Here is a 112,113-nt window from a genome sequence, read left to right on the forward strand (position 1 = left end):
CCGCTGCTCACCGCCGAGATATGGGCCCGCTACGAGGGCCGCACTCCGGCCGCCCCCGTGCCGTACCGCGAGCACCTGCGGCTGCTGGCCGCCCAGGACCCGGCCGCCTCCGCCGCCGCGTGGGCGCAGGCCCTGGGCGGGCTGGCCGAGCCGACCCGGCTCGCGCCGGTCGACCCCGACCGGGCCGCCGCCGTGCCGAGCACCCACACCGTGGAGCTGGACCCGGACCGCACGGCGGAGCTGGAGGCGTTCGCGCGCCGCCGGGGCGTCACCGTCAACACCCTGGTCCAGGCCGCCTGGGGCGTGCTCCTCGGCCGGCTCACCGGGCGCGACGACGTGGTGTTCGGCGCCACCGTCGCCGGGCGCTCGCCCGAACTGGCCGGTGCCGAGTCGATGATCGGCCTGTTCATCAACACCGTGCCGGTACGGGTGAACGTCCGCCCCGAGGAGAGCACCGCGGACCTCCTGACCCGGCTCCAGGACGAGCAGTCCGCCCTCATCGCCCACCAGCACCTCGGTCTCGCCGACATCCAGCGGGCCGCCGGACTCGGTGAACTCTTCGACACCCTCGTGGTGTTCGAGTCGTACCCGGTCGCCGACGCGGACGAGGACGGCGACGGACCGCGCGTCAGCGTCCGCGACCACGAGGACTCCACCCACTACCCGTTCGCGTGGGCCGTCGAGCCCGCCGAACGGCTGCGGCTGACCGCCGAGTTCCGTCCCGACCTGTTCGCACCCGCCGTCGTACGACGGATCTCGGACGCCCTGACCACCCTCCTCACCGGGATGGCGGCCGACCCGGACCGCCCGGTCGGACGCCTCGACCTGCTCGGCTCCGCCGACCTGCACACCGTCCTGGAGAGCTGGAACGACACCGCGCTCCCGCCCGCCGAACGCCTCGGGACGGTCCCCGAGCTGTTCGCCGCGCAGGCCGCCGCCGGGCCGGACGCGATCGCCGTCACCGACGGCCGTACGACCTGGACCTTCGGCGAACTCGACGCCCGCACCGACGACCTGGCCCGTATGCTCGCCGGACAGGGCGCCGGACCCGAGCGGATCGTGGCGCTCGCGCTGCCCCGTACCGTCGACCACATCGCCGCGATCCTCGCCGTGATGAAGGCGGGCGCCGCCTATCTGCCCCTCGACCCCGACCTGCCCGACTCCCGCCTGACCGGCATGCTCGACGACGCCCGGCCCGTGCTGATCCTGGCCACGGACGAGACCGCCGCCGCGCTGCCCGCGACCGGCGTACCGGTACTGCGACTCGACGCCCCCACCGAGGGCCTGCCGCAGGCCGAACCCGTCGCCCCCGGCCCCGACCACCCCGCCTACGTCATCTACACCTCCGGCTCCACCGGCCGCCCCAAGGGCGTCGTCGTCACCCAGCGGGGCATCGCCAACCTCTTCCACAGCCACCGCCACGACCTGCACGACGTCGCCAGGGAGCGCACCGGACTGCGCCGGCTGCGGGTCGGCCACGCCTGGTCGTTCTCCTTCGACGCCTCCTGGCAGCCGCAGCTGTGGCTGCTGGACGGCCACGCCCTGCACATCGCGGACGACGAGACCCGCCGTGACCCCGAACTCCTCGCCGAGTTCATCCGCGGCCGGGGCATCGACTTCATCGAGGTCACCCCGTCACTGCTCGCGCAGATGGCGGACAGCGGACTGATCGGCGCCGAGGGCGACTGCCCGCTCGCCGTCGTCGGCTTCGGCGGCGAGGCCGTACCCGAGTCGCTGTGGACCCGGCTCGCCGCCCTCCCGGACACCGAGGCCGTCAACCTCTACGGCCCCACCGAGGCCACCGTCGACGCGCTCGTCGGCCGGGTGCGCGACAGCGCCACCCCCGTCGTCGGACGCCCCGTCCACGAGTCCCGCGCCTACGTCCTCGACACCGCCCTGCGCCCGGTACCGCCGGGTGTCACCGGCGAGTTGTACCTGTCGGGACCCGGTCTGGCCCGTGGCTACCTCGACCGCCCCGACCTCACCGCCGAACGCTTCGTCGCCGACCCGTTCGCCGCGCCCGGCGCCCGCATGTACCGCACCGGCGACCTGGCCCGCTGGACCGAGGACGGTCTGCTGGAGTTCGCCGGACGCACCGACGACCAGGTCAAGATCCGCGGCTTCCGCATCGAACTCGCCGAGATCGAGGCCGCGTTGGACACCCACCCGGCCGTCGCCCAGACGGTCGTCGTGGCCCGCGAACACCGGCCGGGCATACGGCAGTTGATCGCCTACGCGGTCGCCGAGGCGACGGACGGGAGCGCGCTGCGCGCCCATGCCGCGGCCGTACTGCCCGACTACATGGTCCCGGCCGCCGTGGTCGTCCTGGACCGGCTGCCGCTGCTGTCCAACGGCAAGCTCGACCGATCCGCCCTGCCCGCACCGGACTTCACCGCGACGGGCGGCGGCCGGGCCCCCGCCAACGACGCCGAACGCACCCTGCGCGACCTGTTCGCGGACGCCCTCGGGCTGCCCGCCGAGGCCGTCGGCACGGACGACGACTTCTTCACCTTCGGCGGCGACAGCATCGTCGCCATGCAACTCGTCGCCCGCGCCCGCTCCGGCGGCCTGCGCGTCACCCCGCGCCAGGTCTTCCAGCACCGGACCGTCGCGGCCCTCGCGGCCGTCGCCGTACCGCTGGGCACCGGCGAGCGGCACGCCGTCCACGACGACGGCACCGGCACCGTCCCGCTCACCCCGATCATGCGCGGCCTGCTGGAACGCGGAGGCCCGATCGCCGCGTACCACCAGGCGGCCCTGGTCCAGACCCCCGCCGACCTGACCGAGGACGGACTCCTGACCGTCCTCAAGGCGCTCGCCGACCGGCACGACATGCTCCGCGCCCGGCTCGACCGCTCACCGGAATGGGCGCTGCGGGTACCGGCGGCCGAGGACACCGACGTCCGCACCTGGCTCACCCGGGCCGAGGTGCGCGGCGCGGACGAGACCGCGCTGCGCGCCGCCATCGCCCACCATGCCCAGGCGGCGAGGGACGGGCTCGATCCCGACAGCGGCGCGATGGTGCGGGCGGTCTGGTTCGACGCCGGACCCGGACAGGCCGGACGGCTGCTGATCCTCGTCCACCATCTGGTGATCGACGGCGTCTCCTGGCGCGTGCTGCTGCCCGACCTGGCCACCGCCTGGGCGGCCGTCCGGGGCGGCCGTACCCCCGAACTCGCCCCGGTGGAGCTGTCGTTCGCCCGCTGGTCCCGGCTCCTGGGGACCCGCGCCGGCGACCCCGCGGCCGAGGACGAACTGCCGTGGTGGACGTCCGCCCTCGCGGAGGGGGCCGACCTCCCGCTGGCCCGCGCGCTCGACCCGGCCCGGGACACCGTGGCCACCACCCGCTACCTCTCCCTGACCCTGCCCGCCGACCTCACCGAACCGCTGCTGAGCCGCGCCCCGGCCGCGTTCGGCGCCACCGTCAACGACGTCCTGCTCACCGCGTTCGCCCTCGCGGTCGGGGACTGGCGCACCCGGACCCTCGGCGCGCCGCAACCGGGCGGGCCCGTCCTGGTCGATCTGGAGGGCCACGGCCGCGAGGAGCGACTCGCGGGCGACGCCGACCTGTCCCGCACGGTGGGCTGGTTCACCAGCGTGGTCCCCGTACGGCTCGACCCGGGCCAGGCCGACGTGGCGGACGCCTTCGCGGGCGGGCCCGCGCTGGACACGGCCGTGGCCCGGGTCCGCGAGCACCTCGCCGCGCTGCCCATGGCCGGTGTCGGACACGGACTGCTGCGTCACCTCAACTCCGGGACCGGCCCGCTGCTCGCCCAACTCGCCGAGCCGCAGATCGAGTTCAACTACATGGGCCGCTTCGACCGCCCGGCGGCGGCCGACTGGTCCTACGCCCCCGAGGACGACGCGGCCGACCTCGACGCCGACCCCGGCCAGCCGATGTCGCACGCCCTGACCCTCAACGCCATCACCGAGAACCGCCCCGAGGGCCCGGAACTCAGCGCCCACTGGGCGTACGCGGCCGAACTCCTCACCGAGGAGCGGGTCCAGGACCTGGCCCGCACCTGGTTCCGGGCGCTGGAGGCCGTCGTACGACGCGCCGAAGTCCTCAACAGGCCCTGACCGAAACCCACTTACCCACCGCACCGCACGAGAGGCAAGGAACCCCCGACATGAGCAACCCGTTCGAGAACCCCGAAGGCGTCTACTCCGTCCTCGTCAACGACGAGGGCCAGTACAGCCTGTGGCCCGACTTCGTGGACGTACCGGCCGGCTGGACGGTCGCCCACGGGCCCGCAGCCCGCCAGGAGTGCCTGGACCACATCGAGGCCAACTGGACGGACATGCGGCCCAAGAGCCTGGTCGACGGGGCCTGAGCGCACGGAAAGGGGGGCCGGCCCGAGTCGTGGACTCGGGCCGGCCCCCCTTCCTTTGTGTCCGTGTCGCGTCAGGAGGCGGGCTGCTCCACCTTCGTCGCCGTCTTGCCGTCCACCGCCGCCGCGAGCTGCGGCACCAGCCGGTCCAGGACGTAGGGGATGCTCAACACGGTAGACAGGGACACCGCGTTGCCGTAGTCGCTGGTCTCCTTGATGAAGACCTCGCGGCCCTGCTTCACCACGTTCAGGTCGCCGTAGATCTTGTCGTCGTGCAGCTTGGTGACGGCCGTGGTGGTGTCCGGCACGATCCACACCGCGACCTTCTGGTCGAGCAGGTCGTAGCGCTCCTTGCTGATGTTGGCGCCGAAGGTGTCACCGATGACCTTGTCGAGGTCCTTCGGGAGCGAGAAGCCCAGGTCGGACAGGAGGCGGGAGCGCGGGTCCTGGCTGCCGTAGACGAAGACGCCCTCGTACGGGGTGGCCATCACGGCCGAGGCGCCGGAGAAGGCCGGGTTGGCCTTCTTGGCCGCGGCGAACTTGGCCTCGACGCCCGACACCAGGGTCTTGGCCTCGGCGGACTTGCCGAGCGCCTGGCCGATCTCCTCGGTCTGCTGCTGCCACGGCACGCCGTAGTCGTTGTAGGCCTTCGGCTGGGCGACGACCGGCGCGAACTGCGACAGGCTCTGGTACTGGGCCTTCGTCAGGCCCGAGTAGACGGCGAGGATCAGATCGGGCTTGAGTGCGGCGATCTTCTCCACCTGCGGGCCGGTGCCGGTGTCCTTGAGGACGGTCGGCGCCGGGGAACTGCCCAGCTTGTCCGTGGCCCACGGGCCGATGGCGCCCTTGTAGCCGCCGAGCCACTCGGTCGTGGCGACCGGCACCTTGCCCAGGGCGAGCACCGCGTCCTGGTCGGTGAGGCCGACGGTGACGATGCGCTTGGGCTCGGACTTGATCGTCGTGCTGCCGAACTTGTGGGCGATCGTGACGGGGAACGCGTCGGCGGAGGCCTTCGCCTCCGAGCCCGACGTGCTGGAGGCGGACGAGGTGTCGTCGGAGCCGGAGGATCCGCAGCCCACCGCCGTGACGGCCAGCAGGAGTGCGGAGGCGAGCAGGCCGGTCAGCCGGGAGGCTCTGGTGGCGCGGGGCATCGGATGATCCTTCTGTTCGTCGCGATGGGTTGGGCGCGATGTGTTGGTCGCGATGGGTTCGGCGGGGGGTGGCGGGTCTAGGGGGTGTCGGAGGAGCGGCTGCCGGACCAGGCCTGCCAGAGAGCGGCGTACTGGCCCTGTGCGGCGAGGAGTTCGTCGTGCGTGCCGCTCTCCACGACCCGGCCGCCGCTGAGCACGACCACCCGGTCCGCGGCGGCGGCCTGGCTCAGCCGGTGCGCCACGACGAGTGCCGTACGGCCGCGCAGGGCCTGTTCGGCGGCCTCGTCGAGCTGACGGGCGCCCGAACTGCCCGCCTCCGCCGTCGCCTCGTCCAGCACGACGACCGGGGGGTCGGCCAACAGCAGCCGGGCCAGGGCGAGTTGCTGGGCGCGGTCGGCGGTCAGCCGGTGGCCGCCGTCGCCCACGACCGTGTCCAGGCCCTCCGGCAGCGCCTCGGCCCAGCCGAGCGCGCCCACCGTGTCGAGCGCCTCCCGCAGTTCCTCGATGTGCGCGTCCGGGCGGGCCAGCCGCAGATCCTCGACCAGCGGCCCGGCGAAGACATGGACCTCCTGCGTGACGAGACCGACCAACTGCCGTTCCTCGTCCGGCTCTTCGCCGCCGACGTCGATGCGGCCCGCCTGCGGGCGGTGCAGCCCCGCGACCAGCTTGGCGAGCGTCGTCTTGCCCGCACCGGTCGTCCCGACCAGCGCGACCCGCTCCTTGGGCCGGATCTCCAGGTCGACGTCGTGCAGCACCGGGCGGCCCGGCACATACGCGTGCGAGACCCCGCTCAGCGTCACGGCCGGAGGTCCGGCCGTGGTCGTACGGTCGTCGGCGCGCCCGGCGAGCACCGGCGCGGGTTCGTCGACGACACCGACGAGCCGGGCCAGACCGGCCGTCGCCGACTGGGCGTCGTCCAGCAGCACCAGCGCGGTGTTGACCGGACCGAAGAGACTGTGGAAGTACAGCGCGGCGGCGGTCGCCGTCCCGACGGAGGCGGAACCGTCGCGCACCAGCAGGAACCCGGTGACCAGGACGGCGGACAGCCCCAGGTACTCGGCGATGTGCAGCCGACTGTAGAAGCGCAGCATCAGCCGCACCCCGCTCATCGTCAACTCCACGGCCGCGCGCGAGCGTTCGGTGACCTGCCGGGTGTGCCGCCGCTGGAGCCGGTACGCGCGTACGGTCCTGGCCCCGCCGATGGTGTCCAGCAGCTGCTGCTGCTGGGTCCCGGTCGCGATGCGCTCCTTGGCGTACAGGGGAACGGCGTTGCGTACGTACCAGCGGGCGGTGTGCGCCTGCACCGGCACGGCGATCAGCGCGGCCAGCAGGAACCGCCAGTCCAGCAGCGCGAGCGCGCCCAAAGTCAGGACGATCGACAGCGCGGAGCGCGCCAGCTCGGGCAGCGCGCCGCGCACCGCGTCCGCGACCCGTGAGACGTCCCGCGTGACACGGGAGTTGAGGTCGCCGGACCCGGCCTTCTCGATCCGGTCCAGGGGCAGCGAGAGCGCCCGCTCGACGAACCGTTCGCGCAGCCGGGCGAGCGCGGTCTCCCCGAGCCGGGACACCAGTGACATGCCCAGCGCGGTGGTCACGCCCTGCACCAGGGCGACCGCCGCCAGCGCGACCACGGGCAGGGTGAGCGCGTCGGGGGAGCGGCGCTCGGTGACCACGTCGACGATATGGCCCAGCAGCGGCTGGGTGAGCAGTCCGACGGCGGTGGCCACCACCATCAGGCCGAACCCGGCGAAGGCCAACCCCCTCTGCGGGCGCAGGAGTTCACGCACTGCGGCCCGGGTGCGGGCCGGGGTGGCGGTGGGCAGCAGGGCGCGGTCGGAGTCCGCCGTCCGGATGTCCTGCGTCGTCATGCCAGCACCGCCGTCCGGTAGGTCGCGTCGGTCCGCACCAGATCCGCGTGGGTGCCCTCGGCGCCGACGCGGCCGGCGTCGAGGAGGACCACGTGGTCGGTGACGGCGAGAAGTGCGGGGCTGTTGGTGACGACGATGGTGGTGCGGCCCTGCCGGAACGCGCGCAGCCCCTCCGCGATCCGCGCCTCGGTGACTGTGTCGACGGCCGTCGTCGGATCGTGCACGACCAGCACGGGCGGTCCGGCACGCAACGCCCTTGCCAGCAGCACGCGTTGCCGTTGCCCGCCGGACAGCGACCGGCCGCCCTCGCCGACACCGGTCGCGGCGCCGTGCGGAAGGGACTCGGCGACCTCGTCGGCACGGGCGGCGGCCATGGCGCGCTCGGTGCGCGGACCGGCCTCCTCGTTCGGCGGCTCCTCGCCCTGCGTCTCCCCGTCTGGAGGTTCCTCCTCCGGAGTCACGTTGTCCGCCAACGAGCCCTCGAACAGGGCCGCGTCATGGGCGGCGACCAGGACCGCCGTCCGAAGTCCGGTCGGATCCAGCTCGGTCAGCGGCACACCGTCCAACTCGACCGAGCCCGACTCGGGGTCGGTCTCCCGGCCCAGACAGCGCAACAGGGCCTCGGCCCCGGCCGGGTCCGTGACCGCGATGCCGGTCAACCGCCCTGCGGCCAGGTCGAGATCGATACCGTCCAGCGCGCCGAGCCGTACGCCCCGCAGCCGCAGGGCGCCGCGCACGGGCTCGGCGACGGGGTTCTCGCCGTCCACCACGGCGGGCCCCGCGGCCAGCACCTCCGCGACCCGGGCGGCCGAGGCCCGGCCCTGGGCCAGCTCGGCGTTGACCCACGCGAAGGTCTCCAACGGCCCCAGCAGGAACAGCGCGAGCCCCACCGCCGAGACCAACTGCCCCAGCGTCAGCGACCCGTCGAGGGCCAGCCGCCCGCCCACCAGGGCGATCAGCGCGATGAATCCTCCGGTGAGCGCGAGCACGAGCCCGGTCTGCCAGGACTCGGCACGCGCCGAACGCAGCGTCGCGGCAAGGGAGATGCGGCTCGTGCGCCGGTACCGCTCGACGGCCGCCTGCTGCGCGCCCAGCCCCTTCAGCACCCGCAGCCCGGCCACCAGGTCGGCGGCCACACCCGAGGCGTGCGCGGCCCGGTCCTGCTCGGCCTCGCTGCGCCGCTCCAGCGGCTTGCTCAGCAGATGGCCCAGCCACAGCAGCACGGGTGTGCCGAGCAGCACGATCAGGCCGAGCGGCACCGAGATCAGCAGCAGCGCGACGGCACTCACCGCGACTCCCGCGATGGCCCAAATGCCGCTCATCAGCGCCATGTTGACCGCGCCGACCCGCTTGGCGTCCTCGGTGGCGACATTGGCGAGTTCGCCGGGCAGCCGCCCCTCCTCGGCGCCGCCGCGCGCGTCGAGCACCCGGCCCACGATCGCCAACCGCAGGGTGTGCGCGGCCTCTTCGGCCCCGCGCTCACCGGCCTTGGCGCCGAGCCGGAAGCTCCACGACAGCGTCACGTACATGAGGGCCAGCACACCGAGCCAGAGCGCGAGCCGTCCCGCGTCCTGACCGGCGACGGCCTGGTCGATGACGACACCGATGAGCACCGGCACCAGGGCTTCCCCCAGTTGGTGCACGCATCCGAGCGCCGAGCCGAGAGCGACGCTCCGCCGCTGTCCTTTGACCGAGCGCGCCAGGACATCCCGTCCCGACAGTTCCCCTGCTCCCACCAGCCACCCTCCGGAAACCGGCCAACTTAGGCAAGGCTACCTTAAGTGAATTGAGCCGGATGGGAGCCCTTTCTGCCCGCTCAGTAGGTAACGGAGCGGTTCCGATGCGGCCGATCCGCAGGGCGCCGACGCGTGAGGCAGGGCGGTACCCTTCCCGGAGCGCGCCCTTTCACGCGGCGCGCGCCCGCAAGGCAGTTCATGAGTTCGGGAGGACCGGCGTTGCACGTCCAGGAATGGCTCGACACGGTTCCCCCGGTGGCCGTCTACGCCGTGGTGGCGCTGGTCATCGGGGTGGAGAGCCTGGGCATCCCGCTGCCGGGCGAGATCGTCCTGGTCTCGGCGGCACTGCTGTCCTCCCAGCACTCCGGGATCAACCCGGTCGTCCTCGGCGCCTGCGCCAGCCTCGGCGCCGTGATCGGCGACTCCATCGGCTACGCGATCGGCCGCAAGGGCGGACGCCCGCTGCTCGCCTGGCTGGCCGCCAGGTTCCCCAGACACTTCAGCGAGGGCCATGTGGCCACCGCTGAGCGCTCGTTCGAGAAGTGGGGCATGTGGGCCGTCTTCTTCGGCCGCTTCATCGCCCTGCTCCGCATCTTCGCCGGCCCGCTCGCGGGCGTCCTGCACATGCCCTACTGGAAGTTCCTCACCGCCAACCTCCTCGGCGGAATCGTCTGGGCGGGCGGCACCACGGCGGTCGTCTACTACGTGGGGATCGTCGCCGAGGACTGGCTCAAGCGCTTCTCCTACTTCGGCCTCGCGGCGGCGGTGCTGGTGGGCCTGGCCTCCATGCTGATCGTGCGCCGCAGGGCGCAGAAGATGACCGCCGAGAAGAACGAACCCGAACCGGTGAGCGCCGCCGAGTAGCGAAGGGGCGCGGGGACCTGCGCGACCAGCCGCGACGAACCCGCACCCGCCGACGATCTACTCATGCACTTCGCGATGCGCCTTGGCCAACTCCGCATACATGGTCCCGTTGAGGGTCAATCCCTCCCGCTCCTCGGAGCTGAGTTCCCGCCGCACCTTCGCCGGCACCCCCGCGACCAGTGACCCCGCGGGCACGACCATCCCCTGCGGCACCAACGCCTGCGCCGCGACCAGCGAACCCGCCCCGATCACCGCCCCGTTGAGCACCGTGGCCCCCATCCCGATCAGGCAGTCGTCCTCGACGGTCGCCCCGTGCACCACCGCGTTGTGCCCCACGGACACCCGCTCACCGACGCTCACCGGGAACCCGGGGTCGGCATGCAAGGTGCAGTTGTCCTGGATGTTGCTGCTCGCCCCGACCGAGATCCGCTCGACGTCACCGCGCAGCACGGCGCCGTACCAGACGCTCGCCCCCGCGGCCACCGTCACCTCCCCGATCACCGAAGCCGTAGGGGCGACGAACGCCGTCCCGTCGACCTTCGGTTCCCGGCCGCCGATGCCCGTGATCAACGCCTTGTGCGCCATCGTGCTCTCCCTCTCGTCGAAGACACCCGCACGCTACGTCATCCGGTGGGGCGAAGATCACAGCGGCCGGACCTCATGGGTGCGGCTCACGCTGAGTACCGTGAGCGGGTGCCCAAGCGCAAGAACACGTTCTCGAAATGGCCGCGCCACCTGGCGCAGCGCGCCGTCCACACCGGCTGGGCCTGGGTGCAGCGCACCGGCTCGGTGACGGCCGAGAACCCCGGCCGCTTCCACTTCGGCTCGATCGGCGAGGCCACCCGCCTCGCCTTCCCGCTGGGCACGGTCTTCGGCGAACCCTGGATCCATCTCGGCGCCCACTGCATCGTCGGCGAGCAGGTCACCCTCACCGCAGGTCTGATGCCCGACCTCGACCTCGGCCCCGACCCGATCCTGCGCCTCGGCGACGGCGTCGTCCTCGGCCGCGGCAGCCATGTCATCGCCGACACGACGGTCACCATCGGCAGCGACTGCTACTTCGGCCCCTACGTCTACGTCACCTCCACGAACCATTCCTACGACGACCCGCACGAGCCGATCGGCAAGCAGTGGCCGCGCATGGAGCCCGTCGAGATCGGCCCCGGCTGCTGGATCGGCACCGGCGCGGTGATCCTGCCGGGCGCGCGGATCGGCCGGAACGTGGTGGTCGCGGCCGGCGCGGTGGTCCGCGGCACGGTCCCTGACCACGCCGTGGTGGCGGGGGCGCCCGCACGGGTCGTACGACGCTGGACCGCCGCCGACGGCTGGCAGCCGCCGTTGCGGACGCCGGCGCCGGTGCCGATCCCCGAGGGCGTCACCCCGGACCAGTTGAACGCGCTCGCGGGCCTGGACGAGGAGACCGCGGCGCGGCTGGCCGCACTGGACGACGACACGGTCGCGCGGCTCGCCGAACTCGACGCGGAGGCCTGAGCGCCGCTCAGCCCGTGGCCAGCAGCAGCGTCCCCACCAGCGCGAGCCCGGCCCCGGCGGCCTGCACCGCGCGCAGCCGCTCGCTCAGGAAGCCGCGCGCGGCCAGGGACGTGACCACCGGATAGAGCGAGGCGAGGACCGCCGCCACGGTCACCGGGCCGTGCTGCGCGGCGATCGAGTACGTCCCGTTGGCCGACACGTCGGCGAGTCCCACGAAGGCCAGCGCGGGCAGCGAGGCCCACGGGAAACCGCCGCCCTCCGGGAGCGCGGTCCCGCCCCGCCGTACGGAGACGTAGAGCGCGGCCCCGCCCGTGGTCACGCTCGTCAGCCGCTGGACGAACAACGCGAGGAACAGGCCGGTGACGCTGGTGGAGGCCTCCGTGATCAGCGCGAACACCGTGCCGAAGCCGAGCGCGGCGATCAGCGTCAGCAGGATGGTCCGCCGCTGCACGGGCGCGCCCCGCAACTGCGGACCGCCCGCCAGGACGACCCCGGTGACGGCCACCGCGATCCCCGCCACCTGCACCAGTCCGGGCCGCTCCCCGAGGAACAGACCGACACCCACCGGCACGGCGACGCTCAGGGTGGCGAGCGGCGAGACGACGCCCATCGGGCCGAGCGCGAGCGCCTTGTAGAAGGAGAGGAGCGCGACCGGCCCGACCAGTCCCGCCGCGAACGCGAACCACAGGCGCGGTCCGGCCTCGCTCCAGCCGCCGGTGGCGACGACGACCGCGCCGAGCACGGCCGCCGCGATGCCCTGCGACACCACGACGACCGTCAGCGCGGGGGACCGTCGGGTGAGCAGGCCTCCGCCGAAGTCGGCCAGTCCCCACAGGAGGCTGGTGGCCAGGGCGAAGAATGCTGTCACGGGGTGCCTCGCAGTACAGTTCGGTGGACGATTCGGTGCACCACACCGTAGTTCAGCGAAGTGAACTCTGTCATCCATAATATTGAACTGAAGGTATGGGCGGAACGTGTCGGACCTCGACCTGCTGAACCAGTCCCTGGCGCGCAACGTCAAGCACTGGCGCTCGGTGCGCGGCTTCACCCTGGACGTGCTCGCCGCCCGGGCCGCCGTCAGCCGGGGCATGCTCATCCAGATCGAGCAGGCCCGCACCAACCCCAGCATCGGCACGGTCGTCAAGATCGGTGACGCCCTCGGGGTCAGCATCACGACCCTGCTCGACTACGAACAGGGCCCCAAGGTCCGTATCGTCCCCGCCGAGCGGGCCGTACGGCTGTGGCACACGGAGGCCGGCAGCTACAACCGCCTCCTCGCCGGCACCGAGGCGCCCGGACCGCTGGAGATGTGGGACTGGCGGCTGATGCCGGGCGAGAGCAGCCCCTCCGAGCCGCACCCCACCGGCACCGTCGAACTCGTCCATGTCACCACCGGCGAGCTGACCCTCACCGTGGACGGCGAGGACCACCTCGTCCCGGCCGGCGCGAGCGCCACCTTCGAGGCCAACACCCCCCACACCTACGGGAACCGGGGCGAGGAACCGATGGAGATGGTGATGGCGGTGTCCGTCCCGCCGGTGCACCGGGACACCCCGTGAACGGCCGCCGTACGACTGTTAGCGTGCGCTCATGCGCGCACCGATCGGACACTTCGACCACGCCACCCCCGCCCCCGACTGCCTCGACGAACTGATCCGCCCGGTCGCCGACGCCGTGCGCGCCTGGCGCGGCGGCGTCCCCGCCGAACAGATCGTCTACGTCGACACCGACCCGGAGTGGGCCGACACCGCGACCTTCGTCGAGCACTACGGCCCCGAGCTGCTGGAGCGGTCCGCGAACTGCGTGGTCGTGGCCGGGAAGCGGGGCGGCGGGACGACGCTCGCCGCGTGCGTGGTCCTGTCCACCACCCGCGCCGACGTCAACGGCGTGGTCCGCCGCCGACTCGGCGCCCGCAAGGCCTCGTTCGCGCCGATGGACACCGCGACCGGCGAGAGCGGCATGGAGTACGGCGGCATCACACCGATCGGACTCCCCGCCGACTGGCCGGTGTTGGTGGACTCGGCCGTGGTCGACCTGCCCTACGTCCTGGTCGGCAGCGGGCGCCGGCGCGGCAAACTCCTCGTCCCCGGCAAGGCGTTCGCCGAGATTCCGGGCGCGGTGGTGCTGGAGGGACTCGGGGTCGCCTGACCTCAGACCCTCGCGTGATGGGCCAACTCCCGGTGCGGGTCGGCCTCGCCCGGTACCGGTGCCGGGTCGGCGTGCACCAGGGCCGCGGTGAGCCGGGGCACCGCGTGCAGCAGCGCGTGCTCCGCCGCCACCGCGACGGCGTGCGCCTGCCGTACCGTCGCCTCCCCGTCCACCACGACCGACACCTCGGCGCGCAGCCGGTGGCCGATCCAGCGCAGCCGCAACTCGCCCACCCCGCGCACCCCTTGGACCTCGCGCACGGCGTGCTCGGCCCGGTCCACGAGTTCGGGGTCCACGGCGTCCATCACCCGCCGGAACACCTCGCGCGCCGCGTTCCGCAGCACCAGCGCGATGGCGGCGGTGATCGCCAACCCCACGAGCGGATCGGCGAGTTGCCACCCCAGCGCCGAGCCCCCGGCGCCCGCCAGCACGGCCAGTGAGGTGAACCCGTCGGTGCGGGCGTGCAGTCCGTCGGCGACCAGCGCGGCCGACCCGATCTCCCGCCCGACCCGGATCCGGTACCTGGCCACCCACTCGTTGCCGACGAAACCGGCCAGCGCCGCCCCCGCGACCGCCGTGACATGCGCGACGGGACGCGGATCGAGCAGCCGGTCCACCGCCGCCCAGCCCGCGAAGGCCGCGGACGCGGCGATCGTCAGCACGATCGCGATGCCGGCCAGGTCCTCGGCCCGGCCGTAGCCGTAGGTGAAGCGCCGGGTCGCCGCGCGGCGGCCGAGCACGAACGCGATGCCCAGCGGTACAGCGGTCAGCGCGTCCGCCGCGTTGTGCACCGTGTCGCCGAGCAGCGCGACCGAACCGGACACCACGACCACGACCGCCTGTACCACGGCCGTCGCGCCGAGCACCGCGAGCGAGACCCACAGGGCGCGCATCCCGCGGGCCGAGGACTCCAGGGCGGAGTCGAGTTTGTCGGCGGTCTCGTGGGAGTGGGGCGTGAGGAGGTGGGTCAGGCGGTGGCGCACGCCTTTGGGGGAGTGGTGAGGGTGGTGCTCGTGCTCATGACGGTGCTCGTGCTCGTGGTGGTGCTGGTCGCTCACGTGCGTCCCCTTCCGGTGCGCGGGTGGACGTACGGCGCCCACGGAGCCATTATGTGCGTATGAGCGCACGCACGCACCTATCAACTGCGCACGATGCGCATCCGCGCACCCCGGGCGAGGAGCAGTTCGCGCTGGCCGCCGAACTCCTGGCCCTCCTCGGCGACCGCACCCGGCTGACCCTGCTGCACGCGCTGACGGCGGGCGAGTCCGACGTCACCACGCTCACCGAGGCCTGCGACGCGGCCCGTCCCGCCGTCAGCCAGCACCTGGCCCGGCTGCGCCTCGCGGGACTGGTGACCACACGCAAGGAGGGCCGCCGGGTCATCTACGCACTGGGCGACGGTCATCTGCGTCGGCTCGTCGACGAGGCGTTGAACGTGGCGGACCACCGGCTCAGCGACCGTCCGACACACGACTGAGGAGCTGCCTCAGCCGCCGGTGTCCGTGCCGAGGTACGACTCGGCGAACGCGAGCCCGGCGGCGGGGGACGCGAAGACCCGGCGCAGCCGGGCGAGGGTGGTGCCCGCGAGGTACGGGTCGCCGGACGAGGCGCCGTGGTAGACCTCGGAGAGCCAGCGGGAGAACTCCTGGTACTCCCACACCCGGCCCAGACAGGCCCGCGAGTAGTCGCCCAGGCCCGCCGGGTCGCCCCTCGTGAGGTGGGCGACGAGCGCGTCCCCGAGCAGGAACGCGTCGTGCAGGGCGAGGTTCATGCCCTTCGCGGCGATGGGCGCGGTGAGGTGGGCCGCGTCCCCCGCGAGGAAGAGCCGGCCGAACACCATGGGCTCGACGATGTAGTTGTGCATGTCGAGCACGCGTTTCTCGATCAGCCGGCCCTCGGTCAGCGGCGGGGCGCCGGTCGCGGCGAGCCGGTGCTGCAACTCGGACCAGACGCGGTCGTCCGGCCAGTGGTCGGGGTCGTCCCCCGGCGGGCACTCCAGGTAGTAGCGGGTCACTTCGGGGCTGCGCGCCATGTGCCCGGCGAAGCCGCGCGGATGCACGCCGAACAGGACGCAGTCCGAGGACGGCGGTGCCTCGGCGAGCAGCGCGAGCCAGCCGATGCCGTAGTCGTGCCGCGCGGTGCGGGCCCGCTCCGGCGGTATCGCGGCCCGGCTCACCCCGCGCGCGCCGTCGCAGCCCGCGACGAAGTCCGCGTGCGCGAACCGCCGTCGGCCGGTCTCGGGGTCGGTGTACGACACCCCGGGGCGGTCGGTGTCCAGGTCGTGCAGCTCGACGTCCCGCACACCGAAGCGGATCTCGCCGCCGCGCACGTCCGCGTACTCCCGGACCAGGTCCGTCACCAGCAACGGCTGCGGATAGACGTAGTGGTGATGGCCCGTCAACTCCGTGTAGGAGAACCGGTGCCGTTGCCCGCCGAAGCGGAACTCGCACTGGGTGTGCCGCTGCGCGCGCTCCAACAGGCGCTGGGCGAGGCCGCGTTGCTCAAGGCCGCGGACGGCCCACTCCTCGATGACGCCGGCCCGGGGCCGCTGTTCGATGAACTCCCTGGTGCCGGTCTCCAGGACCAGACAGCGCAGGCCCGCCGCGCGCAGGATGTTGCCGACGGTGAGTCCGGCGGGGCCGGCGCCCACGACGACGACCGGGAAGTGGGGGACGGAAGGCGGTTCGGGGTGGGGGGAGGGGAAGGTCACCGGCCCAGTATGACGGCGCCCTGACAAGCGAGAACCGGCCGCCGGAGGGGCGGCCGGTCCATGTCACCGGTGCGGTCGGACGGTTCAGTGCGCGGGCGCGTCCGTGATGACGACCTCGTCGATGCTGCGCTCGATGTCCTCGGCCGTGGACGACGTCGCCTTGGCCCAGTAGTAGATGCCGACCGAGAAGGCCGCGATGACCACGATGTCCCACCACAGCGGCAGGTTGCCCTTGCCGCCGAAGCCGCCCTGCCAGGAGATCACGCCCATGCCCAGCAGGTAGACCGGCAGCCACTGCGCGGCCTTGAAGTCCAGCCGGGGCGCGTCCGGCAGGTTGTTGCTGTGCGCGTAGTAGGCGTAGCCGCCGAGCAGCAGATAGCCGAGCAGGATCGCCAGGCCGAGCCGCCACAGGGTGTCCCAACCCGCCCAGTAGATGATCAGGTTGGCGACCACGAACGACAGCGGCGAGATCACCTTGCCGGCCGGCAGCCGGTACGGGCGCTCCAGGCGCGGCAGCTTGTCGGCGAAGACGCCGTACGCCAGCGGGGCGCCCGCGTACATCAGCACGCTCGCCGAGGTGATGAAGCCGACCAGCTTGTGCCAGCTGGGGAACGGCAGGAAGCAGATCACGCCGGTCACGAAGGACATGATCAGCCCGAACCACGGCACACCGCGCGCGTCGGTCTTCGTGAAGAGCTTGGGGGCGTAGCCGTTCTTCGCCAGGCCGTAGGAGACACGGGAGGTGGCCGTGGTGTAGATCAGGCCGGTGCCGCCGGGGGAGATGATCGCGTCCAGATAGAGGATCCAGGCCAGCCAGCCCAGGCCCACCAGGGTCGCGAGGCCGGCCCAGGGACCGCTGTCGCCCTTGAACGCGAGGTGGCCCCAGCCGTTGGCGAAGGTGCTGTGCGGCAGGGCGGCGATGAACACGATCTGGAGCAGGACGTAGATGACGGCGCCGATCGCGACCGAGCCGAGCGTGGCGCGCGGCAGGTCCCGCTTCGGGTTGCGGCTCTCGCCCGCGAGCTGGATGGCCTGTTCGAAGCCGAGCAGCGCGAAGATGATGCCGCTGGTGCTGATCGCGGTGAGGACACCCTTGGCGCCGAAGGGCGCGAAGCCCTCCGAGTGGAAGTTGGCCGGGTGGAAGTTGCCCGCGGCGACGACGAAGATCGCGCCCAGCGGGACGGCGATCTTCCACCAGGTCGCGGCGCTGTTGGTGTGCGCCAGCACCCGTACGCCGAAGAAGTTGACCGCGACGAAGACCGCCATGAGCACGATCGCCACCAGCAGACCGCTGGTCGTCAGGGTCTTGTCGGCGTGCTGGAAGTGGGTCGCCCACGACCAGTGACCGGCGTAGCCGATCATCGCCTCGACCTCGATCGGCGCCACGGTCGCGGCCTGGAGCCAGGAGAACCAGCCGAACGACATGCCCGCCAGGCCGCCGAACGCGTAGTGCGGGTAACGGGCCGTACCGCCCGCCACCGGGAACATGCCGCCGAGTTCGGCGTGCACCAGCGCCAGCAGCACGATCGCGACCGCGCCGATCACCCACGAGATGATCGCCGACGGTCCGGCCTGCATGACCGCGTCGTGCGCGCCGTACAGCCAGCCGGAGCCGATGATCGAGCCGACCGACGCCCAAGTCAGCCCGATCAGGCCGACGTCCCTGCGCAGACCGCTCGGATCCCTGGTGGCCTCCGGGACGGACTGGTCAACGCTCACCATGTCAAGAGGCCTCTCGAAGTCAGCACGGATGCTTAACGGACGGGGGGCCTCAGGCTAGGAATGAATGAATATTTACAGAAGTACGTTGCCTGAAATTTGACTCGTCTTCGAAGCGTTCTTTGACATGTTCACAGGCTTCTTACGGTGCCTTCTTACTGTGCCTTCCCGGTGCGCCCTCCCGGTGTCAGGCGGAGCCGGGGCCGAGCCTCGGGATCTCGATCGCCGGGCAGCGGTCCATCACCATCTCCAGGCCCGCCGTCCGGGTCCGCTCGTAGGCGGCCTCGTCGATCACGCCGAGCTGGAACCACACCGCCCGCGCGCCCTTCGCCACCGCCTCGTCCGCGACCGCCCCGGCGAGATCGCTGTTGACGAACACATCGACGACGTCGACGTCGAAGGGGATGTCCGCGAGCGAGGCGTACCCCTGCTCGCCGTGCACCGTCTCCGCCTTGGGGTGGACCGGGACCACGCGTTTGCCGAAGCGCTGGAGCACCTGCGCGACGCCGTACGCGGCCCGGGACCGGTTCGCGGACAGGCCCACGACCGCCCAGGTGTCACCGGACTCGGTGAGGATCCTGCGGACCGTTGCTGAGTCGCCGTACATGCTCGGCCTCCTTGGTGTGCGGGGAGTCTGACGGGTGGCACAACGGCGCGCGGCGGGCGGTGATTCCCCCGGTCGGAGACCGCCCCGGGCGCCCGCTCACCGAGGGCTCCGCAGCCCGTCGGCGAGCTCGTCGAGGTACCGCGCCACGGGCCCCAGCGTGAGCAGGCCACTGCCCGCCCCGGCCAACTCCGCTGCGGCGGGCGCCAGTTCGGACCGGGCGCGCTCCATCGTGGCCCGGTCGCCCACGGCGAGCGCCGCCCGCGCCGCCAGACACCACAACGCCTCGAACAGCAGGTCGCGCGGCGGCTCCGGAAGCGAACGCAGCGCGGCTCGCGCGTCGTTGGGCCGACCGTGGGCCAGCGACACGAGGGGGCGGGCCCATGGTTCGTACGGTCCCCAGTCGACACTGTCGTCGGTCTGGGCGGGCCGTCCGTGCCGCACGCGCAGGCACAGCAGGGCGAGCGGCAGCAGCCCGCGCTCCAGCCCCGGCATGCCCGCCCCCGCCAGCGGTCGCGCCGCGTCCCGGCAGGCCGCCGCGACCTCCTCCGGCCGCGCGCCGCCGCTCTCGGCGAGCCGCACCACCCGATACCACCGCGTGAACACACCGACCAGCGGCAGTTCATGACGCTCCGCCAGTTCCTCTGCCGCTGTCGCGTGCCGGTCCGCTCTGGTGAAGTCTGCGAGCGCCCCGCGAGCCTGGAGCCGGACGAGATGTCCGAGCACCTCGTGGGTGACCAGTCCGTGCCGGGCGGACAGGGCCACCAACTCGGCGCCGACCGCGTCCCGTTGCGGGGCCAGACCGGCACGGTGGAAGGTCTGCATGAACACCCCGTTGAGGGCGAAGGCCAGGAGCGCGGGGTCGTTGAGCCGGCGCGCGATGCCCTCCGCCTGACGGGCGGCCTGCGGCCCGCGCGCCGAACGCGTACCGCGTGACTCCAGAGCGATCGTCGCCAACAGGCGGGCCCGCACCGCGAGATGGGCGTCCGGCGGCAGTTCGGCGAGCACGCGCTCGGCGGCGGCCACGGTCTCCGCCGCCAGCCGGGGATCGTCCGCGCGGGTCCAGATCGCCGGGACGTCGTAGGCGCCGATGACCCGGGCGGTGAGCTCCGGGTCGCCCAGTTCCGCGGCCGCCGTGATCGCCGCGAGCCGGTGCCCGCGAGCCGCCTCGAGCCCGCCGCCGCCGGTCACCGCGAGATCCCGCAGCAGCCCGACCGCCGACTCCAGCCGCACCCGGGCACCGGCCGCGACGGTCCGGTCGTAGGCGGCGGTCGCGGCGGCCCAGACCTGCTCGGCCGGGTCGTCGCTCGCGGCGGTCGGCGCCTGCCCCCGCGCGGTGCCGTCCGGTCGCGTCCACGGGGTCGTCGGCGGACGGTCCGGCCCGGGATCGAGGTGCGGCGCCTGGGCCAGGATGTCCGCCTCCAGCCGGCGCAGGGCCGGGCCCGGGTCCGTGCCGAGCTGTGCGACGAGGAGGGTGCGGGCCCGGCGCAGCACCGCGAGCGCGTCGCCCTGGCGGCCGGTGCGGTACAGGGCCAGTGCCAGCAGGCGCCAGGCGTTCTCGCGCCACGGGTGCTCGGCCGCGTGCGCGTCCAGGTCCGGCACCGCCTCGGCCGCGCGGCCCAGGGCGAGTCGGGCCTCGGCCCGGCGCTCGACGGCGTGCAGGCGCAGCTCGGCCAGCCGGGAGCGCTCGGCGCGGGCCCAGGTGTCGTCGGCGAAGTCCGCGTAGGCCGGACCGCGCCACCAGCCGAGCGCCTCCTCCAGCCGGGCCAGCGCCCGCGCCTCCGACAGTGCTCCGGCGGCGGTCACCGCTTCCTCGAACCGCCAGGCGTCCACGGCCTCGGGCCCGGCCCGCAGCACGTACCCCGGCCCCTCGGTGACCAGCAGCCGGGCCCGCGTGCGCGGCGGGCGCTCCGGTTCCAGGGCCCGGCGCAGCGCGGCGACGAACGTGCGCACCGCGCCCACCGCGTCGGCGGGCGGCTCCTCCCGGCCCGCCCACAGATCCTCGACCAGCCGCCCGACCGGGACGACCCGGCGCCGGGCCACGAGCAGCCGGGCCAGCACCGCCCGGTGCCGGGGCCCCCGCAGCGCGATCACGTCCCCGGCACCGTCCCAGGCCGTCACCGGCCCCAGCACCCCGAACGCGACCTCCATCACCGACCACCCTTTCCGAGGCATCGCCCCAGGTCACGGTAGCGCGCTCATCCATCGCTCATCGGCACCCGGCAGGCTCGAAGACGGCACCGACACAGACAGAGGTCGGCACCGAATCTCCTATGCGTACGGCTGCGTACGGCAGCATCGACGAAAGCAGGGCGCGCCATGCCACCCACCATCCCCGGCTTCACCTACCACCGCGTTCCCGTCGCGGACGGGGTCTCCCTCAACGCGGCCGTGTCCGGGTCGGGCCGCCCGCTCGTGCTGCTGCACGGCTTCCCGCAGACCCATCTCATGTGGCGCCATGTCGCCGCCGACCTCGCGGCCGACCACACCGTCATCTGCCCCGACCTGCGCGGCTACGGCGCGAGCGACAAGCCCGCCGAGAGCGACGGCTCCGGCTACGCCAAGCGCACCATGGCGGCGGACGTCGTGGCCCTCGCCCGCGCCCTGGGGCACGACCGCTTCGCACTCGCCGGCCACGACCGCGGCGCCCTCGTCGCCTTCCGCGCCGGACTCGACCACCCCGACACGATCACGCACCTGGCCTGTCTCGACGTACTCCCCACGCTCGACATGTGGGACGTGCTGCACGGCGTCACCGCCGCCGTCGGCTTCCACCTCTACCTGATGGCCCAACCCCCGGGCCTGCCCGAGGAGTTGATCGGCGCCGCGCCCGACGCGTTCTTCGGCCACTTCCTCGACCTGTGGACCGGGGACCCGCGCGCGATCCCCGCCGACGTCCGCACCGCCTACCTGGACGCCGCCCGCGCCGCGGTCCCCTCGATCGTCGCCGACTACCGTGCCTCGGCCGGGATCGACCTCGCCCACGACCGGGCGGACCGGGACGCCGGGACCCGGCTGCGGATGCCGGTCGCCGTGCTCCAGCAGGACTGGGGCGCCGCCCTCGGCTTCGACGCGGCGGCCCGGTGGCGCGCCTGGGCGCCGGACCTGCGGCACACCACCGTGACCAGCGGCCACTTCATGGCGGAGGAGGCGCCGGCCGAGGTGGCCGCGTCACTCCGGGACCTGCTCGCCCGCTGACCGCGTTCCCCCTTCCCGACCCGAGCGGTACGGTCGGGACAGTCCCCACGGCAGGGGGTGCCCGATGCCCGCGCCCGACCCGCTCGCCGCCCGTCTCACCGTCCGGCTCGACGCGTCCGCGCTCTGGCACCACAGGCCCGCCTACGCCGAACTCGTCCACCGCGCCCACCGCGAGGGCCTCACCGGAGCGAGCGTCTTCCACGGCGTGACGGGGTTCGGCGCGGGCGACTCGGGGACCCGAAGGCCCGGCCGGGTCCCGCACCTCGGCACGCACGGGCCCTGCGTGGTGGTCATCGTGGACGAGGAGCGACGGCTGCGCGCGTTCCTGCCGTGCGTGGCCGACGTGCTGACCGGGACGGCGGCCGTCGCGACCCTGGACCGGGTACGGATCCATGTGCCGGACAGCCGTGGGTGAGCCCCGCGACTCCGGCCGGAACAGCGCGAACATGCGTGCGTACGACCCGCCGCCCGCCTACGCTCGGGCCGTGCTGCGCATCATCGACGCCCGAACCGGCGACTCCACCGAAGCCGCCCCCGCCCGCCGCGGCCTGACCAGGGTCGAGGCGCACGCGTCGGGCCTCGAACCCACGGCACTGCGTGTCCTGTTGGTCGCCGACCTCCTCGTGCGCGCCCTCGAACTCGGCGGCACACCGGTGTGGGCCCTGCTCACCGGCGATCAGGACCAGGCCGAACTCCGTTCCGCCGCCGGGGCGTTGGGCATCCGCCCGTTCGAGGACGGCGGCGACCTCGGCTCCGGACTCGGCGAGGCCCAGGTCCTCCATGTCGCCGCCGGGAGCGCGGCGGCACCCGGACCCGGGGGAGTCCTGGTCGCCGTAGCGCCCGTCGCGTCCGTAGCGCCCGTAGGGTCCGGCGCGACCACCGCCCCGGACCTCTCCGACCCGGGGGCGTTCCGTCTCGCGCTGCTCTCGCACCCGCGCGAGCTGCCGGTGCGGCTCGACGCGGACGGTCTGGACGAAGCCCGGCGGACGCTGGCGCACTGGCGGGCCTCCGTCGCCGACTGGGCGCGCCGGCCCTCGCGGCCGGTGCCCGACGAGGTGCGCGCCGCACTGCGCGGCGCCTGGGAGAACGACCTCGATGTGCCCGCCGTACTGGACGTGTTGCGGCGCGTGGAGACCTGGCCCGACCTGCCGGACGGCGCCCGCTTCGAGACGTACGCCTACGCCGACCGGCTGCTCGGGCTCGAACTCACCCGCGACATCGGGTCGTTGGCGTGAACGCCCGCTCCGGGGCCCGCCCGCTGCGTCGGCTGGTCGTGCTGCGGCACGCCAAGTCGGCCTGGCCCGCGGGCGTTCCCGACCATCGACGGCCGCTCGCCCCGCGCGGGCTGCGGGACGCCCCGGCCGCCGGTACCGCGCTCGCCGAGACGGACTCCCTGCCGGACCTCGCGCTGTGCTCCACGGCCGTACGGGCGCGCCAGACCTGGGAGTTGGCCTCGGCGCAGTGGGGCACCCCGCCGCCCGTCCGCTACGAACCGCGGCTCTACGCGGCCGATGTGGCGGATCTCCTCGACGCCGTCCACCAAGTCCCGCACGAGGTCGAGACGTTGCTCGTCGTCGGGCACAACCCCGGCCTGGAGGAACTGGTCCTCGCGCTCGCCGGTGACAGTCTCGACAACGCGCTCGACGAGGTCAGGGTGAAGTTCCCGACCTCGGCCATCGCGGTCCTCGCCTGGCACGGCCGCACCTGGCACGACCTCGCCCCGGGCACGGCCCTGCTGACCGGCCTGACCGTGCCCAGGGGCAAGAAGAAGTAGGACCGACTCCGGAAGAAGCAGGGCCCCTTTCTAAGGGAGTCGGAGGAACTCGCGGGCCCCGCGCAGCCGGACGCCCAGCAGGTCCCGCGTGGCCCGGCCGTCGAGGCGGACGTCGAGCGGCATGGACGCGGCCCCCCGTCGCCCGGCGGGCAGCCGGCTCGCGTCCAGTCCGTCGCGCCGGGCGATGAGCACACCGAGTTCGTGGCGGCTGAGCGCGTCCGGGCCGGCCAGATGGAACATCCCGGACCGGTCGGAGTCGGCGAGTCCGAGGAGGGCGGCGGCCAGGTCGCCGACGTGGACCGGGCAGCGGACGACATCGGTGAACAGGACGCCCTCGCGGGTACCGGCGGCCAGTTCGCGCACCATGCGCTCGTGCGCGGAGCCGCCGTCGCCGATGATCAGCGACGTGCGGGCGATCGCCGAGCCCGGGGTCAGCAGGCGTACGGCGGTCTCGGCGGCGGCCTTCGCGGCGCCGTACGGCGTGACCGGATCGGGCAGGCACGACTCGTCGTAGGAGATCCGGGAACCGGAGAACACCGCGTCGCTGGAGACATGGACCAGGCGGTGGCCGCGGTGGGCCGCCGCCATCGCCACCCGGACCGAACCGTCGGCGGTGACCTCCCAGTCGCTCAGCCCGCTGCTCGCGTTGATGATCGCGTCCGGCGCCAACTCGCCCAGGAGGCCGTCGAGTCGGGCGGGCGCGCGCAGGTCCAGCCGGTGCCAGGAGACGCCGGGCGGCGCGGTGCCCGGGATCGCGGAGCGGTAGGTCGCCGCCGTGGTCCAGCCCGCCGCGCTCGCCCGGCGGACGAGTTCGGTGCCCAGGAAGCCGCTGCCGCCGACGATCAGGAGTCGCACGGCGGTCAGCCGACGTGGACGCGCGGCCGGCGCTCCGGGTCCGGTTCCGCGCGGCGCAGCACCTCGCGGGTGACCGGGGCGACCTCGCCGTCGCCGAAGACGAGGAAGCGGATCAGATGGCTGACCGGGTTGCCCTCGGTCCACGTGAAGTAGGCGTGCGGGACCTTCCCGGTGCGGTCGCGCAGCGAGAGCAGTACGGCGGCGATGGCGTTGGGCACCGTGGGACCCGCGACGCGCAGCCGCCGTACCCCGTACTTCTCCTCGCCGTGGACCGTGATGTCCGCCGAGAAGTCCGAGGAGTCGCGCAGCAGCACCTCAAGGAACAGCACGGGGCCGCGGTCCGGGATGTGGGTCTCCTCGCGCTGGCTGTACTCCTTGGCTCGGTACTCCCGACTGCTGTGCTCCTGTGGCTCGTTGGCGATCAGCCGCAACGGCCCGGAGCGCGCCGCCTCGTCGACGAGACGGGCCGCCGTGTCGTCCAACGTGACCTCCGCCGCGCGCAGTTCGAAGGCCCGGTGGACGCGCGAACCGAACGACGTGGCCAGGATGAGCACGATGAAGATGGCCGCGATCTTGATGCCGTCGGGCCGCTCGATGACGTTCGTGACCAGTGTGTAGGCGAACACGGCGGTGATCGCGCCGAAGCCGAGCGTGGCCCTGCGGTGGCCGCGCTTGTGCACGGTGACCGTGGAGGCGAACGCGGCGGAGAGCATCAGCACCAGCACACCGGTCGCGTACGCGCCGCTCTGCGCGTCGACGCTCGCGTGGAACCAGAGCGTGATCAGCACGGCCGCCACCATGAACACCAGGACCAGGGGCCGTACCGCCCGCGTCCACTCGGGTGCCATGCCGTAGCGCGGCAGATAGCGCGGTACGAGGTTCAGCAGTCCGGCGAGCGCGGAGGCGCCCGCGAACCACAGGATGGCGATCGTCGAGACGTCGTAGAACGTGCCGAAGACCTGGCCCAGATGCTCGTGGGCGAGGTAGGCGAGCGCGCGGCCGTTCGCCGGGCCGCCGGTCTTGAAGGCGCTCTGCGGGATGAGGATGGTCGTCGCCAGGCTGGACAGCAGCAGGAAACCGGACATGATCACGGCGGCCGTGGTGAGCAGTTTGCGGGTGTCCCGGATGCGGCCCGTCGGCTCCTCCCAGGTGTCCGTCGGATCGCCCTTGACCTGCGGCATCACCGCCACACCGGTCTCGAAGCCGGACATGCCGAGCGCGAGTTTCGGGAACACGAGCAGCGCGACCCCGACCATCGCGAGCGGCGAGGAGTGCGCGGCCGTCATCGCGTCCGTCCAGTCGCCGATCCGCACCGGACGGCTCAGCACCTCCCAGGCGGACACCGCGAGGACCACCAGGTTGAGCGTGAGGTAGACGCCCACCAGCACCACGGCGATCCCGATGGCCTCCCGGAAGCCCTTGAGGAAGACCGCGCCCAGCGCGCCGACCAGCACCAGCGTGATCCAGGTGTTGCCGCCGTGCATCCAGCCGGGCGCGAACGGGTTCTCCACCACATGCGCCGCCGCGTCCGCCGCCGACAGAGTGACGGTGATCATGAAGTCCGTCGCCGCGAAGCCCAGCAGCACCAGGACGAAGATCTTCCCCGACCACCACGGCAGCAGCCGCTCCAGCATGGCGATCGAGCCCTCGCCGTGCGGGGACTCGTGCGCCACCCGCCGGTAGACCGGCAGCGCCCCGAGCAGCGTCAGCCCGATCAGCACGACGGTCGCCAGCGGGGAGAGCAGTCCGGCGGCGAGCGCGGCGATGCCCGGCTGGTAGCCGAGCGTGGAGAAGTAGTCGACACCGGTCAGGCACATGACCCGCCACCAGCGGTGTCCCTCGTGCTCCGGATTCGGGGTGGCGTGCGGCCCCGGGTGCCGGGCGCTCTGCTCGCTCAGCCCGTCCAGCAGCCAGGCCCGGCAGCGCTCGGCGGTCGACTCGGGACCGCCGGACCCCGTCGCCCGCGAGGGGCCCACCTGCGCGCCGGTCATGCTGAGGACTCCCTGCGGTCGGACGGCCGTGCCCGCGCCCCGGGCAACGAGGAGCGAGTATCCACCACATCGTCACCCGGCCCCGGACCCGGGGCGACCCCTGACCCTGCGCATAGGCTGGCCGGATGCAGGACGAGTACCGCACAGTGGCCCGCCCGGGCGTGCACGAGACCGAGGTCAACCGCTCCCGTTTCCTGTGCGCCCTCGCCCCGGCGGCCACCGAGCGGGAGGCCCAGGAGTTCGTCGCCCGGATCCGCAAGGAGCACCCCGACGCCTCGCACCACTGCTTCGCCTACGTCATCGGCGCCGACGCGGCGGTCCAGAAGGCCGGCGACGACGGCGAACCCGGCGGCACCGCCGGCGTCCCCATGCTCCAGATGCTGCTCCGCCGCGACATGCGCTACGTCGTCGCCGTCGTCACCCGCTACTACGGCGGCGTCAAACTCGGCGCGGGCGGCCTCATCAGGGCCTACGGCGGCGCGGTCGGCGAAGCCCTCGACACGCTCGGCACCCTCACCCGCCGCCGCTTCCGGCTGGCCACCGTGACCGTCGACCACCAGCGGGCCGGCAAGATCCAGAACGAGCTGCACGCCACCGGCCGCGCGGTCCGCGACGTCCGCTACGGCGAGAGCGTCACGATCGAGATCGGCCTGCCCGATGCCGACGTGGACGCCTTCCGCTCCTGGCTGGCCGACGCCACGGCGGGGGCGGCGGAACTGGAGCTGGGCGGCGAGGCGTACGGCGACGCCTGACCGCGCCCCTTCTCCACCCATCGCGCACATATCCGCCGATACGGCCCCGAACGCGTGGTAACTCCGAGGTCAATGGTGGATCAGGGACCCGCAGGCGCTAGCGTGGTGGCTCCATGAAACTGCTGCACACCTCCGACTGGCACCTGGGCCGGGCGTTCCACCGAGTGAACATGCTCGGGGCCCAGGCCGACTTCGTGGACCACCTCGTCGCCACCGTGCGCGAGCGCGCGGTGGACGCCGTGGTCGTGTCGGGAGACGTGTACGACCGTGCCGTGCCGCCGCTCGCCGCCGTCGAACTCTTCGACGACACGTTGCACCGGCTCGCCGACCTGGGCGTGCCCACGGTGATGATCTCCGGCAACCACGACTCGGCCCGCCGCCTCGGCGTCGGCGCGGGACTCATCGACCGCGCGGGCATCCATCTGCGCACCGAGCCCTCGGCCTGCGGTACGCCCGTGGTGATCCCGGACGCGTTCGGCGACGTCGCCTTCTACGGCCTGCCGTATCTCGAACCGGCCCTGGTGAAGGCCGAGTTCGGGGTCGAGAAGGCCGGGCACGAAGCGGTGCTGGCCGCCGCCATGGAACGGGTCCGCGCCGACCTCGCCGACCGCCCGCCCGTCACCCGTTCCGTGGTCCTCGCCCACGCCTTCGTCACCGGCGGCGAGGCCAGCGACAGCGAGCGGGACATCACCGTGGGCGGGGTCGCCGCCGTACCGGCCGGGGTCTTCGACGGCGTCGACTACGTGGCGCTCGGACATCTGCACGGCGCGCAGACCATCACCGGGCGCGTGCGCTACTCGGGCTCCCCGCTGCCGTACTCCTTCTCCGAGGCCGACCACCGCAAGAGCATGTGGCTCGTCGAACTGGACGCCGAGGGGACCGTCACCGCCGAGCGCGTCGACTGCCCGGTGGAGCGCGAACTGGCCCGCATCCGGGGCGCGTTGGAGGACCTGCTCGCCGATCCCGAACTCACCCGGCACGAGCAGGCCTGGGTCGAGGCCACGCTCACCGACCCGGTGCGCCCGGCCGACCCCATGGCCCGGCTCACCGAGCGCTTCCCGCACACCCTCAGCCTGGTCTTCGACCCCGACCGGTCCCCGGACGACCCCGACGTGTCCTACGCCCGACGCCTCGCGGGCCGCAGCGACCAGGAGATCGCCGACGACTTCGTGGCCCATGTGCGCGGTGCCGGGCCCGACGAGGACGAACAGGCCGTACTCCAGGAGGCGTTCGACGCGGTCCGCGCGGACGCGGTGGTGCGGGAGGTGACGCCGTGAGCGCGCGGCCCTCGCCCGGCGTGGGCACGCGGTTCCCGGCAGCAGGGCGGGTCCGATGAGGCTGCACCGGCTCGACATCACCGCCTTCGGGCCCTTCGGCGGCTCGCAGAGCGTCGACTTCGACGAACTCTCCGCCGCCGGCCTCTTCCTCCTGCACGGCCCGACCGGCGCCGGCAAGACCTCCGTCCTGGACGCCGTCTGCTACGCGCTCTACGGCTCGGTGCCCGGCGTCCGCCAGAGCGGCCAGGGGCTCACCCTGCGCAGCGACCACGCGGCGCCCGCCACCCGCACCGAGGTCCGGCTCGAACTCACCGTCTCCGGACGCCGGTTGGAACTCACCCGGCAACCACCTTGGGAGCGCCCCAAGAAGAAGGGCCGTGGAACCACGGTCGACAAGGCACAGAGCTGGCTGCGCGAGTACGACACGACGGCCGCCGACTGGAAGGACCTCAGCCGCTCGCACCAGGAGATCGGCGAGGAGATCACCCAGCTGCTCGGGATGAGCCGGGAGCAGTTCTGCCAGGTCGTGCTGCTGCCCCAGGGGGAGTTCGCGCGTTTCCTGCGCTCCGACGCCGAGGCGCGCGGCAAGCTGCTCGGCCGGCTCTTCGACACCCACCGCTTCGCCGAGGTCGAGAAGCGGCTCGCCGAGCGGCGGCGCACCACCGAGGCCCAAGTCCGCCAGGGCGACGCCGAGTTGCTGGCCGACGCGCACCGCATGCAGCAGGCCGCCGGGCCCGCCATGGAACTGCCGGACCTCGCCCCCGGCGAACCCGGCCTCGCCGCCGAGGTGCTGGGCGCGGCGGCCATCGCCCGCAGTACCGCGCGCGAACAGCTCACCATCGCGCACAGCCGGCTCGACGCCGCCGAGTCCGCCCGGGTCGCGGCCGACCGCGCACTGGCCGACGTACGCGAACTGGCGCGCCTTCAGCAGCGGTTCGCGCAGGCCCGGGAGCGGGCCGCGCTGCTGGAGGAGCGTGCCGACGGCTACCGGCAGGCCCAGGCGCGGATGGAGCGGGCACGCAAGGCGGAGGCGGTGGCTCCAGCGCTGGAGCTGCGGGACGCCGCCGAGACCGAGCACCGGGAAGCCGCCCGAGCGGAGACCCGCGCACGGGAGCTGCTGCCGGAGACCTTCGCGGACGCCGGAGCGGCCGGGCTCACCGCCGCCGCCCGCCGGGCCGCCGAGGAGCTGGGCGGCCTGGAGTCGGCCCGCCGCGCCGACCGACGCCTGACCGAACTCGGTGTGGAACGCGCCGAGTTGGACCGGCAGGAACGCGCCGACGACGACGTGCGGCAGGAGGCCGAAGCCTGGCTCGCCGGGTGGGACACCCACCGCGCGGAACTGCGGACGCGGATCGAGTCCGCCCAGGAGGCCGCCGGCCGGGCCGAACAACTCGCCGTGCGCCGCGAACCCGCCGAGCGGCGCCTTCGGGCGGCCCGGCAACGGGACCAGTTCGCCGGTGACACGGAGGCCGCCCAGCGGCAGGTCCTCGCCCGCGCCGAACGCGCCGTCCAGGCCCGCGCCCACTGGCTCGACCTCAAGGAACAGCGGCTCAACGGCATCGCCGCCGAACTCGCCGCCCACCTCACCGACGGTGAACCCTGCGCGGTCTGCGGTGCCCGCGAACACCCCGCGCCCGCCCGCAAGTCGGCGGAACACGTCGGCCGCGCGGCCGAGGAACAGGCCCTCACCGCCCACCAGCACGCCGAGGAACAGCGCACCGAGGCCGAACGCCGCCTCGCCCTCGTCCGGGAAGCCCTCGCCGCCGCCACGGCCGAGGCGGGCGACACCCCGACCGACCGACTCGCCGGCGAAGTGGCCGAGTTGGAACGGCTCTACGAGCAGGAGCGCCGCGCCGCGTCCTGGCTGCACCCCGCGGCCGAGGAACTGCGGCAGGCCGAGCAGGAGCACGAACGGCGGACCGGCATCCAGCAGCAGGCCGCCCTCAGAGCCGCCTCCCGCACCACCCTGCGCGACACCCTGGAGCGTGAACGCGCCTCGCTGGAAGAGGAGTTGGCGCAGGCCCGGGGCGCCGCCGACAGCGTGGCGGCGCGCGTCGACCAACTGGAGCGACAGGCCGCGCTGCTCACCGACGCCGCCGACACCGCACGCGTCGCCGAGGACACCGCGCAACGCCTCAAGGACGCCGACGCGCGACTGGCCGACGCCGCCTTCCGCGCCGGCTTCGACACCCCGCAGGACGCAGCCGCCGCCCGCCTCGACGACCGTGCCCATCGCGAACTCCAACGGCGCCTGGACGCCTGGCAGTCGGAGGAGGCCGCCGTACGGGCCGTCCTCGCCGAGGCCGACACCGCGGCAGCCGCGCAGCAGCCGCCCGCCGATCCGGACGCGGCGGAGCGGGCCGCGCACGCGGCCGAGCGGCGGACCCGTGACGCGGCCTCCGCGCGCGACGCGGCGGACCGGCGCCGCGCCGAACTCGACCGGCTCTCCGCCCGGTCGGCGGCCGGGGCACGTCAACTGGCGCCGCTGCGCGAGGAGTACGACCGCGTGGCCCGCCTGGCCGCCCTCACCGCGGGCACCTCGGCGGACAACGAACGCAAGATGCGCCTGGAGTCGTACGTCCTCGCCGCCCGCCTGGAACAGGTGGCCGCCGCCGCGACCGTACGACTGCGGCGCATGTCGTCCGGCCGCTACACCCTCGTCCACTCCGACGACCGGGCCGGGCGCGGCCGGAGCGGGCTCGGGCTGCATGTGGTCGACGCGTGGACCGGGCGGGAGCGGGACACGGCGACGCTGTCCGGCGGCGAGACGTTCTTCGCCTCGCTCGCCCTCGCGCTCGGACTCGCCGACGTGGTCACCGACGAGGCGGGCGGGGTCCGGCTCGACACCCTCTTCATCGACGAGGGCTTCGGCAGCCTCGACGAGCAGACCCTCGACGAGGTCCTCGACGTGCTCGACTCGCTGCGCGAACGGGACCGCAGCGTCGGCATCGTCAGCCATGTCGCCGACCTGCGGCGCCGCATCCACGCGCAGCTTGAGGTCGTGAAGGGGCGGGCGGGCTCGGCGGTGCGGCAGCGCGGTCAGTGACCCAGCGGCCGGCGGGGGAGCGGTGAGGAGTAGACGACGCTGGTGGTGACCGAGCCCAGCGCGCCGATCCGCCCCGACACCTCCTCCAGATGGCGCATCGAACGGGCCGCGACCTTGATCATGAAGCAGTCGTCGCCCGTGATGTGATGCGCCTCCAGGATCTCCGGCGTCACCGCGACCAGGTCGTGGAACGGCTTGTAGTTGCCGGTCGGATAGCGCAGCCGCACGAACGCCAGGATCGGCAGGCCGAGCCGCTCCGGGTCCACGACCGCCGTGTACCCCTGGATCACCCCCGCCTCCTCCAGCCGCCGCACCCGCTCGGTCACCGCGCTCGCGGACATGGACACGGCCCGGGCCAGCTCGGCGAAACCGGCCCGGCCCTCCCGCTGGAGGACGTCGAGGATGCGCCAGTCGGTGGCGTCCGGGGAATACGCGGTCATGCAGCAGAAATAGCAGGGGAATCCCCGGCGGATCAAGCGGGACGCCGGGGATCGTCACTTCAGGGACCCGACCGGCGACCGTACATTTCTCGGCGTAAAGACATCACGGGCGCTCGGGCACCACGGACATCCGGGTCCCACGGACACCCCGAACACCTCGGTGAAAGGCCGGTCCATGAGCAGCACCACCCCGGCGGCAGCCGCCGCCCACTTCCGCGCGAGTCTCGCGTTCTCCACCGACGTCTCCGACGTCGCCGCCGCGCTCGCGTCCGGCGACCCCGCGTTCGTCGTCGTGGACTCGCGCTCCACCGCGTCCTGGGACCAGGGGCACATCCCCGGAGCGGTCCATCTCCCCACCGCGCTCATCCCCGAACAGGCCGGGCAACTCCTCGACAGGTCCGTGCCGGTGGTGACGTACTGCTGGGGCCCCGGGTGCAACGGCGCCACCCGCGCGGCCCTCGCCCTCGCCGAACTCGGCTACCAGGTAAGGGAGATGCTCGGCGGCTTCGAGTACTGGGCGCGCGAGGGCTTCGAGTTCGAGACCTGGCAGGGGAAGGAGCGCCGCCCCGCCGACCCGCTGACGGCGCCGGTGGACTCGGACGACTGCGGCTGCTGATGTCGGCGGCGCCCGCGAACGGGCCGGAGGCGCAGGCGAATTGGCGGCACACGCGGCCCGTCGAACCCTGAACATGTGGGCTCGCTGTGCGTTAGGTTCTGCCCATGGCGCGAGACGTGGAGGCGGGCACGGCGGTGCAGTGGGTGGAGTCGGGCGGCGGGCCGCTCATAGCGGTACCGGAGACGGTGCTGCCGTTCTGGACGGGCGCCGACGGCGACGAACTGGCCTCGGACTACGACCGGGCGTGCGAGGTCGGCGGGTACGCCGGCCTGCTGCCGGTGGGGGACAGCGCGGCCCTGGTCCTGGGCGACGAACCCGCCTCGACGTCCTTCCTGCCGGAGCACGGCACGTTCGTACGGTGGTGCGCCGCGGACTCCGAGGACGAGGTGCTGGCCAAAGTGCCCGCCGCGCTCGCCGCCGCGACCTGGGAGAACGAGGTGCGGTGGGACGTCCCGGGACCGCTGGTGCTGTTCGACTCGGCGTGGCCCGGCCGCGACTCCGAGGGCACCGAGCATCTGCGGGTCGACCTGGAACCGGGACGCTACGCGGTCCGCGCGGGCAGCGCCCAGCCGGGCCCGGAGACCTGGCTGGGCCTGGTGCAGCTACGACGGCTTCCCAACTGACCCGGGGCCGAAGGGACTTCGGCCCCGGGCGGGTGCGTCACAGCTGCGACAACTCGTCCACCAGGTCGTCGAGGCCCAGCGAACCCTGCGACAGCGCGGCCATGTGCCAGGCCTTCAGGTCGAAGTCGTCGCCGTGCCGCTGCCGTGCGTTCTCCCGGCCCGACAGCCAGGCGCGCTGGCCGAGTTTGTAGCCGATGGCCTGGCCCGGGATCGTGAGATAGCGGGTCAGCTCGCTCTCCACGAAGTCCGCCGGACGGCTGCTGTGCGCGCCGAAGAACTCCTGCGCCAGCTCCGGCGTCCACCGCTCGCCCGGACGGAAGGGCGAGTCCGCCGGGATCTCCAGCTCCAGGTGCATACCGATGTCGACGATGATCCGGGTGGCCCGCATCATCTGTCCGTCCAGATAGCCGAGCCGCTCCTCCGCGTCGCTCAAGTAGCCCAGCTCGTCCATCAGTTGCTCCGCGTACAGCGCCCAGCCCTCGGCGTTGGCGCTCACCATGCCCACGGACGCCTGGTAGCGCGACAGGTCCTCGGCGACATGCGCCCACTGGGCGAGCTGGAGGTGATGGCCGGGCACACCCTCGTGGTACCAGGTCGAGACGAGGTCGTAGACCGGGAACCGGGTCTGTCCCATCGTCGGCAGCCAAGTGCGGCCCGGCCGCGAGAAGTCCGGCGTGGGAGCCGTGTAGTACGGCGCGGCAGCACTGCCCGCGGGGGCGATCCGCGACTCCACCCGCCGTACCCGCTCGGCGAGTTCGAAGTGGGTGCCGTCCAGGTCGTCGATCGCCCGGTCCATCACGCCCTGGAGCCAGTCGCGGACCTCGTCGACGCCCTCGATGTGCCGGCCGTGCTCGTCGAGATGGGCGAGCGCCACCCACGGGGTCTCGGCCCCGGGCAGGATCTTCTCGGCCTCGCGCTTCATCTCCGCGAGCAGCCTGCGGTACTCGGACCAGCCGTACGCGTACGCCTCGTCGAGGTCCAGCTCCGTGCCGTTGTAGTAGCGGGCCCAGCGCGCGTACCGCTCACGGCCCACCGTGTTCGGCGCGCCCTCGATCGCCGGCGCGTACACGTCGCGCAGCCAGTCCCGCAGCTCGACCACCGCCGCGGTCGCCCCGCGGGCCGCCTCGTCCAGCTCGGCGCGCTGGGACTCGGGCCCGGCCGAGGCGAAGTCCTCGTACCAGCCGCGGCCCGCGCCGTCCGGGTCCGACCACTCGGTGAGCTGCTCGACGAAGGTGGCCGTGGGACGCGGGCCCGCGAACAGCTTGCGGTCCAGGCCGAGTTGGAGGGACTCGCGGTAGCCGGCCAGCGCGGCGGGCACCGCGCGCAGCCGCTCGGCGATCGCCGCCCAGTCCTCGTCGGTCTGCGCGGGCGTCACCGTGAACACATCACGCACCGCGTGCGCGGGGGTGTGCATGTTGCCCACCTCGCGCAGCCCTTCCTCGGTGTCGTGCACGCCGAGTGCGGCGGTCAGCCGCTCGCGCAGCAGACGCGCGCACCGGCGCTCGACACCACTGTCCGCGCCGGGCCGGCGCTCCGCCTCGTCGAGCTTCGCGAGGGTCGCCCGCTGAAGCTCCGCGAGGCGCTCCTGACCCGCCGGGGAGAGATCGGGCAGCCTGCCCGAACTCTCCTTGACGCCGAGATACGTACCGATGACCGGGTTGAGGGCGATGAGATCGTCGACGTAGGCGTCGGCGACCTGCCGGGGCAGCGGAGTGTTGGTCTGCGACATGGGGACCATCCTCGTACCTGGGACTTCGGCCCGTCACCCCGATTCAGCTACGGGCGTGGCAAGTGGCAGCAAGGGCCCGCAGTCCCACTGCTGGAAGATCAACCGGGTCTCCACGCGCGCCACTTCCCGCCGCGACGTGAACTCGTCGAGGACCAGCCGTTGCAGATCCGCCATGTCCGCGACGGCGACATGGACGAGATAGTCGTCCGGCCCGGTCAGATGGAACACCGTCCGCGACTCCGGCAACGCCCGCACCCGCTCCACGAACGGCCCCACCAACTCCCGCCGGTGCGGTCTGACCTGCACCGACAGCAGCGCCTCCAGACCACGCCCCAACTTCGCGGGATCCAGCCGCAGTTGATGCCCGAGGATGACACCGGCCCGGCGCAGGCGCGTGACCCGGTCCAGACATGTCGAGGGCGCGACCCCGACCTGCGCGGCGAGCTCGCGATACGTCGTCCGGGCGTCGTTCTGCAACAGCCGCAGCAGATGAAGGTCGACCGGATCGAGTACGACGGAGTCGGTCATCGGCCGAACGTAACACGGAGATCCGCCCCGTGAACCCGGTAGATGTTCACCCTTCTCCCCATGGACACCACGAGTCTCCCCACGGACACCACGAGCCCGGATCCCGCCCCGGCCCGGTGGGCGCCGGACACCGAAGCCGTGCACGCCGGCCGCGACGACCTCGCCCGCCAGGGCCTGCACGCCCCGCCCATCGACCTCTCGACCACCTACCCGTCGTACGACAGCCGAGGCGAGGCCGCCCGTATCGACGCCTTCGCCACCACCGGCGCCGAACCCGACGGCCCGCCCGTCTACGGCCGGCTCGGCAACCCGACCGTCGCCCGCTTCGAGACCGCCCTCGCCCGCCTCGAAGGCACCGACAGCGCGGTCGCCTTCGCCAGCGGCATGGCGGCCCTGACCGCCGTCCTCCTGGCGCGCGCCTCACTGGGGCTGCGGCACATCGTGGCCGTACGACCCCTCTACGGCTGTAGCGACCACCTCCTCACCGCCGGACTGCTCGGCTCCGAGGTCACCTGGACCGACCCGGCCGGCATCGCCGACGCGCTGCGCCCCGACACCGGACTGGTCGTCGTCGAGTCACCGGCCAACCCGACCCTCGCCGAACTCGACCTGCGCGCCGTCGCCCACTCCTGCGGCTCGGTGCCGCTCCTCGCGGACAACACCTTCGCCACCCCCGTCCTGCAACGCCCCGCCGAACACGGCGCGCGCCTCGTGCTGCACAGCGCCACCAAGTACCTCGGCGGGCACGGTGACGTGATGGCGGGCGTGGTGGCCTGCGACGAGGAGTTCGCCGGCCGGCTGCGTCAGATCCGCTTCGCGACCGGCGGCGTACTGCATCCGCTGGCCGGCTACCTGCTGCTGCGCGGCCTCGCGACCCTGCCGGTCCGGGTACGGGCCGCGTCCGCCACCGCCGCCGAACTCGCCCGTCGCCTCGCCGCCGACCCGCGCGTGAGCCGCGTCCACTACCCGCGCATCGGCGGCGCGATGATCGCGTTCGAGACCCGCGGCGACCCCCACGAGGTCATCGCCGCCGTCCGCCTCGTCACCCCGGCGGTGAGCCTCGGCAGCGTGGACAGCCTGATCCAGCATCCGGCGTCGATCAGCCACCGGGTGGTGGGCGAGGCGGACCGGCGGGGTGCGGGCGTCGGCGACCGGCTGCTGAGGCTGTCGGTGGGCCTGGAGGACGTGGACGACCTGTGGACGGATCTGGACCGGGCGCTGGAGTCCGGCCGTCGGGGCGCGGGGCGGTCTTCGTGCGCGGCCGGGCCGCGGGGCGCGACCGGCCACAACGATCCCGTCCACGCCCCTGTCCCTGTCCCTGCCCCTGCCCCCGCCCCCGCCTCCGCCTCGGCCTCCGCCGACTCGGCCGCCGTCGCTACGGCGCCTGGGCCCTCCCGAACTCCGTGACGTCCACAGAGGTCGCCGCCGTGTCCAGCCGGGCCGTGACCACCAACGTCCCCTCCTCGATCTGATAGTCGAGCGGCAGCTCAAGCCCCCGCATCGCCGCCACCATCCCCGTGTTGGACGCCTGCGTCACGGCGTACACGCTCTCGCAGCCCGCCTCGACGGCCATCGCCACCAGCCGCCCCAGCAACTCGCTGCCGATGCCCCGCCGTTGCCAGTCGTCCTCGACGAGCAGCGCGACCTCCGTCTCGTCCCCGTCCCACAGCAGATGCCCGAGTCCGACGATCCGCCCCGAGGCGGTCTGCACCGCGAGGGTCCGCCCGAAGCGCGGGGAGAGCAGGTGGTTGAGATAGCGGTCGGCGTCACCGACCGGCCCGTGGTACCGCATCCCGAGCGTCCGCGCCGAGCAGCGCTCGTGCATCTCCCGCGCCGCCTCCAGATCGCCGGTGTCCGCGCGCCGTACGGTGATCGCGTTGCCCTCGGGCAGCGTCAGCACGTCCTGGCTGCGCGGGATCCGCGGACCGAGCCGGGCGTCCAGCTCCACCAGGGCCCGCGCCCGGGCGAACTCGGTGGGCGTGAACGGCAGATACGGCCGCTCCACCGTGATCACTCCCCCCTCCGGCGCCCGCAGCCGCAGCACCGTGTCCTCCAACGACCCCTCCGCCGGCACCGACTCCGACTCGCGTCCCTTGCCCGGAGCGGTCGCGGGCAGCGAACGGATGGTGCAGCGGCCCAGCAACTGCCGCAGCGCCAGCGGCAGTTCCGCCGCGTCCAGGGCCGTACGGGTGGCCAGGCCCAGGACCCGGGTCGGCGCGTCCACCAGATCGTGGGCGTCGGCCCGCTCGATCCAGGTGCTCGAACCGCCGGCCGCGGCCACCACCCGGGTGATCTCGGAGGCCGCGACCTCACCGGGCGCCCGCAGCAGGAACTCGTCCACCGTGCCCTCGGCCAGCGGATGCGTCTGGAGGCTCAGGATGTCGACCTGCCGACCGGCCAGCGCCGTGCACAGCGCGGCCAGCGATCCGGGCGCGTCCCGCACCGTGGTCCGCATCCGCCACAACGCGGCCGGCTCGGCCACGTCGTCGGGTGCCACGGACGACGGCTGCTGCTCCGGCCCGGACCCGCTCGGGGACTCCGGTCCGCGAGGCCCGGCCTGCCGCACCCGCGCGGCCGACCGGGCGCCGGTATCGCCCGTGGAACCGGTATCGCCCGTAGGGGGCGCGTGACCGTGGCGGCGTGACCACCATGTGTGGAACCCCGCCGTGGCGAGCAGCGCGAACGCGGAGATCGCCAGCAGCGCCGGGCCCCCGGGCCCGTGCCCCACCAGGTTCGCCACGATGTCGGCTACCGCGACCGCCGTGAACAGCGCGGCCAGTTCGACCAGGTCGCGCCGCCAGTGGTGCACCGGACGCCCGTGCCGTGTGCGCGTCACATCAGACATGTCTCTACTCATGCAACAACTGTGAAGGAAGGGTGTTGCGTGATCACGAACGCTCTGTGACCGACCGGTAAAAGCGTGGTTCTGTACCTTTTGCTGTTCTTTTTACGAGTGCGCCGACCCGAAGGTCAGCCCCGCTCTCCTACGTCATGCGGCCACCTCCGCCACCAGCGCGCTGCGCAGCCGACGTGCCTGGGTGACCAGTCGGGACGAGCCGGTCCGGTCCGCCGTCTGCGCCAGTTGCGGCAGTTCGCCGCGCGCCCCGGACCGCTCAGCGCACTCGGCGGCCACGGCCAGCAGGTCCCCGAGCCCCCGCGCCAGCGCGGGCCTGGTCTCGCCGTCGAGGTCGGCGAGCAACTCGGTCAGGACGGGCCGGGAAATCCCCCATATGCTCGTGTTCGCCCCGGTGGCCGCCGCCGTCCGCAGTGACTCGGCGAGCCGCGACGGCTTCACCGCACCGCTCCGCACCAACTGCCCGAGGTCCGCGCCCAGCCGGGCCCCGTCCAGCTGTCCCCGCGCCGCGAGCACCAGCAGGGCGTCCACCGCGGCGAGCCGGTCCTCGGCGTGTCGGGCGCCGAGCCCGTACGCCACGCACAGGTGCGTCGCCTCACCGGCGGCGCCGTCGGACTCGGCCAGCGCCGGGAGGACGGTGGCCGCGCCCCGGATGTCGTCCACGGCCGCGCCGGACACCTCCCGCAGCAGCCGCACCGCCACCAGCTCGCGCAGCTCGGGCAGTATCGCGAGCCAGTGCTGCTGCATGCCCCGGTTCCAGTGATAGCAGTACCAGCGCTCGCCGTAGACCGTCGTCGGCTGTCCCAGCTCCCGGAACCCGGCCGGGAAGTCGGCCTGGAGCGAGACGAGTTCACCGAATTCGAGCTGGACACAGACCCCGGAGGAGCGTCGCCGACTCGTGGGCAGCACGGGTTCCCCGGACGACAGCCAGCGGGCGAGCCGGAGGCCCTCCGCCGTACCGAGCGCCGCCGCGCGCCCGGCCGCCGCGGCTGCCGCCGCCGGGTCCGTACGGCGCACCCGCAGCAGCGCCTGCGCGAAGTCCGCCGCCGAGACCCGCGCGCCCAGCCGCCGGTAGGTGTCGAGCCGGTCCACCAGCTCGTCCGGCTCCAGCAGGCCTGTGCTCCAGCTGGGAGTCGACAGCAGGAACGGCAGCGGCTCCACGCGGATGCGGTACGCCACCTCCCAGACGCGCGAGCCGAAGGCGTCGGACAGCGGGCTGTGTCCGCACGACCGGGACCGGGAGCGGCCGTGCTGGACGGCATCGTGGAGCGTGGTGGTGCGCACCTTGCCCCGGAGGGTGGCCAGCAGGAGGTCGAGGCTGTCCGCCACGCTGTTGAATCCGTGGTGATTCCTGCCGAAGCGGTTGTCCACACGGACGTCGTCCGGATCGGAACCGCCCCACCACAGGCGCGCGCACACCGGCCCCAACGCCTCCACCAGCGCGTCCCGGTCCTCGTAGGCATGGCGGACCAGTCCGTCCAACGCCCGCTCGAACGCCGACACATCACCGTCGGACGCCAGCAACGCCCCCACTTCCTCGGCGAGTTCGACCGCCGACTCGGGAACCGGCGCCAGGCGCACCGGCACCGGGGGCGGCGGAAGCACCTCCTCGTGGACCGCCGCCGCGGTGACCGGCGCCGCCCCCAGCGTCCCGACCGCACGGGCGCGCAGCGCGGGGGTCAACTGCTCGGCCGCCGAGGCGAGTTCGGCCCGCAGCTCGGGGGAGTCGACCTTCTTCACGTGCCGCTCGACCAGTTTCAGCGCCCGCTCCTGCACCTCGGAGTCCTGGTGCCCGAAGGTGAACGCGAGGGCGGGCAGCACCTCGACCGCGGCCGACGCGTCCCGTGCCAGCACCTTCCCCAGCAGCACGAGCTGCGCCCGGACGAGCTTCTTCTCGGACCTGAACAGCACCGCGTCGGACATCTCCGCCAGCCGGCGTGGCGGCAACTCCCCGTCCAGTGCCAGGGATCCGAGCACCGCCTGGGCGTGCGCGGCCACGGTGGGCGCCGCGTCCGAGGCCAGCGCCAGCCAGTCGGCGATGCGCGCCCGCTCCTCCTCGCGGGTGAGGGCGAGCGCCTTCAACACCCGTAGGAACGCCCGGTGATCGACGGTCGAACCGCCGCGCAGCAGCCGGGCCACACAGGCGTCCACCGTCCGCTTCCGGTCCAGGGCGCCTTCGACGGTGAGCCGGGCGATCGCCTCACCCCAGCTCTCGACGTCCCGCGCCGAGGACCACTCTATGGGGCCGGCGATGTCGTTCGTCTCGAAGAGCGCGGCGATCAGCTCCGCGAGGTAGGGATCCCTGCGCAGCCGGTCGAACAGGGTGTCCCCGCGCTGCCACAGCTGACCGGTGTGCATCACCCAGGCCTGCACATAGGCCTCCGTCGTCGGCACCGGACAACCGGAGAGCCGCACCAGACCGGCCATCAGCTCGTACGACACATCGGCGGAGGCCGGACGCCCGGCGAGGCGGTGCGTCAGATCACCCAGCCAGGAGGGATCGCGGTCGCCCAGGACGTGGATCAGCAGCGCCGACGACGACCGCGACCAGCGCATGTCACCGGCCGCGATCCAGCTCGCGGCGGCAGCCGCCCCCGTCTCGCAGGCGGCGCCGACCGCGTGCAGCGTCGGATGGGCGAGGCGCGCCGGATGCCCCCACGGCGCGGTGCGCAGCTCCTTGCGGAGATCCTTCAACTCCGGCCGGAATGACCGGCGTTCGGCATCCGTCAGCCCGTCGAGCAGCCCCACCGCCTCGGCGGTCCGTCCGGCCCGCACCGCATCCATCAGCTCACTCATCGCACGCCCCCGTCGATCCGAACCATGTCCCGCTCCGCCGCGGCGCCCCGCCGCACCATCCGTACCGCCAGCGCGTGCTTGCACGGCCCGCGCCCGCCCCGGTACTTCGCCCACCACACACAGCTGCAACTCAGTACCCCCGCCTCGTCCCGCACCCGGTGCACATGGCCGTCCTCGGCCGTCACCGCGCCGATCGCGCCCTCCAGGCGCACCGCGCCCGCCGCCACCAGCGCGCGGGCCGACCGCAGCCGGGGGTTGTGCCGCTCCACGCGCCCTGCGTCGTACGGCAGTTCACGGTGGAAGTAGGCCGCCTCCGCCGTGTCGTACCCGACCCGCCCCGAAGTGCCCAGCCGGATCAGCGCGGCGCGGACCCGCTCGGCGGTCAGCCCCGAGGCGGCAGCCAGGTCGGCGACGTCGATCCGGGGCTCCCACGCCAGCAGCACGGCGATCAACTCGGCGTCCGCGCCCGCCTCGTCGGCCGTGAGCGCGTCCAGCACCCCGCCCTCGCCGGAGAAGCCGCGCGACGCGTCCGGCGACAGCGTGAGCGTCAGCCGCATCCCGGGCAGGACGGCCTCCCACGCGCCGGCCGTGGCGGTGGTGCCGATGACGGAGGGGCCGTAGATCCGCAGGGCCGTCGCGTGGCGCAGAACCCGCTGGAGGGCTATCAGCCGCTCAGGACCCGGCAGGCATACGGCGCCCGGTACGGGGCGGGTGGTGGGGCGCAGGCCGCGGCCCGCCGGTACGACCCAGCGGGGGCCGCTCGCGGCGCCGCGCGCACCGGCCTTGGGGAGCGAGCGCAGGAAGCGCACCGCCTCCGGCGCGGGCAGTTCGGCGCGCAGGTCGAAGCCGGCCGCGATCACCTGGGCCTCCGCGAAGCCGCGCAGCCAGCGGTCCGGGAGCGGCACCTTCTTCTCCAGCACCGGGCCGTCCAGCGTGGTCACGGCCAACTCCTCGGGGCCGACCCGCAGATGGAGCGGGTCGTCCGAGCCGATCCGGGACAGCGCCTCGCGCAGGGGGTTGTTGACGTCGACGTTCGTCGTGCCGTGGGCCACCTCGCCGCCGTCGAGTCCGGGGCCGAGGACGTCCAGTCGCGCGTACACCCCGCCGCAGCCGGAGAAGGACTCGAAGCGCAGCCGGTCACCGCCCGCCGTCACCACCGGGTCGAGGGAGGCCGCCAGTTGACGCTGGTAGTACCGCGCGCCCGCCACGTCGGCCACCGCAAGCAGCGCCGCCGCGGCCACCTGAGGCGAGGTCAGGAAGCCCGCGAAGAAGCGCGGATGGTCGGTGGCGCCCGAAGGCGTCGCGCCGTGTGAGGTCTCCAGCCCGAGGCGCCGTCCACCCTCCGACGACTCCAGCGCGGAGGGTCGGCGATAGGTCACGGCCTGCAAGGATCGCGTCATGGAAAAACCGTAGAGGCCGCCACTGACAATGGGTCTGACCTGCGGAAACGCGATTCTGACGCGGATGATCGGGAAGCCTCGGAACCCGCCGCGCACCGGGGGACGACGCCGGTGCGCGGCACAGGTCCGAGGGGAGTGGGGTTACTGGCCGACCCGGCCCGGCTGAAGCGTCCGGGTGAACAGCACGGTGCCGTCCGACTCCCGCAGACGCACCGTCAGTTCCCCGCTGTGGCCGTCGATGTCGACCTCGCCGAAGAACTGGTAGCCCTGGGCCGGCGACACGTTCTGCGCGGTCGGCGCCTTCACGAACACCCGCTCCGGACCGAAGGTGTTGTCGAGTTCGCTGGCGGGGAATGCGCCCGCGTTCAGCGGACCGGAGACGAACTCCCAGAACGGCTCGAAGTCGGTGAACGCGGCCCGCGAGGGCTGGTAGTGCTGGGCGGAGGTGTGGTGCACGTCGGCCGTCAGCCACACCGTGCCGGTGATCCGCCGGTGCTTGATGTACCGCAGCAGCTCGGCGATCTGGAGCTCACGCCCCAGCGGCGCGCCCGGGTCGCCCTGCGCGACCGCCTCGATGTTGGCCTTGCCCTCGGTGGCGTCGGGCACGACCAGGCCGAGCGGCATGTCGGCGGCGATCACCTTCCACACCGCGCGCGACCGGGACAACTCCCGCTTGAGCCACTCCAGTTGCTCCCTGCCGAGGATGCCCTGCGGGTCCACGGTCTGCTTGTCGGGAGAGTTGGCGTTGCGGTACGTCCGCATGTCCAGGACGAACACGTCCAGCAGCGGACCGTGCCGCATCACCCGCTGGACCCGGCCCTCCTTCGCGCCCGGCCGCAGCGTCGAGACCGGGAAGTACTCGCTGAACGCGCGCCGGGCGCGCACCGCGAGGGCGTCGACGCTCTTCTCCGTGTACCGGGTGTCCGTGGCGGCGATGACCTCGCCCGGGTACCAGTTGTTGCGGACCTCGTGGTCGTCCCACTGGATGATCGAGGGCACCTGGGCGTTGAAGCGTCTGAGGTTCTCGTCGAGCAGGTTGTAGCGGAAATTGCCCCGGAACTCGGCCAGGGTCTCGGCGACCTTGGACTTCTCCTCCGTGGTGACGTTCCGGTACAGGCTGCCGTCGGGCAGCGCCTGGGTCGCGGTGATCGGGCCGTCGGCGTAGATGTTGTCGCCGCTGCACACGAAGAAGTCCGGGTCCAGCTTCGCCATCGCGTCGTAGATGCGGTAGCCGCCGAGATCCGGGTTGATGCCCCAGCCCTGGCCCGCCAGGTCCCCGGACCACAGGAAGCGCACCCCGCGCCGCCCGGTGGGCACCGTACGGAACGTGCCGGTGACCGGCTCGCCGGTGCGGCGCGGGTCGTCGGGGTCGGCGAGCAGGACCCGGTAGTGGATCTGCTGCCCCGAAGGCAGTCCGCTCAGCCGGGTGGTGCCGGTGAAGTCGGTGTCCGGGCCGAGCAGCGGACCGTGCCACCGGTGCGGGGCGCGGAACGACTCGGTGGCCGAGGTCTCCACGACCATCCGGGCCGGACGGTCCGAACGCACCCACACCAGACCGGAGTCGGAGGTCACGTCCCCCGCCTGCACACCCCAGCCCGCCTTCGGACGTCCGGACCGGGCGAAGGCGGGCGCGGCCCCGAGGGCGCCGGGCACGGTCAGGGCCGCCGACGCGGCCAAGGTGCCGCGCAGGACGCTGCGGCGGGCGGGGAACGGGCGATGCGACATGGGGTTGCGCCTCCACGGACGGGATGCGGTCAGGGTGCACCGCCACAACTACTGGTGCGCCGCAGCGGGGACGCAAACCATGGGTGAACAACGCGACGCGGTGACTTCAGCGGCCGTCCGGGCGCACGGCCCCGGCCATCAGCCGTACCCCCGCGCGGATCCGGCCGGGAGCCAGATGCGCGTAGCCCAGCACCAGCCGGACGACCGCGTCGCCCGCCCGCGCGTGCGTGTACGCCGTGAGCGGGCGCACCGCGACACCGGCGGAGGCCGCCCGCTCCAGGAAGCCGTCCTGCGGGCCGTACCGCTCCGGGAGTTCGGCGATGACGTGCAGTCCTGCCGCGATCCCGGTCACCTCCGCCCCGGGGAAGTGCTCCTCCAGGGCGGCGACGAGGGTGTCGCGGCGCTGCCGGTAGGCGCGCTGGCAGCGGCGCAGCTGGCGGTCGTAGTCGCCGCGTTCCAGGAAGCGGGCGAACAGCGCCTGGTCGAGGGTCGGGTGGCCGAGGTCCATGGTCCGCTTGCGCTCGACGACCTCGTCCGCCAGGGACTCGGGCACCAGGAGCCAGCCGAGCCGCAGTCCCGGGGCGAGCGATTTGCTGACCGAGCCCGCGTAGGCGACATGCTCCGGGTCGAGGCCCTGGAGCGCGCCCACCGGGGCCCGGTCGTAGCGGAAGTCGCCGTCGTAGTCGTCCTCGAAGAGGAGGCCGTCCACCGACCGCGCCCAGTCGAGGAGTTGGGCGCGTCGCCGCGCGGAGTAGGCGATGCCCGTGGGGAACTGATGGGCGGGCGTCACCACCACGGCCCGTACGCCGGACGTCCGCAGCGGCCCGACGGCCAGGCCCTCGTCGTCCAGGGGCAGCGGTACGGCGGTGACGCCCGCCGACGCGTACAGGGCGTCGTGCTGGGGGCTGCCGGGGTCCTCCACGCCCACGGTGCGTGTCCCGCGCGCGTGGAGCACGAATCCGAGCAGCGTCGTCGCCTGGGCCACTCCGGAGACCACGATCAGCCGCTCGGGGTCGGCGACCACGCCCCTGCGGCGCGCCAGCAGTTCCGCGAGCGCGGTGCGCAACCGGGGCAGCCCGCGCGGATCGGGGTAGCCGAGCAGGTCGTGCGGCGCGTCCGCCAGCACACCGCGCTGCGCGGCGGCCCAGGCCGAGCGGGGGAACAGCGACAGGTCCGGGGTGCCGGGCACGAAGTCGACCCGGGCGGCGGGGGAGCGCGGTGCGAGATCACGCGCGCGGGGCCGCGCCGCCCGCACGGCGCCGCCCACCCAGGTGCCCGCACCCCGGCCGCTGCGCAGATAGCCCTCCGCCGTCAACTGCTCGTACGCCTCCGTGACCAGTCCGCGCGACACCCCGAGGTCGGCCGCCAGATCCCGGCTCGACGGCAACCGCGTGCCCGGCACCAGCCGCTCCGAGCGCACCGCCTCCCGCAACGCGGCCTGGAGCGAACGGCCACGCGTGCGTGCCGGTGCGGAGGCGGCGGGCAGCAGCAGTTCCCACGCGGCGGAAGCCGTCCCGCCCGCCGGGTCGGTCGGCCCCACCGGATTGGTCGGAGATGACGTCATGGAAGTGGACCTTAAACCGGACCATCCCGCTCCCTAGCGTCGCCGTCATGACCGCAACCGCCGCCCGCGGCGCCCCGCTCGCCGCCTTCGCCTGCGTCCTCGTCGGCGCGTCCTTCACCGCCAACAGCGTTCTCGGCCACTACCCGTACGCGGGCGGCCAGTTCCTGCGCTACGGCCTCGCCTGCCTCCTGCTGCTGCCCTTCGCCGGCAAGGGCGCGGCGGCCCGGCTGCGCGCGCTCACAGTCCGTCAATGTGCCCGGCTCGCACTGCTCGCGGCCATCGGCATGGTCGGCTTCAACCTGGCCGTCATCGCCGCCGAGCACAGCGCCGAACCGGCCGTCCCGGGCGTGTTCGTGGGCTGCGCCCCCGTGGTCGTCGCGACCCTGGTCCCGCTCCTTGAGGGACGCCGACCGCGCACGACGGTCCTCTACGGGGCGTCGGTCGTCGCCGTCGGCGCGTTCACCGTCCAGGGGTGGGGCCGTACGGACGCCGCCGGAATCGCCTTCTCCGGGTGCGCACTCGCGGGCGAGGTGGGCTTCGCGGTGCTCGCGGTGCCCGTACTGCGCCCCCTGGGGCCGCGGTTGCTGTCGGCCGCGGTGTGCGGTGTGGCCGCGATCGAGGCGGCGACGGCAGGGCTGGTCCTGGACGGGAGCGGCTGGCTGCGGCGCCCCGACACCACCGAGACCGTCGCGCTGCTGTGGCAGGCGGCGGTCGTGACGGTCGTCGGCTTCGTGTGCTGGTACATGGGCTTGCAGCGGATCGGCGCGGAGCGCGCCACGCTCTTCTCCGGCCTCATCCCGGTCGCGGCGGCCGGTACCGCACCCCTGGTCGCGACGGGCTCCTACGGGGCCGCCCAGGCCCTCGGCAGCGCCCTCGTCGGCGCCGGGGTGGCCCTGGGATCAGGTTGGCCGACGTGGTTCCCGCGCCGGTCAGCGGCTGCCGTCGAGGATGACGCGCGCGACCAGCGCCGGGTCGTCGTTCATCGGGCAGTGCCCGCAGCCGGGCAGGCGTACGAGCCGGGCGCGCGGGATCAGGTGCTTGGCCCGCACGCCCTGGCGGCGCAGCAGCAGCCGGTCCCGGGTGCCCCAGGCCACGGTGACCGGCAGACCGGGGATGTCGTCGGTGAACTGGACGTCCGTACCGGCCCGGAGCGTGTCGTCGAACCCGGTGGCGTTGACGAGCGCGAGCGTCTCGGCGACCACGGCCTCGGGTGAACGGCGGGCGGGGCGGGCGTAGATGGTGCTCGTCAGGGCGGCCCGCCCGGCCGCCGTGCGCGACAGCCGCTCGACCAGCGGCAGCGGCATCCCCCGGGCGATCCGCCGCATGGTGAGCAGGACCCCGAAGGCGTAGCGGCGCTCGGCCTCGGACCAGAACCCGGCCGGGGACAGGGCGGTGACGGACCGCACGATCTTCTCGCGGCCCAGTTCCAGGGCCAGCAGACCACCGAGCGAATTGCCCGCGATGTGCGGTCGTTCGAGGCCCAGCGTCTCGCAGAACGCGCTGAAGACGGCGGCCGTCGTGGACAGGTCGTACGCCAGCCCGGCCGGCAGCGCGGGGGAGGCGCCGAACCCGGGCAGATCCACGGCGATCACGTCCCGCTCCGTCGCCAGGATGTCCACCACCGGGTCCCAGGCCTGCCGGTGATGACCGATGCCGTGCAGCAGGAGCAGCGGTTCGCCACTGCCCGCGCGCGCGTAGGACAGCGTCACGGACTGCGGGCCGTGCGGGGAGGGGACCGGGAAGGAGACGGTGGCGGACATGGGGGTGCTCCTCGTCTGGGCTCGATGGCAGGCGCCGTGCAGACCGTGTAGACAGCTTGTCAGCAAAAGCTACCAACCGGTAGCCCCCGTCGTCGCGGACCTCGCCGCGCGCCTGGCCGCCGATCTCCCGGTCCTCAACGCGCCCCGCGCACCTGGAGGTTGAACTCGCCGTGCCCGAGGGTCCGGAACAGGTTCACCCACAACGGCAGCATCATCTCCACCGCGCGCGCCGACTCGATGCCACCCAGATCGAGCACCCGGTGCGCGGGCCAGCCGAACTCCCCGAGCAGGGCCGTCACCTGGCTCTTGGCCTCGTCGTCCTCGCCGCACACGAACACCTGGTGCTCGCCCGGCACCAGCGAAGGGTCCACCATCACCCGGCAGTTGACCGTGTTGAGGGACTTCACCACGCGCGCGTGCGGAAAGGCGCGCTGGATCTGCTCGCCCAGACTGTCCGACTCCACCGGCGACAGCCGGAGCCGGCCGTCCTCGAACGCCAGCGGATTGGACACGTCGAGGACGACCTTGCCGTCGAGACGCTCCGCCCCGGCCGCCTCCAGCGCGGCGAGCGCCACCCGGCCGCCCACCGCGTTCACGATCACCTCGCCCGCCGCGGCGGCCTCCGCGAACGTACCGGCACCCGCCCCTGCACCCGCGCCCTCGGCCCACTTCGCGGCGGCCGGATTGTCCTTGGTGCGCGAACCCAGGGTCACCTGGTGCCCCAGTTCGACCAGCTTGCCGCCCAAGGCCTGGCCGACCTCGCCCGTACCCAGCACCGCGTACCGCACAGCCACCTCCCGAAGGGGCCGCCGGAAGTCGTCGGCCCGGGGCCAATTCTGCTCCGGGACACCCGAATTTCTCCTGGACACGGGCGTACGTGTCGCATGGGATGGAGGCGTGAGCACCGACACCGCGACCGAAGTCTTCGAAGAACACCGCCCCGTCCTCATGGGCGTCGCTTACCGCATGCTCGGGCGGGTGGCCGACGCCGAGGACGTGGTCCAGGAGGCCTGGCTGCGCTGGTCCGGAACCGACCACCGCGCGGTCCGCCAACCGCGCGCCTACCTGGTGCGCGTCACCACCCGCCTCGCGATCGACCGGCTGCGCCAGGTCAAGGCGCGCGGCGAGGCCTACGTCGGCCCGTGGCTGCCCGAGCCCTACGTCACCGACTTCGGGGACACCGTCGAGGACACCGCGGAACGGGCCGTACTCGCCGACTCCGTCTCCTTCGCCGTACTCGTCGTCCTGGAGTCGCTGTCCCCGCTGGAGCGCGCGGTGTTCGTCCTCAGGGAGGCGTTCGGCTACCCGTACGCGGAGATCGCGGCCATGCTGGACCGAGGCGAGCCCGCGGTGCGCCAACTCGCCGGACGGGCCCGCAAGCACGTCGACGAACGGCGCACGCGCTACGACGTCGACCCGGCCCAGCGCCGCGATCTCACCGAGCGGTTCCTCGCCGCGGCGGCGGAGGGCGACCTGGCCGGCCTGCTGGAACTGCTCGCGCCGGACGTCCGGCTGGTGGGCGACAGCGGCGGCAAGACCAAGGCGCCGCTGCGGATCCTGGAGAGCGCCGACAGTGTGGGCCGCTTCCTGGTGGCCGTCGCGGGCAAGGGCGTTCCGGAGATCTCGTTCCGCTTCCTTGAGCTGAACGGCGGACCCGCAGTGCTGATCCTTTCGGGTGGCGAACCGGACAGCGTCTTCCAGGTGGACGTATCCGCCGGACGCATCGGGTCCGTGTATATCGTCCGCAACCCGGACAAGCTCCGGTCGCTGGCTTCCGCTTAGCCGAGCCCCCGACAGGCCCCCGTTCCGCGACGGGGGCTTTGCCGTCGTGTCACGAAACGAGCCCATGACGAACGCCTTGTGAACGCTCCAGGGCAACCGCTCTCTGTGTTGCCTGTGGGATCGAGGATTGGTCTTGACCAAGGGTGTGGGCCGCCCTATGGTCACTGATAAGTGAAACAACCTTTAATAAACAAGGGCGCTAAAACGCGGCCGGACCACGGCGATTGCGGAGGACAGGGTGGGGACCACGCAGTTGGAATCGGTGCCGGAGCCGAAGTACTGGCATCTCAAGACCGTGCTGAGTGAGGCACTGGACTCCGAGTTCTCCGTGGGCGAGATCCTGCCCAACGAGCGAGACCTCGCCGCGCGCTTCGGCGTCGCCCGGGCCACACTCCGGCAGGCTCTGGAACAACTCGAACTGGAAGGGCGGCTCCAGCGCCGCCGAGGCGTCGGTACGACCGTCGCACCGCCGCGCGTGGGCGTCGCCGTCGGCACCGAGCAGCACGCCTGGCCGGGCGCCGCCGACGACTCCTGGCAGTCCGTCGACTGCGTACTGGTGGCTCCGCCGGCGGCCGTGGCCGCCGCCCTGGAGACCGCTCCCGAGGAACTCGTGCACACCGTACGGCGCTCCCGGGTGAGCCACGGCCAGCCGGTCGCCGCCGAACTGCTCTACATCCCGGAGTCGTCGGTGCCCGACCTCTCCGCGATAGACACACCGTCCGCGACGGCACGCGCGCGTGCCGTGCTGCGCGAGTTGCAGCGCCTCGAACTGGAGGGCCAGGACCGCGCCGTCGAACTCGGCTCGGCCCGCGCGGACGACGCCAAGGAGCTGGACCGCCTCCCCGGGGCCCCGGTGCTCGTCGTCACGGCCCGCTACTTCGCCCAGGGCCGCACCGCCGCGGTCTCCGTGGCGACCTACCGCGCGGACACCTGCCGCCTGACCTTCGCCGACTCCGGAGGCGTGGAGATCCACCACGGCCCCGAACGCCAGGCTTCCTGACACCGGCCACAGCCCGTCCGTCGCGCCCCGGAACTCCACCGGGGCGCGACGCGTTCACCCCTCGACCCGACCGCCGAGCTAAAGCCTGTTCCGGATGTCCGTGATCTGGGCATTTCCCTTGTATGGGTGGTGTGTTGAGGGCTGATCCGGTGTGGATCGAGGTGTTCACCGGTGTGCGGGTGGACCGGTTTGCCCGGCTGCTGCGGGCGGTGCGGGAGCGGGGCGGCGAGCATCCGCGGATGGGGCGGCCGTGGCGGCTGCCGCTGGCCGAGCGGGTGCTGCTGGTGGCGGTGTACTACCGGACCAACCTGACCATGCGGCAGCTGGCAGTCCTGTTCGGCGTCAGTGCGGCGACGGTATGCCGGACCGTCCAGCAGGTGGGCCCGCTCCTCGCGCTCGAACCGGCGCCCCGCCCCGAGGACGCGGTGGAACGGCTGTGGATCGTGGACGGCACGCTGATCCCCGTGCGCGACCGCTCCGTCGCCGCCTCCGGCCGCAACTACCGCTTCTCCGCGAACGTGCAGGTCGTCATCGATGCCGACACCCGGCTGGTGGTCGCCACCGCACCCCCGGTGGCGGGCAACATCGCCGACGCCCATGCCTTCCGGGACACCGGCCTGGCCGAGGTCTGCTCCGGCATCACGGTGCTCGCCGACGGCGCCTACGGGGGCACCGGTCTGGTGATCCCGCACCGCCGCCGCGCCAAACGGCCGCTGCTGCCCGTCCAGGAAGCCGACAATGCCGAACACCGCAAGGTCCGCGCCCGCGTCGAGCACACCTTCGCCCGGATGAAGAACTACAAGATCCTCCGCGACTGCCGACAGCGCGGCGACGGCCTCCACCACGCCGTCCAGGCCGTCGCCCGCATGCACAACCTCGCCCTCGCCACATGACCGACACCCTCACAACGGCGCACCACACCGCCCGCTCACGGACATCCGGAACAGGCTTTAGGCCGTGTCCGCAAAGTCCCGCCTGCCTCTCGGCGCCCGGCACGCACGCTCGGCGCACCGCCCGAAAGCCCGAGTACGCCCAGTACGAGGACTTCCGGGCGGCACTCCCCCAGCCTCCGGCCGGGGGGACCCCCAGCGCACGCACCGGACGCCGCGAGGCCCGCCCTCCGGGCGGACGACGCGACTTCGCGGACACGACCTAGCGCCGCGTCACCGTGCCCTCGACCGCGAACAGCTGCTCCTCGACGTGATCGAGGGCCAGCCGCAGCGCCCCGGTGGCCGCGGCCGCCTCGCCGAGCAGGGAGAGGGCCACCTTCGGCGGACGGAGGCAGTACCGCGCCAACTCCCGCCGCAGCGGCTCCAGTACGCCGTCCAGACCGGCCGCCCAGCCGCCCACGACGACCAGTTCCGGATCGAGGGCGAGGACGAGCGCGGCGACATCGTGCACCAGGCGCTGTATGAAGCGGTCGACAGCCGCGCGGGCCCGCTGGTCGCCGTCGCGGGCCAGCGCGAACACCTGGGCGACCGCCTGTTCGTCCAAGGGGTGCAACGGCTCGTCCGTCGTGGACAGCAGCGTCTCCGGAGTCACGTCCCGGCCCAGCAGATGCAGCGCGCCGATCTCACCGGCCGCCCCGCGATATCCCCGGTGCAGCCGCCCCCCGATCAGCGAACCGGCGCCCGGGCTCAGCCCCGCCAGCACCATCACCATGTCGTCGGACTCGGTGGCCGCGCCCTTCCAGTGCTCGGCGACCGCCGCCGCGTTCGCGTCGTTCTCGACCAGCACCGGGCACTTGAAGGACCGGCTCAGCCGCTCACCCAGATGGAGTCCCGTCCACTCGGGCAGCGCGGTGCCCAGCCGTACGGTGCCGTCCGCCTCGACGATGCCCGGTGTGGCGACCCCGACCGCCCGCAGCGAACCGCGGGCCACTCCGGCCCGGCGCAGCAGCTCGGCGACCGCCGTGCGCAGCCGCTCAAGGCGCTCGTCCGCCGACGCCGTCTCGTCGACGTCCTTGGCGATCGCGCCGAGCACCCGGCCGTCCAGGTCGGCGAGGAGCACGGCGACGCGATGTGCGCCGATCTCCAGGCCCAGCAGATGCCCGGCCTCGGCCCGGAACCTGAACCGCCGCGCGGGCCGCCCCTGGCGCCGTACGACGCTCTCGTCGGCCGCCTTCTCGACGACCATCCCGGCCTCGATCAGTCCCTCGACGACGCCCTCGACGGTCGGCCGGGACAGACCGGTCACCCGGGTGATCTCCGTCAGCGTGGCGCAGTCCGTGGCACGCAACGCGTGCAGCACCACCGCGGAGTTGATCCTCCGCAGCAGCGAGGGGTCCCCGCCGGTCAGCCCCGCCAAGGTCTGTCCTCCCAGCTCGTGCGCGTGTTGGGCGGATCGTACTCGGCGCGGCGGACCCCGGCGAGTGCCGGGCGCCGAGGACCCGCGAACCCCACCGGATCAGCCGGGCGCCACGAACCCCGACTCGTAGGCCGCGATCACCGCCTGCGTACGGTCCCGCGCCCCCAACTTCGCCAGTACGGCACTCACATGCGACTTCACCGTCTCGGTCCCGACGACCAGCCGCTCGGCGATCTCCGCGTTCGACAACCCCCTGGTCATCAGCCGCAGCACCTCGGCCTCCCGCTCGGTCAGCCGGGCCCGCTCCAGCACCGCGCGCGCCGCCCGGTTCCCGCCGCCGTCGCCGTACTCCGCCGCCAACTGCCGTACGGACGCCGGGAACAGCAGTGACTCGCCCTCGGCGACCAGCCGCACCGCGTGCACGATCTCGGCCGGCCGGGCCCGCTTTAGCAGGAACCCGTCGGCACCGGCCCGCAGCGCCTCGTACACGTACTCGTCGTTCTCGAAGGTCGTGACGACCAGGATCTTCGGCGGGTCCTCGACCGTCCGCAGCACCGCGCGCGTCGCCTCGATGCCGTCCATGAGGGGCATCCGTACGTCCATGGCGACCACGTCGGGCCGCAGCCGCCGCACCAGCGGGATGACCGCGGCCCCGTCGGCGGCCTCCCCGACCACCTCGATGTCCGGCTGTGCCTCCAGGACGGCCCGCAGACCCGCGCGGACGAGGGGTTCGTCATCGACCAGCAGAACGGTGACCGGCATCCGGCCACCCTAGATCAGCCCAGCGGAAGCTCCGCCCGCACCTGCCAGTCACCCTCGTCGGGCCCCGTGTGCGCCCGGCCCCCGAGCAGCGCGGCCCGCTCGCGTATCCCCCGTAGACCACTGCCCCGCCCCGGCCCGGACACGGCGGCCGTCAACGGATTGCGGACCTCCAGATCGAGGGTGCCGTCCGCGACCCGGACACGGACCCGCACGGGTACCGCTCCCGCGTGCCGCAGCACATTGGTCAGCGCCTCCTGAAGGATGCGGTACCCCTCCCGGGACACGGGCCCCGGCACCGTCTCCAACGGCCCGGTCACCTCCGCGTCGACCTTCGCCCCGGAGGCCCGCGCGGACTCCCACAGCCGGTCGGCGTCCACCAGCGTCGGCCGGCCGCTCACCGGCCGCTCCGCCTCGCGCAGCACGCCGAGCACGCGCTCCAGGTCCTCCAGCGCGGCCCGGCCGGTCTCCTCGATGGCGCCCAGGGCCCGCTCGGTGAACGCCGGGTCGCCCGCCGCGCGGGCCGCGCCCGCCTGGACGACCGCCACGGTCAGCGCGTGCCCGATGGAGTCGTGCAACTCCCTCGCGATGCGGTTGCGTTCGAGCAACTGCTCGGTGCGCTCCTCCAGCGCGGCGAGCCGTTCTGCGGGGGAGGGACCGAGCAACGCGCGGGCCGTGGACGTCACCACCTTCCCGAGGCCTACGATGGCGCCGTACAACGCGATCAGCGGGAGCGGGGCCAGCACGGCGTACCACCCACTCGGAGACGCCTCCTTGAGGACCCATACGTCGTCGGGCACGCGCCCGCGCGCGATCTCGATCAGCTGGAAGGCGATGACCGGCAGCCAGACGCAGGCGAACGCGGTCACCCACCCCAACGCCATCCGGACCTCCAGCCACAGCACGGTCCGGCCCCGGTCCCGCCAGGTCGCCGAAGGCGCCACGGAGATCCCCGAGCCCTCCTCGCCCGGCGTCAGCAGCAACCGCGCCTGCACCCCCTCGCCGGTCCGCAGGGCCGGGACCAGCCCCACCGGGATCAGCGCGAGCGCGGGTGCGTACGGCGTGTCCGGGCTGATGAAGAGCCACACGCTGACGATCAGCATCGGCACCCACAGGTGCAGCAGACGCGTGTACGTCGTCCCCCGGAGCAGCGGGCGCAGGAAGCGGGCCATTCCGACATCGTGACAGCCGGCACCGACAATCGACCTCCCCCGAGCGGGGGAGACGGACACCACCTGCGGGGGAGGCCCCAACTCCCTTGAACGGCCAGGCTGTCGACCATGACCAGCATCGACGTACGAGACCTCACCAAGGAGTTCGGCGACCGGCGGGCCCTGGACCGTGTCACCTTCGGCGTCCGCCCCGGCAAGGTGACCGGGTTCCTCGGCCCCAACGGCGCCGGAAAGACCACCACCATGCGCCTCGTCCTCGGCCTCGACCGCCCCACCTCCGGAACCGCCACCGTCGGAGGCCGCCCCTACGCCGAACTCACCGAGCCGCTGCGCCACGTGGGCGCCCTGCTCGACGCCCGGGCCGCCCACGGCTCCCGCACCGGCCGCGACCATCTGCGCGCCCAGGCCGCGAGCAACCGCATCCCGGCCACCCGGGCCGACGCGCTGCTGGAGGAGACAGGACTCGCGTCGGTCGCGCGGCGCCGGGTGAAGACGTACTCCCTGGGCATGCGGCAGCGGCTGGGCATCGCCGGTGCCCTCCTGGGCGACCCCGAAGTCATCCTGCTGGACGAGCCGTCGAACGGCCTCGACCCCGAAGGCATCGTCTGGATCAGGGAGTTGCTGCGCCGCCTGGCGGCGGAGGGCCGCACGGTCCTGGTCTCCAGCCACCTCATGAACGAGACCGCCTCCTTCGCCGACCACCTGATCGTCCTCGGCCGTGGCCGACTCCTCGCCGACACCCCCATGCGGGACTTCATCGACGCGCGCGTACGGCCCCAGGTGCGCATCCGTACGACGGACGCCGGGGCCCTCAAGTCCGCGCTCGCCGCACACGGCCACGACGCCGTGGAACACGAGGACGGGCACTGGACCGTGCCGCACGCGCGCGTGGACGAGATCGGCGCCCTGTTGTCCTCGGCGGGTGTCCCGATCCTCGAACTGGCCTCCGCCGAGGGCACGTTGGAGCAGGCCTACCTGGACCTGACCGCCACCGAGACCGAGTTCACCGCCCAGCGCCAGGAGGCCTGACCATGTCCTTCACCCCCGCGTTCCACTCCGAGTGGATCAAGATCCGCACCCTGCGCTCCCACCTCGCGTCCCTCGCCACGATCCCCGCGGTGACGGCCCTCTTCTCCGCCCTCGCCGCGTCCGACACCGGTGGCGACGACTTCGATCCGCTCTTCGCGGCCTTCTTCGGCGTGTCCTTCGGACAGATCGCGGCGATCGCCTTCGGCACGGCCGCCGTGTCCGCCGAGTTCCGGGGCGGGGCGCTACGGCTGTCGCTGGCCGCGGTGCCGCGCCGGGGACGCTGGTTCGCGGCCAAGGCGACGGCCATCGCCGCACCCATGCTCGCGATCGGCCTGGTCACCGGTGTCGTGACCCTGGTGGCGGGCCGGGCGGTCCTCGGCACCGAGGCCGCCGCGCTCGACCGGGCGGAGCAGGTGCGCGCGGTGGTCGGCTGCGCCGGCTACCTCACGCTGATGGCACTGTTCGCGGCCGGTCTCACGGCGCTGCTGCGGAGCGGTGCGACGACGCTCGGCATCCTCATCCCGTTCCTGCTGATCGTGTCCTTCGTGGTCGGCGACATGTCGAACGACATCGCGGACCTGCTCCCGGACCGGGCCGGGCAGGTGGCGCTGCACGAGAGCTGGGACGGCGCACTCGGCCCCTGGACCGGCCTGGCGGTGACGGCGCTGTGGACGGCGGCGGCGCTGGCGGCCGGGGCGTGGAGCCTGCGGCGGCGGGACGCCTGAACCGGGCAAGTCACTGACGCCCCGCCAATTGTCAGTGGCAACCGCTTTACTGGATCACATGGACATCATCGCGAAGCACCTGGCCGCCATCGACCGGCTCTGCGCCGAGGAGTTCCCCGCGGAGCCGGGCACCTCGGGTCGCCGCACGGCCGGGCCGGGCTACTTCACGGTGGAGTTAGAGACCGACCAGGAGCTGACAGCGGACGACGTCGACGCGTTGCGCCAGGGGATCGCGGAGCGGCTGCACGACCGCCTGGGCGAACAACTCCCGTGGGGTCAGCTCACGGTGAGAGTACGCATGGAGCGCGGGGAGGGGATACCCGAGCCGTGGGCCACGCTCGCCGACCGCACCGACGCGCTCGACGTGTGGCGGATACCGGAGACCGGCCGCTGGATCGCTCTGGGCGTGGCCGACCGCGAGGACCAGGAGCAGACCCGACTCCTCGTCACGGTCACGGAAACAGACCCACCGTGACGCGCTAGTCCCGCGCGGCCTCCCGCAGCCGCCCGAACTCCTCCGCCATCGTCGCCGCCGTCCAATGCGCGTTCAATCCGCTCGGGTTGGGCAGAACCCACACCCGCGTGTCCCCGAACAGCCGCTCCTGGGGCCCCACTTGGGCCTTCCGGTCGTCGAACGCCGCCCGGTACGCGGTGACCCCGAGCACGGCCAGCCAGCGCGGCTGCCATCCCGCCACCTTCGCGGCGAGCGACCGCCCGCCCTCCCGGTACTCCTCCGCGCTCAGCTCGTCGGCGCGTGCTGTGGCCCGTGCCACCACATTCGTGATCCCGAGGCCGTATGACAGCAACTCGCCCTGTTCCGCGGGCTTCATGAGCCTCGGGGTGAAGCCGGACAGGTGCAGCACCGGCCAGAAGCGGTTGCCGGGGCGGGCGAAGTGGTGGCCGGTGGCCGCCGTCATCAGCCCCGGGTTGATACCGCAGAACAGCACCGCGAGGCCGTCCGCGACGACGTCCGGTACGAGACGGTCGCGGGCGGCCTCCAGTTCGGCCTGGGTGAAGCGGGTCAGAGGATCGCCCCCGGGGTGTAGCCCGCGGCCTCCGGGTGCTGCTTCGCGATCTCCTCGACGCGGGCGACCACGGCGGCGACCTGGTCGGCGGCGGCGCCGGTGAAGGACAGCTTGTCGGCCATCAGCGCGTCCAACTGGGCGCGGTCCAGCGGGATGCGCTCGTCGGCGGCGAGCTTGTCCAGCAACTCGTTGCGCTCGGCGCCCTGTTCACGCATCGCCAGCGCGGAGGCCACCGCGTTCTCCTTGATGGCCTCGTGCGCGACCTCGCGGCCGACACCCGCGCGGACGGCGGCCATCAGCACCTTGGTGGTCGCGAGGAACGGCAGGTAGCGGTCCAGCTCACGCGCCACGACCGCCGGGAACGCGCCGAACTCGTCGAGCACGGTCAGGAACGTCTCCAGGAGACCGTCCAGCGCGAAGAACGCGTCGGGCAGGGCCACCCGGCGCACCACCGAGCAGGAGACATCGCCCTCGTTCCACTGGTCGCCCGCCAGCTCGCCGGTCATCGACGCGTAGCCGCGCAGGACGACCATCAGGCCGTTGACGCGCTCGCAGGAGCGGGTGTTCATCTTGTGGGGCATCGCGGACGAGCCGACCTGGCCCGGCTTGAAGCCCTCGGTGACCAGCTCGTGCCCGGCCATCAGCCGGACCGTCTTCGCGACCGACGACGGCGCCGCCGCGACCTGCACCAGCGCGGTCACGACCTCGTAGTCCAGCGAACGCGGGTACACCTGGCCGACCGAGGTGAACGCCTGCGAGAAACCGAGGTGGGAGGCGATCCGCTGCTCCAGCTCCGCGAGCTTCGCCGCGTCGCCGCCGAGCAGGTCCAGCATGTCCTGGGCCGTGCCCACCGGACCCTTGATCCCGCGCAGCGGGTAGCGGCCGAGCAGCTCCTCGACCCGGCCGTGGGCCACGAGCAGCTCGTCGGCGGCGGTCGCGAAACGCTTGCCGAGGGTGGTGGCCTGCGCGGCCACGTTGTGCGAGCGGCCGGCCATGACCAGCTCGCCGTACTCACCGGCCAGCTTCCCGAGCCGGGCCAGGACGGCCACCGTGCGGTCGCGGATCAGCTCCAGGGAGAGCCGGATCTGCAACTGCTCGACGTTCTCCGTCAGGTCCCGGGAGGTCATGCCCTTGTGCACCTGCTCGTGCCCGGCGAGGTCGTTGAACTCCTCGATCCGCGCCTTCACGTCGTGCCGCGTGACCTTCTCGCGCTCGGCGATCGACGCGAGGTCGACCTGGTCGAGGACACGCTCGTAGTCCGCGATCGCCGCGTCCGGCACCTCGATCCCGAGGTCCTTCTGGGCCCGCAGCACGGCGAGCCAGAGCTGCCGCTCCAGCTTCACCTTCTGCTCGGGGGACCAGAGCGTGGCCAGCTCGGTCGAGGCGTAACGTCCGGCGAGGACGTTCGGGATGCGGGGCTTGGCGGCAGCGGAAGTCACGTGTACGGATTCTACTGGCGATTCGTGCAGGCCAGCGCCATAGCCCCGTTCGTCGGAAGCTACGAGACCTCCGTCACCGTCCCGCGTCCGCGAGGTCGGCCAGCACCTCCGCGTGGCACAGCAGGGGCGCGCACCAGCAGGCCAGCGTCCGGCCGCGCAGCTCCGGGACCAGGGCCAGCAGGTCGGGGCGCGCCAGCAGATACGCCCGGTACTTCGCCATCACCTCCGCGCGCGTGCCGTCCCGGCGGCGCGCGGCGGTGTCGTAGGCGAAGGGGTTGTAGAGCGGGTGGCGGGGGAGGTCCCAGCCGCCGAGGGTCCAGCGGCGGCCGACGTAGACGACGGCCTCGGGGGCGAACTCCAGGCGGGGGCCGAAGTCGTGGATGCGGCCCCTGACGTCGATCACCCGCGTGGTCATGGGGAGTTACGCCGCCGGGCCCTCGTAGGGGACGAGGTCGGGGCGCTTGGGGGAGCGGCCGTCGCCGGAGGAGCGGCCGGTGAGGCGGCGGCCTATCCAGGGGAGCAGGTACTGGCGGGTGAAGCGGACGTCCTCCACGCGGCGGGCGGTCCAGTTCGGGGGCGGGGTCGGCGGCATCGGCGTCCGCCACTGCGGGTCCTCCGCCTCGTAGCCCAGGGTCTGCCACACGGCCTCGGCGACACGGCGGTGGCCCTCATCCGTGAGGTGGAGGCGATCGACGTCCCACGCGCGCGGGTCGGCGAGCGACGGGGCGCCGTACAGGTCGACGACCAGGGCGCCGTGCCGGGCGGCGAGGTCGTCGACGCAGGCGAAGAGCTCCTCCATGCGCGGCCGGAAGCGCTCCAGGACCGGGCCCTGGCGTCCGGGGCTGCGCATCAGCACCAGGTGCTTGCAGGCGGGCGTGAGGCGCTCCACGGCCTCCTCCAGCAGGGCGCGCACCCGGCCCATGTCGCACTTGGGGCGCAGGGTGTCGTTCAGGCCGCCCACGAGCGTGATCACATCGGGCCGCATGTCCGCCGCCGGGCCGACCTGCTCCTCGACGATCTGCGCGATCAGCTTGCCGCGCACGGCGAGGTTGGCGTAGCGGAAGCCGGGCGTCCGGGCGGCCATCCGCCCGGCGAGGAGGTCGGCCCAGCCCCGGTAGGTGCCGTCCGGGAGGAGGTCCGACATGCCCTCGGTGAAGGAGTCGCCGATCGCGACCAGGCTGGTGTGCGTGGGATTCGTCTGCATGGCGACGAAGATGATATCCCGCGTCCATACCCGCCGGTCGGTCCCCCTTCCCTGGTCCGGCCCCGGTCCGGCCCCGGTCGGGCTCCGGCCGGGGCCCGGGTTCAGGCGCGCTGTCCGAACAGCTCCCGCAGCACGTCCTCCATGGTCACCAGACCGGTCAGCCGGCCCTCCTCGTCCAGGACCGCCGCCAGGTGCGTACGGCCGCTGCGCATCGCGGTGAGGACGTCGTCCATGGGCGTGCTCTCCCGGATGTTCGCGATGGAGCGCATGTCCTCCACCTTGAACGGCTCCTCGCGGGGCGAGGCGTCGAGCGCGTCCTTCACGTGCAGATAGCCGATGATCCTGCGCTCCGCGTCCACGACCGGGAAGCGGGAGAACCCGGACTCGGCCGACAGCACCTCCAACTGGGCCGGGGTGATGCCCGCGACCACGTAGTCGACGCGTTCGAGGGGGAGTACGACGTCCCGCACCGGCCTGCTGCCGAGCTCCAGGGCGTCGTTCAGCCGCTCCCGGGCGCGCTCGTCGATGAGGCCCGCCTCGCCGGAGTCCCGGACAATCCGGGCGAGTTCGGCGTCCGAGAAGGTCGCCGTGACCTCGTCCTTGACCTCGACGCGCAGCAGCTTGAGCAGGGTGTTGGCGAACGCGTTGATCGCGAAGATCACCGGGCGCAGGGCCCGCGAGAGGGTCACCAGCGGCGGCCCCAACAGCAGCGCGCTGCGCACCGGTTCGGCCAGGGCGATGTTCTTCGGCACCATCTCGCCCAGCAGCATGTGCAGATAGGTCGCCAGGCTCAGCGCGATCACGAAGGACACCGCGTGGCCCGCGCTCTGCGGAACACCGACCGCGTGGAACACCGGCTCCAGCAGATGCGCGATGGCGGGTTCGGCGACGATGCCGAGCACCAGCGTGCACAGCGTGATGCCGAGCTGCGCCGCGGCCAGCAGCACGGACACGTGCTCCAGGCCCCACAGCACGCTCTTGGCGCGCCGGTCGCCCTGCTCGGCGTGCGGCTCGATCTGGCTGCGGCGCACCGAGATCAGCGCGAACTCGGCCCCCACGAAGAAGGCGTTGACGACCAGCGTCGCCAGCCCGATCAGCAGTTGTACGGCGGTCACAGCTCCCCCTTCGCGGACTCGGAACCGGAGCTGGAGCCGGAGTCAGAGTCGGTACCGGACGTGGCGTGCGGCGCGTGCAGCAGCAGCCGTGCGGCCCGCCGCCCCGAGGCGTCGACCACGTCGATCCGCCACCCGGCGACCTCGACGACGTCCCCGGCCTCGGGAATCCGCCCCAGCTCGGTGGCGACCAGACCGGCCAGCGTCTCGTACGGTCCCTCGGGCGCCCGCAGTCCGACGCGCGCGAGCTGGTCCACGCGGGCGGCGCCGTCCGCCGAGTACAGGGCGCGGCCCCCGTCGTCCGTCCCGGCCGCCGCGAGGTCGGGCGTCTCGTGCGGGTCGTGCTCGTCCCGCACCTCTCCGACGACCTCCTCGACGATGTCCTCCAGGGTCGCGACCCCCGCCGTACCCCCGTACTCGTCGATGACGACGGCCATGGTGCGCTTGCCGGACAGCCGGTCCAGGAGCCGGTCGACGGTGAGGGACTCGGGGACGAGGAGGGGTTCGCGCAGCACCTCGGCGAGGGGGAAGCGGGCCCGCTGGTCCGCCGGGACCGCCAGGACGTCCTTGATGTGCACGGTGCCGACGACGTCGTCGAGGCTGCCGCGGTAGACCGGGAAGCGGGACAGTCCGGTCGCCCGCGTCGCGTTGGCCACGTCCTCGCAGGTCGCCTGGGCGTCGAGGGCGACGACCTGGACGCGGGGCGTCATCACGTTCTCCGCGGTGAGGTCGGCCAGGTTCAGGGTCCGCACGAACAGTTCGGCGGTGTCCGGCTCCAGGGCGCCTTCCTTGGCGGAGTGCCGGGCCAGCGCGGCCAGCTCCTGCGGCCCGCGCGCGGAGGCCAGCTCCTCGGCGGGTTCCAGGCCGAAGGCCCGCACCACATGGTTCGCCGTGTTGTTCAGATGGCTGATGAAGGGACGGAACGCGGCACTGAACCAGCGCTGCGCGTTGCCCACGCGCTTGGCCACGGCCAGCGGTGAGGAGATCGCCCAGTTCTTCGGCACCAGTTCGCCGACGACCATCAGGAACACCGTCGACAGCGCCGTGCCCAGCACCAGCGCCACGGACCTCGACGCGGAGTGCGAGATGCCCAGCGACTCCAGCGGGCCGGCGATGAGCGCGGCGATCGACGGCTCGGAGAGCATGCCGACGACCAGGTTGGTGACCGTGATGCCGAGCTGCGCGCCGGAGAGCTGGAAGGTCAGGTTCCGTACGGCCTTCAGGGCACCGGAGGCGCCCCGCTCGCCGCGCTGGACCGCGCGCTCCAGCTCGCCGCGCTCGACGGTGGTGAGCGAGAACTCGGCCGCGACGAAGGCGCCGCAGAGGAGCGAGAGCAGGATCGCCACCAGCAGCAGGAGCACTTCCGTCATCGGGTCACCTCCGTCCCATGATCGGACAGGACAGGGAGGTTCGCGCGATGTCGCGTACTGGGAGGCTCGCCCATGGGCGGACGCTCACACCTTTCGAAGAGACGCAGAAGTGCCGGGCCACCACCAATGGTAAAGGATGGGCAAAGCGATCAGGTCGTGAGGTGCTTCACCCAGCGCCGCCAGTGGTCCTCGCGGGTGTACCCGGCCGCGCGCCAGGCATGCTGCCCGGTCTCGTTGCGCTCCAGGACCATCGCGTCCCCGCGGCGCCCGCCCACGGCCGCGAACCGCTCCTCGGCCGCCGTCAGCAGCGCCGAGCCGATGCCCCGGCGGCGCTGCTCCGGGTGCACGGCCAGCCGGTAGAGGTGACAGCGCCACCCGTCGAACCCGGCGATCACCGAGCCGACCAGCCGCCCGTCGCGTTCCGCGAGGATCAGCGCGTCGGGGTCCGTCTCGATGAGCCGGGCCACACCGTCGCGGTCGTCGCTGATGCTCGTCCCCTCGGCGGCCTCGCCCCAGAACGCCAGCACGGCGTCGATGTCGGAGAGGGCCGCGCTGCGCATACGTAGATCACTCATGGGGTGAGCCAAGCAGGCCGTGGGCGGCAGCGGCGAGTGGATTTCCGCGCGCTCGTCGCCGCCGCCCACAGCCACAGTCACCGTCACAGCCACCATCATCGGTACCGCCACCGTCACCCACCGGTACCGCCAACGCCACCGCTCCACGGACCGGCCGGGCCGGCCGGGTCACTCGTGCGCGATGGCCGCCAGTACGTTCATCCGCGACGCGCGCAGCGCCGGCAGCAGGGCCGCCACGATGCCCACCACCGCCGAGCCGATCACCACCGCGACGATCGTGCTCCACGGGACCGCGAGCGCCTTCATGCCCTGGAGGGCCAGGACCTGTTGCGCGCAGACGCCCCACAGCAGCCCGAGACCGAGGCCCAGGACCGCGCCGAACACCGCGATCACCACCGACTCCAGCCGGATCATCCGCCGCAGCTGGCGCCGGCCGAGTCCGATCGCGCGCAGCAGGCCGATCTCCCGGGTGCGCTCGACGACCGACAGCGCGAGCGTGTTGACCACACCGAGGACCGCGATGACGATGGCCAGCCCGAGCAACGCGTAGACGAGATACAGGAGTACGGCGATCTGGTCGTGGACCAGCTTCTTGTAGTCGGCCTCGTCGCGGACCTGCACCTGCGGATAGGGCTTGAGTGTCGTGTCCAGCGCCGTGCGGAGCCGGTCGGCGCCGGTGCCGGAGGCGGCGTTCACGTACAGCACGGAGTCCTGGCCGTTCGGGACGTACTTCTCGACCGTCGCGATCCCGAAGAACAGCCCGCCCTGCGTGCCGAATCCGCCCGCCGACTCCTGGTCGCTGAGGGCGCCGACCGTCAGCCGTGTGGTGTGTCCGCCCGGGAACTCGACGGGGAGCACGCTGCCCAGCCGTACTCCGTGGTCCTTTGCGAAGTCGGCGGTCATGGCGAGGTGTCCCGGCGCGAGCGCCGAAGTCGTGTTCCCCTGCGCGTACTTGATGTGGGCGACGTCGTCGAGCGCGCTGTCGTAACCGGCGGCCGTGGTCTCGACCCGCTTGCCGTCCGGCAGCCGGACCGCGAGCGGCGCGAAGCGGGCGCGCACCACGAGACCGACGCCTTCGGTGGCGCGCACATGCTCCGTGACCTCCTTGGAGAACGGTACGAAGCTGCCGTTCTGGATCACGAAGTCGGCGCCCAGCGTCTTGTCGATCTGCTGGTCGAAGGACTTGGACATGGAGGCGCTGGCCACCGACATCCCGCCGACCAGGGCGAGGCCCACCATCAGGGCCGCGGCGGTGGCGCCCGTACGGCGCGGGTTGCGCAGGGCGTTGCGCTGGCTCATCCGGCCGATGGAGCCGAACAGGGCGGGGAAGGCGCCGCCCAGCACCCGGATCATCGGGCGGACCAGGAGCGGGCCCGCGATCACGGTCGCGATCAGGGTCAGGACGATCCCGAGGCCCAGGAGGGAGGCCGCCGAGGCGGTCCTCGTCGCGGCGGCGCAGCCCGCCAGCGCGGCCACCCCGATCGCGCCGACGACCGAGCCCGCCACCGCCCGCACCTTCAACGGCCGCCCCACACCGGCGACTTCGGCGTCCGCGAGGGCCGCCATCGGCGAGACCGTGGCGGCCCGCCGGGCCGGGAGATACGCGGCGACGAAGGTGACACCGACCCCGACGACGTACGAGGCCACGGGAGTCGGCCAACTCACCACCATCTCCGTGGTCTTGAGGTTCATGCCGAACGCCGTCATGAGCTTGATCAGCCCGGCCGCGAGTCCGACACCGGCCGCCAGACCGAGCGTGGAACCGATCAGGCCGAGCAGCAGCGCCTCGGTGAGCACCGAGCGCCGCACCTGTTTGCGGTCGGCGCCGAGGGCGCGCAACAGGCCCAGTTCGCGGGTGCGTTGGGCGATCAGCATCGAGAAGGTGTTCACGATCAGGAACACGCCGACCAGGACCGCGATGCCCGCGAATCCCAGCATCACGTATTTGATGACGTCGAGGAAGCCGCCCAGATCGGCCGCGGCCGACTTCGCCTGTTCGTCGGCGGTCTTGATGTCGTAGGAGCCGGAGGAACCGATCGCGGCGGCCACCCGCTGCTTGAGCACGGCGTCCGACACGCCCTTGGCCGCGTCCACCGAGATGCTGGTGGCACGGTCGGGCGCGCCGAGGAGCTGGGACTTCGCGGTCGCGGGGTCGAGGAAGACCAGCGCGGCACCGGGGTTGGTGGTGGTGAAGGTGGCGATGCCGACGATCTCGACCTTGAAGCTGCCGGGCTGCGCCTGCACGGTCAGCGTGTCGCCGATCCTGACGTGCTTGTTGTCGGCGGTGTCGGCGTCGAGGAGGGCCTGTCCGGCGCCCCGCGGGGCGTGGCCGGAGGTCAGTCGCACCGGGCTGCGGTCGGTGAGGTACCAGTCGGTGGCGATGGTGGGCGCGCCGGTGGTCGGCCCGACCGACTTGTCCTCGCTGTCGACGACCACGATGTTCTGCACGGAGACGTCGGCGTGGGTCGCGGCGACCCCGGCGACCTTCGCCACCTGTCCGGCCAGTGCGGCGGGCACGGTCTCGGTCGCGCCGGTGGGCACGGAGGACTTGAGGTCCTGCTTGGGTTCCACGGTCACGTCGGCGGACGTGGACGCGAAGAGCCGGTCGAAGGTGCGGGTCACCGTGTCGGAGAAGATCAGGCTGCCGGCCACGAACGCCACCGACAGCACGACGGCCAGCGCCGAGAGCAGCAGCCTTCCCTTGTGCGCGAGGAAACTGCGGAGGGTCGCCTTCAGCACCGGTTCAGTCCTTGTCCTCGGTCCGGGGCAGCGGCTCGTCGAGCTGCCCCTTGGCCAGGTCCAACCCGGGGGCCTGGGGGTCCGCCCCCGAAAACAGGCGCATCCGCTCCAGCACGCCCTCCGCCGTGGGCCGTTCCATCTCGTCCACGATCCGCCCGTCCGCGAGGAAGAGCACCAGGTCGGAGTGGGCGGCGGCGCCCGGGTCGTGGGTGACCATGACCACGCTCTGACCCAGGCCGTCGACCGCGTCGCGCAGGAAGCCGAGCACCTCAAGACCGGCCCGCGAGTCGAGGTTGCCGGTCGGTTCGTCCGCGAAGATCAGCTCGGGCCGGGAGGCGAGCGCCCGCGCGCAGGCCACCCGCTGCTGCTGGCCCCCGGAGAGCTGGGACGGCCGGTGGCGGAGCCGGTCCCGCAGGCCGAGCGTGTCGATGACCTGGTCCAGCCACTTCTGGTCCGGCTTCTTCCCGGCGATGTCCATGGGCAGGGTGATGTTCTCGGCCGCGTCGAGCGTCGGGATGAGGTTGAACGACTGGAACATGAACCCGATCCGGTCCCGCCGCAGCCGGGTCAGCTCGCGGTCCTTCAGCCCCGTTATCTCGGTGTCGCCGAGCCACACCTGTCCGGCCGAGACGGTGTCGAGCCCCGCCAGGCAGTGCATCAGCGTGGACTTCCCGGAGCCGGAGGGGCCCATGACGGCGGTGAAACGGCCGCGCGCGATGTCCACGTCGACCGCGTCCAGGGCGAGGACGGTGGTCTCGCCCGAGCCGTACGCCTTGGTCAGACCGCGGGCGCGGGCCGCGATCCGGTCGGCCGAGGCCCGCCCCGGGGCGTGCTCCGCTGAAGGTGTGGACAAGGCGGCCTCCTGGAGTTGCCTCGCGCGTGGACGTGCCCGACTCCGTGCTTCCGGCCGAGCCTAGTGTGACGCTTTGCACACCCGATATCCCCCGTGCGACCGAGGCGGTCTCCGTCCCAGGTCGGGTCCCGGATACCGGTGTAAGGGGCACTCTCCACCCACGGGAGGAGCCGCCGCCCCCGCCGAGGAGCCCTTGCCTCTGCTAGCGATTCGGCGCTAGCGTCTTGGTATGGCGAAGACCCAGCTGAACGTGCGCGTCGACGAGGGCACCGCCCGCGCGGCCCGCGAACGTGCCCTGGCGCGTGGCATGAGCGTCAACCGCTACATAGAAGAGCTGGTCAGACAGGACACCGGAGAGGTCGGCCACACCTTCGTCGAGGCCGCCGCCGACTTCATGAAGCAGTACGAGTCCGTCTTCGCCGACGAGTTCGGCGCCGACGGGGAGAGCACCCGCGAAGGTCGCCGCTGATCCCTTGAACAACCTCAGGATCGACCTCGCCTGGCTGCTGATGCTCGCCGAACAGAAGACACCCGGAGACCCCCAGGTCACCGACTGGGGCGCGCTGGTCGCCGCCGTCGCCCGCCACCAGGCCGACATATTCGACGTCCCCGTCTACGACAGCCCGCACGCCCGTGCCGCCGCGTTACTCCAACTCCTCATCCACGTCCCCGCGTTGGAGCGCTCCAACGCCCTCTTCGCCTCGGCCGTCGCCTACGCGTACCTCGTCGCCAGCGGCCTGAAGGTCATCACCTCGCCCGAACAGGTCCGCGATCTCGCCCGGTTGGTGAAGAGCGGCGAGGCCTCGGTCGACGACATCGCGCACGAACTGCGCCAGTGGAGCCTGTGATCACCCGTCCCCGACCGGCCGCCAGGCCGTGCCCAGGACGCAGTACGACATCGGCAGCGCGGGCCCCTTCTCCGGGACCGACACCCGCCGGTACGGCCCCAGTTCGAACCCGGCGGCGCGCAACGCGGCGACCGGGTCACGGCTCAGACGGCAGCCACCGTTCAACGGCGGCCACAGCGTGCGGTCCAGCGCGCGCTGGGTGAACACCATCGCCGGTCCGCCGCCCCGGCCGTGCTCGAAGAACCGCACGACCCCGCCGGGCCGCAGCACCCGCCGTGCCTCGGCGAGCGCCCGCGGCACATCGCGCACGCTGCACAGCACCAGCGAGAGCACGACGGCGTCGTAGGCCTCGCTCTTGACGGGCAGGCGCTCCGCCGCGCCCGGCACCACGTCGACGGGCACCTCGCAGCGGAGCGCGGACTCCACGGCCAGTCGCCGCAGACTCCGCTCGGGCTCGATCGCGACGACCTCCGACACCGTGCCCGGATAGTGCGCGAAGTTCAGGCCGTTCCCCGCGCCGATCTCGATCACCCGCCCGTGGAGCCCGGCGAGCAGTCTCTCCCGCATCCCGGCGAGGCCGAACCGCGACTCGGCGCGCACGCTGAAACGGGCGTAGTGACGGGCGAACAGCGGGTGGTGGACGGCGTCCCTCGGCACGGTGCCGGAGCCGGTGGACCGTAGCGGCATGGCGACCTCCCGGTGGGGACCGGAACCGGTCCCCACCGGGATTGTCCCCCTTGCCGGCCGCGCCCACCCCCGCTGCCGCGCCGCGCGGGTCAGGAGATGAAGTCGCGCACCTGCTCGTAGACGCCGTGGTCGTTGTTCATGTCGGTGTGCGAGATGCACCCGACGTCGACATTGGTCGCGCCGCTCAGCTCGGCCGAGGTGTCCGGGTTGATCGCCTCGTCGCAGTCCGACCAGTAGGCCGCGTACGACACGCTGCCGGGCGTCTCGTCACCGGAGTTGAGCGCGGTGAGGAAGGAACTCCCGGTCTCCATCTCCTTGCAGGACGTGTACAGCCAGCCGCAGAGCGAGGCGATGTTCGTCCCGTGGTTGACCCCGGCGACCGACACGAAGTGGTCGACGTACGTGGTCCCGCCGAGGTTCTTGAGGTAGTAGCGGCTGTTCAGCGCACCCATGGAGTGCACCACCAGGTCGACCTTCGAGGCGCCGGTCTTGGAGAGCACGGACTGGATGTACGTCGACAGCGTCGAGGCGGTCGTGACGTTCGACTTCGTCCAGTCGTAGGAGATCGCGTACAGCTCGGAGGACGAGTAGCCGTCCGCCTCGAAGTCCGCGATCCAGTCGTCCCAGCTGCTGGAGTCGCTGCTCAGCCCGTGCACGAAGACGATCGGATCGTGGCTCGCCGCGTGAGCGGGCGTCGAGGCCAGCGAGAGTGACAGAAGGAGCGAGGTCGTCACGGCCGACAGGGCCGCGGCGATGCGACGCTTGTGGCGCTGCATGATGCCTCCTGATACGGGTGGGGTTGTCAGGAGTGTCAGCGGGGTCTACGCGCGCCGCATCGGCGAAATCGCCGGTCTTTACGGGTGAATTAACTCGCCAGTAACGTCAGTTGTGTGGTGACACCAGTGAACCCCCCACCTCTGGACCGCACTTGGCCACCGTCGCGCCCCGACGGGCGGCGCACACCCGACCCCGCGCTCCCCGAGGGCGTCCGCGTCCGCCTCCTGCGCATGGTCCACGGCGACCTCCGCGCCGCCGCCGAACTCCGCGCCCGCCTGACCCCGCGCCAGGCCGCCGGACTCGACCCCCTCCCCACCGAACCGGCGTCCCTGGCACCGGAGTTGCTCAACCGGCACCGCCGGGAGATCCGCTCCCTGCCCGACGACACCCGCCTGCTCCTCCTGCTGGCCGCCGCCGACCAGTACCCGGTGGCCACCCACGCCTTCCTGCGCGCCGTCGCGGCGGGCCGGCTCGACACCCGTCCCCTGGAAGCCGCCGAGACGGCGGGCGTCGCGCAGGCGACGGCGGGCGGGGTGCTGTTCCGTGACGCGTGGACGAGGATCGCCGCGTACGAGACCGCGTCCCCGGCGGACCGGCGCGACGCGCACCGGCTGCTGGCGCGGGTGCTGCGCGCGCGGGGCGAGACGCCCCGCCGCTCCTGGCACCGGGGCGCCGGTGCGCTCGGTCCCAGCGTGCGGCTCACCGCGGAACTCCGCACGGCGGCGGACCAGGCACGGGCGGCGGGCGACCACCCCCTCGCCCGCGCCCTGGCGGAACGCGCCGCCACCCTCTCCCGCGACCCCCGCGAACAGTCCCGCCTCCGCAACCGCGCCGCCGGAGACGCCTGGCAGTCCGGCGAGGGCGACCGGGCCCGAAGACTCGCCGCGGCGACGGACAGCGACGCGCTGAACGGGGTGTTCGCCCTGCGGGCGGGCAACGCGGCGGAGGCCTTCGACGCGCTGCTGATCGCGGTGGCGCGAGGAGGCGCCGAGGAGGCGGCGACCCGGCGGGAGCGGGAGGGGGAGCAGGAAGGGGAGGCGCCCGCGGCCGGGGGCCGCGTGACCGTTACACCGCGAACTCCCGCCCCGGACCACGCCGTTCACCTCCTGGCCAGGGCCACCGAGGCCGCCGTCTACACCGGGGACCTGAGACGCTGCCGGGAGGCGGCGGCGGTCGCCTCCCGGCTCGGGATCGTGCCGCACGGAACGCTCGGGGGACTGGCCGCCGCCTTCGAGGGACGGTACGAGGACGCCCGGGACCTGCTGAAGGCCGCCGCCGGGCGCTGCGGTCCCGGGGGTGACCCCACCCTTCTCGTGCACGCCGGGATCGCCGCCCTGATGCTCGGCGACCACACCCGCGCCACCACCGCCACCGTGCGGGCGGCGGCCTCGGCACGGGCACGCGGCGCGACCGTGATCGTGGCGCAGGCGATGGAGTTCCGCGCGTACGCCGAGTTCTGGACCGGACACCCGAAGGCCGCCGAGACGGCCACCGCCGACGCCCTGTGGCAGGCCCACGCCACCGGCCAGGACAACGGCGCCTGCCATCTCCAAGCCGCCCTCGCCATGTTCGCGGCACTCACCGGGGACGAGGACGTCTGCCGCGAACGGGCCGCCGCCGCCCGCTCGTACGCCCTCTGCCACGGCCTGGGACTGCCCGCCGCCCTCGCCCAATGGGCCCTCGCCTACCTGGACTTGAGCAGCGGACGCTTCGCCGCCGCCGCGGCCCGGCTGCGCGCGCTCGCCGGGTTCGGCCCGGGCCACGGCCACCGCGCGATCCGGCACCTGGCCACCCCGCACTACGTCGAAGCCGCTGCCCGCAGCGGCGACACCCGCATCGCCCGCGCCGCGCACGCCGACTACGACCGCTGGGCGCGGGCCGTACGCAGCGCCGACGACCTCGCCCTCAGCGCCCGCTGCCGCGCCCTGCTCGCCCCCGGCGCCGAGGCGGTCGAGCACTACCGCACCGCCCTCGACCTGCACGCGCACGGCACCCGCGACTTCGAACGGGCCCGTACCGAGCTGCTGTTCGGCGGCGCCCTGCGCCGACTGCGCCGGCGCACCGAGGCCCGCGACCACCTGCACACCGCGCTGGAGGCCTTCGAGTCCTTCGGCGCCCCGCACTGCGCGGCCCAGGCCCGCGACGAACTCCGCGCCCTCGGCACCCCGGTGGCCGCGACCGCCCTGCCCACGGCAGCCGCCCACCTGACCGCCCAGCAACTCATGGTCGCCCGGATGGCGGCGGACGGCGCCACCAACCGCGAGATCGCCGTCCGCCTCGCCCTCAGCCCCCGCACCATCGACCACCATCTGCGCGGCGTCTTCAGCCGGTTGGGCATCCGCTCCCGCATCGAACTCGTGCGGCTGCTGGCGGAAGGGGAGGCGTCCTAGGCCGGTTCGGCGTCCCGCGCGGGCGCCGCCTCCCGCTCCCGGAACGCCTCCGCGTCCCACACCCCGTCGAGCCGCCCCGCCACCCAACTCGGCGCGGCGGCACGGAAGTCGGCGGGGGACCACGCCCCGGCCCCCTCCGGCAGCGCGCCCAGCAGGGGCGCACCGGACACCTCCGGCAGGTCGGCCACATTGCAACGCGAGGCGAGATCAGGCGTGGTGGGCCAGCTGCCGATGACCACGCCCAGCGGATCGAGGCCCTGGGAACGGAGTTCACGGGCCGTCAGTTCCGCCGTGTTCAAGGTGCCCAGGCCCGCCGACGCCACGACCAGGACCGGTGCGCCCAGCAGCCGGGCCACGTCCGCCAGCGTGCCGCCCTCCGCGTCGAAGCGGACGAGCAGCCCGCCCGCGCCCTCGACCAGCACGAGATCGTGCTCGGTGGCCAACTTCTGCGCCGCTTCCGCCACTTCGTGCGGGTGGACCGGCGTCATGGCGGCCCTGCGGGCCGCGGTCGCCGGTGCCAACGGCTCGGGGTAGCGGGCCAGTTCGGCCGTCGTGACCCCGCCCGCGAGCCGCGCGACCTCGTCGGCGTCGCCGCGCTCGTCCGGCCGCAACCCCGTCTGCGCGGGCTTCAGGACGGCCACCGTGCGGCCGGCCGCCAGGGCCGCGGCGGCCACCGCGGCCGTCGTGACCGTCTTGCCGACCTCCGTGCCCGTGCCCGTGATCACCAGTACCGGCATGTCATCCCTCCCGTGCCGCCGCACACACCGCGCGGGCGATCCGCGCCAGGTCGGCGTCGCCCGTGACGTACGGCGGCATCGTGTAGACGAGGTCGCGGAACGGCCGCAGCCACACGCCCTCGCGGACGGCCGCTTCCGTGGCCGCCTTCATGTCGACGTCGTGGTCGAGCTGGACCACGCCGATGGCGCCGAGGACGCGGACGTCCCGGACGCCGGGGAGCCCCGCGGCCGGGGCCAGGCCCTCCCGCAGGCCCGACTCGACGCGCTTGACCTCCGCCGACCAGTCCTGCCCCAGCAGGAGTTCGATCGACGCGCAGGCCACGGCCGCCGCGAGCGGATTGCCCATGAAGGTCGGGCCGTGGGCCAGGACCGGCACCTCGCCCCGTGAGATGCCCTCGGCCACCCGAGACGTGCACAGGCTCGCCGCCATCGTCATATAGCCGCCGGTCAGCGCCTTGCCCACGCACATCACGTCCGGCGTCACGGCCGCGTGCTCCGCCGCGAACAGCGCGCCGGTGCGGCCGAAACCCGTCGCGATCTCGTCGAACACCAGCAGCACGTCGTGCGCGTCGCACGCCTCGCGCAGCACCCGCAGATACGCGGGGGAGTGGAACCGCATCCCGCCCGCGCCCTGCACCACCGGCTCCACGATCACCGCGGCCAGTTCGTGCGCGTGCCGCCCGATCAGCTCGCGCAGATGCTCGGCGTACGACTCCTCGTAGGCGGCCGGAGGCGCGTCCGCGAACACCTGGCGCGGGAGCACGCCCGACCACAGTTCGTGCATCCCGCCCTCGGGGTCGCACACCGACATCGGCTGCCAGGTGTCCCCGTGGTAGCCGCCGCGCCAGGTCAGCAGGCGCTGTTTCGCGGGGCGGCCGAGCGAGCGCCAGTACTGGAGGCACATCTTCACCGCGACCTCGACCGACACCGAGCCCGAGTCGGCGAGGAAGACATGCTCCAGGCCCTCGGGAGACATGTCGACAAGGAGCTTCGCCAGGCGTACGGCGGGCTCGTGCGTGAGACCGCCGAACATCACGTGGCTCATCCGGCCGAGCTGCTCGCGCGCGGCCTCGTTGAGCACGGGGTGGTTGTAGCCGTGGATCGCCGACCACCAGGACGACATCCCGTCGACCAACTCCCCGCCGCCGCCCGCCAGTCGGAGCCGCACCCCGCTCGCCGACTCCACGACGAGCGGGTCGGCCCGGCCCGGCATCGGGCCGTAGGGGTGCCAGACGTGCCGCCGGTCCAGTTCCAGCAGCTCCGGGACGGGCAGGCGGCCGGTCGGGTCAGGCATTGGGCGCGATGTCCGTTCCGGCACCTCGACGGCGTACGGAGACCAGGTCGCGGCGCACCTCGTCGACCTGCGGCGCGGGGGTGGCCGTAGGCGCGGCGGCGGGTGCGGAACCGCAGACTCCGGCGCCCTCGTGGCCGCCGCAGCCCCCGCCGCACCCGGCGTCCTCGTGCGACCCGCAGCCGCCCGCCGCCACCGTCGCCCGGTGCTGCGGCAGCGTCACCTCGCCCGCGCCCTCCACCTCGAAACCGGCGTCCGCGATCATCTCCAGGTCGGCGTGACCGGCCTGGCCCTCGGACGTCAGGTAGTCGCCGAGGAAGATCGAGTTGGCGAGGTTCAGGGCCAGCGGCTGCATCGTGCGCAGATGCACCTCACGCCCGCCCGCGATACGCACCTCGACGTCCGGGCACACGAACCGCACCATCGCGAGGATGCGCAGACACCGCTGCGGGGTGAGGTGCCACTCCGTTTCGAGCGGGGTGCCCTCCATCGGGATCAGGAAGTTCACCGGCACCGAGTCCGGGTCCAGGTCGCGCAGCGAGAAAACGACGTCGACCAGGTCCTCGTCGCTCTCACCCATCCCGGCGATCAGGCCGGAGCAGGCGGAGAGGCCCGCCGCGTGCGCCTTCTGCACGGTGTCGACGCGGTCGGCGTAGGTGTGCGTGGTCGTGATGTCGCCGTACGTCGACTCGGAGGTGTTCAGGTTGTGGTTGTAGGCGTCCGCGCCCGCCTCGCGCAGCCGGTCGGCCTGGCCGTCGGAGAGCAGGCCGAGGCAGGCGCACACCTCGACGCCCTCGTTCTGGTCCTTGATCGCCTTGATGGTGCCCGCGACCCGGTCCACGTCCCGGTCGGTCGGGCCCCGGCCGGAGGCCACCAGGCAGACCCGCTTGGCGCCACCCGCCACCCCGGCCGCCGCGGCCTTCGAGGCGTCGTCGGGTTTCAGCCAGGTGTACTTCAGGATGTCGGCCTTGGAGCCGAGCCGCTGCGAGCAGTACGAGCAGTCCTCGGGGCACAGGCCGGACTTGAGGTTGACGAGGTAGTTGAGCTTCACCCGTCGCCCGAACCAGTGCCGCCGCACCTTTCCGGCCGCGGCCACGACGTCCAGCAGGTCGTCGTCGGAGGTGGCGAGGACGGCGAGTGCTTCGGCGCGGGTCGGCAGCTCGCGCCGAAGCCCCTTGTCCACGAGCGTGTTCAGCAGGTCCATGAGGCCCGATCCTGTCCTACGGGACCGCTCGCGGCCAAGGAGAGATTGCACAAGACATGGCCCTGGGGGTGTGGGTATCACCACACCATGGGCGACCGGTCGTCCGATTAGTGTCTGTGCACTGCCTACAAAAGCCCCGGAGGAACCATGGCGTTCGGCTGGATCGACGACCAGGCGGAGCTGCGCCGCCGCGCCGGGCTCGTACGGACCCTGCGCCCGCGCCCCGCCGACTCCCCGCTCCTCGATCTCGCGAGCAACGACTACCTGGGGCTCGCCCACCACCCCGAGGTCGTCGAGGGGGCCGCGGCGGCGGCCCGGACCTGGGGCGGCGGGGCAACCGGGTCGCGGCTCGTCACCGGTACGACCGAGCTGCACACGCGGCTGGAGCGCGAACTGGCCGAGTTCACCGGCTTCGAGGCGGCCCTCGTCTTCTCCTCCGGCTACGCGGCCAACCTCGCCGCGGTCACCACGCTCGCGCCGCACGGTTCGCTGATCGTCTCCGACGCGGGCAACCACGCCTCCCTGATCGACGGCTGCCGGCTGGCCCGGGGCGCCACCCAGGTCGTAGGACACGGGGACCCGGAGGGGGTGCGCAAGGCGCTGCGGACGCACGACGGGCCGGCCGTGGTCGTCTCCGACTCGGTGTTCTCGGTGGACGGGGACGCGGCTCCGGTCGAGGCGCTCGCCGAGGCGGGCCGGGAGTTCGGGGCGGGGCTGCTGCTCGACGACGCGCACGGGCTCGGGGTGCTGGGCGAGGGCGGGCGCGGGGTGCCGTACGCGGCGGGGCTCGCGGGGGCCGAGGACGTGGTCGTGACGGTCACCCTGTCCAAGTCGCTGGGCAGTCAGGGCGGGGCCGTGCTCGGTCCGGCCCGGGTGATCGACCATCTGGTCAACGCGGCACGGACGTTCATCTTCGACACCGGCCTGGCGCCGGCCGCCGCGGGGGCGGCGCTGGCGGCGCTCACCCTGCTGCGGCGCGAGCCCGAGCGGGCCGCCCGGGCGCGCGCCGTGGCGAGTGAACTGCACGCACGGTTCACCGCCGCGGGTCTGGAAGCGGTACGTCCGGACGCCGCGGTGGTGTCGGTGCGGGCACCGTCCCCGGAGGCGGCCGTGCAATGGGCGGCCGACTGCCGTACGGCAGGGCTGGCCGTGGGCTGCTTCCGTCCTCCTTCCGTGCCCGACGGCATCTCACGGCTCAGGCTGACCGCCCGAGCGGACCTCTCCGGGGCCGAGATCGAACGCGCTGTACGTGTGATCGGCGAGACGCGACCATGAGTCGGCGTGACACGGTCGTGCGTCGCTGACGGGGGGAACCGGTCAGTGGAAGGCGCCGAGGAATCCCGTCCAGCTCTCGGGGGAGAAGAGCAGAGCGGGTCCCTGCGGGTCCTTGGAGTCGCGTACGGCGAGCAGCCCCGCGCGGGGGCCTGAGTGCGGGCGGGCCGCCTCGACGCAGTTGTTGGCTCCCGTGCTGTAGCTGCTGCGCAGCCACCGCACGCCGGACAGATCGGTACTGGAAGGTACGTTCCGAGGCAGTGCAGACATGGTGCCTCCTTACGCGCCGTCACCTATCCCGGCGATGTAGTCCAACGAGTCCTCGGGCGAAAGGGCGTGGAACTGAAGGGTGTTGAAGGCCTCGCTGTAGGCCTCTAGGTCTTCTTTCCGTTCGAGGTAGAGGCTACTCGTCAAGTGGTCGAGAACAACCACGTCCAGATCGGAAGTGCTCGGAAAGGAGAAGATAACGAAAGGCCCGGTGATGCCGATGTGTGCTCCTGCGGCGAACGGCAAGATCTGAAGCCTGACTTGGGGCAGCCGGGCCGCCTCCGCGAGCCGTGTCAGCTGGCGTGCCATCACACCCGGCCCGCCGACCTCCCGGCGTACCACCGCCTCGTCGAGGACCACGCTCAGCTCCAGCGGCGGATCCGCCCGCAGGATGTCCTGCCGGGCCAGCCGCACCTGCACCAGCGCGTCGAGCCGCTCCGGCCCCTCGTCGTCGAGGCCGCCCACGGCGGCCCGGGTCACCGCCCGCGCGTACTCGGGGGTCTGGAGCAGTCCGGGGACCACCGAGGTCTCCAGGGTGCGGATCGTGCTGGCCTGTGACTCCAGGCTGATGAAGTCCCGGTAGGCGGGCGGCAGCACCCCGCGGTAGGCGTGCCACCAGTGGTGCCGACCGCCCCCGTCCTCGGAGCCCGCCAGTACGAGCAGCATGTCCCGCAGGTGCGTGTCGCCGACCTGGTAGGCGTCCAGGAGTAAGCGGACGTCCGGCGGTTTCACGCCACTCGCGCCGGTCTCGATGCGGCTCACCTTCGACTGGTGCCAGCCGACCAGCCGGGCCGCCTCACCGCTGGTGAGCCCCGCGTCCGCACGCAGCGCGCGGAGTTCGGCGCCCAGTTTCCGGCGGCGCACCGCGGGACCGTACTGCATGGGTTTCTCCTTACTCCTTCCGAGCCGCCCAAATAGAGTCTGGGTTCGCAGAGTTCACCGCTTTGAGCGACAGATATATGCATATCTTGGTGGATCGGCACCGTTGGCGACGCGGTAATGGCAGTCTGGCGAAGAAGCACCAGTCCGGGACCGTACTCGAACCATCCGCTCCGTGTCGGACACCGGTCCCGCGGGAAAGGGACGACCGCGCCATGGCAGACCATCTGGAAGCATCCGTCACTCTGCCGAGCGATCCCGCCTCGGTCTCCACCGCCCGCTCCTACGTGGTCGGGACCCTCGTGGAATGGGGACTGCCGGCGGACACGGAGGTCGCCGACACCATCCGCCTCATCGTGTCCGAACTGGCCACCAACGCCGTGCAGCACACCTTCGGACAGTCGCCCACCTTCACGGTGGACATCGAGCTGGAGCGGGACGAACAGCTGCGCATCGGCGTCACCGACAGCCATCCCCGCTTCCCGAAACGCCTGCCGGCCGCCGTCCAGCAGGACAACGGCCGGGGCATGGTCATCATCCGCTGGCTGACCGCGGAGTGCGGCGGCAGGCTCAGGGTCAGGCCCACCCTGGAGGGCGGCAAGACGGTCTCCATCGAAGTGCCCTGGACGGTCCCGGCCCGGCCGGTCACCGCGGCGGGCCAACAGGAGCCGTAGCACGAGGTGTTGAGTGCGCCGGTACACCCGAGGGGGTGGCGGTCCGTCAGGAGACCGCCACCCCCTCGGGAGTTTTCGACGCGGGTCAGCTGACCCGGCCGTACCAGACGCTCTTGGTCCAGATCTTCTGCAACCGCACCACGTCCCCGGTCTTCGGGGCATGCCAGATCTTCCCGCCGCCGGCGTAGATGCCGACGTGGTAGACGCTGGAGCCCGAGTGGAAGAAGACCAGATCCCCGGCCTTGCGGCTCCCGGCCGAGATGTGGTGGGTCTTGTTGTACTGCTGGGCCGCCGTACGGGGCAGCTTCTTGCCCGCCTTCTTGTACGAGTACAGCGTGAGCCCGGAGCAGTCGAAGCGGCCCGGTCCGGTGGCCCCGTACCTGTACGGGGCGCCCTTCTTGGACGCCGCGACCTGGAGTGCCTTCGTCGCGGGTGTCGCCGCCGCGGCGTCGGAGGCGACACCGGGGATCACGACGGAACCGCCCACGGCGGCGATGGCGAAGGCCGAAGCCGTACCGGCCCGGACCATCAGCGACGGGACACGATTGAGCGCAGTCATGCGCAACCCTTCGTCAGCCGCCTGTGAAGGATGACCTGTCGGATTCGGGCTGGCGAAGTTGCCCGGCCGCACACTCGCGGCTTCACCCCAAGGGCTGCTCGACCCGGTCATGGCGTGACCGTCCCGGCGACCCGTCGTGCTTGGGTCCTCCACTCCTGCCGATGCAATCCTGTCGACCTGTCATCCGGGCGGCGGCAGGACTCGGCGTCCGCCCGGATCGCCCCGCCGCTGCGGCGGGGTCTTGTCGTCAGACAGGGATCTTCACCTATGAATGTCCGAAAAGCCCAACGGAATCGGGGATTTGTGGGGTTACTCACCACCCACCCGTTCGGGTGAACGCAGCGGTGTTCGAAGGCGTGTCGAGGGCGCGCAGCCCTCGGACCAGCACCGGAACACCTCGCCCCGCCCTCCGCCTACGCGTGGTGCGCAGGCCGGACGGCCGCATGGGCGGAGCGGCGACTCCACCGATCGGGGGTACGCCGTTCGGCCCGTTTCGACCCCGCTTTGGACGGCCGCGGGTCCGTCAACTGTCGGAGGGCGCGGGGATGGTGACGCGGGCCGTGCGGCGCTCGCCGTCCAGCACGCGCAGCGCCCGCGCGAGGGTGGGCGCGTGCAGTTCGGTCTCGCCCCGCTGGTGCATCAGCGCCAGCGCGTCCCGCAGCTCGGTGGCCTTGGCCACCAGCGCCTGGGCGGCCCGCAGTCCGCGATAGGTGTCCCCGTGGTGCGCCGGGTTGATCCGGCCCAGCAGGTCGGCCACGTCCAGATAACGGTCGATCAACTCGCCCTCGGCACGCGTCAGCGCGGGCAGCGGCGGCAGCTCCGGCGGCAGCATTCGCGGCTCACTCCCCGCCCGGCTCGGTGAACGAGGTCTTGCGGGTCGCCACGATCCGGTCCACCAGCCCGTATTCCAGGGCTTGTCGGGCGTCCATGAGCAGGTCCCGCTCGATGTCCGCGCCGACCTGCTCCGCCGTCCGGCCCGTGTGCAGCGCGAGCACGGCCTCCAGTTGGGACCGGGTGCGCGCCAACTCCTCGGCCTGGATGGCGAGATCACTCGTCTGTCCGTGGATCGGCTCGGGCAGCGAGGGCTGACGCAGTTCCATCCGCGCGCCCGGCAGCGTCGCCCGCTTGCCCGGGGTGCCCGCCGCCAGCAGCACCGCCGCGCTGGTGCCGGCCCGGCCGAGGCAGACCGTCTCCACGTCGCAGGTGACGTACCGCAGCGTGTCGTAGATCGCCGACATCGCGGTGAAGGAGCCACCGGGCGAGTTGATGTACAGCGAGATGTCCCGGTCCGGTGCCAGGTACTCCAGGTGCATGAACTGGGCCATCACATCGTTCGCCGCGATGTCGTCGATCGGTGTCCCGAGGAAGACGATCCGCTCCTCCAGCAGCTTCGAGTACGGGTCGAGCGTCCGGTGCCCGGAACTGGTGCGCTCGGTGAATTCGGGCAGGACGTGGCGGGCGAACGGTCGGGTCATGGGTACCCCTCCTTCGGCATCTGTAAGAAATGTACAGGACGTACATGACGTTATGATGGGGCTATGGCCTACGAGATTCCGGTGACGCAAGCCAGGGCTGAGCTCGCCGACCTGATCAACCGGGTGGTGTACGGCGGTGAGCGCGTCGTCGTGACCCGGCACGGCAAGCCCCTGGTCGCGCTCGTCTCCGCCGCCGACCTGGAGCGGCTCGACGAACTCGACAAGCTGGCCGCGAACGCCGACGAACAGGTGATCAGCTCCGTCTCGCAGGTCCGCGAGGTCGCGTCCGCTCCCCGCGAACACCGGCGCTTCGGCATCGCGGCGGAGCACCGGGGGCCGAACCCCTCCTAGCCGCGAGGCAACAGGGAGACAGGGCGACAGATCGAGAAGTCGACAGATCGGCGGCCGGCTCTACGGGCGTAGATCCGATTGTCCTGATCACAGCTCGGTTAACTTGCTTGAAACCCGGTCCAACTAGCCTGCCGATCCACGCCACCAGCGATGTCGACCGGGGGCTGCGGCAACCGGACCCCGCACGGTCCGGAGCGAGGACTGTGAGGTGGGAGCGTGCAACTGACCCCGCACGAGCAAGAGAGGCTGCTGATCCATGTGGCGGCCGACGTGGCCGAGAAGCGCCGCGCCCGTGGTCTGAGGCTCAACCACCCCGAGGCGGTCGCCCTCATCACGTCGCACATCCTCGAAGGCGCCCGCGACGGCCGTACCGTCGCCGAGCTGATGTCCTCCGGGCGCAAGCTGCTCACCAGGGAGGACGTCATGGAGGGCATCCCCGAGATGATCCACGACGTACAGGTCGAGGCGACCTTCCCGGACGGCACCAAGCTCGTCACCGTCCACGACCCGATCGTGTAGGAGGCCTCGATGATTCCCGGCGAGATCCTGTTCGCGGACGACCCGATCGTCTACAACGCGGGCCGCGAGGTCACCGCGATGACCGTCCTCAACGCCGCCGACCGACCCGTCCAGGTCGGCTCCCACTACCACTTCGCCGAGGCCAACCCGGGGCTCGAATTCGACCGCGCCGCCGCGCGCGGCAAGCGGCTCAACGTCGCCGCCGGAACGGCCGTGCGCTTCGAGCCGGGGATCCCCGTCGACGTCGAGCTCGTCCCGCTGGCCGGCGCCCGTGTCGTACCCGGACTGCGCGGGGAGACCGGAGGTGCCCTCGATGCCTGAGATCTCCCGCGCCGCCTACGCCGACCTGTTCGGACCGACCACCGGCGACCGCGTCCGGCTCGCCGACACCGACCTCCTCATCGAGATCGAGGAGGACCGCTCCGGCGGTCCCGGACTCGCCGGTGACGAGGCCGTGTTCGGCGGCGGCAAGGTCATCCGCGAGTCGATGGGCCAGGCCCGTGCCACGCGCGCCGAGGGCACTCCCGACACCGTCGTCACCGGTGCCGTGATCATCGACCACTGGGGCATCGTCAAGGCCGACGTCGGCATCCGCGACGGCCGGATCACCGGCATCGGCAAGGCCGGCAACCCCGACACCATGGACGGCGTCCACCCCGACCTGGTGATCGGCCCCGAGACCGAGATCATCGCCGGCAACGGACGCATCCTCACGGCCGGCGCCGTCGACGCGCACGTCCACTTCATCTGCCCGCAGATCGCCGACGAGGCGCTGTCCGCCGGGGTGACCACGCTGGTCGGCGGCGGCACCGGACCGGCCGAGGGCTCCAAGGCGACCACCGTCACCCCCGGACCCTGGCACCTCGCCCGGATGATGGCCGCGATGGAGCAGTACCCGCTCAACATCGGCTTCCTCGGCAAGGGCAACACCGTCTCGCACGAGGCGATGCTGTCCCAGATCCGAGGGGGAGCACTCGGACTGAAGCTGCACGAGGACTGGGGCTCGACCCCCGCCGTCATCGACGCCTCGCTCACCGTCGCCGACCGCACGGGCGTCCAGGTCGCCATCCACACCGACACGTTGAACGAGGCCGGGTTCGTCGGCGACACCCTCGCCGCCATCGCCGGACGCGGCATCCACGCCTACCACACCGAGGGCGCGGGCGGCGGGCACGCGCCCGACATCATGACCGTGGTCTCCGAGCCGCACGTGCTGCCCAGCTCCACCAACCCGACCCGGCCCTACACCGTCAACACCGCCGAGGAACACCTCGACATGCTGATGGTCTGCCACCACCTCAACCCGGCCGTCCCCGAGGACCTGGCCTTCGCCGAGTCCCGCATCCGCCCCTCCACCATCGGCGCGGAGGACATCCTGCACGACCTCGGCGCCATCTCGATCATCTCCTCCGACGCCCAGGCCATGGGCCGGGTGGGCGAGGTGATCCTGCGGACCTGGCAGACGGCCCACGTGATGAAGCGGCGGCGCGGCGCCCTGCCGGGCGACGGCCGCGCGGACAACCATCGCGTACGGCGCTATGTCGCCAAGTACACGATCAACCCCGCCCTCGCGCAGGGCCTCGCCCGCGAGGTCGGCTCGGTCGAGACCGGCAAGCTCGCCGACCTCGTGCTGTGGGAACCGGCGTTCTTCGGCGTCAAACCGCATCTCGTCATCAAGGGCGGGCAGATCGCCTACGCGCAGATGGGCGACGCGAACGCGTCCATCCCGACTCCGCAGCCGATCCTGCCGCGCCCGATGTTCGGCGCGATCGGACGGGCACCGGCCGCCAACTCCTTCAACTTCGTCGCCCCGTTGGCGATCGAGGACGGGCTGCCCGACCGGCTCGACCTCGGCAAGAAGTTCGTGGCCATCGAGTCCACGCGTGGGGTGACCAAGGCGGACATGCGGGAGAACGACGCCCGGCCGCGGGTACGGGTGGACCCCGACAGCTTCGCCGTGCACATCGACGGCGAGCTGGTGGAGGCCACTCCGGCGGCCGAACTGCCCATGGCCCAGCGGTACTTCCTCTTCTGATGTCCAGGGGAGCATTGCTGGTCCTCGCCGACGGGCGCTTCCCCGCGGGCGGGCACGCGCACTCCGGCGGGGCGGAGGCGGCCGTCAGGGCCGGACGGGTCACCGGGGCGGCGAGCCTCGGGGAGTTCTGCCGGGGGCGGCTGCACACCGCCGGTCTGGTGTCCGCCTCGCTGGCCGCGGCGGCCGTACTCGGTCTCGACCCGGTGGAGTTGGACGCGGCGGCGGACGCGCGGACGCCCTCGCCCGCCCTGCGGGCCGCCGCGCGCAAGCTCGGGCGGCAGTTGACGCGGGCCGCGCGGGCCACCTGGCCCTCCGGTGAACTCGACGCCCTGGCGCGGGAGTTCCCGAAGGGGGCGCATCAGCCGGTGGTACTGGGGCTGGTGGCCCGGGCGGCCGGTCTGGGGGCTGAGGACGCCGCGTACTGCGCGGCCTACGAGAGTGTGAGCGGGCCCGCGTCCGCGACGGTGCGGTTGCTCAGTCTTGATCCGTTCGACGCCACGGCGGTACTGGCGCGGCTGGCGCCGGAGGTGGACCTCGTCGTGGACCGGGCGGTGGAGGCGGGGCGGCGGGCGGTGTCCGGCGGGGTCGGTGAACTGCCGTGCTGCTCGGCGCCGTTGCTGGAGATCGGGGCGGAGGCGCATGCGGCTCGGGCTGTGCGGTTGTTCGCGTCCTGACCGGTGGTGTACGCGCCGTTGCCGGGGGCTCCGCCCCCGGACCCCCGGTCGGCCCTGAAGGGGCCTCGTCCTCAAACGCCGGACGGGCTGAGAGACACAGGCCCGGATGAAAAGGCGCCGGATCCATCAGCACAGTAGACATACGTAAGGAGCCGCTCTCATGCACCTCGACCACACCCACGACGGCCCCGCCGCCGTCGGCGCCGACGCCCGTCGCTCCGACGGCAGCCGGCGGGCCCTGCGGATCGGCCTCGGCGGGCCTGTCGGGTCCGGCAAGACCGCCACCGTCGCCGCGCTCTGCCGGGCCCTGCGCGAGGAGCTCTCCCTCGCCGTCGTCACGAACGACATCTACACCCGCGAGGACGCCGAATTCCTGTTGCGGGAGGCCGTGTTGCCGCCCGAGCGGATCGCCGCCGTGGAGACGGGGGCCTGCCCGCACACCGCGATCAGGGACGACATCTCCGCCAACCTGGAAGCGGTCGAGGATCTGGAGGACGAGGTCGGCCCGCTGGACCTGATCCTGGTCGAGTCCGGTGGGGACAACCTCACCGCCACCTTCTCCAAGGGGCTCGTCGACGCGCAGATCTTCGTCATCGACGTCGCCGGCGGGGACGACATCCCGCGCAAGGGCGGGCCCGGCGTGACCACCGCTGATCTGCTCGTCGTCAACAAGACCGACCTCGCGCCCTATGTGGGCTCCGATCTGGGGCGGATGGCTGCCGACGCCAAGGCTCAGCGGGCCGAACTGCCCGTCGTCCTCCAGTCGTTGCGGACCGAGACCGGGGTCGCCGACGTAGCCGCCTGGGTGCGGGCGCAACTCGCCGCGTGGACCGCGTGATCGCGACCGGCGTCCGGGCCACCGCGAGGATCGTGGCCCGGGCCGACGGGCGTGGTGGCACCGAACTGCCCGTGCTGGAGGGGGACGGGCCGCTCGCGCTGCGCCGGACCCGTGCGTCCGGCTCCGAGGCCCGGGTGATGCTCGTCGGGGCGATGAGCGGGCCGCTCGGCGGGGACCACTTCGCCGTCGAGGCCGAGGTGGAGCGCGGGGCGCGGTTGCGGGTCGGGTCGGCCGCCGCCACCATCGCGCTGCCCGGCCAGACAAAGGGCGAGTCGCGGTACGGCGTGCGGCTCAGCGTCGGCGAGGGGGGTGAACTGGATTGGCTGCCCGAGCAGTTGATCTCCGTGTGCGGAAGCGATCTGCGGGTCACCACCCGGGTCGACCTCGCCGGCTCCGCCCGGCTCGTGCTGCGCGAGGAGCAGGTGCTCGGACGGGTGGGGGAGGAACCCGGGCGGCTCACCAGCCGTCTTACGCTGCGGATCGACGGACGCACCGTGCTGGACCAGGAGTTGGCCTGCGGTCCCGGAGCGCCCGGCGGCTGGGACGGGCCCGCCGTCCTCGCGGGGCAGCGCGCGGTGGGTCAACTCATCCTCGTACGGCCGGAGTTCACCCAGGAGCCGCCTGCGGCGCGGATGCTGGGGGAGTGTGCGACGCTGGCGCCGCTGGCCGGGCCCGCGGTGCTGGTGACGGCGGTCGCGGCGGACGGGCTGCGGTTGCGGCGCGTGCTGGACGAGGCATTGGTCTCGCTCCGGTGAGTATCCGCTGAGCGGTACGCCGGTTTCCGCTTATCGGATTGGTAAAGAAGGTCAACCGCCTCTGTCCTCAGACACCTCACAGCCGGGAGGATCCCCCGAGACCATTTCGCAACTATGTACGGGGAGGGGCCCACTTGAGGTTCATCAGACCGAGGAGCCGCGTCACCGCGTTCGGCTCGGCCGGGTTCGCCGCGGCGGCTCTGATAGCCGGCGCCGTGGTGGCACCCACGGCCACCGCCCAGACCAACCAGACCGCGGGTCACGGGCAGGACCGTGCGGCGGCCCAGGGCGCCGCGCTCGCCGCCGCCCGCGCCGCCAAGGCCGGGATCGACTGGCAGGACTGCCCCGCCGACTGGGGCTTCGCGAAGCCGGTCCAGTGCGGCTGGGTGACCGTGCCGATCGACTACACCAAGCCCAACGGCAAGAAGATCAAGCTCGCCGTCGACCGTGTGGTGAGCACCGGCACCGCGGCGGAGCGCCAGGGCGCGCTCGTCTACAACCCCGGCGGACCCGGCGGCTCCGGCATGCGCTTCCCGCTGCGGATCGTCAACAAGAACCCGCTGTGGGTCAACACGTCCAAGGCGTACGACTTCGTGGGCTTCGACCCGCGCGGTGTCGGCCACTCGGCGCCCATCTCCTGCATCGACCCGCAGGAGTTCGTGAAGGCGCCCAAGGCGGACCCGGTACCGGACTCCACCGCCGACAAGAACGCCCAGCGCAAGCTGGCCCGTGAGTACGCGGACGGCTGCGCCGCGCGCACCGGCCGCACCATGCTCGCGCAGATGACCACGCCGAACACCGCGCGCGACCTCGACGTCATCCGCGCCGCCCTCGGCGAGAAGAAGCTCAACTACCTGGGCGTCTCCTACGGCACCTACCTCGGCGCGGTCTACGGCACCCTGTTCCCGTCGCACGTCCGCCGCATGATCGTCGACAGCGTCGTCAACCCGGCGCGCGACAACATCTGGTACGAGGCCAACCTCGGCCAGGACGTCGCCTTCGAGGGCCGCTGGAAGGACTGGGAGGACTGGGTCGCGAAGAACGACGCGGCCTTCCACCTGGGCACCACGCGCGCCGCCGTACAGGCCAAGTGGCTCCAGCTGCGGGCCACCGCCAAGAAGAGCCCGCTCGGCGGGGTCGTCGGCCCGGCCGAACTGCTCGGCTTCTTCCAGGGCGCCCCGTACTACGACTCCTCGTGGGTGCCGGTCGCCACCGCGTTCAGCAAGTACTTCGCCGGTGACCCCCAGCCGCTGATCGACGCGGCCTCCCCCGACATGTCGGACACCGCGGGCAACATCACCTCGGAGAACGGCAACGCCGTCTACACGGCCGTCGAGTGCACCGACGCCAAGTGGCCGACCAGCTGGGCGAAGTGGGACAAGGACAACACGGAGCTCAACAAGAAGTACCCGTTCCTGACCTGGTCCAACGCCTGGATGAACCTGCCCTGCGCCACCTGGCCGGTCAAGCAGCAGTCCCCGGTCGAGGTACGGACCGGCAAGGGCCTGCCGCCGGTGCTCATCGTGCAGTCGCAGCGTGACGCGGCGACACCGTACGAGGGTGCCGTCGTACTGCACCAGCGCTTCAAGGGCTCCCGCCTGATCACCGAGAAGGACGCGGGCTCCCACGGTGTGACCGGTCTGGTCAACCCGTGCATCAACTCCCGTGTCGACACCTACCTGTTGACCGGGCAGCTGGACAAGTCCGACGTGACGTGCACCCCGCACGCGACGCCGGTGCCGTAACCGGCAGCAGCAGTGGATGACTTGGGGCGGCCGGTTCTGAACCGGCCGCCCCTCGTCATGTCCTGTGCCTGCGGGCCCTCAACTCAGCGGCAGGCGCGGGAACTTGCGTTCCTTCGCGGCAGCCGCCTGTTCCGCCTTGACGACGGCCGCGTACTGGTCGACGTACTCCTGCTCGGAGAGCATCAGGATCGCGTACATGATCTCGTCGGTGACCGCGCGCAGGATGGCCTTCTCGTTCTCCATGCCCTCGTAGCGGGAGAAGTCGAGGGGCTCGCCGAAGCGGATGGTCACCGGGTGGACGTTCGGGATGACCTTGCCGGGCGGCTGCGCCTCGAAGGTGCCGATCATCGCGCAGGGGATGACGGGCACCCGGGCCCGCAGCGCCATGGACGCCACGCCGACCTTGCCCTTGTAGAGGCGGCCGTCGTGCGAGCGGGTGCCCTCCGGGTAGATGCCGAGCAGCTCGCCCTTGCCGAGGACGCCGAGGCCCTCGCGGATCGCGGCCTGGCCCGCCTCCTTGCCGGAGCGGTCGACCGGGATCTGGCCCGCGCTGCGGAAGAAGGTCGCGGTGAGACGGCCCCTGATGCCGGGACCGGTGAAGTACTCGGCCTTGGCCAGGAAGGTGATCCGGCGCTTGAGGACCGCGGGCATCAGGAAGTGGTCCGAGAAGGAGAGATGGTTCCCGGCGACGATCGCCGGGCCCGACTCCGGTATGTGGTCGAGGCCCTCGATACGGGGCCGGAAGACGAGTCTGAGCAAGGGACCCAGAATGACGTATTTCAAGAGGTAGTAGAACAAAGGGGGGTCGCTCCTCACTCCGGCGGGTCGGCTCGACCGATCTGTTCTCGCAGGTCACCCGGCATCTCGTGGCTGCCAGTGTAGAGGCAGCCGCCGCCGCGTGGAACCGCTCGCGATCAGCGCGCCGCCGACACGGCCGAGGGCGGCGAGGAGGAATTCCTCGCCGCCCTCGGGACGGATCAACTGCCCGTGTTCCGCCCGGAGTTACACGGAGGCGGGGCGCGCCCTGCGGCGGCGCAGCGCGAACGCGGTGGTCATGCCCGCGGCGGTGACCAGGCCCGCGCCGATCGCGATGGCCGGGGTGTCGGAGGCGGTGCCGCCCGCGGCGACGTTCTGCGCCTTCAGGTCCTGGATGTACGCCGGGTACGGGGCCGTGGTGGCCGTCGACGACGTCTGCGAGTAGTGCGGGATCCGCCGCACCGACTGCACGGAGCCGTTCGTGTTCAGCAGCACCTGCTTGTCGTTCGGGTGCTTGAAGTCGAACATCCCGGACAGGCTGCCGGCCCGCTGGTCGAAGGACGCGTCACCGATCCGGCCGGTGTGCCAGTTGTCCTCGATGAACCGGGTGATCGACGCCTGCTCGGTGGGCGTGTGGTCGATCGTGTTCACCCTGCTGTACGGCGAGATGACCAGCAGCGGCTGCCGGGTGCCGGGGCCGCAGCGGTCCGCGTAGCCGCCCTTGGCCGCCGGGCCGGACTGGCAGGCCGGGCTGTCGGTGGCCTTGCCGTTGGAGCCGACCGTGGAGTCCTTGGAGCCGTTGAGCACCTTGGAGGTCACGTGGTCGTACCAGCCGTCGGAGTCGTCGTAGGCGATGACGACCGCCGTCGACTTCCACTCGGGCGACTTCTGGATCGCGTTGATCTCCTTGATCAGGAAGTTCTGCTCGTCGGCCGGGTCCGAGTAGCCGGCGTGCCCGTCCTGGTACTCGGCCGCCTTCAGGAAGCTCACGGCGGGCAGGCTGTCGGCCTTCAGCGCCGCGTCGAAGTCCGTCAGGTCGTAGTTGTGGTTCGCCCGGCCGTTGTGGCCGATCTCGGCGACCGACTTCGGGGCCAGGTGGTGCGGGTTGGACGTCGACCTGTAGTACTCGAACGGCGAGTGGTGCGGGCTGTAGTCCTCGGAGGCCGCGCCGCCGACATTGGTGTGGGTGGTGCCGCCGCACTTGGCGTAGTCGCCGCTCTTGCCGTCCCACGCGGTGCTCGGCCGGAAGCCGCCCTGGAACCAACCCCAGCTGACGCCCTTGGAGTTGAGCAGGTCACCGATGTTCTTGCCCTGCATCACCGCGAGCGCGCTGGTCGCGGTGTGGTCCTTGTCCGAGCAGTCGTCGAAGGCCGGGTCGGGGTCGTTGATGACTGTGCCGACCCCCTTGGCGTTCGGGGAGACCACGGCGTACGAGTCCGGGGTCGTCGTCTGCTTCGGGTTCTCGGTGCCGGAGGCCGGGTCGACGGATATGACCCCGTGCGTCTGACCGGAGATCAGGTTCAGCGCGCCGGGCGTGGAGGGACCGAAGGTCGAGCTGAAGGAGTGGTCGTTCAGCGCGAACTGCTGGGCGTAGTTCCACATGCCCGTGACGGTGTTGCCGTCGTAGTAGTCCATCACCAGGCCGGGTTCACCGAACAGGCCGGTGCACTTGTTGACCTCGGTGTTCTCGACGTACTTGTCGGCCTTGCCGCCGTCGGCCGCGTACTGCTCGGGGCCGTAGGAGTGGTTCTGGTCGCAGGTCATCACCTGCGAACTGCTCAGCCGGGTGGGCGTGTAGAGGTTCGGGTTCTTCTTCAGCAGCCCGGCGTTGAGCAGGTTGTCGGCCTTCGGCGTGTGCGCGGCGGCCTTGAACTTCGTGCCGTCGGTGTTGGCGGCCTGCGGGTAGGTGGCGAAGTAGTGGTCGAAGGAGATGTTCTCGTCGTAGAGCACCACCACATGCTTGATCGGGGTGGCCGTACGGCCGCTGCCGGAGGGCTGGTGGCCGCCGGAGTTCGCCGCCGCCGGGACGACCCCGCCCGCCGTGGCCAGCGCCGCCGCGCCGAGCAGGGCGCCCAGACGGGTCAACCCGCGCCGCGCGCCTGGGATTCTTCCTGTGCCGATCATGCTGTCTCGCCTTCCGGGAGCACTCTTCTCACTGCCACGCCACCCATGACCGTGACGCCTACGGCCGTAGCCTCGGCAAGCGTGACGGCGGGGCGGGAGAGCGGCAATGACGCGGGAGCGAACGCCCGGTCAGGAATTTCTCATGGTCTGTTGGCCTGTTCTTGACCGTGCTCTCAGGTCAGCAGGGTCCGCCCCAGCCAGTCGGCGGTGTCACGCACCCCGGGCAGCGCGAAGAAGTAGCCGCCGCCGTACGGCGAGACGTAGTCGACCAGCGGCTCACCGGCCAGGCGCTTCTGCACGGTCTCGAACTGCCGGGCCAGGTCCTGCTGGTAGCAGCAGAACAGCAGGCCCATGTCGAGGTTGCCGTTGCTGTCCGTGCCCCGGTCGTAGTTGTAGCCGCGCCGCAGGATGCGCTGGTCGGCGCTCTGTGTGGTGCGCGGGTTGGCGAGCCGGATGTGGCTGTCGAGCGGGATCACATCGCCCTGCGGGTCCTGCGCGAAGTTCGGCGTGTCCTTCTCGTGCCGGCCGTCCAGCGGAGCGCCGGTGTCGCGGGCGCGGCCGAACATCCGCTCCTGCTCGGTGATCGAGACCCGGTCCCAGAACTCCACCAACATCCTTATCAGGCGTACGACTTGATAGCTGCCGCCGGTCGTCCACGCCGGTTCGCCGTGGCCCGCCCCCACCCACACGAGGTCGTTCATGGCGCGGGCGTCGCTCACCTCCGGGTTGGCGATGCCGTCCTTGAAGCCGAGGTGGTTGCGCGGGGTGCCCGAGGGGCGCGGCGGGCTGATGAACCCGTCCGTCCGCCAACGCACCTGGAGACCGCCCCGGGTGTGCCGGGTGACATCGCGCAGGGCGTGCAGCACCGTGTCGGAGGTGTCGGCGCAGAACTGCACGCTCAGATCGCCGTGGCACCACGCGGCGTCGAGGTCGTCGTCGGGGAAGGCGGGCATCGTGGTCAGCCGGCGCGGGGCGAGCTTCGCGAGGCCGTAGCGCTCGTCGAAGAGCGAGGCGCCGACCCCGACCGTGACGCTCAGCCGGTCGGCCGGGAGGTCCGGGCCCAGCGTGCCGGAGTCGGCCGGAGGCGCGGTGATGCCCAGGTCCGCCGGACTGCCGCCGGCGGTCAGGAAACGCGCCCGGTCGGTCAACGTCCGCAGCACAGAGATGAGTTCCGCCCGGTTCTCGGCGGTCGTGTCGAAGGAGACGAACGCCGTGGCGCGCTGCGCCGGGGTGATGATCCCGGCCTGGTGGAGGCCGTGGAAGGGTATGCGGCTGCTGGTCTGCGGTGTCGCGGCCGAGGCCGTGCCCTTGTCGGCGGCCACCAAACCGGCACCGGCCACGGCCGCCGCGCTCGCCAGGAAGCCCCGGCGGCCCACGTCGTTCACGCGCTTCACGCGGTCCTCCGTACGTCGGTGAGGGCGGCGACGTCGGCCAGCCGCTCGACCAGTCCGCCGAGGTCCGCGTCGACCTTCTCCCGCTGGGGACGGGTGAGTTGACCGAGCGGCGTCCACTTCCCGGAGTGGTCGAAGCCGTCCAGGGTGTGCTGCGCCCGGTCCATCCAGACACCGAGTCCGGCATAGCCCGCGTCCCGGGTCTTCAGCAGCGGGGCCAGGTAGCCGAGCAGCACCCGGGTGCCGTCGAGGTTGGCGCGGGCGGTCGCCAGGTTGGTACCGCTGCCGTAGTCGGTGCGGCCGGTCAGCTCGAACTGCACGGTGTTCTCCAGGATTTCGTGCGCGCGCAGCCCCGTGTCGGCCGGATCGATCCGCCGGCCGGGCCAGTCGCTCTCCAACGCGTGGACGTCCTTGGCGAGTCGATCGGCCGGTCCGCGCAACTCGCCCGCCGACTGGCCGTGCCACAGCCCGTACTCGACCCGGTGGAACCCGGTGAACCCGGCGTCGCGCACCCCGTCCGCGAGCCCCGCCGTGGTGCCGTTGATCGCCCCGTCCGAGTCGCCGAACGTGCCGTAGGCGGCGCCCATCCGCTCGTAGACGAGATGCGCGGGCAGCCAGGCCCGGCGTGCCGCCGCGAGATCGCCCCGGTCGACGGCGGCCTTCAACACATCGGTCTTCCGGGCCAGTTCGACGGTCCGGCCCTGGATCCACTTCTGGTAGGCGAGCGTCGGCGGGATCAGCTCCTGCTGGGTGATCGGCACGGCGGCCGGTCCGCTCCGCACCTTCGAGCCGGTGATCCGCACGGTGGGCCCGGTCACGGCGTCGGCGTCGTCGGGCAGGCACTTGAAGGCGTACGAGCCGTTCCCCAGGGTCACCCCGAGCGGCCGGACCGTGCCCGGCGCCAGCCCCTCGACCTCGCCGTAGACCGCGCCGGTCCGCGCGTCGGTCAGATAGACCTCGGCCGCCGTGCTCGACGTGTTGTGCAGCTCGAAGATCTGATGTCCCGCGCGCGGACGCGTCCAGCCGCTGCCGCAGCCGGAGCTCGCGACCTCGACGGTGGTGCGCGGCAGCCCGACACCCCCGGCGGCTTTCCCGCCCGCGCCGGATCCCCGGGCGGCCAGCACCCCGCCCACCACGGCCGCCACGGCGACCAGGGCACCGGCCGCGAGCAGCACGCTGCGGCGACGGGCGGCGGCACCCGGCGAGGACGCGGTCGGACCGGGCTCGGTCTCGGGCACGCCGGGCCTCCAGGGGGAGTCGTACGAAAAGGTGGCGGTGCCGGTGATCCTACGAGTGCTCCGGGGCCGCCACCTCGTCACTTGACCGTGTTCTGACCGGCGGGCGGGCGAGAATTCGCCCGGGGTTCACCCGGGGGCCCGGGAACAACCCGGGCCCGCCCGGCGCTGCTCCTGATACCTCGCCGGGTACGCAGAGAAGGGTTGTGGACGAGATGATGCGGTCAGGGCAGGAGCCGGTCCCCATGTCGGGGGAGGCGCCGTTGGTGACCACGTGCGGGCGGCAGGTCGCGGTGAAGCGGCTGCTGCTGGCGATCCCGGAGCGGCCGATCAGCCGGGTCACCCTGGACGTGGGCCCGGTCGTGCGCGGCGAGCCCGGACTCTGGGCCTCCCTGACCGCGGACGAGGCGCGCGACCTGGCACGCCGACTGCTGGCCCAGGCAGCGCTGGCCGACACCGTCGCCGTCGCTCCCGCCGTCGAGCGGTAGCCGGGACCGGCGCCCGAGCGCCGGTCCCGACCACGCTGTGCCTCAGGCTCCTCGCGTCAGCACCCGCTCCAACGCGCCCACCGCGGAGCGGAGTTCGTCCGCCGTGATGGTGAGCGGCGGGGCCAGCCGGATCGTGGAGCCGTGGGTGTCCTTCGCCAGCACGCCTTCCCGCATGAGGCGTTCGCTGATCTCGCGGCCGGTGCCGATGGCCGGGTCGACATCGACGCCCGCCCAGAGGCCCCGGGCGCGGAAGCCGACGACGCCCTTGCCGACCAGCTCGGTCAGACCGTCCCGCAGGACGACACCCAACTCGGCCGCCCTGCGCTGGAATTCACCGGTCTCAAGGAGTTCGACGACCGCCGTGCCGACCGCCGCGGCGAGCGGGTTGCCGCCGAACGTCGACCCGTGCTCGCCCGGGTGCAGCACGCCCAGCACCTCGCGCCGCGCGACCACCGCCGACACCGGCACGATGCCGCCGCCGAGCGCCTTGCCGAGCAGCAGCACGTCCGGGACGACCCCCTCGTGCTCGACGGCGAGCGTACGGCCGGTGCGGCCCAGGCCCGACTGGATCTCGTCCGCGATGAACAAGCAGCCCTTGCGGGTGGTGAGTTCGCGGACCCCGGCCAGATAGCCCGGGTCCGGGATGATCACCCCGGCCTCGCCCTGGATCGGCTCGATCAGCACCGCCGCCGTCGTCTCGTCGACCGCCGCCTCCAGCGCCGCGAGGTCGTTGTACGGCACGATCCGGAAGCCTGGCGTGAAGGGACCGAAGCCCGCCCGCGCCGTCTCGTCGGTGGAGAAGCTGACGATCGTCGTCGTACGGCCGTGGAAGTTCTCCGCCGCGACGACGATCGTGGCCCGGTCGGCGGGGACGCCCTTGACGTCGTAGGCCCATTTGCGGGCCACCTTGATGCCGCTCTCGACCGCCTCCGCGCCCGTGTTCATCGGGAGCACCATGTCGAGGCCGGTCAACTCCGCGAGCCGTTCGGCGAATTCGGCCAGCCTGTCGTTGTGGAAGGCGCGCGAGGTCAGCGTCAGTCGGTCGAGCTGGCGGTGCGCGGCCTCGATCAGCGCGGGGTGGCGGTGGCCGAAGTTGAGGGCCGAGTAGCCCGCGAGCATGTCGAGGTAGCGGCGGCCCTCGACGTCCTGCACCCAGGCGCCCTCGGCGTCGGCGACGACCACGGGCAGCGGGTGGTAGTTGTGCGCGAGGACCGGCTCCTCGGCGCGGATGAGGTCGGCGGAGGTACGGGCCCCGGCGGGTGCGGTCATGAGCGGATCTCCTGGGTGCAGCACTTGATGCCGCCGCCGGCCTTGTGGAACTCCGACAGGTCGACGGGGACGGGGACGTAGCCGTGTTCGGCCAGGCGCGCGGCCAGTGCCTCGGCCTGGGGCGCGATGAAGACGTGCAGACCGTCCGAGACGGAGTTGAGGCCCCACGACATCGCGTCCTCGCGGGTCGCGAGCACCGCGTCCGGGAACAGCCGGGCCAGCACCTCGCGGCTGCCCGGGGAGAACGCCTCCGGGTAGTAGCAGACGTTGTCCTCGTCGAGGACGAACAGCGCCGTGTCGAGGTGGTAGAAGTACGGGTCCACCAGCGTCAGGCTGATCACCGGGACACCGAAGAACTCCTGCACCTCGTGATGGGCCTCGCGGGTGGTGCGGAACCCGGTGCCGGCCAGCACATAGCGGCCGGTGGGGATCAGATCGCCCTCGCCCTCGCTCACCGACTCGGGGCGGTGGACGTCGTAGCCGGCCGCCTTGAACCACATGTCGTAGTGGTCGGACTCGGGGCGCCGCTCGGGCGCGTGGAAGAGCGAGCCGAAGACACGGCCGTCGACGACGACCGCCGAGTTCGCCGCGAAGACCATGTCCGGGAGACCGGGCGCCGGGGGCACGGTCTCCACGCTGTGGCCGTGCTCGCGGTAGGTGTCGATCAGCGTCCGCCACTGCTCCTGGGCGAGATCGACGTCCACCTGGGCATCGGGATGCATCCAGGGGTTGATCGCGTACTGCACGGCGAAGTGTCTGGGTTCGCAGACGAGAAAGCGCCGCCGGCGCCGCACACGGGTGTCGGGCACAGAGGGGTCCCTCCGCTTCCTGTGGTGTCGACTGGGGTTGACACCACGGTAGAAAGAGACCAATACGTGCGACAAGCGATGAAGGCTGCGTGTCCGCGCAGGAATGCTGCGTCTTTCCCGGTGTCAGCGCAGGTCTGATGCGTGGCCCGGCGCGGGGTGGGTGGCGCCCGCTTCCGGGCTTTCCGGGAGGAGGTGGGACAGCACCATCACACTGATCGTCTTCCGGATGAACGGCTCCTGCCGGATCCGCTCCAGCACCTCCTCGAAATGATCCACATCGGTGGCCCGCACATGCAGCAGCGCGTCCGCGCCGCCCGTCACCGTCATCGCCGCGGTGATCTCCGGATGGTTGCGCACCACCTCCGCGAGCCGCCTGGGGGGCGCGGCCCCCTCGCAGTACACCTCCACGTACGCCTCCGTGCGCCAGCCCAGCGCGGACGGCCGCACGGTCGCCGTGAACCCGGTGATCACATCCGTCTCCCGCAGCCGGTCCACCCGCCGCTTCACGGCCGTCGCGGACAGCCCGATCGCCGCGCCGATCTCGGCGAAGCTGGTCCGCGCGTTCGCCATCAGCGCGTTGATGATCTTCCGGTCCAGCTCGTCGAACGGAGTGGTCCTGCTGTTCATGTGGGCACTGTATCCAGCGCGGACGTCCACGCCCGGCACATGTCCAGGCGTCCGGATTCCTCCTACACTCCACGTTCATGCTGCGCGCCCTCGCCGTCGACGACGAACGCCCCTCGCTGGAGGAGCTGCTCTATCTGCTGAACGCCGATCCACGCATCGGCAGCGCGGAGGGCGCGGGCGACGCGACCGAGGCGCTGCGCCGCATCAACCGCGCCCTGGAGTCCGGCCCGGCCGGACCCGAGGCCATCGACGTCGTGTTCCTCGACATCCAGATGCCCGGCCTCGACGGGCTCGACCTGGCCCGGCTGCTGACGGGATTCGCGCAGCCGCCGCTCGTCGTCTTCGTCACCGCGCACGAGGACTTCGCCGTCCAGGCCTTCGACCTCAAGGCGGTCGACTACGTGCTGAAGCCCGTCCGCAAGGAACGGCTCGCGGAGGCCGTGCGCCGGGCCGCCGAACTCGGCGGCGCCGCACCGCGGATACCCGTGCACGAACCCGACCCCGACCACATAGCCGTCGAACTCGGCGGTGTCACCCGCTTCGTGGCCGTCGACGACATCACCCACGTCGAGGCCCAGGGCGACTACGCCCGCCTGCACACCGACCGGGGCAGCCACCTCGTCCGCATCCCGGTCTCCACCCTGGAGGACCGCTGGCGCTCGCGCGGCTTCGTCCGCATCCACCGCCGCTACCTCGTCGCCCTGCGCCACATCGGCGAACTCCGCCTGGACGCCGGGACGGTGAGCGTCCTGGTCGGCGGCGAGGAACTCCAGGTCAGCCGCCGCCACACCCGCGAACTGCGGGACCTGCTGATGCGGAGGTCCTGACGGTGCCTCAGGAACCCACCGAACGAAGGGTCGTTGTCACCGGCCCGCCGCGCCGCACGAGGCGCGCCTCCGGCTACTCCCGCCCCCGCACCGAGATCGACGAACAGACCACCCTCGGCCACACCTACGTCCGCTCCCTCATGCGCACCCAACTCCGCGCCGCCCTCACGGTGTTCGCGGTCCTGGGCCTGCTGGTCGGCCCACTGCCCCTGGTCTTCGCGGCCACCCCGCACGCCCGCCGCCTCGAATGGCTGATCCTCGGCTTCTGCCTCTACGCCCCGCTCGTCCTGCTCGCCCTGTGGTACGTGCGCCGCGCCGAACGCAACGAACGCGACTTCGTACGCCTCGTAGAGGACCGCTGAGGCGCGTGAACTCCAGCTACGCCGTACCGGCGGTCGCCCTCGTCGTCGTCGCGACCGTCCTCGTCGGCGCCTTCGGCCTGCGCATCTCCCGCACCACCTCCGACTTCTACGTCGCCTCCCGCACCGTCGGCCCCCGCCTCAACGCCGCCGCCATCAGCGGCGAATACCTCTCCGCCGCCTCCTTCCTCGGCATCGCGGGCCTGGTCCTGGTCCAGGGCCCCGACATGCTCTGGTACCCGGTCGGCTACACCGCCGGCTACCTGGTCCTGCTGCTGTTCGTCGCCGCCCCGCTGCGCCGCTCCGGCGCCTACACCCTCCCCGACTTCGCCGAGGCCCGGCTCGCCTCGCACGGTGTGCGACGGCTCGCGGGCGCCTTCGTCGTCGGGGTCGGCTGGCTCTACCTGCTGCCCCAACTCCAGGGCGCGGGACTCACGTTGACGGTCCTCACCGGCGCCCCCGACTCGCTGGGCGGACTCATCGTCGCCGTGGTGGTCGTCGCCACCGTCGCCGCGGGCGGCATGCGCAGCATCACCTTCGTGCAGGCCTTCCAGTACTGGCTGAAGCTCACCGCGCTGCTCGTGCCCGCGCTCTTCCTGGTGCTCGCCTGGCAGAGCGACGGAGCGCCCCGGCACGCCTTCGAGGAACCGGCCACCTTCCGCGAACAGCGCGTCGTCCGCATCGACGACACCCTCGACCTGAAGCTCGACCGCCCCCTCACCGTCACGGTCACCGGCACGGTCGACGGCCACCGGCACCGCGCCGAGCGGCTCCGACTCCCCGCCGGCACCCACCACATCACGGGCGGTACCCGTCTGACCTTCGCCAAGGGCGCCACCGTCCCCGTCGCCGACCGGGGCACCAACGGCGGCATGTCGACCTCGCTCGCGGCCGGCCGCGAGGAACGCCCGCTGTACGCGACGTACGGCCTCATCCTCGCCACCTTCCTCGGCACGATGGGCCTGCCGCATGTCGTCGTCCGCTTCTACACCAGCCCGCACGGCGTCGCCGCCCGCCGCACCACGGTCGCCGTCCTCGGCCTGATCGGCTCCTTCTACCTCCTCCCGCCCGTCTACGGCGCCCTCGGCCGCCTCTACACCCCCGAACTCACCCTCACCGGCGACGCCGACGCGGCCGTCCTCCTGCTGCCCGACCGGATGATCGGCGGGGTGGGCGGCGATCTGCTCGGTGCGCTGGTGGCGGGCGGCGCCTTCGCCGCGTTCCTGTCCACCGCGTCGGGACTGACGATGGCCGTCGCCGGGGTCATCACCCAGGACGTCCTCCCGGCGCGCGGAGTACGGCACTTCAGGCTCGGCACGGTCCTCGCGATGGTCGTCCCGCTGGCGGCGAGCGTCCTGGTCGGCGGACTGCCCGTCGCCGACGCCGTGGGACTCGCGTTCGCCGTGTCGGCCTCCTCGTTCTGCCCGTTGCTGGTCCTCGGCATCTGGTGGACCCGGCTCACCCCGCCCGGCGCGGCGGCCGGAATGCTGGTCGGCGGCGGCTCGGCGTTCGTCGCCGTGGCCGCGACCATGGCGGGCTTCCCCGGCACCGGCCCCCTGCACGCGCTGCTCGCCTGGCCCGCCCTCTGGTCGGTCCCGCTGGGTTTCCTCACCATGGTCCTGGTGTCCCTCGCCACCCCGGGCCGGGTGCCCACCGGCACGGCGGCGATCCTGGCCCGCTTCCATCTGCCGGAGGAACTGCTACGGGCGGAGGTCAAGGCATGAGCGGATTCCTGGCCGGCCTCTGTGTCGCCGTCCTCCCGCTGCTCGCCGCCGGATTCTGGCTCGGACGGCGCACCGCGCGCCCCGAGAGCCTCGGCGGACTCGGCACCCCCGTCGAGCACGCCACCTTCCAGACCCTGCACACCGCCTCCCTCGCCGCGCCCCCACTGCGGGCCGGGCTGACCGGGGAGACGGCCCGCCGCTCGGCCCGCAGACTGCGCACGCTGCTGGGCACCGACGCGCTCTGTCTGACCGACCAGAAACAGGTCCTCGCCTGGGACGGCGTCGGCCACCACCACCGGGCCGAGATCATGGAACGGCTCGCGGGTCCGCTGGAGACCGGCCGGGGCGAGGCGTTCCGGCTCGACTGCGCCGCTCCCGAGTGCCCGTTGCGGTGGGCGGTGGTCGCCCCGCTCACCGTCGACGACCGCGTCCACGGCGCGCTGGTCGCCTGCGCGCCGCGCGAGTCCGCCGTCCTCGTCCGGGCCGCCGGGGAGGTCGCCCGCTGGGTCTCCGTCCAACTGGAGTTGGCGGACCTCGACCAGTCCCGCACCCGGCTGATCGAGGCCGAGATCAAGGCACTTCGGGCCCAGATCTCCCCGCACTTCATCTTCAACTCGCTCGCGGTGATCGCCTCGTTCGTCCGCACCGACCCCGAGCGCGCCCGCGAACTGCTCCTGGAATTCGCCGACTTCACCCGCTACTCGTTCCGCAGGCACGGCGACTTCACCACCCTGGCCGACGAACTCCACGCCATCGACCACTACTTGGCGCTCGTCCGGGCCCGCTTCGGCGAACGGCTCTCCGTCACACTCCAGATCGCCCCCGAAGTGCTCCCGGTCGCGCTGCCGTTCCTGTGCCTGCAACCGCTCGTCGAGAACGCCGTGAAGCACGGCCTCGAAGGCAAGGCCGACCGCAGCCGCATCAGCATCACCGCGCAGGACGCCGGCGCCGAGGCACTCGTCGTCATCGAGGACGACGGCACCGGCATGGACCCCGACCTGCTGCGCCGCATCCTCGCGGGCGAGGTCAGCCCCTCGGGCGGCATCGGCCTGTCCAACGTCGACGAGCGGCTCCGCCAGGTCTACGGCGACGACTACGGCCTCGTCATCGAGACCGCCGTGGGAGCGGGCATGAAGATCACCGCCCGGCTGCCGAAGTACCAGCCGGGCGTGCACTCGGCCGGCGGGCGGAGCACCGGGTGACGCGCCTCAGGTGCTGCGCGTGGCCACCATGCCCAGCGTGATCAGCCCCAGCACGACCCAGCCGAACCACAGCCAGCCGTTGCTGCCGAGCGCCACCGTGTAGGCCGTCACCACCACCAGTCCGCCGACGGTGATCACCCCCATGGTCTTCGTGGAACCGGGCATCGCGACACCCTCCTCATGGCTTGTCCCCCTCCATGGTGCCCCCGTTCTGCCTCCGAACGGCGCACACGACGAAATGCGTGCCCGACTTCCACGGTCCCTCACTGGTCCAGGAGGCCGCCTCGTAGACCGCCGGATCGAAGCCGTGGTCGGCCGGCGGCACGTCCCGCGCGCACGCCGCGTCCGACCGCGTGCGCGCCTGGGCCAGCGTGACGTCCGCGCCCAACCGGGTGAACCCGAGCACTTCCTGATCGTGTCCGCCCGCGCAGGAGACCAGGCTCGCGGCCCGGTTCGAGGGCACGTCCAGACAGTCCCCCTTCTGCATGGTGGAGACGTCCGCGAACGCCGAACCGAGAGCGCGATGACCGCCGAGCGGCCCGTAGACCGGCCCGTGCGCGCCCAGCACCAGACAGGCGGTGCGGTGCCCCGCCGCCTCGAACCCCGCGTCGGTCGGTACGACGGCGTAGCCCCGCACGTCCGCGAGCCGCTCCCGGACCTCCCGCGTCCGCCGCGCGCACAGTTGCGCGCCGGACTTCCGCGCCTGGGCCGCGGACGCCGTGGACACGAACGCCAGCACCTGCCCGTCCGGCACCGCCTTCCGGCAGCCTGCGTCCACGGTGAGCCTCGGCGTGCCTTGGAAGAGGCGCCCGCCCGGCCAGTCGGCGGTGACGCAGTCGCCGTCCTTGAGCGGCGCGGAGAGCCCGACGGCGGTGCCGTACGGCGGGCCGCTCCCGCCGGTGTCCTTGGCGGGCGGCTGATGGGCCATCGCGTACCAGACACCGCCCAGGGCGAGCGCGAGCCCGAGCAGCCCCGCCAGCACGGACTGGAGCAGCCGGGGGCGGACCCGCCGCCGTCGGCCGGCCGCCGGGACCCGCCCGTACGGCGACGAGCCCGGCGTCGGCACCGGCACGGCCACGGGCCCGCCCTCCCAGGGCGACGGCGACCCCAGGTCCGTCTGCGTCCGGGTGTAGGCCTGCGCCCCGGCCTGCGGCGTCACGACCCGCGACAGCGCCGCCTCCGTCTCCGCCGCCGCGATCCGTCGTAGCGGATCCTTCTCCAGCAGGGCGTGGAGCACCGGTGCCAGGGCGCCCGCGCGGGCCGGTGGCAGCGGGTCCTCCATGACGACGGCGGTGATCTCCGCGAGCGGCGACTCGCGGGCGAAGGGGCCGTGGCCCTCGACGGCGTGGTAGAGCGTGCAGCCCAGCGAGAACAGGTCGGCGGCGGCGGTCGGCGGCCCGCCCGTGGCACGCTCCGGCGCCAGATAGCCCGCCGTGCCGACCAGCACGGACGTCAGCGTGTACCGCGTCTCGCTGGCGTCCGGCTGCACCGAGATGCCGTAGTCGGTGAGCAGGACCCGGGCGTACGGCGCACCGGTGCGGTCCGGCGCGAGCAGGATGTTCGCCGGTTTCACGTCCCGGTGCATGACGCCCCGTTCGTGCCCGGCGGTCAGCGCGTCGAGCACGGCGAGTCCGACCCGGGCGCACTCCGCCGGGGCGAGCGGGCCCTGCCGGCCGACCAGGTCGCGCAGGTCGACGGCGTCGGCCACGTACTCCATGACGATCCACGGCAGTCCGTCGTGCTCCAGCACGTCATGGACGGTCACCACATGCGGGTGGCCGCGCAGCCCCGCCGCGTGCCGGGCCTCCGCGCGGGCGCGCGCGACCCGGGCCTCGCGCTCGGCACCGGCGACGGCCGGATCGCTGAACACGATCTCCTTGAGCGCGACTTCACAGGCGAGCCGCTGGTCGTGCGCCAGCCACACATGTCCCATACCGCCGCTGCCCAGCCGGTTCAGCAGCAGATAGCGGCCGGCGATGACCCGGCCCACGCCCGATGTCGGCGATCCCTGTGGCATCCGGAGCCCCCCCTCCCGCGTCCGCGTCATGTCTCGGTCGTGCCGGGGGTGCCGGTGACGGCGGCCGTGGTGACCGCGCCGGTGGTGACCGGCACGCTGCTCGTCGCGGGCGCACCGGTCGTGGCGGAAGCGGTCGTGGAGGAAGCGGTCGTAGGGGTAGTGGCCATGGCGGAAGCGCTCGACGGCGGCTCGCTCGTGGGCGAGGACGGAGGCGGCGTCGGCGGTGGTGACGAAGGCGGTGCGGACGTGGGCGGTGTCGACGAGGACGTGGAGGGCGGTGCCGTGGACGTCGGCGGGCCGATGGTCGGTCCCGAACTCGTCGGGGCCGGGGGAGTGGACGTCACTCCCGCGCTCGTCCCGCCGGCCACCGTCAGCGTCACGTACTGCCCGAACTGCAGCTCCGTCCCGGCCGGTGGATCGGACGCGGTGACCCGCGCGTCGTCGGAGGGCGCCGCGCTCCCGCCGTATCCGACGGCCAGCCCGTCGCTCACCAGTTGCCGCCGCGCCTGCCCGAACGTCGCTCCCACGAGGTTCGGCACGGTGTGCCGCAGCCGGGTGTCGAACGTGGTGTCGCGCCCGCCCGTCGTACCGACCGGACGCGTGATGCCGACATCGGGATCGCCCACGTCCACGAGCGTGAGTCGCTCCAGCCGCCGCGGCGCCGGACGTACGGCCACCACCGCGGACGGCCGATATCCGTGCCACTTCTTGTCGCCGTCCGTGAACTTGACGGAAATACGTCCTGCGTCGCCCTGGAACGGGCGCAGCGGATTTCCGCACGAGCACTTCACGGCGGGTTCCCCCTGCTCGTCGACGAGAATCGCGATTCCCGCCTGGAGAAGGGAGTTGTAGGGCGTGGCCTTTCCCTTTCTGTAGTCGTGGTTCTGCACGAGAGTGTCGTGGCGCAGGAGCACGGGTGTGAGCCGGTCGAGATAGGCCGGGATCCCGTCCGGGGTGATGCCGAGCACGGACGCCCACGCCACCGCCTTCCGGTGGTTCGCGGGATCGGTCAGGAACCGCTTGAGCTTTGCCACGTCACAGACGGTCGGCTGCCTGGTGCCCCCGTACAGGCCGGGTGTGTCGCCCTGCTGCAAGGTGCCCCGCACCGGCAGCGAACGGACCCGGGCGTCCTGCCCCAGTCCCTGTTTCTCGGCGAAGAAAGGCGCGAGCGACGGAACTCCGGCGGCGACCGCCTGCACGGCGAACAAATGTGCGCCCTCGCCGCATCCGCTCACCACCAGGACACAGACGAGCAGGACGGCGATCCTGCGGGCCACCGAAATTCCGATGCTGTGCATAGTCGCGCGAATTGTCATTACCGCTCCCCCCGGTCGCGGTTCCCCCATCGCGCTTTATGCTACTGAACGAAATTTCCGTCCGGTGAGCCGCGTGCGTTCAATTGCCTCGTGTGTTCAATGAGGCCAAATAGGCGTTGTACGCCTCAAGTTCCTTGTCGCCGTCGCGGTCGGCGGCCCGGTCCTGCCGCTTGGCCTGCCGCTGCTCCGAGCCGTACCACTGGAACAGCAGGGCGATCAGCACCAGGACGGACGGGATCTCGCTGAACGCCCAGGCGATACCGCCGGCCGCGTTCTGGTCGGAGAGCGCGTCGATGCCGAGCGAGGCGGGCGGGTGCTTGAACGTGGTGACCATCGGCTCCGACGCCATCATCAGCGCGATGCCGAAGAACGCGTGGAACGGCATCCCGGCGAACAGCTCCAGCATCCGCATGAGATAGCCCGGCCGGTTCGGCCCCGGGTCCACCCCCATGATCGGCCAGAAGAACACCACGCCCACGGCGAGGAAGTGCACCATCATCGCGATATGCCCGGTCTTCGAGCCCATCAGGAAGTCGAAGATCGGCGTGAAGTACAGGGCGTACAGGCTCGCGATGAACAGCGGGATCGTGAACGCGGGATGCGTGATGATCTTCATGTAGCGGCTGTGCAGGAACATCAGCAGCAGCTCGCGGGGCCCCTTGCGGCCCCGGGCCGCCGGCGGCAGCGCCCGCAGCGCGAGCGTGACCGGGGCGCCGAGCAGCAGCAGGATCGGCGACAGCATGCTGATGATCATGTGCTGCACCATGTGCACGCTGAACATGACCATGCCGTAGTCGTTCAGCCTGGTGCACATCACGAGCCCGACGGTCAGCACACCGATGACGTACGAGATCGTCCGGCCCACGGGCCACGAGTCCCCGCGTCGCACCAGCCGTACGACCCCCCAGCCGTACAGCGCGAGGGCGAGCAGGCAGGCGGTGAGGAAGAACGGGTCGGCCGACCACTCAAGCCCGCGCCCCAGCGTGAACGGCGGCAGATCCATGGTCATGCCGTGCCCGCCGTGATCCATCGGACGGCTCCTGATTCGTGGGGGTTGTGCAAGTCTGTCCGCACACAGACTAGAACTGCCCCCGGTCACGATCATGACCGGGGGCAGTTTCGCTCAGCAGCGGGCTACAGCACGCACTCGGCCTCTTCGTAGCGGTCGGCGGGCACGGTCTTCAGGGTCTCCACCGCGTCGGCCAACGGCACCATCAGGATGTCCGTCCCGCGCAGCGCGGTCATCTTCCCGAACTCCCCGCGGTGCGCGGCCTCCACCGCGTGCCAGCCGAACCGGGTCGCGAGGACCCGGTCGTAGGCGGTGGGCGTGCCGCCGCGCTGGACGTGCCCGAGGATCACCGGACGCGCCTCCTTGCCGAGCCGCTCCTCCAGTTCGAGGGAGAGCTGGCGCGCTATCCCCGCGAAGCGCTCATGGCCGTAGACGTCCTTCTTGCCCTCGTCGAACTCCATGGAGCCCGCGCGCGGCTTCGCGCCCTCGGCCGCGACGACGATCGCGAACCGCTTGCCCGCTTCGAAGCGTTCGCCGACGCGCGCGGCCAACTCCTCGATGTCGAAGGGGCGTTCAGGGACGACGATGGCGTGCGCGCCGGCCGCCATGCCGGAGTGCAGCGCGATCCAGCCGGTGTGCCGGCCCATGACCTCGACGACGAGGACGCGCTGGTGGGACTCGGCGGTCGTCTTCAGCCGGTCGAGCGCCTCGGTGGCGACACCGACGGCCGTGTCGAAGCCGAAGGTGACGTCCGTGACGGCGATGTCGTTGTCGATGGTCTTGGGGACGCCGACGATCGGCAGCCCGGCGTCGTACATCAGCTTGGCGGCCTTGAGGGTGCCCTCACCGCCGATCGGGATGATCGCGTCGAGGCCGAGCTCCTCGACATGGCCCCGGGCCCGCTGCACGCCGTCCCGCAGATGGGAGGGCTGGACGCGGGAGGAGCCGAGGATCGTGCCGCCGCGGGCGAGGATGCCGCTCACGGCGTCGAGGTCGAGCTTGAGGTAGTCGCATTCCAGGAGGCCCTTCCAGCCGTCCCGGAAGCCGATGACCTCGTCGCCGTGGTCGACGACGGCGCGGTGCACGACGGACCGGATGACGGCGTTCAGGCCGGGGCAGTCGCCGCCGGACGTGAGGACACCAATGCGCATAGCCCGAAAGAACCTTCTCGACGTGGACCGGGACCGGACCACGCTGTCCGGTACGAACCCCGCCACCCTAGCGGCAGGAGGGGGCGGGATCGTAGCCTGCGTCCGCCTGCTGGACGACCCCGCTCACCTGCGCGGACGTGCCGTCAGACGGGCTGGTTACCGGTGTCCGACGAGGAGGTGGACAGCAGCCTCAGGCGGGCTGCTGAGCTGCGGCGATGCGCTCGTTGCGGAGCGCCTCGTACCAGCGGTCGTCGATCGGCGGCAGCGCGTTGACGTCGAGGGCCAGCTTCAGCAGCAGGTCCGCGATCAGCGGGTTGCGGGCGAGGACGGGCCCGTGCATATAGGTCCCGAACACCGTGTCGTTGTACGCGCCCTCCGTGCCGTCCCCCGTGCCGTTGCCCCGGCCCAGCTGGACCCGGGCCAGCGGGCGGGCGGTGGGGCCGAGCTGGGTGACGCCCTGGTGGTTCTCGAACCCGGTGAGCGGGGGCAGCCCGAGGCGCGGGTCGATGTCGGCGAGGACGTCACCGACGCACCGCTCGCCGGTGCCGCGCACGGTCGTCACGTCGAGCAGGCCGAGGCCCGGCTCGCGCTGCCCGAGGTCGTTGATGAACTCGTGGCCGAGGATCTGGTAGCCGGCGCAGACCGAGAACACGATCGCGCCGTTCTCCACCGCCCGGTACAGGTGCCCGTCGCGGCGCAGCCGCTCGGCGGCCAGCCGCTGCGGACGGTCCTCGCCGCCGCCGATCAGGTAGATGTCGCCGGAGGTCGGGATCGGCTGGTCGCTGCGCACGTCGAGCCGGGCCACGTCGAGACCGCGCTGCCGGGCCCGCCGCTCCACGACGAGGGCGTTGCCCTGGTCGCCGTAGGTGCTGAGCAGGTCGGGGTAGATCCACACCAGCCGCAGTTGGTTGTCGCTCATGAACTGTTCGTCCTTAGTGGTCAGTTGCCGACGCGGCGACGCAGGTCCTGGAACGCGGTGTAGTTCGCGATGACCTCGATGCGGCCGGGAGGAGCCAGCTGTACGGCCTGTTCGAGGTTCTCGCAGACCTGGAAGTGCTGGTTGGCCACTTCGAGCCGTACCGCGAGGTCCAGCTTCCGGTCGCCGAGCACGAAGATCGGGTGGCCGGTCAGCCGGGTGTAGTCGACGTCCCACAGCCAGGAGGTGTCGGTGCCGTCGGCGCCCCGCGCGTTCACCGAGAGGATCACCGGGGTCGGCGGCGGATCGATCAGGCTGAACGTTTCGAGCCAGCCCGCCGGGTTCTTCGCCAGCAGCAGGCGCAGGTCGCGCTGCATGAACTGGACGACGTCGTAGCGTCCGGCGACGGCCTGCACCCGGTACATGCGCTCCAGGGCGACCTGCGGGGGCACCCCGAACACGGCGGCGACGGCGGCCGAGGAGGCGGCGTTGGCCTTGTTGGCGCGGCCCGGGAGCTGGAGGTGGATCGGCCAGGCGGAGCCGTGCGGATCGAGGACGTGGTCGCCGGACAGGGACCAACTCGGCGTGGGCCGACGGAATCCGCACTCGCCGCAGAACCAGTCGTCGCCCGGCCGCTGCATCACGCCGCCGCACGAAGGGCACGACCAGGCGTCGTCCTTCCACATCTGGCCGGCGGCGACCCAGATCACATTGGGGGAGGAGGACGCGGCCCACACGACCAGCGGGTCGTCCGCGTTGGCGACCACGACGGCCTTCGAACCGGCGAGCCCCTCGCGCCAGTTCTCCGCGAGCATGCGGGTCTCGGCCGCGCGGTCGAGCTGGTCGCGGGAGAGGTTGAGCAGTGCGATGCACTTGGGGGCGGTGTCCCGGGCGACGCCGGCGAGGTACTTCTCGTCGACCTCGATGACCCCGAACTTGGCGTCCGAGCCGCCGGCCAGCGCCGAGGTGATGCCGGCGGGCATGTTGGCGCCGAGCGCGTTCGACACGACGGGCCCGGCGGCCCCGAGCGCCTCGGCGATGAGCCGGGTGGTGGTGGTCTTGCCGTTGGTGGCCGAGACCAGCGTCACATCCAGGCTCTGCGCGAGCCGGGCGAGGAGGTCGGGGTCGAGTTTGAGTGCCACTCGGCCGCCGATCACCGATCCGCTGCCCCGCCCCGCGGCCCGTGATGCCGCCGCGACCGCCTTGCCCGCCGTCACGGCCAGCTTGGCCCGCGGCGTGAGCGGGTCCGAGTTGCCTGCCATCAGTTCTCGATCCTCCTTGCGTACGCGCCGCGCCTCTGCCTCCGGCAACGTGGTGTGGACCTCAGCCTATCGAGATCCTTATCAGTGCCCGAACCGCGGCACCGCGAACGCCTCGCGGCGGGCGTGCGCCGTAGAGAACCGTACCCTTGCGCCCATGCGATACGGCTCCATCCCGGGCGCCCGCGGGCGAGTCCGTCCCCTCACCCTGCTCGGCGACCCCCTGCTGCATGCCCCGTGCGAGGAGGTGACGGCCTTCGGGCCCGAACTCGCGGGCCTCGTAGAGGACTTGTTCGCGACGATGTACGCGGCCCGGGGCGTGGGCCTGGCCGCGAACCAAGTCGGCGCGTCCTCGCGGGTGTTCGTCTACGACTGCCCCGACGACGAGGAGGTCCGCCACCTCGGCCATGTGGTGAACCCCCGTCTCGTGGCGGCGGACGGCGTGGTGCTGAGGGGGCCGGAGGGGTGTCTGTCCCTGCCCGGCCTGGAGGCCGGAACCGAGCGCTACGACCGTGCCGTGGTCGAGGGCTTCACGGTGACCGGCGAGCCGGTCACCGTCGAGGGGACGGGGTGGTTCGCCCGCTGCCTCCAGCACGAGTACGACCACGTGGAGGGCCGGGTGTACGCGGACCATCTGACGGGCTGGCGCCACAGACGCCTGATGCGACAGGCGGCCCGGACCTCATGGTTCCGGCCGACGGCCGCGGACACAGCCTAGAAGCCCGGTCCGCCCACCTTGTCCCCGGCTGCGGCCAGTCGACCCCACAGCAGATCGGCCAGGCTGCGCACCAACTCGGCCCGGGAGCAGGGTCGTTCTCCCAGCCACCAGTCCCCGGCCGCGTGCATCATCCCGACGATCCCGTGCCCCCAGACCCGGGCCAGCTGCTGGCTGTTGGGTCCGAGGTCCACCCGCTCCTCGATGACCTGGGCGAGTTCCTCCCCCATCCGCCGGAGCAGCGGCACGGAGTGGTTCCCCGTGTCGAAGCCCTGGTCGGCGGTCTGCCCGCCCTCGACGGGATGCATCAGGAACCGGTACACCTGGGGCAGTGCCTCGATCGCGGCGAGATAGGTGTCGAGCGTGGCCTCGACCCGCTCCCGGCGTTCGGCGGGGGCGTCCAGCGCGGCCCGCAGGGAGGACAGCAGTGCGTCGGTGTGCCGCTTGGCCAGCGCCGCGTAGAGTCCGCCCTTGTCGCCGAAGTGCCGGTAGAGGATCGGCTTGGTGATGCCGGCCTCGGCGGCGATCGCGTTCATCGAGGCCTGCGGGCCGTCACGCAGCACCACTCTGTCCGCGGCCTCCAACAGCTCGCGCCGCCGGCGGTCGGCGGACCGCTGCTGTTCGGTCCGCTGCGTGGTGTCCATGGTCTCTCCCCACCCGTGCTGAATCGGTAACGCCTGCGCAAACTAACACTCAACGTGCCACACACCTCGAACGGGCTGCCGAGAGGTCATGGGGAGTTGACTTTCCTACCCGTCGGTAACAGACTCTGTCGTTACCGCAAGTAACATGCTAGTGCGCTGCTGGAGGAGTCATGGCCGAGTTCACCATGGAACTCAACGACGAACAGAAGGAGGTGCGGGACTGGCTGCACGGCTTCGCCGCCGATGTCATCCGCCCCGCCGCCGCCGAATGGGACGAGCGTGAGGAGACTCCCTGGCCGGTCATCCAGGAGGCCGCGAAGGTCGGCATCTACTCCCTGGACTTCTACGCCCAGCAGTACTTCGACCCCACCGGCCTCGGCATCCCGATGGCCATGGAAGAACTGTTCTGGGGCGACGCGGGCATCGCCCTCTCCATAGTCGGCACCGGCCTGGCCGCCGTCGGCGTCCTCGCCAACGGCACCGAGGAGCAGATCGGCACCTGGATCCCCCAGATGTACGGCGACGCCAACGACGTGAAGGTCGCCGCCTTCTGCTCCTCCGAGCCCGACGCCGGTTCCGACGTGGCCTCCATGCGCACCCGTGCCGTCTACGACGAGGCCAAGGACGAGTGGGTCCTCAACGGCACCAAGACCTGGGCGACCAACGGCGGTATCGCCAATGTCCACGTCGTCGTCGCGGTCGTCGACGCGGACCTCGGCTCCAAGGGCCACGCCTCCTTCATCGTCCCGGCCGGTACGCCCGGTCTGTCCCAGGGGCAGAAGTTCAAGAAGCACGGCATCCGCGCCTCGCACACCGCCGAGGTCGTCCTGGAGAACGCCCGCGTCCCCGGCTCCTGCCTGCTCGGCGGCAAGGAGAAGCTGGACGAGCGCCTCGCCCGCGCCCGTGAGCGCGCTAAGGCCGGCGGCGGCGAGCGGGTGAAGAACGCCGCGATGGCCACGTTCGAGGCGTCCCGCCCGGCGGTCGGCGCGATGGCGGTGGGCACGGCCCGCGCCGCCTACGAGGTCGCCCTCGACTACGCGAAGACCCGCGAGCAGTTCGGCCGCCCGATCATCGACAACCAGGGCGTCGCCTTCCAGATCGCCGACATGCGGACGTCGGTCGACGCGGCGCGGCTGCTGGTGTGGCGGGCGTCCTGGATGGCCGTCAACGGCAAGCAGTTCACCGCGGCCGAGGGCTCGATGTCCAAGCTGTTCGCCAGCGAGACGGCCAAGAAGGTGACCGCGCAGGCGATCCAGATCCTCGGCGGCAACGGCTACACCCGCGAGTACCCGGTCGAGCGGATGCACCGGGACGCGGCGATCTACACGATCTTCGAGGGCACGAGCGAGATCCAGCGGCTGGTGATCGCGCGCACGTTGGCGGGGATGCCGATCCGTTGAGTGGAAGCCTGCGGGCCGGTGGGGGCTGAGCGCGCAGTTCCCCGCGCCCCTGAAAGACCGCCGGCTGAGCGTGCTTTTAAGGGGTGCGGGGAACTGCGCGACCAGCCCCCACCGCGCCCGCGGAAAGACAACGACGGGCGCTACCGATGCCTGAGCGGTGTCAGCTGCTCGATGTCATAGCGCGACCGCAGCTCCTCGATCGCCGCGTGATCCGGCGGCCCACCGCCCCCGAGGATCTCCAACAGCTCCTCGAAGTACCGCTCGTGATCCGGCGGCGGAGACGCCTGGAAGAACATCTTCGCGGGCGTCTCCGTCGGGTTCGCGAACGCGTGCGGACAGCCGGGCGGTACGACGATCACCGTGCCCGGTGTGGCCCGTACCACCCGGGTGCCCGAACTCGACTCCCAGCGCTGCCAGTTGTCCGGGGTCCGGATGCGCGGCTCGAAGGCGAGCACGTCCAGCTCGCCTTCGAGGACGTAGAACAACTCCTCGCTGCGCGTGTGCACATGGGCCCCGACGTCGAACCCCGGTGGCACCACGACCTCGAAGGTGGACGCCGTCCGCGAGTGCGAGCCGGTCACCTTGAACGTCACGTGCTGCGCGGGTGTCTGGACGATCCGGCCGTGCCCCGGCGGCACGAGCAGCCCCTCCGTCGCCGTCATCGGCACCTCACCACGTCACGGGCAGTGCCTCGGGACCACGGATCAACGCGCCCTTCTTGAACGGCACTTGATCGGCCGGGACTGAGAGCCGCAGCCCCGGCAGCCGGTCCAGGAGCGCGTCCACCAGCAGCTCGGACTCCATCCGCGCCAGCATGTTGCCGGGACAGAAGTGCGGGCCGAAGCCGAAGGACACGTGCGGGTTCGGGCTGCGCGAGAAGTCGATCCGCTCGGGGTCCGGGAAGACGTCCGGATCGCGGTTGGCGGCCAGGTACGACACGTACACCGGGTCGCCCGCCCGCATCCGGACCCCGCGGATCTCCACGTCCTCCATGGCGATCCGGGACAGCCCGACCGCGTTGCGGTGCGGGATGTAGCGCAGCAGTTCGTCGATGGCCCGGGGCCTCGACTCCGGCTCGGCGCGCAGCAGTTCGACCAGATCCGGGCGGGTCAGCAGCAGATAGAACATCTGCCCGCTGTTGTTGGTGACCGCCTCGCCGCCGATCTGGAGCAGCACCGCGAGCCCGACCGCCTCCTCCAGCGTCATCTCCGCCCGGCCCACGGCGGCGCCGAGCAGCGAGGCCACGTCCTCGCCGTCGCTGCCCTCCCGCATGCCGATGAGATCGCCGAAGTAGGCGCCCATCTCCTGCTTGGCCTGCTCGCTGACCTCGGCGCCGTGCGAGGAGGACAGGATGAGCTGGGTCCAGGTGTGCATGCCGTGCCGGTCGGCGGCCGGCACCCCCATCAGCTCGCAGATCACCGCGATCGGGAACGGGCTGAGCACCGTTTCGGTGAGATCGGCCGGCGGTCCCTGCCGGAGCAGCCCGTCGATCAACTCGTCGAGCAGCAGCCGGGACTGCTCCCGCACCCGCTCCACCCCGCGCGTCGTGAACGCCGGGGCGACCGAGCGCCGTAGCCGGGTGTGGTCCGGCGGGTCGAGGAAGCCGACCGCGCCGCGGGCCGGGATGAAGTGCGGGGCGAGCCGGGTCACCGGCTGGTCCATCACCGCCTCGCGGCTGAAGCGGGGGTCGTTGGTGACCGTCCGCACGTCGTCGTGCCGGGTGACCAGCCACGCCCAGCCCTCGCCGTTGGGCAGCTTGATCCGGTTGACCGGACCCTCCCGCATCAGCTTGGCGAGGACCGGGTCGAAGTCCACCCCGGTCAGGTCGAGGGCCGGCCAGGGCCGGACCGGGGGCAGGGTCTCGGTGAGCGTCTCTTCAGTCATGCCGTACTCAAGCCGTCTCTCGCTCGTCGTGGTGCCAGCGGCCCAGGGCCATCTCGGCGGTGATACCGGGTCCGAACCCGGCGAGGAGGCCACGCGCCCGGTGCTCGGCGCCGCCCTCGTCGAAGAGCCGGCGCAGCGCGTCCAGGACGACGGCGCTGGCGATGTTGCCGTACTCGGTGAGGGTGGCCCGGCTGAACCGGAACGCGTGCGGGTCGACCTGGAGGAACTTGCTCAGGTCGTCGAGTATGCGGGGCCCGCCCGCGTGGACTATGTAGAAGTCCAGGTCGGCCGCGTCCCAGCCGTGCAGTCCCGCGAGGTCCTGGAGCGCCGGCGCGAGGGGCTCCATGGTGGCCGGCACCCGCTTGTCCAGCAG

105 protein-coding genes, 1 pseudogene and 1 riboswitch (2 of these 107 cut by a window edge) are annotated in these 112,113 nt (G+C 72.4%); of the genes and pseudogenes, 44 read left to right on the forward strand and 62 right to left on the reverse strand.

Going from position 1 to position 112,113, the window contains the following annotated elements:
• A protein-coding gene (locus ACIQPR_RS38425) for a non-ribosomal peptide synthase/polyketide synthase (RefSeq protein ID WP_403658447.1) crosses the window boundary here: on the forward strand, window positions 1-4,080 show its final stretch. 17,868 nt of this gene lie to the left of the window's left edge; the window shows 4,080 of its 21,948 coding nt (coding positions 17,869-21,948); its start codon lies off the left edge, out of view; it ends in the stop codon at window positions 4,078-4,080.
• Window positions 4,081-4,130: 50 nt separating this feature from the next.
• On the forward strand, window positions 4,131-4,334 hold the full coding sequence (locus ACIQPR_RS38430; RefSeq protein ID WP_403658450.1) for an MbtH family protein: 204 nt from the start codon (window positions 4,131-4,133) through the stop codon (window positions 4,332-4,334).
• A gap of 71 nt (window positions 4,335-4,405) precedes the next feature.
• On the opposite strand, the gene ACIQPR_RS38435 is transcribed toward ACIQPR_RS38430, so the two are convergent.
• From ACIQPR_RS38435 to ACIQPR_RS38445, 3 genes are all read right to left on the reverse strand, one after another.
• On the reverse strand, window positions 4,406-5,482 hold the full coding sequence (locus tag ACIQPR_RS38435; RefSeq protein WP_403658452.1) for an iron-siderophore ABC transporter substrate-binding protein: 1,077 nt from the start codon (window positions 5,480-5,482) through the stop codon (window positions 4,406-4,408).
• A gap of 77 nt (window positions 5,483-5,559) precedes the next feature.
• Entirely contained in the window at window positions 5,560-7,350 is a 1,791-nt protein-coding gene (locus tag ACIQPR_RS38440; protein ID WP_403658454.1) for an ABC transporter ATP-binding protein, read from the reverse strand.
• The gene (locus ACIQPR_RS38445) at window positions 7,347-9,086 is read right to left on the reverse strand and encodes an ABC transporter ATP-binding protein (RefSeq protein WP_403658456.1); all 1,740 of its coding nucleotides are present in this window, start codon (window positions 9,084-9,086) and stop codon (window positions 7,347-7,349) included. Before ACIQPR_RS38445 ends, ACIQPR_RS38440 begins: the two co-directional genes overlap by 4 nt.
• A gap of 219 nt (window positions 9,087-9,305) precedes the next feature.
• Between ACIQPR_RS38445 and ACIQPR_RS38450 the strand changes: the two genes are divergently transcribed.
• A complete protein-coding gene (locus tag ACIQPR_RS38450) occupies window positions 9,306-9,950 on the forward strand; it encodes a DedA family protein (protein ID WP_403658459.1) in 645 nt (214 codons plus the stop codon).
• Between the two features lie 57 nt (window positions 9,951-10,007).
• Here ACIQPR_RS38450 and ACIQPR_RS38455 read toward each other — a convergent pair whose 3' ends face one another.
• Window positions 10,008-10,535, reverse strand: a complete 528-nt coding sequence (locus tag ACIQPR_RS38455; RefSeq protein WP_403658462.1) for a gamma carbonic anhydrase family protein — start codon at window positions 10,533-10,535, stop codon at window positions 10,008-10,010.
• Window positions 10,536-10,643: 108 nt separating this feature from the next.
• Between ACIQPR_RS38455 and ACIQPR_RS38460 the strand changes: the two genes are divergently transcribed.
• Entirely contained in the window at window positions 10,644-11,441 is a 798-nt protein-coding gene (locus ACIQPR_RS38460) for an acyltransferase (protein ID WP_403658464.1), read from the forward strand.
• Between the two features lie 7 nt (window positions 11,442-11,448).
• Here ACIQPR_RS38460 and ACIQPR_RS38465 read toward each other — a convergent pair whose 3' ends face one another.
• Window positions 11,449-12,309, reverse strand: a complete 861-nt coding sequence (locus tag ACIQPR_RS38465; protein WP_403658467.1) for an EamA family transporter — start codon at window positions 12,307-12,309, stop codon at window positions 11,449-11,451.
• 106 nt (window positions 12,310-12,415) lie between these two features.
• Between ACIQPR_RS38465 and ACIQPR_RS38470 the strand changes: the two genes are divergently transcribed.
• Window positions 12,416-13,000, forward strand: a complete 585-nt coding sequence (locus tag ACIQPR_RS38470; protein ID WP_403658470.1) for a helix-turn-helix domain-containing protein — start codon at window positions 12,416-12,418, stop codon at window positions 12,998-13,000.
• A gap of 31 nt (window positions 13,001-13,031) precedes the next feature.
• Complete coding sequence (locus tag ACIQPR_RS38475; protein ID WP_403658473.1) at window positions 13,032-13,589, forward strand: YbaK/EbsC family protein; 558 nt, start codon at window positions 13,032-13,034, stop codon at window positions 13,587-13,589.
• A 2-nt stretch (window positions 13,590-13,591) separates the two neighbouring features.
• Here ACIQPR_RS38475 and ACIQPR_RS38480 read toward each other — a convergent pair whose 3' ends face one another.
• Window positions 13,592-14,647 carry a cation diffusion facilitator family transporter gene (locus tag ACIQPR_RS38480; protein WP_403658476.1) on the reverse strand — a complete coding sequence of 352 codons (1,056 nt, stop codon included), beginning with the start codon at window positions 14,645-14,647 and terminating at the stop codon, window positions 13,592-13,594.
• A gap of 59 nt (window positions 14,648-14,706) precedes the next feature.
• Here ACIQPR_RS38480 and ACIQPR_RS38485 point away from each other — a divergent pair, with 59 nt between their 5' ends.
• On the forward strand, window positions 14,707-15,066 hold the full coding sequence (locus tag ACIQPR_RS38485; RefSeq protein ID WP_403658479.1) for an ArsR/SmtB family transcription factor: 360 nt from the start codon (window positions 14,707-14,709) through the stop codon (window positions 15,064-15,066).
• Between the two features lie 9 nt (window positions 15,067-15,075).
• On the opposite strand, the gene ACIQPR_RS38490 is transcribed toward ACIQPR_RS38485, so the two are convergent.
• The 4 genes from ACIQPR_RS38490 to ACIQPR_RS38505 all read right to left on the reverse strand — a co-directional run bounded on the left by ACIQPR_RS38490 (window position 15,076) and on the right by ACIQPR_RS38505 (window position 20,773).
• Window positions 15,076-16,299, reverse strand: coding sequence for a 4-hydroxybenzoate 3-monooxygenase (locus ACIQPR_RS38490; RefSeq protein ID WP_403658482.1), 1,224 nt, complete (start codon window positions 16,297-16,299; stop codon window positions 15,076-15,078).
• Window positions 16,300-16,383: 84 nt separating this feature from the next.
• Complete coding sequence (locus ACIQPR_RS38495; RefSeq protein ID WP_403658485.1) at window positions 16,384-18,021, reverse strand: APC family permease; 1,638 nt, start codon at window positions 18,019-18,021, stop codon at window positions 16,384-16,386.
• A gap of 184 nt (window positions 18,022-18,205) precedes the next feature.
• Window positions 18,206-18,625 (reverse strand): CoA-binding protein, encoded by a 420-nt coding sequence (locus ACIQPR_RS38500; RefSeq protein WP_403658488.1) that lies wholly within the window; start codon window positions 18,623-18,625, stop codon window positions 18,206-18,208.
• Between the two features lie 96 nt (window positions 18,626-18,721).
• The gene (locus ACIQPR_RS38505) at window positions 18,722-20,773 is read right to left on the reverse strand and encodes a BTAD domain-containing putative transcriptional regulator (RefSeq protein ID WP_403658491.1); all 2,052 of its coding nucleotides are present in this window, start codon (window positions 20,771-20,773) and stop codon (window positions 18,722-18,724) included.
• Between the two features lie 168 nt (window positions 20,774-20,941).
• On the opposite strand from ACIQPR_RS38505, the gene ACIQPR_RS38510 reads away from it, so the two are divergent.
• The 4 genes from ACIQPR_RS38510 to ACIQPR_RS38525 all read left to right on the forward strand — a co-directional run bounded on the left by ACIQPR_RS38510 (window position 20,942) and on the right by ACIQPR_RS38525 (window position 23,594).
• Entirely contained in the window at window positions 20,942-21,820 is an 879-nt protein-coding gene (locus tag ACIQPR_RS38510) for an alpha/beta fold hydrolase (protein WP_403658493.1), read from the forward strand.
• Between the two features lie 64 nt (window positions 21,821-21,884).
• Window positions 21,885-22,235, forward strand: a complete 351-nt coding sequence (locus ACIQPR_RS38515; RefSeq protein ID WP_403658495.1) for a DUF190 domain-containing protein — start codon at window positions 21,885-21,887, stop codon at window positions 22,233-22,235.
• A gap of 31 nt (window positions 22,236-22,266) precedes the next feature.
• On the forward strand, window positions 22,267-23,055 hold the full coding sequence (locus tag ACIQPR_RS38520) for a hypothetical protein (RefSeq protein WP_403658498.1): 789 nt from the start codon (window positions 22,267-22,269) through the stop codon (window positions 23,053-23,055).
• Window positions 23,052-23,594 carry a SixA phosphatase family protein gene (locus ACIQPR_RS38525; RefSeq protein ID WP_403658501.1) on the forward strand — a complete coding sequence of 181 codons (543 nt, stop codon included), beginning with the start codon at window positions 23,052-23,054 and terminating at the stop codon, window positions 23,592-23,594. The genes ACIQPR_RS38520 and ACIQPR_RS38525 overlap by 4 nt, the downstream gene beginning before the upstream one ends.
• Before the next feature lie 30 nt (window positions 23,595-23,624).
• On the opposite strand, the gene ACIQPR_RS38530 is transcribed toward ACIQPR_RS38525, so the two are convergent.
• Both ACIQPR_RS38530 and ACIQPR_RS38535 read right to left on the reverse strand, forming a co-directional pair.
• A complete protein-coding gene (locus ACIQPR_RS38530) occupies window positions 23,625-24,449 on the reverse strand; it encodes an SDR family oxidoreductase (protein WP_403658504.1) in 825 nt (274 codons plus the stop codon).
• Between the two features lie 5 nt (window positions 24,450-24,454).
• Window positions 24,455-26,440, reverse strand: a complete 1,986-nt coding sequence (locus tag ACIQPR_RS38535; protein WP_403658507.1) for an amino acid transporter — start codon at window positions 26,438-26,440, stop codon at window positions 24,455-24,457.
• Between the two features lie 125 nt (window positions 26,441-26,565).
• On the opposite strand from ACIQPR_RS38535, the gene ACIQPR_RS38540 reads away from it, so the two are divergent.
• The 3 genes from ACIQPR_RS38540 (at window position 26,566) to ACIQPR_RS38550 (ending at window position 31,515) form a co-directional block, all read left to right on the forward strand.
• Window positions 26,566-27,192, forward strand: coding sequence for a YigZ family protein (locus ACIQPR_RS38540; RefSeq protein ID WP_403658511.1), 627 nt, complete (start codon window positions 26,566-26,568; stop codon window positions 27,190-27,192).
• 113 nt (window positions 27,193-27,305) lie between these two features.
• Complete coding sequence (locus ACIQPR_RS38545; RefSeq protein WP_403658514.1) at window positions 27,306-28,469, forward strand: exonuclease SbcCD subunit D; 1,164 nt, start codon at window positions 27,306-27,308, stop codon at window positions 28,467-28,469.
• A gap of 55 nt (window positions 28,470-28,524) precedes the next feature.
• On the forward strand, window positions 28,525-31,515 hold the full coding sequence (locus tag ACIQPR_RS38550; RefSeq protein WP_403658517.1) for an AAA family ATPase: 2,991 nt from the start codon (window positions 28,525-28,527) through the stop codon (window positions 31,513-31,515).
• Here ACIQPR_RS38550 and ACIQPR_RS38555 read toward each other — a convergent pair.
• On the reverse strand, window positions 31,509-31,955 hold the full coding sequence (locus ACIQPR_RS38555) for an Lrp/AsnC family transcriptional regulator (RefSeq protein ID WP_403658520.1): 447 nt from the start codon (window positions 31,953-31,955) through the stop codon (window positions 31,509-31,511). The two genes, ACIQPR_RS38550 and ACIQPR_RS38555, sit on opposite strands and share 7 nt — an antisense overlap.
• Window positions 31,956-32,130: 175 nt before the next feature.
• Between ACIQPR_RS38555 and ACIQPR_RS38560 the strand changes: the two genes are divergently transcribed.
• Entirely contained in the window at window positions 32,131-32,571 is a 441-nt protein-coding gene (locus ACIQPR_RS38560) for a rhodanese-like domain-containing protein (protein ID WP_403658523.1), read from the forward strand.
• A 104-nt stretch (window positions 32,572-32,675) separates the two neighbouring features.
• Window positions 32,676-33,194 carry an immunity 21 family protein gene (locus ACIQPR_RS38565; protein ID WP_403658526.1) on the forward strand — a complete coding sequence of 173 codons (519 nt, stop codon included), beginning with the start codon at window positions 32,676-32,678 and terminating at the stop codon, window positions 33,192-33,194.
• Between the two features lie 37 nt (window positions 33,195-33,231).
• Here ACIQPR_RS38565 and ACIQPR_RS38570 read toward each other — a convergent pair whose 3' ends face one another.
• A complete protein-coding gene (locus tag ACIQPR_RS38570; RefSeq protein WP_403658529.1) occupies window positions 33,232-34,923 on the reverse strand; it encodes a DUF885 domain-containing protein in 1,692 nt (563 codons plus the stop codon).
• A gap of 33 nt (window positions 34,924-34,956) precedes the next feature.
• Complete coding sequence (locus ACIQPR_RS38575) at window positions 34,957-35,451, reverse strand: Lrp/AsnC family transcriptional regulator (protein ID WP_403658532.1); 495 nt, start codon at window positions 35,449-35,451, stop codon at window positions 34,957-34,959.
• A gap of 60 nt (window positions 35,452-35,511) precedes the next feature.
• Here ACIQPR_RS38575 and ACIQPR_RS38580 point away from each other — a divergent pair, with 60 nt between their 5' ends.
• Window positions 35,512-36,858 (forward strand): trans-sulfuration enzyme family protein, encoded by a 1,347-nt coding sequence (locus ACIQPR_RS38580; RefSeq protein WP_403658535.1) that lies wholly within the window; start codon window positions 35,512-35,514, stop codon window positions 36,856-36,858.
• On the opposite strand, the gene ACIQPR_RS38585 is transcribed toward ACIQPR_RS38580, so the two are convergent.
• The 5 genes from ACIQPR_RS38585 to ACIQPR_RS38605 form a co-directional block, all read right to left on the reverse strand.
• Window positions 36,827-38,296, reverse strand: a complete 1,470-nt coding sequence (locus ACIQPR_RS38585) for a GNAT family N-acetyltransferase (RefSeq protein ID WP_403658538.1) — start codon at window positions 38,294-38,296, stop codon at window positions 36,827-36,829. The two genes, ACIQPR_RS38580 and ACIQPR_RS38585, sit on opposite strands and share 32 nt — an antisense overlap.
• 144 nt (window positions 38,297-38,440) lie before the next feature.
• Window positions 38,441-41,101: a DUF6493 family protein gene (locus ACIQPR_RS38590; RefSeq protein ID WP_403658541.1), complete on the reverse strand. Its 2,661-nt coding sequence runs from the start codon at window positions 41,099-41,101 to the stop codon at window positions 38,441-38,443.
• On the reverse strand, window positions 41,098-42,501 hold the full coding sequence (locus tag ACIQPR_RS38595; protein WP_403658544.1) for an SWIM zinc finger family protein: 1,404 nt from the start codon (window positions 42,499-42,501) through the stop codon (window positions 41,098-41,100). Before ACIQPR_RS38595 ends, ACIQPR_RS38590 begins: the two co-directional genes overlap by 4 nt.
• A 141-nt stretch (window positions 42,502-42,642) precedes the next feature.
• Window positions 42,643-44,226: an alkaline phosphatase D family protein gene (locus ACIQPR_RS38600; protein WP_403658547.1), complete on the reverse strand. Its 1,584-nt coding sequence runs from the start codon at window positions 44,224-44,226 to the stop codon at window positions 42,643-42,645.
• 106 nt (window positions 44,227-44,332) lie between these two features.
• Window positions 44,333-45,790: a PLP-dependent aminotransferase family protein gene (locus ACIQPR_RS38605; protein WP_403658550.1), complete on the reverse strand. Its 1,458-nt coding sequence runs from the start codon at window positions 45,788-45,790 to the stop codon at window positions 44,333-44,335.
• Window positions 45,791-45,837: 47 nt separating this feature from the next.
• Here ACIQPR_RS38605 and ACIQPR_RS38610 point away from each other — a divergent pair.
• A pseudogene (locus ACIQPR_RS38610) lies at window positions 45,838-46,674 on the forward strand (DMT family transporter); the annotation flags it as partial.
• A 45-nt stretch (window positions 46,675-46,719) separates the two neighbouring features.
• On the opposite strand, the gene ACIQPR_RS38615 reads toward ACIQPR_RS38610, so the two are convergent.
• Together ACIQPR_RS38615 and ACIQPR_RS38620 are read right to left on the reverse strand one after the other, a co-directional pair.
• Complete coding sequence (locus ACIQPR_RS38615; RefSeq protein ID WP_403658553.1) at window positions 46,720-47,550, reverse strand: alpha/beta fold hydrolase; 831 nt, start codon at window positions 47,548-47,550, stop codon at window positions 46,720-46,722.
• Between the two features lie 134 nt (window positions 47,551-47,684).
• Entirely contained in the window at window positions 47,685-48,338 is a 654-nt protein-coding gene (locus ACIQPR_RS38620) for an NADPH-dependent F420 reductase (protein WP_403658556.1), read from the reverse strand.
• A gap of 109 nt (window positions 48,339-48,447) precedes the next feature.
• Here ACIQPR_RS38620 and ACIQPR_RS38625 point away from each other — a divergent pair, with 109 nt between their 5' ends.
• From ACIQPR_RS38625 to ACIQPR_RS38635, 3 genes are all read left to right on the forward strand, one after another.
• Window positions 48,448-49,332 (forward strand): RNA polymerase sigma-70 factor, encoded by an 885-nt coding sequence (locus ACIQPR_RS38625; protein ID WP_403658559.1) that lies wholly within the window; start codon window positions 48,448-48,450, stop codon window positions 49,330-49,332.
• Window positions 49,333-49,570: 238 nt separating this feature from the next.
• The gene (locus tag ACIQPR_RS38630) at window positions 49,571-50,332 is read left to right on the forward strand and encodes a GntR family transcriptional regulator (RefSeq protein WP_403658562.1); all 762 of its coding nucleotides are present in this window, start codon (window positions 49,571-49,573) and stop codon (window positions 50,330-50,332) included.
• Between the two features lie 122 nt (window positions 50,333-50,454).
• Window positions 50,455-51,225 (forward strand): transposase, encoded by a 771-nt coding sequence (locus ACIQPR_RS38635; RefSeq protein ID WP_403658566.1) that lies wholly within the window; start codon window positions 50,455-50,457, stop codon window positions 51,223-51,225.
• Between the two features lie 259 nt (window positions 51,226-51,484).
• Here the strand turns inward: ACIQPR_RS38635 and ACIQPR_RS38640 are convergent, their stop codons facing one another.
• The 3 genes from ACIQPR_RS38640 to ACIQPR_RS38650 all read right to left on the reverse strand — a co-directional run bounded on the left by ACIQPR_RS38640 (window position 51,485) and on the right by ACIQPR_RS38650 (window position 54,570).
• A complete protein-coding gene (locus ACIQPR_RS38640; RefSeq protein WP_403658569.1) occupies window positions 51,485-52,639 on the reverse strand; it encodes an ROK family transcriptional regulator in 1,155 nt (384 codons plus the stop codon).
• Window positions 52,640-52,738: 99 nt separating this feature from the next.
• Window positions 52,739-53,401, reverse strand: coding sequence for a response regulator (locus tag ACIQPR_RS38645; protein ID WP_403658572.1), 663 nt, complete (start codon window positions 53,399-53,401; stop codon window positions 52,739-52,741).
• Window positions 53,402-53,415: 14 nt separating this feature from the next.
• The gene (locus ACIQPR_RS38650; protein ID WP_403658575.1) at window positions 53,416-54,570 is read right to left on the reverse strand and encodes a sensor histidine kinase; all 1,155 of its coding nucleotides are present in this window, start codon (window positions 54,568-54,570) and stop codon (window positions 53,416-53,418) included.
• Window positions 54,571-54,678: 108 nt separating this feature from the next.
• Between ACIQPR_RS38650 and ACIQPR_RS38655 the strand changes: the two genes are divergently transcribed.
• Genes ACIQPR_RS38655 through ACIQPR_RS38665 form a run of 3 tightly spaced genes read left to right on the forward strand, consistent with a single transcriptional unit; the run spans window position 54,679 to window position 56,799 of the window.
• Window positions 54,679-55,599, forward strand: coding sequence for an ABC transporter ATP-binding protein (locus tag ACIQPR_RS38655; RefSeq protein ID WP_403658578.1), 921 nt, complete (start codon window positions 54,679-54,681; stop codon window positions 55,597-55,599).
• 2 nt (window positions 55,600-55,601) lie between these two features.
• Window positions 55,602-56,324 carry an ABC transporter permease gene (locus ACIQPR_RS38660; RefSeq protein ID WP_403658581.1) on the forward strand — a complete coding sequence of 241 codons (723 nt, stop codon included), beginning with the start codon at window positions 55,602-55,604 and terminating at the stop codon, window positions 56,322-56,324.
• A gap of 58 nt (window positions 56,325-56,382) precedes the next feature.
• Window positions 56,383-56,799: a hypothetical protein gene (locus tag ACIQPR_RS38665; RefSeq protein WP_403658584.1), complete on the forward strand. Its 417-nt coding sequence runs from the start codon at window positions 56,383-56,385 to the stop codon at window positions 56,797-56,799.
• A gap of 4 nt (window positions 56,800-56,803) precedes the next feature.
• Here the strand turns inward: ACIQPR_RS38665 and mug are convergent, their stop codons facing one another.
• The 9 genes from mug to ACIQPR_RS38710 all read right to left on the reverse strand — a co-directional run bounded on the left by mug (window position 56,804) and on the right by ACIQPR_RS38710 (window position 66,641).
• The gene (gene mug / locus ACIQPR_RS38670) at window positions 56,804-57,349 is read right to left on the reverse strand and encodes a G/U mismatch-specific DNA glycosylase (RefSeq protein WP_403658923.1); all 546 of its coding nucleotides are present in this window, start codon (window positions 57,347-57,349) and stop codon (window positions 56,804-56,806) included.
• Window positions 57,346-58,788 carry an adenylosuccinate lyase gene (gene purB / locus ACIQPR_RS38675; protein ID WP_403658587.1) on the reverse strand — a complete coding sequence of 481 codons (1,443 nt, stop codon included), beginning with the start codon at window positions 58,786-58,788 and terminating at the stop codon, window positions 57,346-57,348. Before purB ends, mug begins: the two co-directional genes overlap by 4 nt.
• Window positions 58,789-58,861: 73 nt before the next feature.
• Window positions 58,862-59,203 (reverse strand): DUF4326 domain-containing protein, encoded by a 342-nt coding sequence (locus ACIQPR_RS38680; RefSeq protein WP_403658590.1) that lies wholly within the window; start codon window positions 59,201-59,203, stop codon window positions 58,862-58,864.
• Window positions 59,204-59,209: 6 nt separating this feature from the next.
• The gene (locus ACIQPR_RS38685; protein ID WP_403658593.1) at window positions 59,210-59,992 is read right to left on the reverse strand and encodes an SGNH/GDSL hydrolase family protein; all 783 of its coding nucleotides are present in this window, start codon (window positions 59,990-59,992) and stop codon (window positions 59,210-59,212) included.
• Window positions 59,993-60,093: 101 nt separating this feature from the next.
• Window positions 60,094-61,107, reverse strand: coding sequence for a hemolysin family protein (locus ACIQPR_RS38690; protein ID WP_403658596.1), 1,014 nt, complete (start codon window positions 61,105-61,107; stop codon window positions 60,094-60,096).
• On the reverse strand, window positions 61,104-62,474 hold the full coding sequence (locus tag ACIQPR_RS38695) for a hemolysin family protein (protein WP_403658599.1): 1,371 nt from the start codon (window positions 62,472-62,474) through the stop codon (window positions 61,104-61,106). Before ACIQPR_RS38695 ends, ACIQPR_RS38690 begins: the two co-directional genes overlap by 4 nt.
• A 149-nt stretch (window positions 62,475-62,623) precedes the next feature.
• On the reverse strand, window positions 62,624-63,049 hold the full coding sequence (locus ACIQPR_RS38700; RefSeq protein WP_403658601.1) for a GNAT family N-acetyltransferase: 426 nt from the start codon (window positions 63,047-63,049) through the stop codon (window positions 62,624-62,626).
• Between the two features lie 168 nt (window positions 63,050-63,217).
• On the reverse strand, window positions 63,218-65,788 hold the full coding sequence (locus tag ACIQPR_RS38705; RefSeq protein WP_403658604.1) for an ABC transporter permease: 2,571 nt from the start codon (window positions 65,786-65,788) through the stop codon (window positions 63,218-63,220).
• A gap of 4 nt (window positions 65,789-65,792) precedes the next feature.
• Window positions 65,793-66,641, reverse strand: a complete 849-nt coding sequence (locus ACIQPR_RS38710) for an ABC transporter ATP-binding protein (protein ID WP_403658607.1) — start codon at window positions 66,639-66,641, stop codon at window positions 65,793-65,795.
• A 229-nt stretch (window positions 66,642-66,870) separates the two neighbouring features.
• On the opposite strand from ACIQPR_RS38710, the gene ACIQPR_RS38715 reads away from it, so the two are divergent.
• Both ACIQPR_RS38715 and ACIQPR_RS38720 read left to right on the forward strand, forming a co-directional pair.
• Complete coding sequence (locus ACIQPR_RS38715; protein ID WP_043668432.1) at window positions 66,871-67,110, forward strand: hypothetical protein; 240 nt, start codon at window positions 66,871-66,873, stop codon at window positions 67,108-67,110.
• A 4-nt stretch (window positions 67,111-67,114) separates the two neighbouring features.
• Window positions 67,115-67,489 carry a fic family toxin-antitoxin system, toxin component gene (locus tag ACIQPR_RS38720; RefSeq protein WP_359610432.1) on the forward strand — a complete coding sequence of 125 codons (375 nt, stop codon included), beginning with the start codon at window positions 67,115-67,117 and terminating at the stop codon, window positions 67,487-67,489.
• Here ACIQPR_RS38720 and ACIQPR_RS38725 read toward each other — a convergent pair whose 3' ends face one another.
• Complete coding sequence (locus ACIQPR_RS38725) at window positions 67,490-68,176, reverse strand: class I SAM-dependent methyltransferase (protein ID WP_403658611.1); 687 nt, start codon at window positions 68,174-68,176, stop codon at window positions 67,490-67,492.
• Between the two features lie 89 nt (window positions 68,177-68,265).
• Complete coding sequence (locus ACIQPR_RS38730) at window positions 68,266-68,952, reverse strand: esterase/lipase family protein (RefSeq protein WP_403658614.1); 687 nt, start codon at window positions 68,950-68,952, stop codon at window positions 68,266-68,268.
• Between the two features lie 117 nt (window positions 68,953-69,069).
• Here ACIQPR_RS38730 and ACIQPR_RS38735 point away from each other — a divergent pair, with 117 nt between their 5' ends.
• Window positions 69,070-71,343: a LuxR C-terminal-related transcriptional regulator gene (locus tag ACIQPR_RS38735; RefSeq protein WP_403658926.1), complete on the forward strand. Its 2,274-nt coding sequence runs from the start codon at window positions 69,070-69,072 to the stop codon at window positions 71,341-71,343.
• Here ACIQPR_RS38735 and bioD read toward each other — a convergent pair.
• The 3 genes from bioD to bioB are packed head-to-tail and all read right to left on the reverse strand — an operon-like array spanning window position 71,340 to window position 74,575.
• Window positions 71,340-72,080 (reverse strand): dethiobiotin synthase, encoded by a 741-nt coding sequence (gene bioD, locus ACIQPR_RS38740; RefSeq protein ID WP_403658617.1) that lies wholly within the window; start codon window positions 72,078-72,080, stop codon window positions 71,340-71,342. The genes ACIQPR_RS38735 and bioD overlap by 4 nt on opposite strands.
• 1 nt (window position 72,081) lies before the next feature.
• Entirely contained in the window at window positions 72,082-73,374 is a 1,293-nt protein-coding gene (locus tag ACIQPR_RS38745) for an adenosylmethionine--8-amino-7-oxononanoate transaminase (RefSeq protein WP_403658620.1), read from the reverse strand.
• Complete coding sequence (bioB, locus tag ACIQPR_RS38750; protein WP_403658623.1) at window positions 73,367-74,575, reverse strand: biotin synthase BioB; 1,209 nt, start codon at window positions 74,573-74,575, stop codon at window positions 73,367-73,369. Before bioB ends, ACIQPR_RS38745 begins: the two co-directional genes overlap by 8 nt.
• 147 nt (window positions 74,576-74,722) lie before the next feature.
• On the opposite strand from bioB, the gene ACIQPR_RS38755 reads away from it, so the two are divergent.
• The gene (locus tag ACIQPR_RS38755) at window positions 74,723-75,850 is read left to right on the forward strand and encodes an 8-amino-7-oxononanoate synthase (RefSeq protein WP_403658626.1); all 1,128 of its coding nucleotides are present in this window, start codon (window positions 74,723-74,725) and stop codon (window positions 75,848-75,850) included.
• A gap of 42 nt (window positions 75,851-75,892) precedes the next feature.
• On the opposite strand, the gene ACIQPR_RS38760 is transcribed toward ACIQPR_RS38755, so the two are convergent.
• Together ACIQPR_RS38760 and ACIQPR_RS38765 are read right to left on the reverse strand one after the other, a co-directional pair.
• Entirely contained in the window at window positions 75,893-76,117 is a 225-nt protein-coding gene (locus ACIQPR_RS38760; RefSeq protein WP_019070950.1) for a DUF397 domain-containing protein, read from the reverse strand.
• Window positions 76,118-76,126: 9 nt separating this feature from the next.
• On the reverse strand, window positions 76,127-76,996 hold the full coding sequence (locus ACIQPR_RS38765; RefSeq protein WP_403658629.1) for a helix-turn-helix domain-containing protein: 870 nt from the start codon (window positions 76,994-76,996) through the stop codon (window positions 76,127-76,129).
• Between the two features lie 212 nt (window positions 76,997-77,208).
• Between ACIQPR_RS38765 and ACIQPR_RS38770 the strand changes: the two genes are divergently transcribed.
• Window positions 77,209-77,667: an ATP-binding protein gene (locus ACIQPR_RS38770; RefSeq protein ID WP_403658632.1), complete on the forward strand. Its 459-nt coding sequence runs from the start codon at window positions 77,209-77,211 to the stop codon at window positions 77,665-77,667.
• An 85-nt stretch (window positions 77,668-77,752) separates the two neighbouring features.
• Here the strand turns inward: ACIQPR_RS38770 and ACIQPR_RS38775 are convergent, their stop codons facing one another.
• From ACIQPR_RS38775 to ACIQPR_RS38785, 3 genes are all read right to left on the reverse strand, one after another.
• Entirely contained in the window at window positions 77,753-78,226 is a 474-nt protein-coding gene (locus ACIQPR_RS38775; RefSeq protein WP_200716611.1) for a C40 family peptidase, read from the reverse strand.
• 3 nt (window positions 78,227-78,229) lie between these two features.
• Window positions 78,230-78,411, reverse strand: a riboswitch (cyclic di-AMP (ydaO/yuaA leader).
• 338 nt (window positions 78,412-78,749) lie between these two features.
• Entirely contained in the window at window positions 78,750-79,058 is a 309-nt protein-coding gene (locus tag ACIQPR_RS38780) for a hypothetical protein (protein ID WP_200716610.1), read from the reverse strand.
• Between the two features lie 7 nt (window positions 79,059-79,065).
• Window positions 79,066-79,701, reverse strand: a complete 636-nt coding sequence (locus tag ACIQPR_RS38785; protein WP_403658636.1) for an ATP-dependent Clp protease proteolytic subunit — start codon at window positions 79,699-79,701, stop codon at window positions 79,066-79,068.
• Window positions 79,702-79,764: 63 nt separating this feature from the next.
• Here ACIQPR_RS38785 and ACIQPR_RS38790 point away from each other — a divergent pair, with 63 nt between their 5' ends.
• From ACIQPR_RS38790 to ACIQPR_RS38825, 8 genes are all read left to right on the forward strand, one after another.
• Window positions 79,765-80,052 carry a type II toxin-antitoxin system Phd/YefM family antitoxin gene (locus ACIQPR_RS38790; RefSeq protein ID WP_403658639.1) on the forward strand — a complete coding sequence of 96 codons (288 nt, stop codon included), beginning with the start codon at window positions 79,765-79,767 and terminating at the stop codon, window positions 80,050-80,052.
• A gap of 216 nt (window positions 80,053-80,268) precedes the next feature.
• Window positions 80,269-80,571: an urease subunit gamma gene (locus ACIQPR_RS38795; RefSeq protein WP_055535472.1), complete on the forward strand. Its 303-nt coding sequence runs from the start codon at window positions 80,269-80,271 to the stop codon at window positions 80,569-80,571.
• Window positions 80,572-80,580: 9 nt separating this feature from the next.
• Window positions 80,581-80,892: an urease subunit beta gene (locus tag ACIQPR_RS38800; protein ID WP_403658642.1), complete on the forward strand. Its 312-nt coding sequence runs from the start codon at window positions 80,581-80,583 to the stop codon at window positions 80,890-80,892.
• Window positions 80,885-82,606 carry an urease subunit alpha gene (locus ACIQPR_RS38805; protein ID WP_403658645.1) on the forward strand — a complete coding sequence of 574 codons (1,722 nt, stop codon included), beginning with the start codon at window positions 80,885-80,887 and terminating at the stop codon, window positions 82,604-82,606. Before ACIQPR_RS38800 ends, ACIQPR_RS38805 begins: the two co-directional genes overlap by 8 nt.
• Window positions 82,606-83,280: an urease accessory protein UreF gene (locus ACIQPR_RS38810; protein ID WP_403658648.1), complete on the forward strand. Its 675-nt coding sequence runs from the start codon at window positions 82,606-82,608 to the stop codon at window positions 83,278-83,280. The genes ACIQPR_RS38805 and ACIQPR_RS38810 overlap by 1 nt, the downstream gene beginning before the upstream one ends.
• Before the next feature lie 160 nt (window positions 83,281-83,440).
• Window positions 83,441-84,118 carry an urease accessory protein UreG gene (ureG, locus tag ACIQPR_RS38815; protein WP_403658651.1) on the forward strand — a complete coding sequence of 226 codons (678 nt, stop codon included), beginning with the start codon at window positions 83,441-83,443 and terminating at the stop codon, window positions 84,116-84,118.
• On the forward strand, window positions 84,115-84,873 hold the full coding sequence (locus ACIQPR_RS38820; protein ID WP_403658929.1) for an urease accessory protein UreD: 759 nt from the start codon (window positions 84,115-84,117) through the stop codon (window positions 84,871-84,873). The genes ureG and ACIQPR_RS38820 overlap by 4 nt, the downstream gene beginning before the upstream one ends.
• A gap of 134 nt (window positions 84,874-85,007) precedes the next feature.
• The gene (locus ACIQPR_RS38825; RefSeq protein WP_403658654.1) at window positions 85,008-86,618 is read left to right on the forward strand and encodes an alpha/beta hydrolase; all 1,611 of its coding nucleotides are present in this window, start codon (window positions 85,008-85,010) and stop codon (window positions 86,616-86,618) included.
• A 78-nt stretch (window positions 86,619-86,696) separates the two neighbouring features.
• Here the strand turns inward: ACIQPR_RS38825 and ACIQPR_RS38830 are convergent, their stop codons facing one another.
• The 4 genes from ACIQPR_RS38830 to ACIQPR_RS38845 all read right to left on the reverse strand — a co-directional run bounded on the left by ACIQPR_RS38830 (window position 86,697) and on the right by ACIQPR_RS38845 (window position 92,127).
• Complete coding sequence (locus ACIQPR_RS38830) at window positions 86,697-87,416, reverse strand: lysophospholipid acyltransferase family protein (RefSeq protein WP_403658656.1); 720 nt, start codon at window positions 87,414-87,416, stop codon at window positions 86,697-86,699.
• Between the two features lie 204 nt (window positions 87,417-87,620).
• Window positions 87,621-89,498, reverse strand: a complete 1,878-nt coding sequence (locus ACIQPR_RS38835) for a phospholipase C (RefSeq protein WP_403658659.1) — start codon at window positions 89,496-89,498, stop codon at window positions 87,621-87,623.
• 173 nt (window positions 89,499-89,671) lie between these two features.
• A complete protein-coding gene (gene efeB, locus ACIQPR_RS38840; protein ID WP_403658662.1) occupies window positions 89,672-90,892 on the reverse strand; it encodes an iron uptake transporter deferrochelatase/peroxidase subunit in 1,221 nt (406 codons plus the stop codon).
• Window positions 90,889-92,127 (reverse strand): EfeM/EfeO family lipoprotein, encoded by a 1,239-nt coding sequence (locus ACIQPR_RS38845; RefSeq protein WP_403658665.1) that lies wholly within the window; start codon window positions 92,125-92,127, stop codon window positions 90,889-90,891. Before ACIQPR_RS38845 ends, efeB begins: the two co-directional genes overlap by 4 nt.
• A gap of 242 nt (window positions 92,128-92,369) precedes the next feature.
• On the opposite strand from ACIQPR_RS38845, the gene ACIQPR_RS38850 reads away from it, so the two are divergent.
• Entirely contained in the window at window positions 92,370-92,612 is a 243-nt protein-coding gene (locus tag ACIQPR_RS38850) for a hypothetical protein (protein WP_403658668.1), read from the forward strand.
• A 42-nt stretch (window positions 92,613-92,654) separates the two neighbouring features.
• Here ACIQPR_RS38850 and rocD read toward each other — a convergent pair whose 3' ends face one another.
• The 3 genes from rocD to ACIQPR_RS38865 form a co-directional block, all read right to left on the reverse strand.
• On the reverse strand, window positions 92,655-93,881 hold the full coding sequence (gene rocD / locus ACIQPR_RS38855) for an ornithine--oxo-acid transaminase (protein ID WP_403658671.1): 1,227 nt from the start codon (window positions 93,879-93,881) through the stop codon (window positions 92,655-92,657).
• On the reverse strand, window positions 93,878-94,690 hold the full coding sequence (gene ddaH, locus ACIQPR_RS38860) for a dimethylargininase (RefSeq protein WP_403658674.1): 813 nt from the start codon (window positions 94,688-94,690) through the stop codon (window positions 93,878-93,880). Before ddaH ends, rocD begins: the two co-directional genes overlap by 4 nt.
• A gap of 123 nt (window positions 94,691-94,813) precedes the next feature.
• The gene (locus tag ACIQPR_RS38865; RefSeq protein ID WP_403658677.1) at window positions 94,814-95,317 is read right to left on the reverse strand and encodes an Lrp/AsnC family transcriptional regulator; all 504 of its coding nucleotides are present in this window, start codon (window positions 95,315-95,317) and stop codon (window positions 94,814-94,816) included.
• Between the two features lie 77 nt (window positions 95,318-95,394).
• Between ACIQPR_RS38865 and ACIQPR_RS38870 the strand changes: the two genes are divergently transcribed.
• The 4 genes from ACIQPR_RS38870 to ACIQPR_RS38885 are packed head-to-tail and all read left to right on the forward strand — an operon-like array spanning window position 95,395 to window position 99,429.
• The gene (locus ACIQPR_RS38870; protein ID WP_403658680.1) at window positions 95,395-96,144 is read left to right on the forward strand and encodes a LytR/AlgR family response regulator transcription factor; all 750 of its coding nucleotides are present in this window, start codon (window positions 95,395-95,397) and stop codon (window positions 96,142-96,144) included.
• Between the two features lie 2 nt (window positions 96,145-96,146).
• Window positions 96,147-96,506: a hypothetical protein gene (locus ACIQPR_RS38875; protein WP_403658683.1), complete on the forward strand. Its 360-nt coding sequence runs from the start codon at window positions 96,147-96,149 to the stop codon at window positions 96,504-96,506.
• Between the two features lie 5 nt (window positions 96,507-96,511).
• A complete protein-coding gene (locus ACIQPR_RS38880) occupies window positions 96,512-98,227 on the forward strand; it encodes a cation acetate symporter (protein ID WP_403658686.1) in 1,716 nt (571 codons plus the stop codon).
• On the forward strand, window positions 98,224-99,429 hold the full coding sequence (locus ACIQPR_RS38885) for a sensor histidine kinase (RefSeq protein WP_403658689.1): 1,206 nt from the start codon (window positions 98,224-98,226) through the stop codon (window positions 99,427-99,429). Before ACIQPR_RS38880 ends, ACIQPR_RS38885 begins: the two co-directional genes overlap by 4 nt.
• Before the next feature lie 6 nt (window positions 99,430-99,435).
• Here ACIQPR_RS38885 and ACIQPR_RS38890 read toward each other — a convergent pair whose 3' ends face one another.
• The 7 genes from ACIQPR_RS38890 to ACIQPR_RS38920 form a co-directional block, all read right to left on the reverse strand.
• On the reverse strand, window positions 99,436-99,594 hold the full coding sequence (locus ACIQPR_RS38890; RefSeq protein WP_019070924.1) for a hypothetical protein: 159 nt from the start codon (window positions 99,592-99,594) through the stop codon (window positions 99,436-99,438).
• 13 nt (window positions 99,595-99,607) lie between these two features.
• Window positions 99,608-101,446 (reverse strand): protein kinase, encoded by a 1,839-nt coding sequence (locus tag ACIQPR_RS38895; protein WP_403658692.1) that lies wholly within the window; start codon window positions 101,444-101,446, stop codon window positions 99,608-99,610.
• Between the two features lie 26 nt (window positions 101,447-101,472).
• Window positions 101,473-102,744, reverse strand: a complete 1,272-nt coding sequence (locus ACIQPR_RS38900) for a DUF6777 domain-containing protein (RefSeq protein ID WP_403658695.1) — start codon at window positions 102,742-102,744, stop codon at window positions 101,473-101,475.
• Between the two features lie 97 nt (window positions 102,745-102,841).
• Window positions 102,842-103,792, reverse strand: a complete 951-nt coding sequence (locus ACIQPR_RS38905; protein WP_403658698.1) for a cytochrome c oxidase assembly protein — start codon at window positions 103,790-103,792, stop codon at window positions 102,842-102,844.
• A gap of 104 nt (window positions 103,793-103,896) precedes the next feature.
• A complete protein-coding gene (locus ACIQPR_RS38910) occupies window positions 103,897-104,922 on the reverse strand; it encodes a 6-phosphofructokinase (RefSeq protein ID WP_403658701.1) in 1,026 nt (341 codons plus the stop codon).
• A gap of 190 nt (window positions 104,923-105,112) precedes the next feature.
• Window positions 105,113-105,841 carry a glutamine amidotransferase gene (locus ACIQPR_RS38915; RefSeq protein WP_351955660.1) on the reverse strand — a complete coding sequence of 243 codons (729 nt, stop codon included), beginning with the start codon at window positions 105,839-105,841 and terminating at the stop codon, window positions 105,113-105,115.
• A 20-nt stretch (window positions 105,842-105,861) separates the two neighbouring features.
• The gene (locus ACIQPR_RS38920; RefSeq protein WP_403658704.1) at window positions 105,862-107,100 is read right to left on the reverse strand and encodes a MurT ligase domain-containing protein; all 1,239 of its coding nucleotides are present in this window, start codon (window positions 107,098-107,100) and stop codon (window positions 105,862-105,864) included.
• Between the two features lie 154 nt (window positions 107,101-107,254).
• Between ACIQPR_RS38920 and def the strand changes: the two genes are divergently transcribed.
• Entirely contained in the window at window positions 107,255-107,815 is a 561-nt protein-coding gene (def, locus tag ACIQPR_RS38925) for a peptide deformylase (protein ID WP_403658707.1), read from the forward strand.
• Here def and ACIQPR_RS38930 read toward each other — a convergent pair.
• On the reverse strand, window positions 107,812-108,456 hold the full coding sequence (locus ACIQPR_RS38930; protein WP_403658710.1) for a TetR family transcriptional regulator: 645 nt from the start codon (window positions 108,454-108,456) through the stop codon (window positions 107,812-107,814). The two genes, def and ACIQPR_RS38930, sit on opposite strands and share 4 nt — an antisense overlap.
• A 170-nt stretch (window positions 108,457-108,626) precedes the next feature.
• On the opposite strand from ACIQPR_RS38930, the gene ACIQPR_RS38935 reads away from it, so the two are divergent.
• Window positions 108,627-109,856: an acyl-CoA dehydrogenase family protein gene (locus tag ACIQPR_RS38935; protein ID WP_403658713.1), complete on the forward strand. Its 1,230-nt coding sequence runs from the start codon at window positions 108,627-108,629 to the stop codon at window positions 109,854-109,856.
• Between the two features lie 140 nt (window positions 109,857-109,996).
• On the opposite strand, the gene ACIQPR_RS38940 is transcribed toward ACIQPR_RS38935, so the two are convergent.
• The 3 genes in view from ACIQPR_RS38940 to ACIQPR_RS38950 are tightly spaced (at most 7 nt apart) and all read right to left on the reverse strand, a layout consistent with a single transcriptional unit that may run on beyond the window.
• Window positions 109,997-110,518: a cupin domain-containing protein gene (locus ACIQPR_RS38940; protein WP_403658716.1), complete on the reverse strand. Its 522-nt coding sequence runs from the start codon at window positions 110,516-110,518 to the stop codon at window positions 109,997-109,999.
• A gap of 7 nt (window positions 110,519-110,525) precedes the next feature.
• Window positions 110,526-111,740, reverse strand: a complete 1,215-nt coding sequence (locus ACIQPR_RS38945) for a cytochrome P450 (RefSeq protein ID WP_403658719.1) — start codon at window positions 111,738-111,740, stop codon at window positions 110,526-110,528.
• 7 nt (window positions 111,741-111,747) lie between these two features.
• On the reverse strand, window positions 111,748-112,113 hold the end of the coding sequence (locus ACIQPR_RS38950; protein WP_403658722.1) for a type III polyketide synthase. Its footprint extends 699 nt past the window's final position; 366 of the gene's 1,065 nt are visible here — the last part of the coding sequence; its start codon lies off the right edge, out of view; its stop codon occupies window positions 111,748-111,750.

The sequence above is a fragment of the Streptomyces sp. NPDC091280 genome (assembly GCF_044768565.1).
Taxonomy (GTDB): Bacteria; Actinomycetota; Actinomycetes; order Streptomycetales; family Streptomycetaceae; genus Streptomyces.

Excerpts from the sequence above, each read along its gene's own strand:
- ACIQPR_RS38455 (WP_403658462.1), bottom strand. The coding sequence starts at position 10,535 with ATGGCGCACAAGGCGTTGATCACGGGCATCGGCGGCCGGGAACCGAAG.
- ACIQPR_RS38785 (WP_403658636.1), bottom strand. The coding sequence starts at position 79,701 with ATGACCCGACCGTTCGCCCGCCACGTCCTGCCCGAATTCACCGAGCGC.
- ACIQPR_RS38555 (WP_403658520.1), bottom strand. The coding sequence starts at position 31,955 with ATGACCGCGTATTCCCCGGACGCCACCGACTGGCGCATCCTCGACGTC.
- ACIQPR_RS38940 (WP_403658716.1), bottom strand. The coding sequence starts at position 110,518 with ATGACGGCGACGGAGGGGCTGCTCGTGCCGCCGGGGCACGGCCGGATC.
- def (WP_403658707.1), top strand. The coding sequence starts at position 107,255 with ATGCGATACGGCTCCATCCCGGGCGCCCGCGGGCGAGTCCGTCCCCTC.
- ACIQPR_RS38435 (WP_403658452.1), bottom strand. The coding sequence starts at position 5,482 with ATGCCCCGCGCCACCAGAGCCTCCCGGCTGACCGGCCTGCTCGCCTCC.
- ACIQPR_RS38645 (WP_403658572.1), bottom strand. The coding sequence starts at position 53,401 with ATGCCGGTCACCGTTCTGCTGGTCGATGACGAACCCCTCGTCCGCGCG.
- ACIQPR_RS38850 (WP_403658668.1), top strand. The coding sequence starts at position 92,370 with ATGTCGGGGGAGGCGCCGTTGGTGACCACGTGCGGGCGGCAGGTCGCG.
- ACIQPR_RS38835 (WP_403658659.1), bottom strand. The coding sequence starts at position 89,498 with ATGATCGGCACAGGAAGAATCCCAGGCGCGCGGCGCGGGTTGACCCGT.
- ACIQPR_RS38865 (WP_403658677.1), bottom strand. The coding sequence starts at position 95,317 with ATGAACAGCAGGACCACTCCGTTCGACGAGCTGGACCGGAAGATCATC.
- ACIQPR_RS38680 (WP_403658590.1), bottom strand. The coding sequence starts at position 59,203 with ATGACCACGCGGGTGATCGACGTCAGGGGCCGCATCCACGACTTCGGC.
- ACIQPR_RS38885 (WP_403658689.1), top strand. The coding sequence starts at position 98,224 with ATGAGCGGATTCCTGGCCGGCCTCTGTGTCGCCGTCCTCCCGCTGCTC.
- ACIQPR_RS38780 (WP_200716610.1), bottom strand. The coding sequence starts at position 79,058 with ATGCTGCCGCCGGAGCTGCCGCCGCTGCCCGCGCTGACGCGTGCCGAG.
- ACIQPR_RS38505 (WP_403658491.1), bottom strand. The coding sequence starts at position 20,773 with ATGGAGGTCGCGTTCGGGGTGCTGGGGCCGGTGACGGCCTGGGACGGT.
- ACIQPR_RS38580 (WP_403658535.1), top strand. The coding sequence starts at position 35,512 with ATGGACACCACGAGTCTCCCCACGGACACCACGAGCCCGGATCCCGCC.
- ACIQPR_RS38920 (WP_403658704.1), bottom strand. The coding sequence starts at position 107,100 with ATGGCAGGCAACTCGGACCCGCTCACGCCGCGGGCCAAGCTGGCCGTG.
- ACIQPR_RS38730 (WP_403658614.1), bottom strand. The coding sequence starts at position 68,952 with ATGCAGCGCCACAAGCGTCGCATCGCCGCGGCCCTGTCGGCCGTGACG.
- ACIQPR_RS38560 (WP_403658523.1), top strand. The coding sequence starts at position 32,131 with ATGAGCAGCACCACCCCGGCGGCAGCCGCCGCCCACTTCCGCGCGAGT.
- bioB (WP_403658623.1), bottom strand. The coding sequence starts at position 74,575 with ATGGACCTGCTGAACACGCTCGTGGACAAGGGGCTTCGGCGCGAGCTG.
- ACIQPR_RS38655 (WP_403658578.1), top strand. The coding sequence starts at position 54,679 with ATGACCAGCATCGACGTACGAGACCTCACCAAGGAGTTCGGCGACCGG.
- ACIQPR_RS38550 (WP_403658517.1), top strand. The coding sequence starts at position 28,525 with ATGAGGCTGCACCGGCTCGACATCACCGCCTTCGGGCCCTTCGGCGGC.
- ACIQPR_RS38695 (WP_403658599.1), bottom strand. The coding sequence starts at position 62,474 with ATGACGGAAGTGCTCCTGCTGCTGGTGGCGATCCTGCTCTCGCTCCTC.
- ACIQPR_RS38510 (WP_403658493.1), top strand. The coding sequence starts at position 20,942 with ATGCCACCCACCATCCCCGGCTTCACCTACCACCGCGTTCCCGTCGCG.
- ACIQPR_RS38570 (WP_403658529.1), bottom strand. The coding sequence starts at position 34,923 with ATGTCGCAGACCAACACTCCGCTGCCCCGGCAGGTCGCCGACGCCTAC.
- ACIQPR_RS38725 (WP_403658611.1), bottom strand. The coding sequence starts at position 68,176 with ATGCCGCTACGGTCCACCGGCTCCGGCACCGTGCCGAGGGACGCCGTC.
- ACIQPR_RS38945 (WP_403658719.1), bottom strand. The coding sequence starts at position 111,740 with ATGACTGAAGAGACGCTCACCGAGACCCTGCCCCCGGTCCGGCCCTGG.
- ACIQPR_RS38595 (WP_403658544.1), bottom strand. The coding sequence starts at position 42,501 with ATGACGCGATCCTTGCAGGCCGTGACCTATCGCCGACCCTCCGCGCTG.
- ACIQPR_RS38915 (WP_351955660.1), bottom strand. The coding sequence starts at position 105,841 with ATGAGCGACAACCAACTGCGGCTGGTGTGGATCTACCCCGACCTGCTC.
- bioD (WP_403658617.1), bottom strand. The coding sequence starts at position 72,080 with ATGCCGGTACTGGTGATCACGGGCACGGGCACGGAGGTCGGCAAGACG.
- rocD (WP_403658671.1), bottom strand. The coding sequence starts at position 93,881 with ATGACCGCACCCGCCGGGGCCCGTACCTCCGCCGACCTCATCCGCGCC.
- ACIQPR_RS38765 (WP_403658629.1), bottom strand. The coding sequence starts at position 76,996 with ATGCAGTACGGTCCCGCGGTGCGCCGCCGGAAACTGGGCGCCGAACTC.
- ACIQPR_RS38430 (WP_403658450.1), top strand. The coding sequence starts at position 4,131 with ATGAGCAACCCGTTCGAGAACCCCGAAGGCGTCTACTCCGTCCTCGTC.
- ACIQPR_RS38755 (WP_403658626.1), top strand. The coding sequence starts at position 74,723 with ATGGCGTTCGGCTGGATCGACGACCAGGCGGAGCTGCGCCGCCGCGCC.
- ACIQPR_RS38665 (WP_403658584.1), top strand. The coding sequence starts at position 56,383 with ATGGACATCATCGCGAAGCACCTGGCCGCCATCGACCGGCTCTGCGCC.
- ACIQPR_RS38575 (WP_403658532.1), bottom strand. The coding sequence starts at position 35,451 with ATGACCGACTCCGTCGTACTCGATCCGGTCGACCTTCATCTGCTGCGG.
- ACIQPR_RS38440 (WP_403658454.1), bottom strand. The coding sequence starts at position 7,350 with ATGACGACGCAGGACATCCGGACGGCGGACTCCGACCGCGCCCTGCTG.
- ACIQPR_RS38515 (WP_403658495.1), top strand. The coding sequence starts at position 21,885 with ATGCCCGCGCCCGACCCGCTCGCCGCCCGTCTCACCGTCCGGCTCGAC.
- ACIQPR_RS38775 (WP_200716611.1), bottom strand. The coding sequence starts at position 78,226 with ATGACTGCGCTCAATCGTGTCCCGTCGCTGATGGTCCGGGCCGGTACG.
- ACIQPR_RS38590 (WP_403658541.1), bottom strand. The coding sequence starts at position 41,101 with ATGAGTGAGCTGATGGATGCGGTGCGGGCCGGACGGACCGCCGAGGCG.
- ACIQPR_RS38790 (WP_403658639.1), top strand. The coding sequence starts at position 79,765 with ATGGCCTACGAGATTCCGGTGACGCAAGCCAGGGCTGAGCTCGCCGAC.
- ACIQPR_RS38565 (WP_403658526.1), top strand. The coding sequence starts at position 32,676 with ATGGCGCGAGACGTGGAGGCGGGCACGGCGGTGCAGTGGGTGGAGTCG.
- ACIQPR_RS38760 (WP_019070950.1), bottom strand. The coding sequence starts at position 76,117 with ATGTCTGCACTGCCTCGGAACGTACCTTCCAGTACCGATCTGTCCGGC.
- ACIQPR_RS38745 (WP_403658620.1), bottom strand. The coding sequence starts at position 73,374 with ATGCCTGACCCGACCGGCCGCCTGCCCGTCCCGGAGCTGCTGGAACTG.
- ACIQPR_RS38700 (WP_403658601.1), bottom strand. The coding sequence starts at position 63,049 with ATGAGTGATCTACGTATGCGCAGCGCGGCCCTCTCCGACATCGACGCC.
- ACIQPR_RS38615 (WP_403658553.1), bottom strand. The coding sequence starts at position 47,550 with ATGTCCGCCACCGTCTCCTTCCCGGTCCCCTCCCCGCACGGCCCGCAG.
- ACIQPR_RS38585 (WP_403658538.1), bottom strand. The coding sequence starts at position 38,296 with ATGTCTGATGTGACGCGCACACGGCACGGGCGTCCGGTGCACCACTGG.
- ACIQPR_RS38905 (WP_403658698.1), bottom strand. The coding sequence starts at position 103,792 with ATGGATCACGGCGGGCACGGCATGACCATGGATCTGCCGCCGTTCACG.
- ACIQPR_RS38475 (WP_403658473.1), top strand. The coding sequence starts at position 13,032 with ATGCGCGCACCGATCGGACACTTCGACCACGCCACCCCCGCCCCCGAC.
- ACIQPR_RS38715 (WP_043668432.1), top strand. The coding sequence starts at position 66,871 with ATGGCGAAGACCCAGCTGAACGTGCGCGTCGACGAGGGCACCGCCCGC.
- ACIQPR_RS38545 (WP_403658514.1), top strand. The coding sequence starts at position 27,306 with ATGAAACTGCTGCACACCTCCGACTGGCACCTGGGCCGGGCGTTCCAC.
- ACIQPR_RS38935 (WP_403658713.1), top strand. The coding sequence starts at position 108,627 with ATGGCCGAGTTCACCATGGAACTCAACGACGAACAGAAGGAGGTGCGG.
- ACIQPR_RS38890 (WP_019070924.1), bottom strand. The coding sequence starts at position 99,594 with ATGCCCGGTTCCACGAAGACCATGGGGGTGATCACCGTCGGCGGACTG.
- ureG (WP_403658651.1), top strand. The coding sequence starts at position 83,441 with ATGCACCTCGACCACACCCACGACGGCCCCGCCGCCGTCGGCGCCGAC.
- ACIQPR_RS38605 (WP_403658550.1), bottom strand. The coding sequence starts at position 45,790 with ATGACGTCATCTCCGACCAATCCGGTGGGGCCGACCGACCCGGCGGGC.
- ACIQPR_RS38500 (WP_403658488.1), bottom strand. The coding sequence starts at position 18,625 with ATGTACGGCGACTCAGCAACGGTCCGCAGGATCCTCACCGAGTCCGGT.
- ACIQPR_RS38685 (WP_403658593.1), bottom strand. The coding sequence starts at position 59,992 with ATGCAGACGAATCCCACGCACACCAGCCTGGTCGCGATCGGCGACTCC.
- ACIQPR_RS38660 (WP_403658581.1), top strand. The coding sequence starts at position 55,602 with ATGTCCTTCACCCCCGCGTTCCACTCCGAGTGGATCAAGATCCGCACC.
- ACIQPR_RS38870 (WP_403658680.1), top strand. The coding sequence starts at position 95,395 with ATGCTGCGCGCCCTCGCCGTCGACGACGAACGCCCCTCGCTGGAGGAG.
- ACIQPR_RS38930 (WP_403658710.1), bottom strand. The coding sequence starts at position 108,456 with ATGGACACCACGCAGCGGACCGAACAGCAGCGGTCCGCCGACCGCCGG.
- ACIQPR_RS38770 (WP_403658632.1), top strand. The coding sequence starts at position 77,209 with ATGGCAGACCATCTGGAAGCATCCGTCACTCTGCCGAGCGATCCCGCC.
- ACIQPR_RS38495 (WP_403658485.1), bottom strand. The coding sequence starts at position 18,021 with ATGGTGAGCGTTGACCAGTCCGTCCCGGAGGCCACCAGGGATCCGAGC.
- ACIQPR_RS38900 (WP_403658695.1), bottom strand. The coding sequence starts at position 102,744 with ATGCACAGCATCGGAATTTCGGTGGCCCGCAGGATCGCCGTCCTGCTC.
- ACIQPR_RS38895 (WP_403658692.1), bottom strand. The coding sequence starts at position 101,446 with ATGCCACAGGGATCGCCGACATCGGGCGTGGGCCGGGTCATCGCCGGC.
- ACIQPR_RS38910 (WP_403658701.1), bottom strand. The coding sequence starts at position 104,922 with ATGCGCATTGGTGTCCTCACGTCCGGCGGCGACTGCCCCGGCCTGAAC.
- ACIQPR_RS38600 (WP_403658547.1), bottom strand. The coding sequence starts at position 44,226 with ATGTCGCATCGCCCGTTCCCCGCCCGCCGCAGCGTCCTGCGCGGCACC.
- ACIQPR_RS38535 (WP_403658507.1), bottom strand. The coding sequence starts at position 26,440 with ATGACCGGCGCGCAGGTGGGCCCCTCGCGGGCGACGGGGTCCGGCGGT.
- ACIQPR_RS38800 (WP_403658642.1), top strand. The coding sequence starts at position 80,581 with ATGATTCCCGGCGAGATCCTGTTCGCGGACGACCCGATCGTCTACAAC.
- ACIQPR_RS38810 (WP_403658648.1), top strand. The coding sequence starts at position 82,606 with ATGTCCAGGGGAGCATTGCTGGTCCTCGCCGACGGGCGCTTCCCCGCG.
- ACIQPR_RS38635 (WP_403658566.1), top strand. The coding sequence starts at position 50,455 with ATGGGTGGTGTGTTGAGGGCTGATCCGGTGTGGATCGAGGTGTTCACC.
- ACIQPR_RS38650 (WP_403658575.1), bottom strand. The coding sequence starts at position 54,570 with ATGGCCCGCTTCCTGCGCCCGCTGCTCCGGGGGACGACGTACACGCGT.
- ACIQPR_RS38805 (WP_403658645.1), top strand. The coding sequence starts at position 80,885 with ATGCCTGAGATCTCCCGCGCCGCCTACGCCGACCTGTTCGGACCGACC.
- ACIQPR_RS38520 (WP_403658498.1), top strand. The coding sequence starts at position 22,267 with ATGCGTGCGTACGACCCGCCGCCCGCCTACGCTCGGGCCGTGCTGCGC.
- ACIQPR_RS38485 (WP_403658479.1), top strand. The coding sequence starts at position 14,707 with ATGAGCGCACGCACGCACCTATCAACTGCGCACGATGCGCATCCGCGC.
- ACIQPR_RS38540 (WP_403658511.1), top strand. The coding sequence starts at position 26,566 with ATGCAGGACGAGTACCGCACAGTGGCCCGCCCGGGCGTGCACGAGACC.